This is a genomic window from Streptomyces sp. NPDC047853 (assembly GCF_043204535.1).
Taxonomy (GTDB): domain Bacteria; phylum Actinomycetota; class Actinomycetes; order Streptomycetales; family Streptomycetaceae; genus Streptomyces.
The window spans coordinates 397840-479123 of the sequence record NZ_JBIDCI010000005.1 but is presented as its reverse complement, the minus strand read 5'-3'; the positions used below and the strand labels follow the sequence as shown (position 1 = coordinate 479123).

Below are 81284 nucleotides of genomic sequence, written 5' to 3'. Positions count from 1 at the left end.
ACATTACGAAGAGCCTCCCGACCTGCGAAGAAGCCGGTGGTCATGCCCCTAATCAGCGGTCTGTCGATGCCTCCGGAGCTGGTGACACCACCCCCAAGCCATCAACTCGACAGGGGGAGACAGTCATGCCAACTCCGAAGGCCGGGCGACCCCGTCGCGGGGCCACCAAGAAGGTAATGGGGGGACAGGGGTGGGGGAACGGGGGTGAGGGAACGGGAGGAGCCCCGGCCGGACGGCCGGGGCTCCTCGGTGACCGCAGGGTCAGCTGCCGTAGCCGCTGTTCTTGCCGTCGTCGCCGTGCTTGTCGCTCTTCTCGTCGTCGCCGTTTTCGCAGGCGTTGCCGAAGGCGGGGTTCAGCAGGCCGATCACGTTGATCGTGTTGCCGCAGACGTTGACCGGCACGTTCACCGGGACCTGGACGACGTTGCCGGACAGGACACCGGGCGAACCAATGGCCGCGCCCTCGGCGCCCGCGTCCGCCATGGCCAGGCCGGTGCCGCTGAGCACGACGGCACCGGCGCCGAGTACGACGCCTGCGGCCTTCGCGATGCGAGACATCACGTTCTCCTTTATGACTCGGGGAGCACGGCAGCGGGACATGCCACCGCACTTCGGGTTCAACGCACCAGGTCGGAGAGGGGTCACGGGGGGAATGTGAGGATCACCCTTTTTGAACAGGGGGCTCGGGTGGGGTGGCGCGCGGGTGCCGAGGGGCGGGAAAACCGCTCCACGCGGCGCGGGGCCGTCCACTAGCCTCCCGGCATGGTGAACGACCGTCCCGAACGACCCGACCGACTCGCCCGTCCCCTCACGTCCGAGGCGCCTGTGCCGTCCCCGCCGTCCCCGCCGTCCCTGCCGTCCCTGCCGTCCCCGCCGTTCGCGGAGTCCGTGCCGTCCGGCCGGGCCGCTCTGTCCGCGCTGCCCGGCCTGTTCGCCGAGGAGGGGCGGGTGCGCGCCTTCGCGGCCGTGGCGCTGGGCGCGGGCAGTGCCGCACAGGTGGCGGCCGCGGCCGGCCTGTCCGTGAAGGACGCCTCCGCCGCGCTGCGCCGCCTGCGCGAGCAGGGGGTGGTGACGTCCGGGGGCGACGGTGAACTCGTCGTCGCCCACGACCGCTTCAGGGAACTGGCCCGGGAGGCCCGGGAGGCCCGGGGCACGGAACCGGCCACCGGCGACCCGGGGGTGGAGGGCGACCGGGCCGGCATGATCGTGCGGACCTTCGTGAAGGACGGACGGCTGGTACGCCTGCCCGCGCGCTGGACGCGCAAGAAGGTGGTGCTGCGGCACATCGCCGAGCAGACCTTCGTGCCCGGCGCGGAGTATCCGGAGCGCACGGTCGACGAGAAGCTGCGCGCCTGGTGCGACGAGGGCGACGTCGACCATGTGACGCTCCGGCGCCACCTGGTGGACCTGGGCCACCTGCGCCGCAGCGGCGGGACCTACTGGCGTCCGGCGTCGTCCGACCGGGCGGGCACCGCCTGAACGTCCGGCGTGCCGGACGCGGGCAGCCGCCGTACGGGCGAACCCGCGAGGTAGGCCTGGATCGCCTCGACCGCCTGGCCGTAGTACGTGGCGTAGTTCGCCTGCGAGACGTATCCGAGGTGCGGGGTCGCGAGCAGGCGCGGGGCCGTGCGCATCGGGTGTCCGGCGGGCAGCGGCTCGGTGTCGAAGACGTCGACGCCCGCGCCCGCGATGCGGCCCTCGCGCAGCGCGGCGAGCAGGGCGTCCTGGTCGACGATCGCCGCGCGCGAGGTGTTGACCAGGTAGGCGGTCGGCTTGAGCAGGGCCAGCTCGGCGGCGCCGAGCAGGCCGCGGGTACGGTCACCGAGCGCCAGGTGGACGGAGACGAAGTCGGCGGTACGCAGCAGCTCCTCCTTGGAGGGGGCGAGTTCGACCCCGACCTCGTCGGCGCGCTCCCGGGTGAGGTTCTGGCTCCATCCGCTCACCCGCATGCCGAAGGCGAGCCCGACGCGCGCCACCCGGCTGCCGATCTTCCCGAGGCCCAGCAGACCGAGCCGGCGGCCGTGCAGGTCGGCCCCCACCGTCTGCTGCCAGGGGCCGCCCTCGCGCAGCGCGTTGCTCTCCTGGACGAGACCGCGGGCCAGGCCCAGCAGCAGGGCCCAGGTCAGTTCGACGGGCGGCGTCGAGGAGGAGGCCGTACCGCACACGGTGACGCCGTGCGCCTCGGCGGCGGCGTAGTCGATGACGCTGTTGCGCATGCCGGAGGCGACGATCAGTTTCAGCCGGGGCAGGCGGGCGATCAGCGACCCGGGAAACGGCACGCGTTCCCGCAGGGTGACCACGATGTCGATGTCGGCGAGGGCGGCGGCGAGGGTCTCCTCGTCGGCGTGGTGGGTGTCGAAGGACACGACGTCCACGGCGTCCGCGACGGGGGACCAGTCGGCGATCTCGGTCGCCACGCGCTGGAAGTCGTCGAGCACCGCGCAGCGCAGTCGCACGTCGTCCCGTCCCTCCCGCCCAACGGGCAGTGGCGCCCCCGGCAGGACTCGAACCTGCGGCCAAGCGCTTAGAAGGCGCCTGCTCTATCCACTGAGCTACGGGGGCCTGGTGTGGTGGCCTCGTTCTCGGTGCCCGGGTGTGGGCTGTTCCGCGACGTTGCCGGGGACAAGGATAGGGCTCCCGGCTCCGTGTCCCTGCTGCTTCGCCTCCGTGGCTCGATGTGGAGGTTCGGTGAAGCGGTCCTGATAATCGCAGGCAGGTACGAATCGTGCATCGCTTTTGGCGTCTCGCGCATCGGGTGTTGTGCACTCGTTATGCCTGGACTGTCCTTGCGCCCCGGTAATCCCTTCCGTCCGGAGTGTCCGATCGGCGCGCGGACATGCTCATCATGCGCATATGCTTCAGAATTCCCCTAAAATTGGGCATTCTTCACATGTGGTGACCTTGGACGTACGGCCTCAGCTGCTCGACGCACTCTCCGCCCTGCGCGACCGTGTCGCGGCCGCACGCTTCCCGCTGCCCCTGGCGGGGGCGCCACGCGCGCGTGCCAACCGCGACGAACTCCTCGCCCAGCTCGACGACTACCTGGTGCCCCGGTTGAAGGACCCCGAAGCGCCCCTGCTGGCCGTCGTGGGCGGCTCCACCGGCGCCGGTAAGTCCACCCTGGTGAACTCCCTGGTGGGCCGGCGGGTCAGCGAGGCGGGCGTGCTGCGGCCGACCACCCGCACGCCGGTGCTCGTGTGCCATCCGGAGGACCACCACTGGTTCAGCGGCATGCGGGTGCTGCCCGACCTCACGCGCGTGTGGGTGCCCCACCGGGAGCAGGACGACGACCTGCTGCTGCCGGGGGAGAGCCCCGCGCGCGTACTGCGGGTGGAGACCGCCGACAGCCTGCCGCCCGGCATCGCCCTCCTCGACGCGCCGGACATCGACTCCCTCGTCGCCGACAACCGCGTCCTCGCGGCCGAGCTGATCTGCGCGGCCGACATCTGGGTGATGGTCACCACGGCCGCCCGGTACGCCGACGCCGTGCCCTGGCACCTGCTGCGCACCGCCAAGGAGTACGACGCCACCCTGGTCACCGTGCTCGACCGGGTGCCCCACCAGGTGGTGTCCGAGGTGTCACGGCAGTACGGGGCACTGCTGGCCAAGGCCGGGCTCGGCGAGGTCCCCCGTTTCACCGTCCCCGAGCTGCCCGAGTCGGCCTGGGGCGGGGGGCTGCTGCCGGCCAGCGCGGTCGCCCCGCTGCGGGCCTGGCTCGTCCACCGGGCGCAGGACCTCGACGCCCGGCACCACGCCATGGCCCGTACCGCGCACGGCATCCTGGACTCGCTCAAGTCCCGGATGCCCGAACTGGCCGGCGCGGCCGCCGCGCAGTACTCCGCCGCGCTGCGCCTCACCGCGGCCGTCGACGGCGCCTACGACGGCGAGCACGCGCGCGTACGGGGGCGGTTGCAGGCGGGCGCCGTACTCGCCGGGGACGCGCTCAAGCGGTGGCGTGCCTTCCCCCTGGACTGCTCGCCGGAGGAGCTTCTCGACTCGCTGGTGGAGAGTCTGAGCGCCCTGCTGCTGTGCGCCGTCACCGCCGCCGACGAACGCGTCGACGAGGCATGGCGGGGCGAGCCCGCGGCCACCGCCCCGGAACTCACGGGCCGCGACCCCGCGCCGGAGGGCGCCGAGCACCGTATCGGGATGGCGGTACGGCGGTGGCGTCGGGAGCTGGAGGAGTACGCCGAGGAGGAGGTGCGCCGACTGGACCGGAACCTGGCGCCGGACCCCGGTGCGGTCACCGCTCTGGTCGCCACGGTGCTGCTCGGCGGGCGCCGGGCGCGCAGCGCGGGGGAAGGGCTCGCCGAACGCATCGGCGCCCACGGCGCGCTGCGGCTGCGGGACCGGGGCGGACGCCTGCTCGACGACTGCGTGGACCGGGTCGTGCACGTCGAGCGCGAACGCCGGCTGGCGCCGCTCGACGGGCTGGAGGTCCATCCCGAGCCCCAGGCCGAACTCATCGCCGCGCTGTCCGTACTGCAGAAGGAGAGGTGACCGGTGACCGCCGTCACTGACCAGGACCCCACCGAGCACACCCATGACACGCCGCAGGAGGCCGGCCGGCCGGAGGAGGCGGGCCGGCCGGAGGAGGCGGGCCGGCCGGGCGAGAGGGACCGAACGGGCAAGACGGATCGAACGGGCGAGACGGGTCGGACGGGTGAGATGGACCGAGCAGACCGTACGGACCGACCGGGCGAGGTGGACCGCCCGGGCCGCCGGGCGGGTCGGCCGGGCCGCGCGGAGGAGGCAGACCGGTCCGGTCAGGCAGGCCGAACGGGCCGCGAGGACCGGGCGGACGCCGCCCCGGCCGGTCGCGGCCGGGACCCGGAACGGTCCGCCGAGGACGGCCCGCGGGCGGACACCTCCGGGGACGCCGGGCGAAGTCCCCGCTCGCTCGAACGCGAGGGCGACCGCACACGCGGCCTCCTCGCGCGCGTGAAGGACGCCGGGGAGTCCCGTCGTACGGACCGGGAGCGTGAGCTGGACCGGGCGCGTGACCGGGAGGAGAAGCCCGGGTGGGGCGGGGACGCCCGGAAGGGCAGGGGCGGGGAACGCCCGGAACGCGGAGGAGACGTGGCCGACCGGCGCCGAGCGGCTGATCAGCCCCGCAGGGAGGAACGCGGCCGTGCGGAGGCCCGTGACCGCGGGGCGGGGGCGGCGGGCAGCGAGCGTGCGGGGGCTGTGGAACGTGCGGGCGGTGCGGAGCGTGCGGCCGGCGGCCCGTCCGGTGCCGGTGCCGGGGGCGGGGGCGGCGACGGCGCCTGGGGTGACGGTCTGATCGCGCGGCGGGTGGACGAGAACAGCACGCCGGAGCAGTACACCGTCATGCCGAGCAGGCCTTCCGGTTCCGCCGCCGCCCTGATGCCACTGGCCTACGACGGGCAGCTCAGGTCGCGGCTCGACGCCCTGCGCGAGCTGGTGGGTCTCTCCCGTACCCGGCTGGACAGTGGGACGTTGGCGGAGGCCGGCCGGGTCCTGGACGAGGCCGCCGCGCGGCGCAGGCTCTCCGGGCAGCACACCGTCGTCGCCATCGCGGGCGCGACCGGCAGTGGTAAGTCGCAGTTGTTCAACACCCTCGCCGGGGTGCCGATCTCGGAGACGGGAGTGCGCCGGCCGACCACTGCGGCGCCGATCGCGTGCAGTTGGAGCGACGGTGCCGCCAGCCTCCTGGACCGGCTCGGCATCCCCGGCCGGCTCCGCCGCCGCCCGCTGCAGCATCCGGACGCCGAGTCGCCGCTGCGCGGGCTGGTCCTGATCGACCTGCCCGACCACGACTCGGCGGCCGTGCAGCACCGCGAACAGGTGGACCGCATCCTGAAGCTCGTCGACGCGGTCATCTGGGTCGTCGACCCGGAGAAGTACGCCGACGCCATGCTCCACGAGCGCTATCTGCGGCCGATGGCGGGCCACGCCGAGGTCACGTTCGTCGTCCTCAACCAGGTCGACCGGCTGCCCGGGGAGGCCGCCGAACAGGTCCTCGACGACCTGCGGCGGCTGCTCGACGAGGACGGCATCGCGCTCGGCGAGCACGGCGAGCCCGGGGCCACCGTGCTCGCCCTGTCCGCGCTCACCGGGGACGGCATCGGCGAACTTCGCGAGGTGCTCGGACAGTTCGTCGCCGACCGGCAGGCCCCGGCGCGCCGCATCTCCGCCGATGTGGACGCCGCCGCCTGGCACCTGCGCCCCGTGTACGTCACCGGCCGGCGGACCGGCCTCAGCGAGGAGGCCCGGGAGGAGTTCGCCGACCGGCTCGCGGACGCCGTGGGCGCCACGGCAGCGGGGGAGGCGGCCGAGCGCGCCTGGCTGCGCAACGCCAACCGCGCGTGCGGCACGCCCTGGCTGCGGCTGTGGCGCTGGTACGACGACCGGCGCGAGCCCACCACGGGCCGGCTCCCGTCGCGTACCCAGGCGGACGAGGAGGCCACGGCCCGTCAGCGCGTCGAGCAGGCGGTGCGCACGGTGTCCGACCGGGCGTCGGCCGGGCTGCCGGCGCCGTGGGCGCAGGCGATGCGCGAGGCCGCCGTCCGCGGCGCCCAGGGGCTGCCCGAGGCCCTCGACGAACTGGTGGTGCGCACCGGGACGCCGCCGGGGCGTCCACCGCGGCCGGGCTGGTGGCCGGTGGCCGTGCTGGCCCAGGCCTCCATGACGTTGCTCCAGGTCGTGGGCGGAGTGTGGCTGCTGGCCCAGATCATCGGCTTCGTGTCGCCGAACCTCGGCGTGCCGGTGCTCCTGATGCTGGCCGGCATCATCGGCGGCCCCCTCATCGAGTGGAGCTGCCGCATCGCGGCCCGCGGACCCGCACGGCGCTACGGCCACGAGGCGGAACGCCTGCTGCGGGAGGCCGCCGCGGGGTGCGGCCGGGCCCGGGTACTGGATCCGCTGGCGGCGGAACTGCTGCGGTACCGGGAAGTGCGTGAGCAGTACGGGCGGGTCACCGGGGTGGGGGCTGTGGCCAGGTAGCGGATCGCCTCGGTGGCAGGGCCCGCTGGGAGGGGCGGCCGGGAGGGGCGGCCGGGAGAGGTGCTCCCGGGAGAGTGCGGTGGCGGCTCATGCGGGTGAGGCGATGGTGGCTCATGCGGGTGAGGCGATGGTGGCTCGTGCGGGTGAGGCCGGGACGGCTCATGCGGGTGAGGCCGGGGCGCCTCACCCGGGAGAGTGACGGAGTTCTCCACAGGTCCGGAGGCGGTCCACAGGCCTCGGCGGGGCCGGCCCGAGCGGATGCAGTCTGGCCCCATGGCCATCGCGACGGACGCGGTCGGCCCGGGTGCGGCGGTGTACGGGGATGTGACGCCGCCGCGCCGGACGCAACCGCACGGGAGGTGCCCGTGCGCAAGGGAGGACTCGCGATGAACGAGACGATGATCTGCGCCGTGGGCAACGTGGCGACACAACCGGTCTTCCGGGACCTGGCGAACGGCGCTTCCGCGCGGTTCCGGCTGGCGGTCACCGCGCGGTACTGGGACCGCGAGAAGAGCGCGTGGACGGACGGCCACACCAACTTCTTCACGGTGTGGGCCAACCGGCAACTCGCCACCAACGCCTCGGCGTCGCTGACGGTGGGCGACCCCGTCGTCGTCCAGGGTCGGCTGAAGGTGCGCACGGACGTGCGTGAGGGGCAGAACTGGACCTCGGCGGACATCGACGCGGTGGCGATCGGCCACGACCTCGCGCGCGGCACGGCCGCGTTCCGGCGCTCCGGCCGGGCGGAGACGGCGGGCTCCCCACCACAGCCGGAGCCCAACTGGGAGACACCGGCAGCGGAGTCGGCCGCACCGCCCCCCGAACAGCGGCCGGAGCCCGTCGCGGTGGCCTGATGGCGGCCTTCCGCCGGAAGTGACCGAAGTGCGGCTTATCGACGAACACGCCCAGGCAAAGCCGGGTGGATTTGTCGATAAGCCCTGCTCACAGCCCTGTCGGGGATAACGATTCCGAGTCGGATCATCGTGCGGGCGAACATCCCCGGCAGGCATGGTGCGTTAGGTCCTTAGGATGCCGAACGAGCCCTCTGGGGCTGCTGATTCTGCTGGTGGGACCGTGCCCCCCACGCCAACGGGTCCTGCTCGAAGGGGAATTTGGTGTTTTCTTCGCTCACCGCGCTGTCTCTGCCCGGACGAGGGGCGGCGCGTCTCGCCGCCGCGGCGCTGGTGTCCGCGCTCGCCGCCGCCGGAGTGATGACCGGCGCCGCCCCGGCCGCCGCCCAGGATGCGGGACAGGGGCAGGGCGGGGCGACGGCCACCATAGGCGGCCTCAAGACGTACGGCGCCGCGGTCATCCACGGGGACACCGGCGACCAGGAGGTGTCGGCCGGCCTCTTCGAGATGTCCGTCGAGGGCGGCGGCATGCTGCAGACGTACTGCGTCGACATCCAGAACCCGACGCAGAAGGACGCCAAGTACCACGAGACGCCCTGGATCGGCACGTCGCTGGGCACCAACAAGGACGCCGGCCGCATCCGCTGGATCCTGCAGAACTCCTACCCCCAGGTCAACGACCTCGCCGCGCTGGCGAAGAAGGCCGGCGTCCGCGGCGGGCTCACCGAGCAGGACGCGGCGGCCGGTACGCAGGTGGCCATCTGGCGCCACTCGGACCGGGCGGACGTCGAGGCCGTCGACCCCCAGGCCGAGCGGCTCGCCGACTACCTGGAGAAGAAGGCCCGCCTTCTCACGGAGCCCAAGGCGTCGCTCACCCTGGACCCGCCCGCGGTCTCCGGCCGGCCCGGGGAGCGGACCGGCCCGGTGACGGTGCGCACCAACGCGGGCGGCGCGACGGTCACGCCCCCGGTGGACGCCACGGCGGGCGGGGTGCGGATCGTCGACAAGAAGGGCGAGCCCGTCACGTCCGTCACCGACGGCACCCAGATCTTCTTCGACGTGCCGAAGGACGCGGCGGCCGGCACCGCCGAACTGACGGTCCAGGCCTCCACGACCGTGCCGGTCGGCCGCGCCTTCGCCTCGGAGAGCCGCAGCCAGACCCAGATCCTGGCCGGCTCCAGCGAGTCGACGGTCGCCGCGACGGCGAGCGCCACCTGGGCCGACCAGGGCGCGATACCCGCCCTCTCCGCCAGGAAGAACTGCGCCGAGGGCACCCTGGACATCACCGCGGTCAACGAGGGTGACGAGCCCTTCACCTTCGAGCTGCTGGACAGCGAGCACACCATCGCACCCGGCGAGTCCCGTACGGTGGCCGTCCCGCTTCCGGAGGACAGGGCGTACGACTTCACCATCCGCGGCCCGGCCGGCTTCGAGCAGCGTTTCACCGGCGTCCTCGACTGCCGCACCCAGAGCGCCGCACTGGCGGACACCACCCACACCCTCGGCCAGCCGGCCCCCACGACGGTGACCACCCCCACCCCCACCCCGAACCCCAACCTCGCCGAGACCGGCAGCTCCGAACTGACCCCCCTGATCGGCGGCCTGGCCCTGGTCCTGCTCATCGCCGGCGGCACGACCCTGATCGTGATCAACCGAAAGAACGCCTCCCGGTAGTACGAAGCCGCCAGGGCTCCCGCGGACGCGCGGAGCCCCGAACGCCACCGTCCCTCCGGGCCGCCCGGCCGCGGCTCGCATCACCCGCCGACGGAGAACAGCAGCGCCGCTCCCCCCAGAACGACCAACTGCACGACACCGGGAACACGCCACCCCAGCGCGAGAAGACCACCGCCCGTCACGACCGCCCCGCCTCCGAGGAGCAACGCCGCCTCGGACGCCACCCGGGACGCACTCGACGGCCCGGCCCCGTCACTCTCATAACCGTCGGCCCACCCGGCCATCCCATAGCTGTACACAGTCCAGCCGATGACAACGAGGTCGATGACGACCAGCGCCACCCCCGCCCCCACCTGCCGACCGGTCGACGGCTGATCCACCTGCCTCCTGCCCATGGCCACCCCGCCTTCGCATATCGCTCCCCTCGGCGCCCGCGGGCCAGCATGCCGTCGTACCGCTCGCCGAGCATGAGTACGGGTACTCAACCGCGCCACTCCCGAGGAGCACCGCCCCGAAGCGGCCGGCGGGGAACACCCTCCGCCCCGACGCCGACCGCCCACGAAAGACGACGTCCCGCCCGCCCCCGGGAATCCCCAGGTCAGCGCCCCCGCTCGGAACGCGTTTCCTCACAGGGGTGGCGGTGCGGCAAGATGGGGTGTATCTGCCCACTGCCTGATTCAAGCTGCCGGACGGTTTCTCTTGGCTGAGTTCATTTACACCATGCGCAAGGCGCGCAAAGCGCACGGCGACAAGGTGATCCTCGACGACGTCACCCTGAACTTCCTGCCCGGCGCGAAGATCGGTGTCGTCGGGCCGAACGGTGCCGGTAAGTCCACGGTGCTGAAGATCATGGCGGGGCTGGAGCAGCCGTCGAACGGTGACGCGTTCCTGTCGCCGGGCTACACGGTCGGCATCCTGCTGCAGGAGCCCCCGCTCAACGAGGAGAAGACCGTCCTGGAGAACGTCCAGGAGGGTGTCGCCGAGGTCAAGGGCAAGCTCGACCGGTTCAACGAGATCGCCGAGCAGATGGCGACCGACTACTCGGACGCGCTGCTGGAGGAGATGGGCAAGCTCCAGGAGGAGCTGGACCACGCCAACGCCTGGGACCTCGACGCCCAGCTGGAGCAGGCCATGGACGCGCTGGGCTGCCCGCCCGGCGACTGGCCCGTGGTGAACCTCTCCGGTGGTGAGAAGCGCCGGGTCGCGCTCTGCAAGCTGCTGCTGGAGGCGCCCGACCTGCTGCTGCTCGACGAGCCCACCAACCACCTCGACGCCGAGTCGGTGAACTGGCTGGAGCAGCACCTCGCCAAGTACGAGGGCACCGTCGTGGCCGTGACCCACGACCGGTACTTCCTGGACAACGTCGCCGGGTGGATCTGCGAGGTCGACCGCGGCCGGCTGCACGGCTACGAGGGCAACTACTCCAAGTACCTGGAGACCAAGGCCACCCGCCTCAAGGTCGAGGGCGCGAAGGACGCCAAGCGGCAGAAGCGCCTCAAGGACGAGCTGGAGTGGGTCCGCTCCAACGCCAAGGGCCGGCAGGCCAAGTCCAAGGCGCGCCTCGCCCGCTACGAGGAGATGGCCGCCGAGGCCGACAAGATGCGGAAGCTGGACTTCGAGGAGATCCAGATCCCGCCGGGCCCGCGGCTGGGCAGCGTCGTCGTCGAGATCAACAACCTCACCAAGGCCTTCGGCGACAAGGTCCTGATCGACGACCTCTCCTTCACGCTGCCGCGCAACGGCATCGTGGGCGTCATCGGCCCCAACGGCGCCGGCAAGACCACCCTCTTCAAGATGATCCAGGGCTTCGAGGAGCCGGACTCCGGCTCCATCAAGGTCGGCGACACCGTCAAGATCTCCTACGTCGACCAGAGCCGCGAGAACATCGACCCGAAGAAGACGCTCTGGGCCGTCGTGAGCGACGAGCTCGACTACATCAACGTCGGTCAGGTCGAGATGCCGAGCCGCGCCTACGTGTCCGCGTTCGGGTTCAAGGGGCCGGACCAGCAGAAGCCGGCCGGGGTCCTCTCCGGTGGTGAGCGCAACCGCCTGAACCTCGCGCTCACCCTCAAGCAGGGCGGCAACCTGCTCCTCCTCGACGAGCCGACCAACGACCTCGACGTCGAGACCCTCTCCAGCCTGGAGAACGCGCTGCTGGAGTTCCCCGGGTGCGCCGTGGTCGTCTCCCACGACCGGTGGTTCCTGGACCGCGTCGCCACCCACATCCTCGCCTACGAGGGCGAGTCCAAGTGGTTCTGGTTCGAGGGCAACTTCGAGTCGTACGAGAAGAACAAGATCGAGCGGCTCGGTGCCGACGCCGCGCGTCCGCACCGCGCCACCTACAAGAAGCTGACCCGGGGCTGATCTCTTGCGCCACATCTACCGCTGCCCGCTGCGCTGGGCGGACATGGACGCGTACGGCCACGTCAACAACGTGGTCTTCCTCCGCTACCTGGAGGAGGCCCGTATCGACTTCCTGTTCCGCCCGGACAAGGAGTTCAAGCAGGGGTCGGTGGTGGCGCGCCACGAGATCGACTACAAACGGCAGCTCGTGCACCGGCACCGCCCGGTCGACATCGAGCTGTGGGTCACGGAGATAAGGGCCGCGTCCTTCACCCTGACCTACGAGGTCAAGGACGACGACGTGGTCTACGTCCGCGCCTCGACGGTGATCGTGCCGTTCGACTTCGAGACGCAGATGCCACGCCGGATCACCGCTGAGGAACGGGAGTTCCTCAGCGAGTACACGGACGACAAGGAGGAGGCCGTCGCCGCATGACGGTGCTCCACCTGGCCGACGAGGGGGAGGCCGCGGATCTCGCGGCCTTCCTCTCCCGCCTGCTCCGCTACGACCGTGCGGCGGCGGTGCGCCTCCAGGCGGCCGGCACCGCCCTCGCCGTCTTCGGCCGGCCGCCCTCCTTCGAGGTGCTGGCCGTCCGCGCGGTACGGCTGGCCAAGCCGTACGAGGACGGACTCGACGTCACGCTGGACGTGACCGTCTCCGCCGGTGAGCTGCTGGAAGCGGTGGACGAGAAGGCGGCCACCGCGGGTGTGCCCGGTGCGGTGACCGGGCCGCCGTGGGCCGGGCTGCTGCCCCCGCGCGGCGGCTGGCGCCCCGAGCCGGGCCTGCCCGCCCCGGACGCCCTGCGCGCGCTGGTCGCCGCGGCGGTGGCGGAGTTCCGCTCCCGTACGGGCGAGCTGGCGCCCGAGGGCCGTACCCGGGCCGAGCTGGACCGGATCGGCCGGGAGATATGGTCCCGGACGGTCGGGGACACCGGGCTGCCGGTACGGGCCGTGCACGCGGCCCAGTCCCTGGGCTTCCTCGGCCCTCCCGGCGCCCCCTCCGGCGAGGACGCGCCGAAACTCCTCTCCTCGGGCACGTGGCTGCGTCTGCGCACGCCCTACGGCTCCGTCGCCCTGCGCCGGGCCGGGGCCGGGGCCCTGGGCATCAGCGTGCGCTGACCCCCGCCCCCCGGCCGACCGCGGTCCCGGGTGTGTGTGCGACCGGGCCCTCGTGGGGCCGGTCGCGCGCGTCCGGCGACGTGGTCCGTCCGGCACCGCCGACGCCGGACGAGAGGCTTCCGGCGTCGGCGTCGGCGCCGGGGCGAGGGGTCAGTCAGCGGTGTTGACCATCGAGGCCGCCGCGTACGTCAGGTACTTCCACAGCGTCTGCTCGTGCTCCTCCGAGAGCCCCAGCTCGTCCACGGCGACCCGCATGTGCTTCAGCCAGGCGTCGTGCGCCGCCCGGTCGACGGCGAAGGGGGCGTGGCGCATCCGCAGCCGCGGATGGCCGCGGTTGTCGCTGTACGTCGTCGGGCCGCCCCAGTACTGCATCAGGAAGAGCGCGAAACGCTCCTCGGCCGGGCCCAGGTCCTCCTCCGGGTACATGGGCCGCAGGATCGGGTCCTCCGCCACCCCCTGGTAGAAACGGTGGACGAGCCGGCGGAAGGTCTCCTCCCCGCCGACCTGCTCGTAGAAGGTCTGCTCCTGAAGCGTGCCGCGCCGAATCTCATTCACGTCGTCCATGGTCTCAGACGGGTGGACATAGGACTCCGGGCTTAGGACCACTCCTCGCCCGCTCCCCGCCCGCCTTACTGTGGAGGCATGGGCGAGCACCCGGACCTGGACGGCCTCGCCGCCTCCGCGCGGGCGGAGCTGGTGCGGGAGATCGAGCTGAGCGGCGCCTGGACGGCCGACCCGGTGTGGCGGGAGGCCTTCGCGACGGTCCCGCGCCACCTCTTCGTGCCGTACTACTACGTCGGCGTCCGGGGCGGTCACGAACGCCGGTGGGGCGAGGACCCCGACCCGGGCGCCCGCGAGCGCTGGGTGCTCGGAGCGTACGCCGACGCACCGCTGGCGACCCGGCTGCGCGACGGCGAACTGCTCTCCTCCAGCAGCCAGCCCTCGCTGATGGCCCTGATGCTGGTGGAACTGGGCGTGCGCGACGGCGACCGGGTGCTGGAGATCGGCGCCGGCACCGGCTACAACGCCGCCCTGCTCGCCCACCGGCTCGGCGACGACGACCTGGTCACCACCGTCGACCTGGAACCCGAGATCACCGAGTCCGCGCGCCGGCACCTGGCCGCGGTGGGCCACCACCCGGCCGTCGTCACGGGCGACGGCGCCCGCGGGGTGCCCGAGCGCGCGCCCTACGACCGGATCCTCGCCACCTGCACGCTGCCCTCGGTGCCGCGCGCCTGGCTCGCCCAGTGCCGTCCCGGCGGGCGCATCCTGGCCCCGCTCGCCACGGGCCTGGTCGTCCTCACGGTCCGCGACGCCGGGCACGCCGAGGGGCGCTTCCTGCGCACGCCCGCGTACTTCGTTCCGCTGCGCGGCGCGGAGCGGGGCGAGCCCGAGGCGCCCGGCCTCGGCGGAGTGCCGCGCCGGGCCCGGGAGAACGATCTGTTCCACTTCCTGCTGGAGCTGAGCCGGGGCAGCCTCGACCCGCAGGAGGCGTACGCCCTGTGGGACCGCGAGGACGCCCCGCGCCGGGAGCGCTACGGCATCACCGTCCGCGGCGAACGGGCCTGGGCCTGGCTGGACGACCCGCAGGGCCCGTACGCCTGGCCCTTCGTCTGACGGACCCGGCGGCGCCGGGTCCGCGCCGTTAGCCCCGGCGGATCGTGATCGTCGTCCAGGCGCCGACGTGCACCCGGTCGCCGTCCTGGAGCGGCACCGGCACGAAGGGCTGGATCGGCTCCTCGCCGCCGTTGACCGTCGTGCCGTTCGTCGAGTTCTGGTCGACGACCGCCCAGTTGCCGTCCGGCTGCTGCACCAGCACCGCGTGCTGGTGCGAGACGCCCGGGTCCTCCGGCGGCACCGCGAGATCGATGTCCGGGGTGTCGCCGGTGGAGTGCCGGCGCCGGCCGATGGTGATCTGGTTGCCGGCGAGGGTGCGCTGCTGTTCGGGCGAGTACGCGGGCAGGTTGAGACCCGCGGCCTCGGGGCCGGACCGCTGCATCATCGCCATGAAGTAGTCGCGGTCCGGGCCGATGGTCGCCGTCCAGGTCGCGGGGCCCTGGGGGCGCTGGGGCTGCTGGGGCTGCTGTGGCTGGTGGGGGAACCCGTAGCCTCCGCCCGGCGGAGGCGGCGGAGCCTGGGTGGCGCCGGGCTGCGGGAAGCCGTAGCCGCCGCCCTGGGCCGGACCCGGACCGTTCAGGCCACCGGGGCCACCGGGGCCACCGGGACCGCCGGGACCCGAGGACGGCGGGGAGAGCACCCAGTCGTCGTCACCGCCGCCGAAGGACGGGCCGCCCTGCTGCGGCCGGTTGGTCTCCTGCGGGAACGCGGGCGGGGCCGGCGGGCCGGACTGCTGGTACGCCTGCGGGGCGCCGTCCCGCCCACCGGGGCCGGGAGGCGGGACCGGGCGCGAGGGGTCGCCACCGAAGGGGGGCGGCGCCGGCGGCCCGGAGGGTCCGTTCGGACCGCCGTGCCCGCCAGGTCCACCGGGCCCGTTCGGGAAGCCGGGGCCACCGGGGCCTGTGGGCCCACCGGGACCCGTGGGCCCGCCAGGACCGCCCGGGCCACCGAAGCCACCCGGGCCGCGAGACCCGTCGAAGCCGCCGGGACCACTGGGACCGCCGGGGCCACCCGGGCCGGCCGGTCCACCGGGGCCACCAGGAGCACCGGGACCATGGGGGTTGAAGGGGCCGCCGGGACCACCGGGGCCACCAGGACCTGCGGGGCCACCAGGACCGCCCGGACCACCGGGTCCATTGGGGCCGCCCGGACCACCGGGTCCATTGGGGCCGCCGGGACCACCGGGTCCATTGGGGCCGCCCGGCGCACCAGGACCACCCGGACCACCGGGACCCGACGGAGCGCCGCCGAAGGGCGGGCCCGGCGGGATCGGCTCGGCGGGGCGGTTCATCTGGGACGGGCGGGAGCCCTGGTAGTCGTACGCGTCACCGCCGTACGACGGACCCGACGGCGGCTGCGGGAAGCGCGGGCCGGGGCCGGGCGCCGGCGGGCGCGGGGCGGCCGGGGTGTACGAGGTGGCGGTGTTGGTGAGGAAGTTCCACCGGCACTCCTCGCAGAACGGCGCCCCGCCCTCGCGCGGCGTGCGGCACTGCGGGCACAGCTGCGGCTCGGCCCCGGGGCCCCCGCGGCCGCCGCCCTGGCCGGCCGGACCGGCGGGCGGCGGGAAGCCGTAGCCGCCGCCCGGGGGCGGAGGCGGGGGAGGGGGCGGCACGGCACCGGCCATGCGGTGACCGCAGACCTCGCACCAGTCGTCGGGACCCGACTGGTGTCCGTTCGGGCAGGTCGGCATGTCGGAGCTTCCCCCTCTTGCGGAGCTTGTCGCTGTGTTGTCCTGCGGTGCTGCGGGACTGCGGGACTGCGTTGTTCGGTCGGTTCAGTGCTTCTTCACGCGGACGGTCTTCGTGGACCGGGTCTCGAGAGTCATCTCGTCGGCCTCCTCGACCTTCGCTTTCAGTCGCACAGTACCTGCCGCCGCGTCGACCACGTCCACCACCTTCGCAAGCAGTTTCGCAGTATCCGCGTTTCCGGAGGCCCCGGCGAGCTGAACCGCCCGGCCCAGTTTGGCCGTTGCTCCGTCGATGTCTCCCGCTTTGCGCAGGTCCAGCCCCTGTTGGATGACCTGTGCCAGTTCGGCCTGCCCGGTGTAGTGGGCCACCTGCGGGTTGATGGACGTGGAGGCGGCCATGTCGTCGGTCCACACGGCCCGTACGAGACCCTGCGCGCCGAGGTTGCGGGCGCCGCCCCCCGCGTCCGACGCCTCGCCCGCGGGCTCCGGGACGACCAGGGAGACCCGGGCGGCCAGCATCTCCTGGCCGAGACCGGCCGCCGGAACCTCCACGCACACGTGGTAGTCGCGGGACTCGTCGCCCCAGGAACCGGTGGGGTAGTCCCCCGCGCGCGGCCCCGCCTCGGTGCGGCGGCCGGTGAGTTCCTCGACCGTGGGGGCGACCTGCTTGACGAACCTCACGGTGGTGCCGACCGGGGTCCACAGGCGCAGGGCGACGTCCGCGACCTCCTTGCCCATGGCCGTCTCCATCACCCGCGTGAAGTCCGCGGCGAGACCGGCGGGGTCGGCGACGATGTCGGCGGTGCCGAGCAGGGCGGAGGCGATTCCTGTGACTTCTTTCACTTCCCAGTCGGTGCCCACGCCCCGGGCGTCACAGGTGAAGCGCCCGGCGCACGCGTCCAGCGCGGCCCTGAGATCATCCGGCGACTCGTGCTCGTTGCGGCCGTCGGTGAGCAGGATGCCGTGCCGGATGGCGACGTCCGCGGTGGACAGCAGCCGGTCGGCCAGCCGCAGCCACGTGCCGATGGCGGTTCCGCCGCCCGCGCTCAGGCCGCGCAGGGCACGCTTGGCCTGTTCCCGGGTGGTGGCGTCGGCGACCGCGAGGCGCCCGCCGCCCGGGTAGACCTCCTTGGCGACGTGCGTGCCGCCGACCACCGCGAAGTGCACTCCGTCGCGCAGGGTGTCGATCGCCGCGGACGTGGCGTCGCGGGCGTTGCGCATCTTGGTGGGCGGGTAGTCCATCGAGCCCGAGCAGTCGACCATGACGGCGACGGCCGCGGACGGGCCCTGGCCCGGCGAGTAGAGGTGGGGCGCGGCGACCGCGCTCCCGATGGTGCCGCCGCCGGTCGCGGTGACCGTCACGATGGCGTTGACCTCGCGGCCGCCGTCGGGCAGGTACTCGTTCTGGTAGACGTCCACCGAGAACTGCGGCACGTTCGACTTCGAGAAATTGGCCATGCCGGTTCGCATCCCCCTCATACGTCCCCACGGTGGTGGGTGTCTGGCTGCCGGCGCGGACCGCCCCCTGCGGTCCGCGAGGCCACCCCGCGCGCCGTCCCCGGGCCCTACCGGGGCCGCGCCCGGCCACGACGGCGCCACGGCGCCACGCAAGGCCTCAGGCCGATCCTGCCCCCTGCGGCGGGGCGGGGAACGGCACGAGCGCCACTGTTACGTTGTCGTGGCCCCCGCCGTCCAGGGCGTGGCCCACCAGGACGCGGGCGCCGTGCAGCGGCCGCGCGGCGGCGTCGAGGGGGACGGCCTCGGCCATCTCCTCGGCGGACTCCGCGTAGTTCCACAGGCCGTCCGTGCAGACCACGACGACACCGGGGCGGTCCGGCTTGAAGGACGCGGTGTGCGGCTCCAGTTCGTAGGCGTCGGCGCCGAGCCAGCCGGTGATCGCGTGGGCCCGCTCGTCGGCGTAGGCCTCGGCCTCGTTCATCAGGCCGGCGGCGACCATCTGCGCGGCCCACGAGTCGTCCTCGGTGAGCCGGGCGGGCGGAGTGCTCCGGTCGACCGGCACCCAGTAGACGCGGCTGTCGCCGACCCAGCCGACGACCAGGAGACCCGCGGTCACCACGGCGCCGACCAGGGTGCAGGCGGGGGCGTTCTGGTGCGGGGCCTGCTCGCGGGCCGTGGCGGGCTCGTCGGCCAGCGCGTTGACGGCGTGCGAGGCGGCGACGATCGCGTCGTGCATGGCCTGCTGCGGGTGCGTGCCGCGCGGCAGGGCGGTGAGCAGCGACTCGCCGGCCGCCCGGGAGGCGGCGAGCGAGGCGTCGTCGGGGCGGGTCGCGGAGGACACGCCGTCGCAGACGATCGCCACGGACGCGGGCGCGCCGTCGGGCAGCGCGGTGCAGCCGACGGAGAACGCGTCCTCGTTGCGGTGGTGGCGCAGACCGCGGTCGCTCACCGCGGCGACCGGGCCCGACTCCTGCTCCATGTGGTCGCGTTCGCGGGGCTGGGCGTGGCCGCAGTTCTCGCAGTAGCCGTCGTCGTCGACCCGGCCCGCGCGGCAGGCCACGCAGACCTTCACGGCCACGGGCTGTCCGGCCGCGACGGACCCGGCAGGGGCCGGCCCGGACGGGACCGGCTCGGACGCCGGCCTCGGGTCGGGCGCCTGCAACGGGTACTCCTCGGGCTCCCGCGGCCGGTCGGGCCGGTCGGGTCGGTCGGGTCGGTCGGGGAGATCGAACCGCGTCGCGGGCGCGGTCGGCGGCACCGGTGGCGGGGGCGGCAGCGGGGAGCCGCCCGAGTCGGTCCCCGGCACCTCGGCCGCCGCGTGCACCGGGGCGGGCCGGCCGGAGCCGTCCGAGTCCCGGGCCGTCGGCCAGTCCACGCCGTCCGGCGCCCAGGACGGCGCGGGCACCGAGCCGTTCAGGGCGATCGTCGGGCTCTCGTCGGGCCGCGCGGGCACGGCGGACAGGTCGTATCCGCACGCACCGCAGAAACGGTCACCCGACTCGAGGGGCTCCTCGCAGCTCGGGCACTTCGACACAGCGGCCTGCTGGGGCATCTGCGACATCAACTACACCCACGTCCGGGGGCGGTAACGATTGGCACGTTCCACCAGGTCGATCCTCTCCTCGCCGCCCCGCGCCAGCCGAGCCAGCGTGCGGTACGAACGCTCCAGGCCGAAACGCAGACCGCGTTCGTCCAGGCCGCTGCCGAGCAGCGTCCGTCCTCCGGCGGCGGGAGGGACGGAACCCTGACCTCCGGAGAGTACCCAGTCCAGCGCGCAACCGAGGACCTCGGCCGACAACTGCTCGCGCCGTGCCGGATCCAGACCGTACACGTCCAGCGCCTCCACCTGCCGCGCGGCCGCGACCAGGTCGTCCAGGAACGCCACGTCGCCCGCGTGCGCGACGCGCCGCCGCAGCCGCGCCCGCACCGCCGCCACCCGCGCCGCGGTGCAGTGCACGGACGACTCCGGCACCGACTCCAGCGTCCGTACGGCACGGGCCCGGTCGCCGCCGGCGAGCTGGACCCGGGCCAGCCCGAACGCGGCGCTCACATGGCTCGGGTCGGAGGCCCACACCAGGTGGTAGTACTCGGCGGCGTTGTCGAGCTGCCCCAGGACCTCCGCGCACAGGCCGAGCGCCAGCTTGGGCGCGATCTCGCCCGGGAAGGCGTCGTAGATCGCGTCGAAGGCCAGTGCGGCGCCCTCGTGGTCGCCGGTCACCAGCCCGGCCAGGCCCCGGTACCACACCACCCGCCAGTCGTCGGGCCGTTCGCCCTCCAGCGACTCCAGGTCGGCCATCGCGCCGGGCGCGTCGCCGGTCTCCAGCCGGGCCCGGATCTGCCGCAGCCGGGTCTCGGCCGACGGTGCCGGCGCGGCGGCCAGCGCGGTCAGCAGCTCGCCCGGCGCCGACGCCATGAGGCCCGCCAGGAACCCCGCGTTGGGGTCGGCGGCGTCGACCCGGGGCACCGGCAGCGCGAGGGCGGCGGTCGGCGCGTCGGCAGGCTTGACCAGGCCGGACACCTCGACGCCGGGACCACCGCCGCCGTGTCCGTAGCCCGTGCCCGACCCGCCGCCCTGTCTGTGGCCCGTGCCCGACCCGCCGCCGTGTCCGGCGCCCGTGCCCGGTCCGCCCGCGCCCGAACCGCCCGTGTGTCCGACACCCGCGCCCGAGCCGCCCGTGTGTCCGACACCCGCGCCCGAACCGCCCGTGTGTCCGACACCCGCGCCCGAACCGCCCGTGTGTCCGACGCCGGTGCCCGTCCCGCCCGCGTGCCCGACCGCCATGCCCGTCCCGCCGGCCTGCCCGACGCCCGGGCCCGTGCCCCCGGGCGCGCCGACCGCGGCGCTCGTCCCGGCCGGCAGCGCGGGGCCGCCGGCCGGGGGCGGCACCGCCGTACCGGCGCGGCGCCGCCCCCTGCCGATGGTCCGCGCCCCCAGCCGTGACACCTCTCCGTCCAGCCGCGGGAACAACTCCGTGTCCGTCACCCTGACTTCCGGCCCGAACAGCGTGGACACGGCGGGCCGGGCCCGGCCCGTCTGGAGCGAGATCACCTCGCGCAGCACGCCCGTCAGCTGCTCGGCCATCTCCTCGGCGGAGGCGAACCGACGGGCCGGGTCGGGGTCGGTGGCCCGCACCAGCAGCCGGTAGAACGACTCGTACCGCCGGAAGACGTCGATGGTGTCCGGGTCCGGCAGCGAGTCGGAGTAGACCGTGGTGTAGCCCTGGAAGTCGAACGTCAGCACGGCGAGGGTGCGGCCGACGGTGTACAGGTCGGACGCCACCGAGGGGCCGGCGTCGGCGACCTCGGGCGACTGGTAGCCGACCGTGCCGTAGATGGCCGACTCCTCGTCGTCCATCCGGCGCACCGCGCCCATGTCGATCAGCTTGAGCTGGTCCTCGGTCTGGATGGCGTTGTCGACCTTGAAGTCGCAGTAGAGCAGGTTGCGGCTGTGCAGGTGGCCGAGGGCCTCCAGCGCCTCGATGCCGTACGCGCAGGCCTGCTCCACCGGCAGCGGATCGCGCCGCCCCTCCGGGGTGCGCCGGCCGTTGGCGATCTCCTTCAGCGACTTGCCGCCGACGTACTCCATGACGATGTAGCCGTCCAGCGAACCCGTCCGCTGGTCGAGGTGCTCCACGAAGTTGTAGATCCGCACGATGTTGGCGTGCTCGATCTCCGCGAGGAACCGCCGTTCGGAGATGGCCGCCGCCATCGCGTCCTGGTCACCGGTGTCCAGCAGGCCCTTGAGGACCACCCACCGGTCGGAGACCGCCCGGTCGACGGCGAGGTAGACCCAGCCGAGCCCGCCGTGCGCGAGGCAGCCCACCACCTCGTACTGGCCGTGCACCACGTCCCCGGCCTTCAGCTTGGGCACGAACGAGTACGGGTGGCCGCACTTGGTGCAGAAGCCCTCCGTGCGTCCCGGCCGCTCCCCGCGTGCCCGTCCGACCGGCGCCCCGCAGTCCGAGCGCGAGCAGAACCGCTTGCGCTCGGGCACCTCGGCCTTGTCCAGGACCATCGCGCGCGGGTCGGGCCGCGGGATCGACGGGACCTCGACCAGGCCGGCGCCGAGGCGCCCGCGCGTGGCGGAACCGGCACCCGAACCCGAACTGCGCACCGACACCGAACGGCCCGTGGACCGGCCCGACACCGAGCGCGAGAGCCGCCCCGAGACAGAACGCCGGGACCGCGACGACTGCGAGGACGTACGGGCGCTGCGGCCGCTCGAACGCGCGCTGCCGCTGCCCGCCGAACCGCGCGAGCCGCGTCCGCCGCCCCCGGTGACGCCCGTCGGCGGGGAGCCCACCATGCCGTCGGGGGCGACGACGGGCGCCAGACCGCACGTGTCGCAGTACAGCTCGCCGCCGCCCACGTCCTCGTAGGCCCCGCCGCAGCCGGGACGCTGACACGTCCGCTGTGCCTCGCTCATGCCGCCCCCTCCCCGTGGCCGCTCATGCGCCGGGCCCCGTCCGGTCCACCGGCCCGCCCTGACCGGGCACGCGCGGGACGGAGCCGAGCAGTTCGGCCGCCGCGTGCTGGTAGCGCAGCACGGCCTGCCCGGCGACGCGCAGGTCGCAGGGCGCGCTCCACAGCATGCGGCGGGCCTTCTCGTACTTCTCCGCCAGCTCGGGGTCCTCGGCGAAACCGAGCCGGGCCACCTTCGCCTTGTACGCGTCGAGCCGGCCGCGCAGCTCCGCGCGGACCGCGAGCGGAGCGGTCACCGCCGTCAGCGACTCGCGGGCGCGCAGCAGTTCGTCCTCCGCCTTCTCCTCCAGGGACTCCAGGAGCGGGGACAGGCGGTGCCACTGGGCGTGCCGGCGGTACTCGGCGGCCGCCGCGAGCTGCTCCTGCAGCACGGTCGGCGGCCCGCTGACGACCGGCACCTCCGTCGCGGCGATCTTCGCCAGCACCTCGCCGCGCGCGGTGCGGGCCTCGGCGAGCGTGCGGTCCGCCCGGGAGAGCAGGTCCCGCAGCCGCACGATCCGCTGCTCGGCGTCCTGGCGCACGGCCAGCACGGCGTCGATCTCGCGGCGCACGTCCTCCAGGGCCCGCGCCTGACGGTCGTAGACCGTGGTGTCCGGGCGGCCGCCCCCGGGCGCCGAACTGCCCTCGGCCGGCGTCCAGTAGGCCAGCGGGTCGGAGACCACCTGCTCGCGCAGCCGCGTCAGGGTGCGGGTGATCCGCTCCAGGTCGTCGCCGGCCGGGTGCTCGCCGGGGCGGACGCCCACGGAGTGCGCGAGTTCGCGGGTGCGCCGGAGCTCCGCGGCGAGGAGGTCGATCCGCGCGGGCAGCGCCGACCACACCGCGTCGGCGGCGACCACCATGTCCAGGGAGCCGGCGTACAACTGGTTCATCCGGTCCACCAGGGCGGCCAGCGAGTACCGCTCGCTCAGCCGGCCCGGACCGCCGTCGGCCGCGGGCGTGCCCGCGGCGGCGCCCCCGGCCATCGTGACGGCCTCGCCGCGCAGCAGCTCGGTCAGCTCGGCCAGGTCCTCGCGGCTCGACCAGCGGCGCCGGGAGCGGATCTCCCGGGCGGTGCGCAGCGCACCCGTGTACGCGTCGAAGCAGTTCCACAGGTGCGTGATCGACGCCTCGGCGGCGGTCCAGCGCTCGGCGGTCACTCCGGTCAGGGAGGCGCCTTCGAGGAGTCTGCGGCCCGCGTGGTCCTGGAGGGCGAGGAGCGAGGTCTCGATCGCCTCGTGCTCCGCGCCGAGCCGCGCCAGCGCACGGTCCACCTCGTCCCGGTCCATCACCGGCCCGGTGGGATCCGTGTCGCCCATCGATCACCCCTCGCTGTCGCGGACTTGTGCGTGCTCTTCCCTGCGCTGCGCCGGGCGGTCAGCTCGTGCGCAGATACTCCGGGGCCGGTGGCTCCGACTTCGCCGGGTCGTCCCCCATCGTCGGCTTCAGCCACGCCTCGTACGAGTCCTGCCAGCCCCCGGCCCGGTCCGCGCGCCACTCCCTCAGGACGTGGTTGACCCGGCGTACCAGATCGTCGGCGTCCTTCTTCATCGCCACGCCGTAGTACTCCGTGGTGAAGGCGTCGCCCTTGAGCTGGACCGTCGGGTCCTGCGCGGCCTGGCTGGCGGCGAGCGCGCCGTCGGTGACCACCGCGTCGACCTCGCCGAGCTGGAGCCTGACCAGGCAGTCGAGTTGGTTGGGGACGGTGGTGCCCAGGTCGGTGTCGGCGGCCAGCCTGCCGTCCTCCTGGTCCTGCTCCAGCGTGCTGAGCGCGGTGGAACCGGCCGCCGTGCAGATCCTCTTGCCGGCGAGCGTGCCGTCGTAGCCGGTGATCGCCGAGGACTTGGGGGCCAGCAGCTGCTGTCCGGTGCGGAAGTACGGTGCCGAGAAGGCGACCTTCTCCAGGCGCGCGCAGTTGATGGTCATGGTGCGGACCACCATGTCGACCCGGCCGTTCTCGATGGCGGGCTCGCGCTGGTTGGTGGGGATCGCCTTGAACTGCACGGCGTCCGGGTCGCCGAGGACGTCCTGCGCTATGCGGTGCGCCAGATCGATGTCGAAGCCCTCCAGTTCGGCGTCACCGCCGCTGTTCGGGTCGCGGTAGCCCCAGCGGTAGCTGTTCTGGTCGACGCCGACGATCAGCTTGCGCTTCTCGCCCCGCCGGTTCTGGATCGCGTCGATGGTGGGGCCGTCGGCGTCGGAGGGTGCCAGGGTCTGCTTCTCGGGGTCCGCGCACTCCTGCGCGGCGCGCGCCTGACCGCCCAGGGTGCCGCCGTGGCCGCCCGCACCGGTCTGCCCGTCCGCACCGGTCTGCCCGCCCGTGTCGTGCGAGCGGAGCACCGGCAGGAGGAGGGCGAACAGCACCGCGAGGGTGCAGGCGAAGGCCATCGCCCCCACCCCGCCCCAGCCCTTCAGTCCCGTCCGGAGCCGTTGTGCGCGCATCCTCACGCCCCCTTTCACGGGCATCCTCGCCCCCTGGCCCGCGGGCCCGAGCGCCGCTTCACCGGTACTCCGACAGCCTGCGGCCGATGCCCAGGAGCGCACCGGCCACGCCCACCGCGGCGAGGACGCCGGCCGCGACCGGCAGGGGCCGCATCGCGTCCAGACCGTCGCCCGCCGCCCGCACGAACTCGGCCTCCTCGTGCCCGAGCGCCGTGTCGAGCGAGTCGTCCACGCCGTCGAAGCACTCGGCCGTGGCGCCCTTGCCGCCGATCACGAGGTCCAGCGCCTGCTGGTAGTTGCCGTTCTCGTCCTGCTCACGGGCCGAGGCGTGCCGCTTCCTCCACTCGGCCATGTTGCCGTTCGCCCGGTCGACCGGCTGCTCGCCCGCCTTGTCGTCGGCGAGCCGCCGCGCCTCGGCCAGGCCCTCGCCGAGGGTCTTCATGTTCTTCTCGAAGTCGAGGTCGTAGGCGTCGTACGTCCGGTCGCCGACCTTCCTCGTCTCCGCGCCGCGCGCCACCAGGGTGAGGTTCTCGTTGCCCCGGGCCTTGAGGGAGGCGATGCGGGCCCCGTTCAGCGCGTTCAGGGAGCGCACCCCGTGCTCCTGGGAGTCGTTCAGGCTGGACCGGGCGACGCTGTGGCCGGCGACCAGCCAGAGCAGGACGATCGCCGAGGCGGCCGTGGCGGCGACCAGGCCGTGGTTCAGGACGCGGTGGGTGCGCCGGTAGTGGCGGCGCTGCGCCCAGCCCAGGGCCGCGAGGGCGAGGACACCGAGGGCGATCGCGGCCCAGGGGTAGGGCTTCGCGTCGGCGTAGTCGGCGCCGAGCCGCCGGTTCTCGCTCGTGTAGAGGTCCTCCGCCGCGGGGAGCATCTGCTTCTGCATCTTCTCGTTGGCGTAGCGCAGGTAGGCGCCGCCGACCGGGAAGCCCTGGCGGTTGTAGGTGCGGGCCCGCTCGACCAGGCCCTTGTACTCGGGCAGGAGGCGGTTGAGTTCGGTGATGGTCGCCTCGGCGGGGGAGTCCGCCTCGGAGTCCGCGGCGGCCTTCACGAGCCCCTCCGCGGCGGCCCGGACCGCGCTCTCGTACTCCTCGCGGGCGGCCTTCGTCTCCTGGCCGCCGGCGAGGAAGCCGCTGGACGCGGCGGTGTTGGCCTCGGCGAGTGAGCGGTAGACGCCGGCCGCGGCCGAACTCAGCGGCTGGCTGCGGTGGAGCACGTCGTCGGCGGCGGCGGACCGCTCGCTCATCTGCCAGGCGGTGACGGCGCCGAAGGCGACGACGAGCGCGGCCAGCAGCGCGCCGATGATCCGCAGCCGCCCCGGCTCGGTCACGGCCGCGGCGCGCAGCCGGTCCACGCCCTCGGCGAAGGCGGTGCGCCGGGGCACCGGCGGCGGGGGGACGGCAGGGGCGTTGCCGCCCGAGCGCTGCTCCGGAAGCGGCCGGGGCCGCGGGGGCGCGGCGGGCGGCGTGGGCGCGCCGGTGCCGGGCGGTGGCGCCGCGCCGCCCGTCTGCGGTCGAGTCACTGCCGACCTCCCCCGTGGTCTTCCGTCGCCGCAAGTATCGCTGCCCGCGACGACATTCGCACCGGCCTTCGCACGATCTTGCTCCGATCCCGGAGCAACGCACCACCCCTGCCCATGAATACGCCGCCGGAAGCGGGTCGGTTCCACGGGGCGCGGGCCGGGTCCGGACTTCGGGCCCCGCTCAGGCGTCGAAGTGCGCCCGCAGTCGCGCCCGGGCCCCGGGAGCGGCCCCCACGCGGTCCAGGCCCAGCAGGGCCGCGCCCAGGACGGGTCGCGTCGTCACCACCCGCGGGACGGCCTTCGGGGCGCGGGCCGCCAACAGCTCCCGTACCCGGCCGTCGAGTTGCGGGTGCCGTGCCGCCAGGACGCTGCCGCCGAGCACGACCGGCGTCTCCTCGGCCAGCAGGTCGAGCCGGGTCAGCGCGACCGCGGCCATGGCCACCACCTCGTCGGCCTGCCGGTCGACGATGCCCCGCGCGAGCGGGTCGCCGTCGGCCGCCGTGGCGAACAGCACGGGGGTCAGCTCGTGCCGCCGGACGGGTTCGACGCGCCGCAGGTGCAGGGCCTCGATGAGGGCGTACATCGAGCCGAGCCCGAAGTGCGCGGGCAGGGTCCGGGCCAGCTCCGTGGGCCCGCCGCGTCCGTCCTCCGCCCGCGCCGCGTGCCACAGCGCCTCCTCGGCCAGCCCCCAGCCGCCGCCCCAGTCGCCGGACAGCCGCCCGACGGCCGGGAAGCGGGCGGTGCGGCCGTCGGGGCGCATGCCGACGCAGTTGACGCCGGCCCCGCACACGACCGCGACGCCGCGCGGCTCGTCGACACCGGCGCGCAGGACCGCGAACGTGTCGTTGCGCACGTCCACGTCCGCGCCCCACCCGCGCGCGCCCAGCGCGGCGGCCAACTGCTCCTCCTCCACGGGCAGGTCCGCGTTGGCCAGGCACGCCGACACCTGGTCGACGGAGGTGACGCCGGCCGCGGCGAAGACCCGCGCCACCGCCTCGCCGAGGGCGTCCACGGCCCGCTCGACACCCACGGCGGGCGGCCGGAAGGGGCCGCCGCGGGCCGTGGCGAGGACCTCCCCGCCCGCCGTCACCACGGCCACGTCGGTCTTGCTGTTCCCCGCGTCGACGGCGAGGACGCTCGCGGTCAGACCCACGCCAGGTGCTCCCGGTTGTGCGCGATCAGCCGGTCGGTGAGCCGCTCGGCATGCCCGTACTGACCCACGAGGGGGTGGGCCAGCAGCGCCCGGAACACCCGGTCCCGGCCGCCGCGCAGGGCCGCGTCCAGGGCCAGGTCCTCGTACGCCGTCACGCTCGCCGTCAGCCCCGCGTACAGCGGGTCCACGGCCGCCACCGGCAGCGGGACCGCGCCCTCGGCGCCCACCGCCGCCGGTACCTCGATCACCGCGTCGTCGGGGAGGAAGGGCAGCGTGCCCCGGTTGAGGGTGTTCACCACCTGGTACGGGGAGCCGGCGCCGCCGAGCAGGGCGGCGGCCAGGTCGACGGCCGCCTCCGAGTAGTAGGCCCCGCCCCGCTCGGCCAGCAGGGCGGGCTTCTCGTCCAGGGCCGGGTCGCCGTACATCTCCAGCAGCCGCCGTTCCATCTCGGCCACCTCGGCGGCCCGGGACGGCTTGGTGCGCAGTTCGTCCACGACCTCGTCGTGCGCGTAGTAGTAGCGCAGGTAGTAGGAGGGGACGACGCCGAGGCGGTCCAGGAGCGGGCGGGGCAGGCGCAGGTCGGCGGCGACGGTGTCCCCGTGCTCCGTCAGCAGCCGGGGCAGGACGTCCTCGCCGCCGGGGCCGCCGAGCCGGACGGCGGTCTCCCAGGTGAGGTGGTTGAGGCCGACGTGGTCGAGGTGGACGTCGGCGGGCGCCACCCCGAGCAGCGCCGCGAACTTGCGCTGGAGGCCGATCGCCACGTTGCACAGGCCGACCGCCCGGTGCCCGGCCCGCAGCAGGGCGCGGGTCACGATGCCGACCGGGTTGGTGAAGTCGATGATCCACGCGTCCGGGTTGGCCCGCCGGACCCGCTCGGCGATGTCCAGCACCACCGGCACGGTGCGCAGCGCCTTGGCGAGGCCGCCGGCGCCGGTCGTCTCCTGGCCGACGCAGCCGCACTCCAGGGGCCAGGTCTCGTCCTGCTGCCGGGCGGCCTGGCCGCCGACGCGCAGCTGGAGCAGGACCGCGTCGGCGCCGTCCACGGCCGCGTCCAGGTCGGAGGTGGTGACGACACGGCCGTCGTGCCCCTGCCGGGAGAAGATGCGGCGGGCGAGGCCGCCCACCAGCTCCAGCCGGTCCGCGGCCGGATCGACGAGGACCAGCTCCTCGACGGGCAGCGTGTCCCGCAACCGGGCGAACCCGTCGATCAGTTCGGGCGTGTAGGTCGAGCCGCCGCCGACCACGGTGAGCTTCATGCAGTCATCGATCCTTTCCGGGCAGGGACGGTGACGCGGAGCGCCGGGGTCGGCGCGAGGTGTCGAAGACCTCGTCGCGGGTGGTCGCGAGGGCGCTGACGAGCGCGCCGCGCAGGACGGGGTCGTCGGTCACGTCACCGACGACCAGGCGCGGCCGGGGCGCGGCCAGTTCCTCCAGCTCGGCCTGGACCAGGGCGCGCAGCGGCTCGCCGCCGGCGGCGAGGGCCGTACCGCTGAGGACCACCAGCTCGGGGTCGAGGACGGAGACGAGCGAGGCGAGACCGGTGGCGAGACGGGTGGCGTAGGTCTGGAGCAGGCGCTGGTGCCGTGCGTCGCCGGGGTGGGCGGCGGCCGTGGCGAGCAGCGCGGCCGCCGACTCGGTGTACGGGCCGGGCGGCACCGGGTCGATGCCCAGCTCGCGGGCGAGCCGGGGGACGGCCTGAGCCCCGGCCAGCTCCTGGAAGCCGCCGCTGCCGGTGCGGCCGACCTTGCGGACCAGCGGGGCGCCCGGCACCGGCAGGAAGCCGACCTCGCCGGCGCCGCCGGTCCAGCCGCGGTGCAGGCGGCCGCCGAGGACCAGGGCGGCACCGAGGCCCTCCTGGTTCCACAGCAGGACGAAGTCCTCGTGGCCCCGGGCGGCACCGAGCCGCTGTTCGGCCATCGCGGCGAGGTTCACGTCGTTCTCGTACTCGACCGGCACGGGCAGGGCGGCGGCGAGTTCGTCCAGGAGGGTGGGGGAGTGCCAGCCGGGCAGGTGCGAGGCGTAGCGCAGCATGCCGGTGCCCGGGTCGAAGGCGCCCGGGGTGCCGATGACGAGGCGGTGCACGTCGGCGCGGACGAGCCCGGCCGCCTTCACCGCGCCGTCCAGGGCGTCCGTGACCTGCCGGACGACCGGGCGGGCGGCGCGCCGGCCGGGGGTGGGCAGCTCGTACCGGCCGACCGTGCGACCGGTGAGGTCGGCGACCGCGGCGAGGATGCGGTCCCGGGTGACGTCGAGTCCGGCGGCGTGGGCGGCGGCCGGATTGACCTCGTAGAGCTGGGCGCCGGGGCCGGGGCGCCCCTCCGTCGTGCCGCCGGCCAGGACCAGCCCGGCCGCCTCCAGGCGGGCCAGCAGCTGGGAGGCGGTCGGCTTCGACAGGCCGGTGAGCCTGCCGAGCCGGGCACGGGACAGGGGGCCGTGCTCCAGCAGGAGGTCGAGTGCGGCCCGGTCGTTCATGGCGCGCAGGACGCGTGGGGTGCCCGGCGTGCCGGCGGTTCCCGCCATGCGTGTCCCCACCTGCCTCTCGACCGGTCGGCTTCCAGTGACGGCGATTGTTAGGAAACTTTCCTGTTGACTGAGAAACGTAGGCCGCCCGGGAGGGGGCGTCAAGAGACCGCCCCCGGTCCGACGAGGGCGTCGGTCCGGGGGCGGGGAGGGCGTGCCGTGCCGCTACTTGGTGGTGTTCGGCGGGGTGATCGGGGACGCCGCCACGGACTGCGGCGACACGGTGCTCGCGTACGCCGAGGGGGCCGCCACACCCGCGGTCGGGTCGGCCGCCTCGGTCGCCTGGACCGGCAGTTCGGGGCCGCCGACGATCCGGATGTCGGCCGCGTCGAAGGCCCGCTTGATGCGCCAGCGCAGCTCGCGCTCGACGGTGAGGGACTTGCCGGGCATGGTCTTCGCGGAGACCCGCACCACCATGGAGTCGAGCAGCACGGAGTCCAGGCCGAGGACCTCGATCGGGCCCCAGAGCATCTCGTTCCAGGGCTCCTCCTTGCCCATCCGCTCGCCGACCGCGGCGATGGCCTCCCTCACCTTGTCCAGGTCCTCGTCGGAGCGGACCGTCACGTCGACTCCGGCCGTGGACCAGCCCTGGGAGAGGTTGCCGATCCGCTTGACCTCGCCGTTGCGGACGTACCAGATCTCCCCGTTGTCGCCGCGCAGCTTGGTCACCCGCAGCCCGACCTCGACGACCTCGCCGGCGGCCACACCCGCGTCGATGCTGTCGCCGACGCCGTACTGGTCCTCCAGGATCATGAAGACGCCGGACAGGAAGTCGGTGACCAGGTTGCGGGCGCCGAAGCCGATCGCGACGCCCGCCACACCGGCGGAGGCCAGTAGCGGGGCCAGGTTGATCTGGAAGGTGCCGAGGACCATCAGGGCGGCGGTGCCGAGGATGACGAAGCTGGCCATGGAGCGCAGGACCGAGCCGATGGCCTGCGAGCGCTGGCGGCGCCGCTCGGCGTTGACCAGCAGGCCGCCCAGCGCGGTGCCGTCCATCGTGCCGGCCGTGCGGTTCATGCGGTCTATCAGCTTGGTGATCGCCCGCCGGACCACCGCTCTGAGCACCGCGGCTATCACCACGATCAGCAGCACCCGCAGGCCGATCGCGAGCCACGTCGACCAGTTCTCCTCGACCCACCCGGCGGCGTTCGTCGCGCTCTCGTGGGCGTCCCGGAGGGAGGGCACCGACGGGGCCGTCGGGGACGGAGAGGGCGACGGCGACGAGCCGGCGGCCGACAGGACGGCGGCGGACAGGGACACGGTGGGCACCTCCAGATGCGGCGGCCCGTCCTCCGAGGTCCGGTCGAGGTCACGGAAAGGTCACCGGACGGGCAGATGGACCACACTAACGGGGCACCGGGCACGGACCGTCCCGAAACGGTCGGGAGAGACAGCGCTCACGCGCGCTTGAACTGGTCAGGCTCCGGGGGATGCATGAGGTGTGGTCGAAAACACTCCCAGCCCGTTACCGGGACATGGTGGCGCTTCCCGCGGCCATGAGGGGAAACTGACTACGGATCGTCCCGGCGCGAGCCACGCGCCGCCGGCGTACAAGGAGGCATCCGTGCCGCATGTCCTGGTCCTCAACGCGTCGTACGAGCCACTCGGCGTCGTACCGCTCCGCCGCGCGCTCGTCCTCGTCCTCGAGAACAAGGCCGTCTGCCTCGAGGAGTCCGGCGCCTACCTGCACAGCTCGACCGTCACCGTGCCCGCACCCAGCGTGGTCCGGCTCAAGCGGTTCGTGCGGGTCCCCTACCGGGGGCCCGTCCCGCTCACCCGCCGGGCGCTCTTCGCCCGTGACGGAGGCCGGTGCATGTACTGCGGTGCCGTCGCCACCAGCGTCGACCACGTCATCCCGCGCAGCCGCGGTGGCCTGCACGCCTGGGACAACGTGGTGGCGTCCTGCCGCCGCTGCAACCACGTCAAGGCCGACCGCCACCTCGGGGAGATCGGCTGGCGCCTGCGCCACAAACCGGCCCCGCCCACCGGCCTGGCCTGGCGCATCATCGGCACGGGCCACCGGGACCCGCGCTGGCTGCCGTACTTGCAGCCCTACGGCGCGGAGGACGCCATGGCCCGGATCGACGGCATCTCCGCCTGACGGTCCGGGCCTTCGCCTGCGCGGCCGTGCGGGTCAGCGCACCCAGTTCTTCAGCGGCTCGGTGTCCAGAACGATCCCGACCGGCTCGGGCAGGGCGACCTGCTTGCCGAAGGGCAGCGTCTGCACGGTCTCGTAGCGCCCGCCGTCCGGCCGGCTGTGCACCTTGACCTCACAGGTGTCCCGGTCGATCAGCAGGTACACCGGGATGCCGGTCTCGGCATAGGCGCGCGGCTTCTCGACACGGTCGCGCCGGTCGGTGTCGGAGTCGTAGGACGTGACCTCGACGACCATGAGGACGGGGGTGGGATCGGCCCATTCGCGGGCGCCGGCGAAGGCGTGGCTTGGGGTCAGGGAGCCGTCGGGGCGCGCGCGACCCTCGCGGTAGGTCTCAACGGTCAGACCCTGGTGAGAGTCGAGCCACAGCTCCGGACGCTGCTGCATGCAGACGCGTGTGAGCCATTCGATGATGCTGCCGTGGTCGCCGTCAGGCACGGCCTTCCCCCCAAGGTGTCCGTTGATGAACTCGAGCCGTGCGCCTTCTATGCTCCGGGCGGCATGGACGGCGAGTTCCTCGAACTCCTGGACGGTCATCTGGGGCCGGTCGGCGGTCACGGTCACAGGGCTCCTCCGATTGTGCAGGGGTCCACTTCTGCCCAGCGTAGGGGACATTCGGCGCCCCCCGCGGCGCTACGCGTACCGCAGCTCCCCCGGCCGCACCGACCGCCCCAGCAGGGGCAGGGCCGTCGCCGCCGACAGCAGGCAGGACGTGTACACCGCGGGAGCGACCAGCAGCGCCGTCCACGGCAGCGAGCCGGTCCCGGTGAGGGACGAGTACCAGGCGCCCGCCGCCATGCCCCCGGCGCCGGCCAGCAGGAGGGCGGGGGCGAGCGGGAGGGCCGTCTCCAGGAGCAGCGCCCGGTTCAGGACCGCGCGCGGCACTCCCGCGGCGACCTGGACAGCCAGCGTCCGGCGCCGGGAGGTGAGGGACTCGGCGGTGCCCACGGCGAGTCCGGACAGGGCGATCGCCAGGCCGAGGAGGACGGCGGCGCCGGCCAGGTCCAGGCCGGTCGTGTAGTACTCCAGGTCGGCGCCGAGGTGGTACTCCCGGGTGCGCAGTTCGGTGAGCATCGTGTGCCGGACGCACAGGAAGACCGTGCCGGCGACCGTCACCAGCATCACCGCCGCGTGGCTGCGGGCCGGCGCCCACGGGTCGTCGCGCAGGCGTCCGGCCGCGATGAGCGGTGCCGCCGTCCGGGCCCGCCCGGCGAGCAGCCGCCCGGTGAGCCGCGCCGCGGCCCCGGACAGCCACACCGAGCCGGCGCCGAACGCGACGACGAGGGCGAACACGGTCAGGGGAGCCCGCCAGCGGTCCCCGCCGCCCGGACCGGAGCCGGTGGTGGCCGCCGTGAGCAGGGCCGCCACCGCCACCAGCAGCAGCGCACCCAGGAACAGCAGCGCGGGCCCGCGCCCCGTACCCGGGCCGGCCCGGCGTACCAGGCCCAGCGGCGAGGCCACCACCCGGCGCAGTGCCAGCGCCCCCACCACCGCGCCCAGCACCGGCACACCGACCGCGACCAGGGTGATCCCCACCCAGGTCTGCGCGGTCGTCGCGCTCCACAGGCGGAGCAGCAGCAGGACGCCGAAGACGGTCACCACCGACGAGCCCACCAGGCACGCCAACCCCGTCTCCAGCGCGGCGATCCGCCGCACCCGCCACGGCGTCGCCCCGGCCAGCCGGAGCCCCGCCAGCCGCCGGTCGCGGTGCACGGCGCCGATGCGGGCGCACTGACCCAGGAAGGCCAGCACCGGCAACAGCAACAGCAACAGACCGGTGATCACCCCGGCACGGGTCCCCACGCCGCTCAGCAGGCCGTGGAAGGCGGAGACCGTGTGACCGGCGGGGACCGACGCGAGTGTGACCGCCGCCAGCGCGCACCCCGTCGCGAGCGCGGCGCCCGCCGCCGTGAGCGAGATCCGCCACCACTCCCGCCGGTCCGACCCGCGCACGAGCTGCCGGGCCAGCCGGACGTCCGTCACCACCGTGTCCCACGCGCTCACGCCGCCACCCCCAGCGGTGCCACGGTGCCGTCCCGCAGCTGGACCTCGCGGTCCGCGTACGCCGCCATCTGGGCGTCGTGCGTGACGAGCAGCACCGCCGTGCCCGTCTCCCGGACGGTGTGCGTCAGCGTCGTCATCACCTGCTCGCTCGCCAGCGAGTCCAGCGCCCCGGTCGGCTCGTCCGCGAAGACCGCCTTCGGGCCGGTGACCAGCGCGCGGGCCAGCGCCGCCCGCTGCGCCTGTCCTCCGCTCATCTCGCCGGGCCGCGACTCCCCCTGCCCGCGCACCCCGAACCGCTCCAGCCACTCGCCGGCCCGCGCCCGCGCCTCGGCGCGGCCGGTGCCGGCCAGCATCAGCGGCAGCGCCACGTTGTCCAGCGCCGTCAGCTCCGGGATCAGCTGCCCGAACTGGAAGACGACGCCGAAGTCGGTGCGGCGCAGCGTGCTCAGCCGTTTCTCCGGCAGCTCCTGCAACCGTTCACCGCCGTACGTCACCGATCCGGCGTCCGGCCGGACGATCCCGGCCAGGCAGTGCAGCAGCGTCGACTTCCCGCTGCCGCTGGCCCCGGTCACGGCGAGGATCTCGCCGGCCCGCAGGTCCACCGAGGCACCGCGCAGGGCCTCGGTCCTGCCGTGGACCTTCACCAGGTCGCGGGCCGCCAGCAGCGGCCCCGCCGTGGTCCCGTTCGTGTCCCCGCTCGTCATGCTGTGCGGACCTCCGCGGTCAGAGTGGTGAGCCGGGCCGCCGTGGTGGTCATCCAACGGAGGTCGGCGTCGAGGTGGTTGAGGCCGTAGTCGGCCGAGAGCACGGTCGCCAGGTCCGTGCCGGAGGCCGTCTTGACCGCCGTGAGCTCCCGCATCCGCTCCATGTGGGCGGCGCGCTGGGCCAGCAGGTAGGCGCCCGCGTCCGCGCCGGTGAGGATCGAGACGACGACCTTGGCGAAGATCTCGTTCGTCACGAAGGGGGCGGGCGGCGCGACCTCACCCGCCCACCGCGCCAGCTCGCGCGTGCCCTCGGCCGTCGCGCGGTACGCCGTCCGTTCCGGGCCGCCGTCGGACGCGGTGCCGTCGACCTCCGCGAGGCCGTCCCGGACCAGGCGCTGGAGGGTCGTGTAGACCTGCCCGTAGGCCAGCGGACGGGCCTGGGGGAAGCGTTCGTCGTGGCGTCGCTTCAGGTCGTAGCCATGGCTCGGCCCCGAGGCGAGCAGCCCCAGCAGGATGTGACGGGTGCTCATGGCGCCCAGTATTCACTGAGTACATGTACTGAGTGAATAGTTGGCGGGATCTTTCTTCCGGGGCCGGCGACGGCCGCAGTCCCCGTCCGCTCCTCGACCGCGTACGCCTTCACCGAGCACGGCGAGTCGCCGGCGCTCGCTCTCGTGACCGGTTTGGGTGGTCCCCGAAAGGGTTAGGTGGGTGATTTACACACATCCGAGAAGGATTCTTGGGGGTGCGATGTGACCAGGAGCACGTTGTCGGTGCTGAGGCGTCTGTCCGCGCGCGGACTGGGTAGGGCTGCCGTAACCCGCCGAAAGCGTGCTCGGCAGAGCCCGCCGAGGACCGACACCGCTCGACCGAAGGAGAACCCCGTGGCTGCACCGGCACCCCTGCTGCTCCCGGCACCGTCCAAACCCGTGGCGGAGCCGTCCACACCCTGGTCCGATCCCTCCGCCGCCTCCGACACCCCGCACTACTGCGTCTTCGGCGCCACCGGAAGCTGCGCCGAGACCCCCCTCACCAGCGAACCGCCGCTACCGGACGCCGAGCCTCTGACCAGCGAGTCCCCGTTCGCCGACGCCGTGCCCCTGACCAGCGAGTCCTCGCCCGAGCTCACGGCGGACGTGCCGGAGCAGGGCGGCCCCTCCTTCGCCGTCCCGGAACCCACGAGGTCGTAGAGGTCATCGATGCCAGCAGCCCGGCCGGCCGAGCCCGCCGCCGAGGACCTTTCCGAGGATCTGACCCGGCTCGCCGCCCTGCACGGCGTCGCCACCTCCTACAGCCCGTCGCCGGACCGCACCGTCCCGGCCTCGGCCACCGCCGTCATCCTCGCGCTGGCCGCCCTGGGCGTGGACGCGGGCACCCCGCGGGCCGTCCGCGCCGCGCTGACCGCCCGTGAGACCGAGCTGCGCGAGCGCCTGCTGCCGCCCACCGTGGTCGCCTGGAGCGACGGCGGCACCCCTGCCGCCCTGGCCGCGCTGCCCGCGGGCATCCGGCTGCGGATCGAGACCGAGGGGGGCGAGACCGTCGAGACCGGCGGGGGCGAGGCCCGCGTCGACGCCGACCGGCTCCCGCCCGGCGTCCACCGGCTGACCGCCACCGCGCCCGACGGCCGGACCGCCGGCGCCCACCTGATCGTCGCGCCCGCCCGCCTGCCCGTCCCCGCCGCCCGCTCCTACGGCCTCCTCGTCCAGCTCTACTCCCTGCTCTCCCGCCGCTCCTGGGGCATGGGCGACCTCGGCGACCTCGGTGAACTGGCCGCCTGGGCCGGACGCGCCCTCGGCGCCGGGTTCGTCCAGGTCAACCCGCTGCACGCGGCCGTACCCGGCGCACCCACCGACCCGTCCCCGTACCGGCCCTCCTCGCGCCGCTTCCCCGATCCCGTCCACCTGCGGATCGAGGACGTACCCGAGTTCGCGTACGTCACCGACCCCGAGCGCGTCCGCGCCCTCCAGGAGCGGGCCGGACGGCTGCGCGAGGCCGTCCTGGAGCAGGGCGCCCTGATCGACCGGGACGCCGTCTGGGACCTCAAGCGCGAGGCCGCGGAGCTGCTCCTGGAGGTCCCCCTCGCCCCCGGCCGCCGGGCCGCCTACTGCGACTACCTCGCCGAACAGGGCACCGCGCTGGAGGACCACGCCACCTGGTGCGCGCTCGCCGAGACCCACGGCGCCGACTGGCACCGGTGGCCCGAGGGCCTGCGCGACCCCCGCTCGGCCGACACCCACCGGGCCCGCACCGAGCTGATGGACCGCGTCGACTTCCACTCCCGCCTCACCTGGCTCACCGACACCCAGCTCACCGCCGCCCAGTACGCGGCCCGCGAGGCCGGCATGCCGGTCGGGATCGTCCACGACCTCGCCGTGGGCGTGCACCCGCGCGGCGCCGACTCGTGGGCGCAGCAGGAGTACTTCGCCGCCGGCATGTCGGTGGGCGCGCCGCCCGACGCCTTCAACGCCCGCGGCCAGGACTGGGGCCTGCCACCCTGGCGCCCCGACCGCCTGGCCGCCTGTGGCTACGCGCCCTTCCGGCGCCTGCTGCGGGGGCTGTTCCGCTACGCCGGAGCCCTGCGCATCGACCACGTCATGGGCCTGTTCCGGCTCTGGTGGGTCCCCGAGGGCCACCCGCCCACCGAGGGCACCTACGTCCGCTACGACGCCGAGGCGATGCTCGCCGTCCTCGTCCTGGAGGCCGGCCGGGCCGGCGCCGTGGTCATCGGTGAGGACCTGGGCACCGTGGAGCCGGGTGTGCGCGAGGCGCTGCGCGAGCGCGGGGTGCTCGGTACCTCGGTGCTCTGGTTCGAGCGGGACTGGGCGGGCGACGGCCGTCCCCTGCCGCCGGAGCGGTGGCGTGCCGACTGCCTGGCCACCGCCACCACCCACGACCTGCCGTCCACCGCCGCCCGTCTCACCGGCGAGCACGTCGAACTCCGCGACCGCCTCGGCCTCCTCACCCGCCCGCTGGAGGAGGAGCGGGCCGAGGCGGCGGCGGACACGGCCGAGTGGCTGGAGGTGCTGGCCCGGCTCGGCCTGCTGCACGGCACCGGCGGTGACACCGGAGCCCCCTCCGAGGAGGCGGGCATCCAGGCCGTCCACCGCTTCCTGCTGCGCACCCCCGCCCGGATGGCCGGGATCTGGCTCCCGGACGCCGTCGGGGACCGCCGCCCGCAGAACCTGCCCGGCACCTGGGACCAGTACCCGAACTGGCGGCTGCCCGTCGCCGACGCCGACGGCCGCCCCGTGACCTTGGAGGACCTGGCCGCCTCCCCCCGGCTGCACGCGCTGATCGAGGTGGTGCGGGACCGCGCGGGCGGCTGAGCGGCGCGCCCCGCGGCCCCGTACGGGCACCCCGGGCGCGCGCCCCCGACGGCCGTTCGCTAACTTTGCACCGTGGACAAGAAGAACGCCCTGCGCGCCGGCGCCCTGGCAGCCGGTACGACGCTGATGATGCTGCTCATGTCGTCCCCCGCGCTCGCGCTGACCCGCGACGACGGCGACGACCCCGGCACCGGCCTGAGCGTCGTCGAGACGCTGGGTCTCTACGTCCTGGCCCCCATCGCGCTGTTCGTGATCATCGCGGGCCTGGTGGTGGTGCTGGACAAGTCCAAGGAGGAGCACCGCGTGACCTCCCGCAACATCAAGACCCGGCCCAAGGCCGACGCCAAGGCCTGACCGCCACCGCACCTTCTCCACCGAGGGCGCCGGTCCCACCGTTCGCACGCCGTGTGCGCGGGACCGGCGCCCTCGGCGTACGCGGGGCCCGCTACCGCTCGGTGGCGGCCAGCAGATCGCGCAGCAGGTCGGCCAGTTGCCCGGTCCGTCCGGCGTCCAGGGCCGCGGACAGCGCCTCGGTCTGCACGGCGAGACCCGCGCCGACCGCCTCGTCCACCAGCCGCAGTCCCTCGTCGGAGAGGGTGACCCGCAGGGCCCGCCGGTCGTGCGGGTCGGGCGAGCGGTACAGCAGCCCGGCCCGCTCCAGCTTGTCGAGGCGGCCCGTCATGCCGCCGGTGGTGAGCATCAGGGTCGCCGAGAGCTGCCGGGGCGAGAGCGCGTACGGCTCCCCGGAGCGGCGCAGCGTCGCCAGGACGTCGAACTCGCCGCGGGCGATGCCGAAGCGCGCGTAGGCCTTCTCCATCCGGTCGCCGATCGCGCGCGAGAGCCGGTTGATCCGGCCGAAGACCTCCATCGCCGCGGTGTCGAGGTCGGGTCGGACCTCCGCCCACTGGCCGATGATCGCGTCGACCGGGTCCCGGTGCCGCTCGGTCCGCTGCTGGGGGCGCTCACTCATGGACCGAGTATCGACGGTCGGCAGATCGCCCGCAAGAAAGTTGCTTCTCAATAAGTAGCTTAGCGGTAAGCTACTTATTGCCGACCGACTTGGAGAGGCTCCCCATGCCCGCGAACCGTCCCGTCCTCATCGCCCTGACCGCCCTCGCCCCCGTCTCCTGGGGCACCACCTATGCGGTGACCACCGAGTTCCTGCCGCCCGACCGGCCCCTGTTCACGGCGCTGATGCGCGCCCTGCCCGCCGGGCTGCTGCTGCTCGCCCTCGCCCGGGTGCTGCCGCGCGGCGCCTGGTGGGGGAAGGCCGCGGTGCTGGGCGCGCTGAACATCGGGGTGTTCCTCCCGCTGCTGTTCCTCGCCGCGTACCGGCTGCCGGGCGGCACGGCCGCCGCGGTCGGTTCCGCCGGCCCGCTGTGCGTCGTCGCGCTCTCGGCGCTCCTGCTGGGGCAGCGGCCCGCCGCCCGGTCCGTGCTCGCCGGGGTCGTCGCCGCGTTCGGCGTCAGCCTCGTGGTGCTCCAGGCGGCCGGCACGCTGGACACGCTCGGCGTGCTGGCGGCGCTCGCGTCCACCGTCTCCATGTCGGCCGGCATCGTGCTGACCCAGCGGTGGGGCCGTCCCGAGGGCGTCGGCCCGCTCGCGCTGACCGGCTGGCAGCTGACCGCGGGCGGCCTGCTCATCGCCCCGCTCGCCTTCCTGGCCGAGGGGCCCCCGCCCGCGCTGGACGGCGCGGCGGTCGGCGGCTACCTCTACCTGGCGCTGGCCGGCACGGCGATGGCGTACTGGCTCTGGTTCCGCGGCATCGGGCGGCTGACCGCCACCCAGGTCACCTTCCTCGGTCCGCTGTCCCCGCTGACCGCCGCCGTCGTCGGCTGGGCGGCGCTCGGGGAGGCCCTGACACCGGTGCAGATGGCGGGCATGGCGCTGGCCTTCGGGGCGACCCTGGCGGGTCAGCTGGCGCCGGGTGCGAAGGCCGCCGCCGGACCGCCCGCCCGTACTCCTCTCCCCCCTTCTTTCAGTTCTGCTACAGAGAACGGTCGAAAAGATTCGATGGACCTGACGGGTCCGGCGCTGCGACGGTAGGGCCATCCCCCACGCCACCGCCGCCGAAAGGACCTCCGTGGCCGTAGCCGACCGCCGGACCACCACCGCCACCCCCGCCACCCCCACCCCTGCGCCCACCTCCGCCCGCGTCTCCGCGTCGGCCGCCCCCGTCACCCTCGGGATCGGACTCGCCGTACTCGCCACCGTCGTCTGGTCCGGCAGCTTCGTCACCTCCCGCGCCCTCGGTGACAGCGTCCCGCCCGTCCAGCACGCGTTCTGGCGCTGGGTGATCGCGCTCGCCGTCGTCGCCCCCTTCGGCGCCCGGCGGGCCTGGCGGCAGCGGGCGCTGATCCGGCGCCACCTCGGCTTCGTGCTCCTCGCCTCCCTGCTCGGCGTGGCCGTCTACAACACCCTCGTCAACCAGGCCGGAGTCACCACCCTCGCCGCCAACATGGGCATGATCATGGCGGCCTCCCCGGTGCTGATGGCGGTCTTCGAACGGGCGGGCGGCGTACGGCTCGGCGCCCGCCGCGTCGCCGGGCTCCTCGTCGCCTGCGCGGGCGTGCTGCTGCTGGTCGGCGGCGGGACGTCGTTCTCGGCGGGCGACCTGTGGATGATCGTCGCCGCCTGCTGCTTCGGGTCGTACAGCGCGCTGCTGCGCCGCAGGCCCGCCGGTCTGGACGGTGCGGGGTTCCTCTTCACCACGTTCCTGTTCGGCACGGTCCTGCTGCTGCCCGCCCAGGGCGTCAGCCTCGCCGTCCAGGGCGGTTTCAGCCCGGCACCGGAGACCGTCCTGCCCCTCCTCTACGTCGGCGTCGCCTCCTCCGCGGTCGCCTTCTTCGCCTGGAACAAGGCGATCGCCCTGATCGGCCCGGCCCGCGCCGGGATCGTCTACTACCTCCAGCCGGTGTGCGTCGCCCTGCTGTCCTGGGCGCTGCTCGCCGAGCCGACCGGCTGGGCGCAGGCGGGCTGCATGGCCCTGATCCTCGGCGGTGTCGTCCTCGGCGCGGGGGCGCGCCGGTGACCGGAGCCGTACGCGGATAGGTTGGCCGCCATGGCCGACTGGGACATCCGCAAGCTGCAGATCCTGCGGACGCTGCGGGACCGGGGCACGGTGACCGCGACGGCCGAGGCGCTGCGCATGACACCGTCCGCCGTCTCCCAGCAGCTGACGAACCTCTCCCGGCACCTGGGCGTGGAGCTGCTCCGGGCCCAGGGCAGGCGGGTCCGGCTGACGGACGCGGCCCACCTGGTGCTGCGGCACGCCGACGCCGTGTTCGAGCGGCTGGAGAAGGCCGACGCGGAACTCGCGGCCCACCTGAGGGGCGAGGCGGGTGAGGTGCGGGTCGGCGCCTTCTCCACCGCCGTGCCCGCCCTGGTCGTGCCGTCCGTGACCGCGTTGCGGACGACGCACCCCGACATCGTGGTGCGGGTGCGGGAGGCCGAGGCGCAGGAGGCGTACGAACTGCTGGCCGCCCGGGACGTGGACCTCGCCCTGTCCCTGGCGGCCCACGCGCCCACCGCCGCCGACCCCCGCTTCACCCGCGTCCCGCTCCTCGCCGACCCGCTGGACGTCGCCCTGCCCGGCGACCACCCGCTGGCCCGCGCGCAGGGGCTGCGACTGGCCGACCTCGCCACCGAGCCGTGGATCTTCGGCGGCAGCGGGCCCTGGTCCGACATCACGCGCGGAGCCTGCGAGGCGGCCGGGTTCCGGCCGGAGCAGGCGCACACGGCGGCCGGCTGGACGGCGATCCTCGCGATGGTGGAGGCGGGCATGGGGGTCGCCCTGGTACCGCGCATGGCCGCGGTCCCGCGGGACGGGGTGGTCATGCGCGAGCTGCGCGCGGACCGTCCCGTCCGGCACGTCGTGGCGGCCGTGCGCAGGGGAGCGGGGGAGGGCACCGGGGTGGGCACGGCGGTGGGCAGGGTGCTGGCCGCCCTCCGCACGGCCGCCACGCCCCGCCCCGGCGGAGCGCGGGCCCCCGCGGCCCCCGGGTAGGCGGTCGGCGCGGCCCCGGAGCAGCCCGGGACACCGCCGCCGACCGGTGGCGGCTCGCAGGCTCACGTCCTCGGGGCAGGCCCGCCCACCGCCCGACCGGCGGCCACCCGCACACCGCTGGGACGGCGAAGGGGCGCCCGGTGCCAGGAGGCACCGGACGCCCCTCGGGGGAGCGGGCGGCTACGCGTCGGCCGCCGCGGCGTCCGCCTCCTGCGCCCGCAGGGCGCGCTCGACGCCCGAACGGGACTCCGAGACCAGGCGGCGCAGGGCCGCGTTCGGCTCGGCGGAGGCCAGCCAGGCGTCCGTGCGGTCCAGGGTCTCCCGCGACACCTGCACCGCCGGGTACAGACCGACCGCGATCTGCTGCGCCATCTCGTGCGAACGGGACTCCCAGACGCCCTTCAGCGCCTCGAAGTACCGCTCCGTGTAGGCCGCCAGCAGCTCGCGCTGGTCGGTCTGGACGAAGCCGGCGATCACCGACTCCTGTACGGCGTTCGGCAGCTTGTCGGACTCCACGACCGACTCCCAGGCCTCCGCCTTGGCCGCCTCGGTCGGGCGGGCGGCCCGCGCGGTCGCCGCGTGGCGCTCACCGGCGGCGGTGCGGTCCCGCTCGTACTCGGCCGCGATCTCCGAACCGCCGAACCGGCCCACGGCCGCCAGCCGCTGCACGAACGCCCAGCGCAGCTCGGTGTCGACGGCCAGGCCCTCGATCGTCGTCGTACCGTCCAGCAGCGCGTCCAGCAGGTCGAGCTGCTCCGGCGTCCTGGCCGTCGCCGCGAAGGCCCGCGCCCACGCCAGCTGGTGGTCGCTGCCCGCCTCGGCGGCCCGCAGGTGGGCCAGCGTGGCCTCGGTCCAGCGGGCGAGCAGCGTCTCGCGGGCGGCCGGGGCGGCGTACTGGTCGATGGCCAGCTTCACCTGGCGGTGCAGCGACTGCACCACGCCGATGTCGGACTCCTTGCCGATGCCGGAGAGGACCAGCGACAGGTAGTCCCGGGTCGCCAGCTCGGCGTCCCGGGTCATGTCCCAGGCCGACGCCCAGCACAGGGCGCGCGGCAGCGACTCGGTGAAGTCGCCGAGGTGCTCGGTGACGACGGCCAGCGACTGCTCGTCCAGGCGGACCTTGGCGTACGACAGGTCGTCGTCGTTGAGCAGCAGCACCGCCGGGCGGGCCTTGCCGACGAGCTCCGGAACGGCCGTCAGTTCGCCGTCCACGTCCAGCTCGACGCGGTCGCCGCGCACCAGCTTGCCGTTCGCGTCCAGGTCGTAGGCGCCGATCGCGATGCGGTGCGGGCGCAGCGTGGGCTCGCCCTTGGCGCCGGCCGGCAGCGCCGGGGCCTCCTGGCGGATCGCGAAGGAGGTGATGACCCCTTCGCCGTCCGTCTCGATCTCCGGGCGCAGCACGTTGATGCCGGCCGTCTCCAGCCACGCCTTCGACCAGGTCTTCAGGTCGCGGCCGGAGGTCTCCTCCAGCGCGCCCAGCAGGTCGGACAGGCGGGTGTTGCCGAACGCGTGCCGCTTGAAGTAGGCCTGCACCCCCTGGAAGAACGCGTCCTCACCGACGTACGCGACGAGCTGCTTGAGCACGGAGGCGCCCTTGGCGTACGTGATGCCGTCGAAGTTGACGAGCACGTCGTCCAGGTCGCTGATGTCCGCCATGATGGGGTGCGTGGACGGCAGCTGGTCCTGCCGGTACGCCCAGGTCTTCATCTGGTTGGCGAACGTCGTCCAGGAGTGCGGCCACTTCGAGCCCGGCGCGTCGGCCTGGCAGGCGGCCTCGGCGTAGGTGGCGAACGACTCGTTCAGCCACAGGTCGTTCCACCACTCCATGGTGACCAGGTCGCCGAACCACATGTGCGCCAGCTCGTGCAGGATCGTCGCCGCCCGCACCTCGTACGCCGCGTCCGTCACCTTCGAACGGAAGACGTACTGGTCCCGGATGGTCACCGCGCCCGCGTTCTCCATCGCGCCCGCGTTGAACTCCGGCACGAAGAGCTGGTCGTACTTGGCGAAGGGGTACCGGTAGTCGAACTTCTCCTGGAACCACTCGAAGCCCTGCCGGGTCACCTCGAAGATGGCGTCCGCGTCGAGGTGCTCGGCGAGCGAGGGCCGGCAGTAGATGCCGAGCGGCACCGACTGGCCGTCCTTCTCGTACACGCTGTGCACCGAGTGGTACGGGCCGACGATCAGGGCCGTGATGTACGAAGAGATGCGCGGGGTCGGCTCGAAGACCCACAGGTTGTCCTGGGGCTCGGGGGTGGGCGAGTTGGAGATGACCGTCCAGCCCTCGGGCGCGCGCACCGTGAACTGGAAGGTCGCCTTGAGGTCGGGCTGCTCGAAGGAGGCGAACACCCGGCGCGCGTCCGGCACCTCGAACTGCGTGTAGAGGTAGGCCTGGTCGTCGACCGGGTCGACGAAGCGGTGCAGGCCCTCGCCGGTGTTGGTGTAGGCGCAGTCCGCGACCACGCGCAGGATGTTGCGGCCCGGCAGCAGCCCCGGCAGCGCGATGCGGGAGTCCTGGAACACCTCGGCGGGATCGAGGGCGTCGCCGTTGAGCGTCACCTCGTGGACCGTCGGCGCGACCAGGTCGATGAAGGACTCGCCGCCGCCGTCGCCGGTCTCCGCGACGTCGAAGCGCACCGTGGTCACGGACCGGTAGGTCCCCTCCCCGCTCTGCGCGCCGGTGAGGTCGAGTTCGATCTCGTACGAGTCAACGGTCAGCAGCTCCGCCCGCTGCCGCGCTTCTTCGCGAGTCAGGTTTGTGCCAGGCACGCGGTCATCTCCTCGTTATGGGTGGGTTGCGCCATCCTTCCACGTGGCGCGTACCGAACGCGATGTCCATTTCCCGCCGGTGCGTGCCCCCGGGCGCGCGCGAGCCTGGGGCCATGCAGCACTACACCGCACGGCCTCTTGCACCGGCCGTTCTGAAGGACCTGCGCACCACCGACGACGCGGGCCGTGTCCCCGCCCCGTTCACCGACGGCGAGGGCGGCGCCCCGCTGCGCTGCTGCCTGCGCCGCAGCCGCCCCGGGGAGAGGATCGCGCTCGTCTCGTACGCCCCGCTGCGCCGTTGGGCCGCCCGGACCGGCGCCGACCCGGGCGCCTACGACGAGCAGGGCCCGGTCTTCGTCCACGCCGAGGAGTGCGCGGGGCCGGAGGCGGACGGCCTCGCCTTCACCGGCGCGCACCGGGTCCTGCGCCGCTACTCGGGCGACGGGCGCATCCTCGGCGGGCGGCTGGTCGAGGACCCCGACGGGTTCGCGCCCGCCCTCCGGGAAGCGTTCGACGACCCGGCCGTGGCGTTCGTCCACGTCCGGGCCGTCGAGTACGGCTGCTTCCTCTACGAGGTGCGGCGGGACTAGCCCTTCAGCTCCGCCGCCACCAGCTCCGCGATCTGCACCGCGTTCAGGGCCGCGCCCTTGCGCAGGTTGTCGTTGGAGACGAACAGGGCGAGGCCGTGCTCGACGGTCTCGTCCTGGCGGATGCGGCCCACGTACGAGGGGTCCTGGCCGGCCGCCTCCAGCGGGGTCGGCACCTCGGTGAGCGCGACGCCGGGGGCACCGGCCAGCAGCTCCTTGGCGCGCTCGACGCTGATCGGGCGGGCGAAGCGGGCGTTGATCTGGAGGGAGTGGCCGCTGAAGACGGGCACGCGCACGCAGGTGCCGGAGACCTTCAGCTCCGGGATCTCCAGGATCTTGCGGGACTCGTTGCGGAGCTTCTGCTCCTCGTCGGTCTCGTGGAGGCCGTCGTCGACGATCGAGCCGGCCAGCGGCAGCACGTTGTACGCGATCGGCGCCACGTACTTGTCCGGCTTCGGGAACTCCACCGCCGAGCCGTCGTGGGTGAGCTTGGGCGCGTCCGCGCCGACCTTCTGGACCTGCTCGAACAGCTCGTCCACGCCGGCCAGGCCCGAGCCGGACACGGCCTGGTAGGTGGCGACGACCAGGGCCTCGAGGCCCGCCTCGGCGTGCAGCGGACGCAGCACCGGCATCGCGGCCATCGTGGTGCAGTTCGGGTTGGCGATGATGCCCTTGGGACGGTCGGCGATCGCGTGCGGGTTCACCTCGGAGACCACCAGGGGGACCTCGGGGTCACGGCGCCAGGCGGAGCTGTTGTCGATCACGACCGGGCCCTGGGCGGCGACCTTCTCGGCCAGCGCCTTGGAGGTGGCGCCGCCCGCGGAGAACAGCACGATGTCCAGGCCGGAGTAGTCGGCGGTGGCCGCGTCCTCCACCGTCACACCGTCCAGCTCCTTGCCGGCGCTGCGGGCCGAGGCGAACAGGCGCAGCTCGGTGACCGGGAAGTCGCGCTCCGCGAGGATCCTGCGCATGACCGTGCCGACCTGACCGGTGGCTCCGACGATTCCGACCCTCACAGTGACTCCTTCTCCGTTCGTGCCCGTGTCTCCACGCGCGTTGTGCTCGGCCGAGACTTTTCCATCATGGGGCTCAGTCCGGCCCGCCTGTCCACTTCTTTGCGCGGGGTGCCCGCACCGTGGGACGCGGCACCGCGGGCAGCGGGCACCGTCCTGCCCGGAAAACCCCCGCTGAGCTGCAGAAATTCCCCTCGGGCGGCCACCGCGCCGCAAGCTGTGCTGTTCCGTCCCTGCCCATCCCCTCCGGACCCACACGACGATGTGACGTACGCCTCCCACCCGAAAGCGGCCCGTACGGGCGAACGTTTCGGGCCCCGCCGGCGTCCTAGGGGAAACGCGGCGAGGGGAGGGGTGGCTGTGCTGCGCAGAAGGGCCCGCCGCGGCCAGGGGGACGCCGTGCTCGACGACCCCCTGGACGCGGCCCAGGAACGCCGGGTGCGCGCGGTGCTCGCGCTCGGCGGGGTACCGCAGGCGGACCTGCCGGACGGGGTGCAGCAGGTCCGCCTGCGGCTGCTGGAGCGCACGGCGAGCGGACGGGAGGCACCGCGCGACGTGTCCGCGTGGGCGGCGGTCGTCGCCTCCAACCTGGCCATGGACTGGCACCGGGCCAGGCGCCGCCAGGACCGGCTGGGCGAGCGCCTCGCCGCGCTGCGCCAGACGGAGCACCCCTCCGGGGAGGACACCAGCGTGCTCTCCCTCGCCGTCGCCCAGGGTCTGGACGAGCTGCCCGACGCCCAGCGCCAGGTCGTCGTCCTGCGCTTCTACGCCGATCTGCCGGTGCGCGGCATCGCCGAGGAGCTGGGGATACCCGAGGGCACGGTCAAGAGCAGGCTGCACACGGCGGTACGGGCACTGCGGGCCCGCCTGCACGAGGACGAGGTGGTGTGAGATGGCCGCCGGACAGCGTCCCGCCGGGGACGACGCGCTGATGGCCGCGATCACGGGTGAGCCGCTGCCGCCCGGGGCGGACGCGGACGCGGAGGCCGCGTACCGGTCGGCGACGGCCGACGTGGCGCTGCTGCGCGAGCAGCTGGGCGTCCTCGGACGGTCGCTGGGCGGGCCGCCGCCCGCCCGCGGGGCCGCCCCGGTGGCGCGGCCCGCCCGCCGCCCCCGGCGCCGCCCCTTCGCCCTGGCCCTCGGCACCCTCGCGGTGGCCTGCGCCGGCGCGGTGATGGCGGGGCTGGGGTGGCTGGTGGTGCGGGGCGGCGGCGCGACCGACACGGGGGCCGACAGCGCCGCCGCCGACGACAAGCGGGCCGGTTCCGCCGAGGCGGGTGTCGCCTTCGGCAGCCCCCGCTACCTGGCCTGCGCGCGGGTGGTGGCCGAGGGCACGGTGACCGGCGCCGAACCCCTGCCGGGCACCGGCACGCACCGGATCACCCTCGACGTGACCCGCTCCTACAAGCCGGAGGCTCGGCCGGACGGGGCGGACGCGGCGGACCCGGTGACCCCGGCGGACGAGCCGATGACCTTCGTCCTGGACGACACCACGGCCCGCCTGTCGGCCGGGGACCACGCGCTGATCGGCGTCCCCCGGTACGGCGACACCCCGGACACCGTGATCACCGGCGAGGAGGCCCTCGCCGCCCAACGCGCCCGGATCACCGCGTCCCTGCCCGAGTCCCGCACCCTCACCTGCGACTGACCCCCGGGCATCCGGGACACGCGAAGGGCGGGCGCCCCGCGGAGCGCCCGCCCTCCAGGGTGTCGTGCCGGACTACGGCACGACCTTCCCGATCCGCACACTGCCGAGGCCCGCGGCCGTGCCGTGGGCGTTCACCAGCTGGACCCGGCCGAAGAACTCCCGGCCCTCGGGGGCCGCGGCCAGCGCCGTGACGCTGCCGGTGACCGTCGCCGAGGCGCCCGTGCCGAGCTTCACCGGCGCCGAGCCGTCCACCGCGACCGAGCCGAGGGAGGCGGCGAAGTACACGTCCCGGTAGTCGTACTCCGTGGTGCCCGACGGCACCGCGTAGCCGACGACCTCGACGGTGTAGGCGCCGGCGGCCGGCTTCGGCAGGGAGACCGTCTCCTCCGAGTCGCCGTCGGCGGACTGCCCGACGACGTTGCCGTCCTTGTCGTAGACCGTCAGGTCCAGGTCGGCGGCCGCGTCGGAGACGCCGCCGATGGCCACGTCCAGCGACTCGGCGCCCTCGGGCACCTGGACCGTGGAGGTCCGCTTCTCACCCTGCCGGATCGCCGGACGGGTCGTCTCGGCCGAGCCCAGCGGCCCGCCGGTGAGCTTGCCCTCGATCGGGGCGAAGCGGTTGGTCACCTTCCAGGAGGCGTCGGCCGGGATGCCGGCCTTCGCCTCGGGCACGGTCACGACCTCCGGGTCGAAGCCGGCGCCGAGGACGGCGACGTCCAGCTCGTATGGGTTGTCCAGCAGCGGCGAGGTGCGCCGCGACTCGACCTCGATCTCCCAGACGCCGGGCTGCGGGTCGGCGTACGCGCGCACGTCGGGCCGGCAGCCGTTGCCGTCGAGGTAGTTGTTGTAGCAGTACGGCGTGGAGGTGTTGTCGACCGGGACGCCGTAGGGGTGGAGGGCGATGAACCGGGTCTGGCTGCCGCTCCTCAGCCCGCTCAACGCCACCTCCAGCGCCTGCGCGCCCTCGGGGACGGTCACGAAGTACGACTGGGTGCTGTTGCGCTGCACGGAGTCGCGCGCGGAGAAGTCGTAGGCGAGCGGGGCCGAGGCGACGACCGTGGTCAGGACCAGCTTGTCGGTGCCCTCGGTGCGCGGGTCGTCGACCTCCAGGACCGCGCTCTTGATCCCCTCGGAGCGGGGCGCGGCCTCCACCCGGACGGTCACCGGCTCGTTCAGCGGCAGCTTCACCACGTCCGGGCCGACGATCCGGAAGGTGCGCCCGGCGTTGTTCTCGAAGTGCAGCTCGTGCCGGATCGCCCGGTCGGCGCCGGAGCTACGGGTCAGCGTGATGTCGTACGTCTTCTTCCCGCCGGCCTTCAGGCCGCCCTCGCGGTCGTAGAGGCCGGTGCCGCGGCCGGGGGTCTTCAGGAACTGGTCGATCGCGGTGTCGACCGGCGCCTGGACCGTGTACTCGTGGGCGGTGGCGCCCTCGCGGATCGCGCGCCAGGCGTCGGGGACGTTGATCAGGCCCGCGCCCTGCTCGTAGGCCTGTGCTCCCGCGATGCGGTCGGCGGTGGAGGTCAGCGCGGTGCGCAGCTTCGCCGGGGTGAGGTCGACGCCGGCCTGCTTCGCGGCCGACAGGAGCAGCGCGGAGGCGCCGGCGGCCTGCGGAGAGGCCATCGAGGTGCCCTGGAGCATGCCGTAGCCGGCGGGCAGGTCGTAACCCGCCTCGGCGACCGGGGCGCCGGGCGCCCAGGTCTGGATGGTGTTCACCGCGGCGCCGGGCGCGGTCAGCGTCGGCGTGAAGCCGCCGTCCTCACGCGGGCCGCGCGAGGAGAACGGCATCATCGCGTACTTCTTGCTCACCACGGAGCCGTAGTTGGCGGCCCAGGTCTCGCGGGAGATGGACGCGCCGACCGAGATCACCTTGTCCGCGAGGGCCGGGTCGCCGATGGTGTTGGCGCCGGGGCCGGAGTTGCCCGCGGAGATCACCAGCTGGACGCCGTGGGTGTCGATGAGCCGCGTGTACAGCAGGGCGCGTGCGTTGGCGCCGTCGTTGAGGGCGGGCAGGCCGCCGATCGACATGTTGACGATGTCGACGCCCCGGTTGACGACGAGGTCGATCATGCCCTCGGTGAGCGCGACGTTGGTGCAGCCGCCGCTCCAGGTGCAGGCGCGCGAGGAGACGATCTTCGCACCGGGGGCCGCGCCGTTCATCCGCCCGCCGAAGAGGCCGTTGGCGGCGGTGAGGCCGGCCACGTGGGAGCCGTGCGAGCCCTCGATGACGCCGATGTTGACGAAGTCGGCCTTGTCCCCGGCCGCGTTGCGGACGACGTCCTCGCGGATCTCGACGACGAAGGGCTGGCGCTCCGCCACGTCCGTCGCCGGGTCGTCGGTGCCGAAGTACCCGACCTGGAAGCCGTCCTTGTAGGGCTTCATGGGGGTGTCGTCGGCGAAGTCGTGGTTGTCGTTCAGGTCGACGCGGACGGTGCCGGCCGCCTTGTCGTACAGCACGCCCCAGGAGTCGGTGGTGTCGCCGTCCCGGTTGGCGTCGCCCGCGGCGTCACCGCCGGTGGTGTACGACTCCAGGAAGGTGCTGACCCGGTACGAGCCCGCCGGGGCCGTCCAGGTCTCCCCGCCGTAGGTGAAGGTCGGGCCGGAGACGGGGGTGTCCATCGGGCGCCAGGTCCGGTCGCCGTCCACGACCGGGTCGGTCGCGGTCACCCAGTCGACGATCTTGCGCTCACCGGTGGTGGTCCGCTGGAGCGCCGGGTGGCCGAGGTCGACGCCCGAGTCGAGGACGCCGATGGTGATGCCGCGGCCGTCCGCCTTCGGGTTCTTCTTCACGAAGTCGACGGCGCCCGTCTCGAAGGACGGGTTGTACGGGTTCTCGGCGGGCGTCCTGCGGTCCGGCGCGGGGTAGGAGCGGCCCTGGTGCGGGGCGCCCTTCGCCGTGTCCGCGCTCGGCGTCGGGTCGTCCAGCGGGATCTCGTCCCGCAGGTCGATGCCCTGCACGGAGGAGAGCTTCGCGGCGGCGGCGATGGCCGCGTCCGCCTTCCCGGTGGGCACGGTGGCGCGGACGTAGCCCAGCGCGTCGTAGGTGCGGCCGACGGAGCCGCCGCCGACCGCGTCGAGCTCCTGCGCCACCTGCTCGGTCCGGCCCGGTGCGGTGGCCACCATCATGGTGACGTTCTTCGTGCCCTCGGCCTTCGCCTCGGCGAGCAGGTCCGCGTCGGCGGAACCGAGCTTGTCGTGCGCCGACTTGACAGAGGCGTCGACCGGCGGGGCGGCGCCCGGACCGTCGGCTGCGAGAGCCACGGGTATCGGTCCGACGGCACAGAGCGCGGCGACGAGGCCCGTGGCCACGGCCAGGCGGGCCGCGCGTCTCGCGCCCGTTATCGGTGCGCGCTGGGGGGTGTGGGTCATCGGCATCCCTTGTAGGTAAAGGAACGTGCGTGGACGACCGGGGCCGATCGGTGCTGGCCGCGGGCAGTCCGGAATACGATCCCGGACGACCGCTCAGCTTTACGCAAGGGATCACTCTTTGGGGAGAGTTGTCCGGGACGGGGCGAAGTCATGGCGTACTTCCGCCATGCGCCACCGGGGACGTAAGGGGTGCCCTGTGACATTCCCGTCGCGGCGCGCGCTGCCGGGCCGCGTGCGTGAGGAGGGGCCGCCGGAGTTCCGGCGGCCCCTCCTCTCCCCTCCTGGCGACCGCCCCGGTCCGTCACTACCGGGGCAGCACCACGACGTACGCGGCGGGTTCCCTGTCCGCGGCCGCCATCAACGCGGTCCGTACGACGGTCGCCTGGTGCTCCGGGCTGTCCCGCAGCTTGCGCGGCGTCAGGTGCACGACCGTGACGCCCAGTCGTTCCAGGTGCTCGCGCTTGCGGGCGTGTTCGGCCCACTCGGCGTCGTCGTCCTGCTGCCGGTGGGCGCGGGTGTCCAGCTCCAGCGCCACCGAGTGCTCGGGCCAGTAGGCGTCCACCCCGCCGAGGTGGGGGCCGCCGGGCAGCCGCAGGTCGACGTTCCACACCGGTTCCGGCAGACCGTGCTCGCGCACCATCCGGTACAGGCGCTGCTCCGCGAGGGTCCGCCCCTCGGCGACCAGCGAGTCGACGGCGTCCACCACGTGCGGACGGCTCAGCAGCCGGGCCCGGTTCAGTTCCCGTACCACCGCCGCCGGTTCGCAGTGCCCGCCGCGCACCGCCTCCGTCAGCAGCAGGCGGACGACGCCCGCGTCCGACAGTCCCGCCACCGCGTCGGCCAGCGCCCGCGCCACCGGAGCCACCGGCACCCCGGTGATCTGCTCGGCGGTGGGCAGCGCCGTGGTCCGGACGATGCGGGCGCAGCCCGTCGTGCGCAGCCGGCGCAGCCTCGGCACCAGGACGTCGATGGCGTCCAGGGACGGCAGCGGGGGAGCGGCGCGGAAGCCGTGCAGCGTCAGCGCGGCCAGACCCGTGATCATCGCCTCCGCGTAACCCGGGACGGGCCGCCCGGTCCCGCCCGGCTGCACCGGCACGGAGGCCGGGACGCCGGCGGGGGAGCCGGCGGCCGCCGCGGTGCGCTCCCGCGCCGCGTACATCAGCACCGCGTGCAGGCGCTCCTCGCTGGTCGGCGGGCCCGGGTGGAGCAGGACGACGTGGGGGAGGAGCTGCTGCCACGGCCCGCCGGGACGGCACTGTTCGTCGGTCTCGGCGGCGGAGACACCGTGCGCCCGCAACTGAGTGACCGTCATCAGGCGGCGCCGGCCTTCGGCGAGGTGGTGGAGCGGGCGGGGGGAGAGCGGGGTGTTGTGCGTCATGACCGGGACCTTCCCGCACCCGATCCGGCCCTTAACCGCTGTTACAAGCCCATCGCACAATCCGGACAAGGCCGCCCTAAAGGACGGGTGTTCGGATGCCGAGAACCCCTGGTCCGTCGCCGTGCGGACCAGGGGTTACGGCTGCTGGTGACCGAATTCCGTAACGATGACGGAGCGCCCAATCGTTGGCCAAAGATAGGCCCGGGTTCATCGGTTCCGGTTCATCGGTCCGGCATCAGCGGCTCAGCAGCTCAGCAGCTCAGCAGCTCGGCAGCTCAGCGGTTCAGCGGCCCGCCGCCGCGTCGCACTCCTGGCCCCGCAGTGCCCGCGCCAGGTCGTCCCGCGCCTCCAGCACCAGCCGGCGCAGCGCGGGCGCGGCGTCCTCGTGCGCGGACAGCCACGCGTCCGTCGCGTCCAGGGTGTCCCGGGAGTCCCGCAGGGACGGGAACAGCCCCCGCACCACGTCCATCCCGATCTGGATCGACCGCTCGGCCCAGATCCGCTCGATCGCCGCGAAGTACTTCTCGGCGTACGGCGCGAGCAGCTCCCGCTGCGAGGGCTGCGCGAAGCCCGCGATGGTCGCCTCCACCAGCGCGTTCGACAGCGCGTCCGACTCCACCACCTGCGCCCAGGCCTGCGCCTTCACCGCCGCCGAGGGACGGGCCGCCAGGCAGCGCACCTGGTGCCGCTTGCCGGAGGCGGTGTCGTCCCGGGCCAGCTCGGCGGCGAGCACGCCCTCGTCGGCGTGGCCGTGCGCGGCGAGCGGCTGCAGGAACGCCCAGCGCAGCTCCTGGTCCACGTCCAGGCCGTCGACCTTCTCGGTCCCGTCCAACAGGCCGCGCAGCAACCGCAGTCCGGCCTCGTCGCCGGCCACCGCCGCGAAGAACCGCGCCCACGCCAGCTGCTGCTCGCCGCCCGGCGCGGCCTCCCGCAGCTCCCGCAGCGCGCCCTCGCCGAGCAGCCGCCCGCCGGTCTCCCGCCACTCGGGGGCCGCGTAGTGCACGAGCGCCGAGTGCGCCCAGGCGTGCAGCATCTGGAGGACCCCGATGTCCGACTCGCGCCCCGCGAAGCGCAGCACCAGGCCGGTGAAGTCCCGCGCCGGCAGCAGCGCGTCCCGCGTCATGTTCCACAGCGCCGACCAGCACAGGGCACGGGCCAGCGGGTCGGTCAGCGCGCCCAGGTGCTCGCGCAGCGTGGCCAGCGAGGTCTCGTCGAAGCGGGTCTTGCAGTACGTCAGGTCGTCGTCGTTGACCAGGACCAGCTCGGGCGCCTCGGCGCCGGCCAGCTCCGCCACCACCGTGCGCGGCCCGTCGACGTCCACCTCGGCGCGCGCGTACCGCTCCAGGGCGCCCTCGCCGGTGCGCCGGTACAGGCCCACCGCCACCCGGTGCGGGCGCAGTTCGGGATGCGTCTCGGCAGCCTCCTGCACCACCGCCAGCTCGTCCACCCGCCCGTCGGGGCTCAGCAGCACCTGCGGGGTCATCGCGTTGACGCCCGCCGTCTGGAGCCAGGACCGCGCCCAGGCGCTCATGTCCCGCCCGCTGGTCTCCTCCAGCACCGACAGCAGGTCGCCGAGGCGCGTGTTGCCGTACGCGTGCCGCTTGAAGTAGCGCCGGGCGCCCTCCAGGAAGGCGTCCTGCCCGACGTACGCCACCAGCTGCTTGAGCACGGAGGCGCCCTTGGCGTACGTGATGCCGTCGAAGTTCAGCTTGGCGTCCTCCAGGTCACGGATGTCGGCCGTGATCGGGTGGGTGGAGGGGAGCTGGTCCGCCCGGTAGGCCCAGGCCTTGCGGCGGTTGGCGAAGGTGATCCAGGCGTCCTTGAAACGGGTCGCGCCGACGTTCGCGAAGGTGCCCATGAAGTCGGCGAAGGACTCCTTGAGCCACAGGTCGTCCCACCACTCCATGGTGACCAGGTCGCCGAACCACATGTGCGCCATCTCGTGCAGGATCACGTTGGCGCGGCCCTCGTAGGACGCCCGGGTGACCTTGCCCCGGAAGATGAACTCCTCGCGGAAGGTCACCAGCCCCGGGTTCTCCATCGCGCCGAGGTTGTACTCGGGCACGAAGGCCTGGTCGTACTTGCCGAAGGGGTACGGGTAGTCGAAGTGGTCGTGGAAGAAGTCCAGGCCCTGCTTGGTGACCAGGAAGACGTCGTCGGCGTCGAAGTGCGGCGCCAGCCCCTTGCGGCACAGGGCGCCGAGCGGGATCTCCAGCCGGGTGCCGTCCTCGAAGGTCCGCTCGTAGCGGTCCGTGACGTAGTGGTACGGGCCCGCGACGACACAGGTGATGTACGTCGAGATCGGCTTCGTCTCCGCGAACCGCCACACCCCGCCCGCCGGTCGCCCACCACCACCCTTCTGCGGGAGCGCTGCGCGCCCTTCTTCCATGCGTTCCCCGGTGCCGTTGCTCCACACCGTCCACTCCTCGGGCGCCCGCACCTCGAGGCGGAAGGGTGCCTTCAGGTCCGGCTGCTCGAAGGTGGCGAAGACCCGGCGGGAGTCGGCCGGCTCGTACTGGGTGTAGAGGTAGACCTCGCCGTCCTCGGGGTCGACGAAGCGGTGCAGGCCCTCGCCGGTCCGGGAGTAGGCGCACCGCGCGTCGACGACCAGCTCGTTGTCGGCGGCCAGGTCCTCCAGGGCGATCCGGGTGCCGTCGAAGACCTCGCTCGGGTCGAGGTCGCGGCCGTTGAGGGACACGGCGGTCACGCTCGGCGCGATCAGGTCGGCGAAGCTGCTCGCGCCCGGCTCGTTGCAGCGGAAGCGGATCGTCGTCACGGAACGGAAGGTGCGCGGACCGTCACCCTCCGCGTCGCCGATGGCCGAACGCACGTCGAGGGACACGTCGTACCCGTCGACGGAGAGCAGGGCGGCCCGCTCCCGGGCCTCGTCGCGGGACAGATTCTCACCGGGCACGGGCGGCACTCCCTCGGGTGTGTTCAGTATGCGGACAGCACCGATCCTGCCATGTGGCCCTGACGGGCGGCAGCCGGGAATGGCGGGAGTGACCGGTGGGTTGGCCTGAGAAAAGCTCGGTTGCGCCACCTCCTGAGGAGAGACATGTCGGAGAAGACTCCCGTCGACTTCTGGTTCGACCCGCTGTGCCCGTGGGCCTGGATGACCTCCCGCTGGGTGCTGGAGGTGGAGAAGGTCAGGGACATCCAGGTGCGCTGGCACCTGATGAGCCTCGCCGTCCTGAACGAGGACAAGCTCGACGAGCTGCCCGAGGAGTACCGCGAGATGCTCGAGACCAAGGCCTGGGGCCCGGTCCGCGTGGTCGTCGCCGCCCAGGAGGAGCACGGCCCCGAGGTCCTCGGTGATCTCTACACCGCGCTCGGTACCCGCTTCCACAACCAGGGCGAGGGTCCGGAGAAGGAGACGGTCGCCGCCGCCCTGAAGGACGTCGGCCTGCCCGAGTCCCTCCTGGACCACTGGGACTCCACCCCGTACGAGCCGCAGCTGCGCGCTTCCCACCAGGAGGGCATCGACAAGGTCGGCCAGGAGGTCGGCACCCCGGTCATCGCCGTCCCCGGCGCCGACGGCGAGCAGGTCGCCTTCTTCGGCCCGGTCGTCACCCCCGCGCCCCGGGGCGAGGACGCCGCCCGGCTATGGGACGGCACCCTGGCCGTCGCCTCCGTCCCCGGCTTCTACGAGATCAAGCGCACCCGCACCAAGGGGCCGGACTTCAGCAACCTGTAGGCCGGAAGGAGTCCGGCAGATCGAAGCCGGACCGCCAGTTGAAGTAGGACTGCACGCGGACGCATCCCGCACGGGCGCAGCGCCGGTAGGTGCCCAGGTCGGCCCTGGGCACCTGCCCCAGGGCGTACGCCCGCTCCGCGTCGTCGAGCGGCCGGAACGCCTGGTCCGTGTCCCCGCAGTTGGGACACCGCCTGATCGGAAGACCCATGCGGGCCACTGTGGCCCGGAACCCCTCCCACCGGGAAGCCTCCGCGCGCGGGCGGTCACCTGTTCCCGCCGGCACGGCGGGCTCGCCCGCAGGCCCCGACCGCCTCCCGGCGGCCCCTTCGCGCACAGGAAGCCCCCGCGAGTCACGTCCTCGCGGGGGCTTCCCTCATTCCGCCTGCCGCCGTGAAGGGTGAGAAGACGATCACGAGGCAGGACGATCAGGGGTCGGACGGCTCAGGGGGCCAGCAGCAGCACGTCGGCGCGGGACTTGGCGGCCTCGTAGCGCTTCGCCACGTCCTGCCAGTTGACGACCGCCCACATGGCGTCGATGAAGTCGACCTTCTGGTTCTTGTACTGGAGGTAGAAGGCGTGCTCCCAGGCGTCGAAGACCAGGATCGGGACGGAGCCCTGGCCGACGTTGCCCTGGTGGTCGTAGACCTGCTCGACGATCAGGCGGCCGCTCAGCGGCTCGTAGGCCAGCACGCCCCAGCCGGAGCCCTGGGTGGTCGCGGCGGCCTTGGTGAGCTGCGCCTTGAAGCCGGCGAAGGACCCGAACGACTCGGCGATCGCGTCGGCCAGCTCGCCCACGCCGTCCTTGTCCAGCGGTTCGCCCCCGCCGTCCCCGGTCATGTTGTGCCAGTAGATCGAGTGCAGGATGTGCCCGGAGAGGTGGAAGGCCAGGTTCTTCTCCAGGCCGTTGATCGAGCCCCAGGTCTCCTTGTCCCGCGCCTCGGCGAGCTGCTCCAGCGTGTCGTTGGCGCCCTTGACGTACGCCGCGTGGTGCTTGTCGTGGTGCAGCTCGATGATCTCGGGGCTGATCACGGGGGCCAGCGCGGAGTAGTCGTACGGCAGTTCAGGAAGCGTGTAGACGGGCATGGCGGATCCCCTCAGACCTCTTATTGCACAAAGCTTGCAAGTGCACGCTAGCAGCAAGAGGGCGCCGGCGGTGGGCCGCGGGGGCGCGCGGGCGTGCCGTGGCGCACGAGAAGGGCCCCCGCCCGGATCGTCTCCGTGCGAGGGCCCCGAGTGCTCCGGGCGGCGGCTAGGCGCGCGCCCGCCGTCGCTGCCAGGCGTAGCCGGCGGCCGCCAGGACCAGCGTCATCGCGCCGGTCGAGTACAGCTGCACCCGCGTGTCCGGCTCGCGGGCCATCAGCACGAACACCGCGACCATGGCCGCCAGCGCCACCCACGTCAGCCACGGGAAGCCCCACATGCGCACGACCAGTTTTTCGGGCTCCTCCCGCTCCAGACGGCGGCGCAGCCGCAGCTGGGAGACGGCGATGAAGATCCAGACGACCAGGATGACCGCGCCGATCATGTTCAGCAGCCAGGCGAACACGTCGTCGGGCCGCCAGTAGCTGAGCAGCACGCACCCGAAGCCGAAGAGCGACGAGACGAGCACCGCGACCCGCGGCACACCGCCCGAGACCCGGCCCAGCGCCTTGGGGCCCTGGCCGCGCTCGACCAGCGAGTAGCCGATGCGCGAGGCGCCGTAGATGTTGGCGTTCATCGCGCTCAGCAGCGCGACCAGCACGACGACGTTCATGAGCTGACCGGCGCCCGGGATGCCCAGCTCGTCGAGGGCGGCGACGTACGGGCCCTTCTCCACGACCTCCGCGGAGTCCCAGGGCACCAGGGTGACGATGACCGCCATCGAGCCGATGTAGAACAGCGCGATCCGCCACATCGCGGTCCGCACGGCGCTCGCCACGCCCTTCACCGGGTTCTCCGACTCGGCCGCCGCGATGGTCACCGTCTCCAGGCCGCCGTAGGCGAACACCGAGGCGAGCAGGCCGATGATCAGACCGTTGCCGCCGTTGGGCAGGAAGTCGCTCAGGTGCGAGGTGCCGGGGGAGTCGGTACCCGGCAGGACGCCCGCGATCGCCAGCACGCCGAGAACGAGGAACAGCGAGATCGCGCCGACCTTGAGGGCGGCGAACCAGAACTCGAACTCGCCGAAGTTCTTCACCGCGGCCAGGTTCGTCCCGCAGAACACCACCATGAACAGGGCCACCCAGGCCCACTCGGGCGTGCCCGGCAGCCAGCCGTGGACGATCTGGGCGGCACCGATGCCCTCCAGGCCCACGGCCGTGCACAGCAGCACCCAGAACGCCCAGCCGGCGGTGAAGCCGGCCCACGGCCCGATCGCCCGCTCGGCGTGCGCGGAGAAGGAGCCCGAGGACGGATACGCGGCCGACATCTCGCCCAGCATCCGCATCACCAGCATCACGAGGAGACCGGAGAGGGTGTAGGCGACGACGATCGACGGCCCGGCGGCGGCGATGCCGGCCCCGGAGCCGACGAACAGCCCGGCACCGATCACGCCGCCGAGGGCGATCATCGACAGGTGGCGCTGCTTGAGGCCGTGGGAGAGCGAGGCGTCGTCGGACCGCGCCGGCGCCTCGGTGGTGCTGTTGGACATGGAGCGGCTCGTCCAATGCGTGGGGGGCAGGGAAAAAACGCCCACAGTCTCCGGCGTCGAGCCGGTCGGCGACACCGGCTGCCCACGATGCGGACGATCCCGATACGGAACGTGAGCGTCCGAATGCGAGATTCCGGTTCTGTGTGACACGCGTGACGCGCATGACGCACGTGACGCGCATGACGCGAGTGACGTGAGTGAGGCTCACCTCCCCGTCACGGTGACCGGTGTCACCCCGGACCAGGTGTAGCCCGCGCCCTTTGTCGAGAGCCCACCAAGCGCGCGACCAGCCCTTTGTCGAGCACTGCTGGTGATCGGCCCGACCGCGCTGGGATAGCGTCGCGGAGTCCCGACATGTCCACACCACCGCGGAGTCCCCATGAGCACCGCTGCCGTCCCCGCCCCCTCCCGGCAGGTCCTCGCCGACCTCGTCCCCTCCTCCCGAGTCCGCGACGTCGCGCTCGTGGCCGGCGGTGCCGTGCTCACCGGCCTCGCGGCCCAGATCGCGGTGCCCGTACCGGGCTCCCCGGTCCCGGTGACCGGCCAGACCTTCGCCGCGCTGCTCGTCGGCACCTCGCTCGGCGCACGCCGCGGCCTGCTCTCGCTCGCGCTGTACGCGCTGGTCGGCATGGCGGGCGTGCCGTGGTTCGCGGAGGGCGGCTCCGGCACCGGCGCCCCGTCCCTCGGCTACGTCCTCGGCATGCTGCTCGCCGCCACCGTCGTCGGAGCGCTGGCCCGCCGCGGCGCCGACCGCTCGATGCTGCGCATGGCCGGCACGATGCTGGTCGGCGAGGCGATCATCTACGCCGTCGGCGTCCCGTACCTGGCCCTCGCCGCGGACCTGTCCCTGAGCGCCGCGATCGCGGCCGGCCTCACGCCCTTCCTGCTCGGCGACGCCCTGAAGGCGGCCCTGGCGATGGGACTGGTGCCCACCGCCTGGAAGCTGGTCGGCAAGCGCTAGGACGCGGCGACCGCACGCCGACCGCACGCAAAAAGGGGCCGGCCCGATCGCACCGCGATCGGGCCGGCCCCTTCCTTGCGTTCCGCCGGCGGTCAGCTCCCGTCGGCGACGGCCTTGCGCGCGCCCAGCTTCTGCTTGACGACGGCGACGGCGAGCACGAGCGCCGCGACGAGCAGCGACAGCAGCACGGTCGTGCGCCCGTTGTTCTCGGTGTCGGTGAGCATGTAGCCGAGCACGAAGACGATGACGGCGGCGGCCACCCAGGTCAGGTACGGGAACAGCCACATCCGCACCACCAGCTTCTCCGGCGCCTCCGCCTGGATGATCTTCCGCATCCGCAGCTGCGAGAAGCAGATCACCAGCCACACGAAGAGCGCCACGGCCCCCGAGGAGTTGACGAGGAAGAGGAAGACGGAGTCCGGGAACTCGTAGTTGAAGAACACGGCGACGAAACCGAACACCACGGACACGAGGATCGCCGTCCGCGGCACACCGCTGCGCGTGGTCCGGGCGAAGGCCTTCGGGGCGTCACCTCGCTGACCGAGCGAGAAGGCCATGCGGGAGGCCGTGTAGAGCCCGGAGTTCAGGCAGGACAGCACGGACGTCAGCACGATGAAGTTCATGATCTGACCGGCGTTGGCGATGCCGAGCGAGTCCAGCGCGGCCACGTACGAACCCTTGTCGATGATCGACTGCGAGTCCCAGGGCAGCAGGGCGACCACGACGAAGATGGAGCCCAGGTAGAAGACGGCGATACGCCAGATGATGCTGTTGGTCGCCTTGGTGACGGCCCGCTGCGGGTCCTCGGACTCGCCGGCGGCCAGGGTGGGGATCTCGCTGCCCATGAAGGAGAAGACCACGAGCAGCACACCGGTCAGGATCGCCCCCGCCCCGTTGGGCAGGAACCCGCCGTGTTCCGTCAGATTGGCCAGCCCCGCCTGCTCGCTGTCGACACCCGGCAGCAGCCCGAAGACGGCCAGCCCGCCGACCACGATGAACGCGGCGATCGCGACGACCTTGATCCCGGCGAACCAGAACTCGAACTCGCCGTAGGAGCCGACCGAGACGAGGTTGGTGGCGGTCAGCACCACCATCACGATCAGGGCCCAGCCCCACTGGGGCACGGCCGGTATCCAGCCTTCGAGGATCTTGGCGCCGGCGGTCGCCTCCACCGCCAGCACGACGACCCAGAAGAACCAGTAGAGCCAGCCGATGGAGAACCCGGCCCAGGGCCCGAGCGCCCGGTCGGCGTGCGCGGAGAAGGAACCCGAGGTCGGGTTGGCGGCGGACATCTCGCCGAGCATCCGCATCACCAGCACCACGAGGGTGCCGACGAGCGCGTACGAAAGAAGAATGCCGGGCCCGGCGGTGGCGATACCGGTACTGGAACCCACGAACAGCCCGGCCCCGATGACACCGCCAATGGCGATCATCGAAAGGTGGCGGTTCTTGAGTCCGGCCTGGAGCCCGGTCCCGGGGTCTCCGGGGCTGCCGGGATCTTCCTCGGCCTTGGTCAGGGTCGGCTGCGAAGTCATGGGGTGGTTTTCCTTTGCGCCGGTCGAGCAGTTTCCCGTACGAGCGGTGTACGAGCCGGACCAGTGAAACGGAGGTGAACGAATTCGGGAACCTTTGATTCCGGATCGTTACTTGAGCTTTCCCTGAGCTTCCATTGTTTCACCTGGTGTATTCCGACCCGACACCCGACGCTGCTGCCCCGTGGGGCGCGTGTCACACTCGTGCCATGCGCGTGTATCTCGGCTCCGACCATGCGGGCTACGAACTCAAGAACCACCTCGTCGACTGGCTCCGGGCGGCGGGCCACGACCCCGTCGACTGCGGCCCGCACCTCTACGACGCCCAGGACGACTACCCGCCCTTCTGCCTCCGCGCCGCGGAGCGGACGGCCGCGGACCCGGGCGCCCTCGGCATCGTGATCGGCGGCTCCGGAAACGGCGAGCAGATCGCGGCGAACAAGGTGAAGGGCGTGCGTGCGTCGCTGGCCTGGAGCGAGGAGACGGCGGCCCTGGGCCGTCAGCACAACGACGCCAACGTCGTGGCCGTCGGCGCCCGCATGCACTCCCAGGAGGAGGCGACGAAGTTCGTCGAGACCTTCCTCGCCACGCCGTTCTCCGGCGACGAACGCCACATCCGCCGCATCGACATGCTCAGCTCCTACGAGACGACCGGCGACCTCCCGCCCATCCCGGCCCACCACCCGCAGCAGTAGGTCACCCCAGGTCCCGCGGCCTTCCCCCTGGCGCACGAGCACCGGGGGGGCGCCCCGGACCCGGCAGGACGGAGGGGCCCACCCCCACGACGGGCGCAGGGCCCGAGGCCGCCGCACCGACGCCCGGGCCCCTGCGGTTGCCGTCCGGTGAGCGTCGGCACGCCCGCGCGACGGCGGCCCGGTCGGAGCCCCGGGGCAGACGCAGGAAGGACCACCCCGTGCCGGAAGGCCACACGATCCACCGGCTGGCGCAGGACTACGCCGCCGCCTTCGCGGGCAGGACCGTGCGCGTCACCAGCCCCCAGGGCAAGTTCTCCGACGCCGCCGCGCTGCTCACCGGCACCGCGCTCACCCGCACCGAGGCCCACGGCAAGCACCTGTTCCTGGGCTTCCGGGACGAGGAGTGGATCCACATCCACCTCGGCCTCTTCGGCAAGGTCGCCTTCGGAGGAGCCCCCGCGCCCCCGCCCACGGACACCGTCCGCCTGCGCCTCGCCGACGACACCGCGTACGTGGACCTGCGCGGCCCCACCACCTGTGCCCTGATCACCGACGCGGAGAAGCAGGCGATACACGACCGCCTCGGCCCCGACCCCCTGCGTCCGGACGCCGACCCCGGCGCCGCGTACCGCCGTGTCTCCCGCAGCCGCACCACCGTCGCCGCCCTGCTCATGGACCAGAAGGTCATCGCCGGCGTCGGCAACGTGTACCGCGCCGAGGTCCTCTTCCGCCACGGCATCGATCCCTACCGGCCGGGCCGGGACATCACCCCCGCCGAGTGGGACGCGATCTGGCACGACCTGGCCGGCCTCATGCGGGAGGGCGTCCGGAACAACCGCATCGACACCGTCCGCCCCGAGCACACGCCCGAGGCCATGGGCCGTCCGCCCCGCGTCGACGACCACGGCGGCGAGGTCTACGTCTACCGCCGGGCACAGCAGCCCTGCCACCTCTGCGGCGACCCGGTCCGCACCGCGGACCTCGCCGCCCGCAACCTCTTCTGGTGCCCGACCTGCCAGCAGCGACCGAGCCGGGCGCACGCGCGGCGGACGTGACGCCCCGACCCGGGACCTGACGGAGCGCCCCGACACCGGACGGCCCCGTCAGACGGAGCGCCCCGCCGTCAGAACCCGTGCGGCAGCCACGGCGCCACGTCCGACCCGAACCCCACCGACGCCTCCGCCAGCGCGCCCGGCCGCACCTCCCGCACGCGGCCGGCCGCGGCCAGCGAGCCCAGGCTCACGCCGCCGAGGTAGGCCGCCCCCAACTCCCGCGCGGACAGGGCGAGATCCGCCGCGTCGGACGTACGCTCGCAGGTCGCCCCCTTCGCGTCCCCGCTGAGTCGCCAACGCCCCGCGTTCCAGGGGCAGAAGGCGTCCTCGACCTCCAGCACGACGTCCACCGGCGCCAGGTAGGTCCGCGCCGTCAGCGCCGCCGCCACGTCCACCAGCCGTACGTACAACGCGTCCCGCACCGCCGGGCGGCACCGCCTGATGTCCGACACCTGGTACTGCCACTCCTCGTCGACCGGCCGTCCCCGCACCGCCAGCGTGGAGGTCAGGTCGATGCCGAACAGGAAGCGCCACAGCGCCGCCCTGGTCGCCGGGTCCAGCCCGGCCAGCTCGCTCAGGGCCACCGTGCCCCTGGGACCCTCGTCGCCCCAGGCCGGCCGCACCCGGAACCGCGCGTACCCCGTGACCTCGCCGTCCCGCCGGGCCACCACGCACTGCAGCGGAGAGGCCCCTTCCCGCTTGCTCTCCGGGTCCAGCAGCCCCACCCGTTCCCAGCCGGGCCGGCGCGCCAGCATCCCCGGCCGCCCGGGGACCAGCCGCGCGTACACCGCCTCGCACGCTTCGAGCACCTCCGCGGGCGCCGCGTACTCCAGCCGTACGTCATCCGTGCCGTCGGGCACGGACAGCCGGACCCGGTCCGTGTCGATCTCCGCGTTGATCTGGTAGGTCGCGGCGCCGTACCCGAACCGGCCGTAGATCCCCGGTTCGGAGGCCGTCAGCACGGCCAGCGGTTCACCCCAGGACCGTACGTCGTCCAGCTGCCGCCGCATCATCGCCGTCAGCAGGCCCCGGCGCCGGTGCGTGGCGGCGACACTCACCATCGTCACGCCCGCCGCGGGCACCTCGGCCCCGCCCGGCACGGTCATCCGGAAGCCGAACGCCCCCGCCGTCCCGACACACTGCTCGCGCTCCCAGAAGCCGATGGAGCGGTCGGCCTGCGTCAGGGAGGCGTAGAGCGCCTTCTCCTCCGCCGACTCCGGCACCCCGCCGAAGGCCCGGATCAGCGTCCCGTACCACTGGCTCCACTCGTCCTGCCGCAGCACGCGCAGCTCGGTCATCACATCGCGGTCCTCGCCCATGGCTCATGCGTACCAGGGCCGTCCGGGACGGTCGAACCAATTTCCGCCAGGGTGCGGCGCGACGGCCGTACGTGAAGTTCACTGTGAAGTCAGGCCTCGGACGGGGGACAAGTGGGGCCTCCCGTGCCAAGCGGCCGGTCCGATGGATAGGGTCCCGAACTAATGGCAGCAGGACGACAGCGGCGCGCGGAGGCCGAGACGTTCACGGCCCGGTGGAAGAAGCAGTGGCACCGGGCCCGCGTCGGCATGCGCCGGTCCGCCGTCGACTACTTCCGCGGCGACGGCTCGGACTGGATCGCCCTGGCCGGGCTGCTGCTGATGATCCCCGTGATCGCGGCCACCACGATGATGAACAGCGTGTGGTGCGCACCGGCCGCGCTGGTCCTGCCGATCGTCGCGGGCGGCCTGCTGCTGCGCCCGGCGAGCCTGCTCGGCCTGTACGCGGCGGCGGCCACCGCGCTGATCGTGGAGTCGGTCCAACTGGGTCCGTACACCGAAGGCCCCTCCCGCGTCACCCCCGGCGTCGTCCTGGTCGTCGCGGCCTGCGGCTTCTTCGGGCTGCTGGTCGCCCAGTTCCGCAGCCGGGTCGGCGTGCCCTGGCGGCGCGGCGGGACCATGCTCTTCGACCTGCGCGAACGCATCAGGGTCCAGAGCAAGCTGCCGGGCCTGCCGCCGGGCTGGCACCGCGAGATGGCGCTGCGTCCGGCCGGCGGCCAGTCCTTCTCCGGCGACTTCGTCGTCGCGGCCCGCACGAACGGCGGCCGGACCCTCGAGGTGGTCCTCACCGACGTCTCCGGCAAGGGCATGGACGCGGGCTCCCGGGCCCTGCTGCTGTCGGGCGCGTTCGGCGGCCTGCTGGGCAGCCTCCCGCCGCACGCCTTCCTGCCGGCCGCCAACGGCTACCTGCTCCGCCAGGACTGGGACGAGGGCTTCGCCACCTCCATCCACCTCGTCCTCGACCTCGACTCCGGCGACTACGAGCTGTACTCCGCCGGACATCCACCGGGCCTCCAGCTCAGCGCCGGCACCGGCCGCTGGGAGGAGAAGACCGCCGAGGGACCGCTGCTCGGGGTGTACGACGGGGCGCAGTTCGACCCCGTGAAGGGCTCGCTGCGCCCCGGGGACGTGTTGATGCTGTTCACGGACGGACTGGTGGAGACGTCCGACCGCGACATCGCCGAGGGCATCGACCGCCTGACCGGCGAGGCCGACCGCTATGTCGCGGGCGGCTTCCACGGCGCCGCCTGGCACCTGATCGAGGCGGTCGCCAAGGACGTCAACGACGACCGGGCGCTCCTGCTGATCTGCCGGGAGGGCGCGACGTCCCACAGCCCGGCGACGCCCGCCTCGACGGCTGCGGCCCCGGCGACGGCCGACTGACACACTGGACGGCGTGCCCCTCACTCCCTCACCCACCGGCGAACCCTCCCCGGCCCTCTCCGCGGCCGAGGTCGAGACCATCGCCCGCGCCGCCCACGCCGGACAGACCGACAAGGCCGGACGGCCGTACACCGACCACCTGCGGGCCGTGGCCGAGGGCGTCCGGCGGCGCGGCGGCGACGAGGAGCAGATCGCGGCGGCCTGGCTGCACGACGCCGTCGAGGACGACGCGCTCTCCGAGGAGTGGCTGCGCGAGGCCCCGGTGAGCCGCCGCACCAAGGACATCGTGCTCGCCCTCACCAAGCGCGCGGGGGAGCCGCCCGAGGAGTACGCCGCGCGCATCCTCGCCACGCCCGGCGCACGCCTGGTCAAGGAGGCCGACCTGGCGCACAACGCCGACCCGGCGCGGCTCGCGGTCCTCGACGAGGGCACCCGCGCCCGGCTGACCGAGAAGTACACGCGGATGCGCGCACTCCTCGGTCCGGACGGCGGCCCGACGGCCCGGAGTTAGACGGAGACCTTCTCGCCGTCCCTGCCGGGCACGTGCGCCTCGCGCACCTCGGCTGCCTCGCGTGCCGCGCGCATCTCGGGCTTCTCCCGCCGCTCGCGGTCGCGGGCGGCCTCACCCGGGTCCCGCCGGAAGGCCCATTCCATCCTCGGCTCCACCACGCACCTGAAGACCCGCTGGACGGGCCTGGTGCACAGCACGGTGATGACGGCGGCGCCGAGGACGGTCAGCCCGATCTCGCCGAGCGGCCGGTCGAGCGCGGGATGGGAGAACCAGCCGGCGTACGTGCCCTCCTTCACCAGGAAGCCGTGCAGCAGGTAGCCGAAGATCGTGCCCGCGCCGAGGGCCGTGAACCACATGCGGCGACCGGGCACCCAGGCGAAGAAGCACGCGGAGAGCACCACCGAGCAGCCGAAGAGCGCGAGCGTCACGACGGGCCCGGTCCACCAGGGGGCGCCCGTGTCCTGCACCGGGGCGTTGCGGTAGAACCAGCCGGTCTCCATGCGCGGCACCGACCACCAGGCGACGGCCACCGCCGCCGCGACCACCGGCACGGACATGATCCGCACCGAGCGGCGCCGCACCAGCCGGAAGTGCTCGGGGCGCAGCAGCAGGCCCAGCACGAAGCACGGCAGGAACTGCAGCACCCGCTGCATGTTCAGGTCGTTGCCGATCGTCGGTGTCACGGAGGCCAGCGCGGCGATGGCCAGGGCGATCGGCAGCGGCCGGCGGACCGTCTTCCAGAGGGGGGTGGTCAGCCGCCAGACGAACAGCGCGCACAGGAACCACAGCAGGTAGGTGGGGTCCAGCAGGCTGATGTCGGCGCCCGGGTCCTCGCTGAGGCGGCGGTGCAGCGCGTAGGCGACCTCGAAGACGACGTAGGGGACGGCGACACCGGTGACCAGTCGCCTGACGCGCTGGGGGCTCAGATCGAAACTGCGCGAGAAGTAGCCGGAGATGATGATGAACGCCGGCATGTGGAACGTGTACAGCACCCGGTACAGGGTCTCCACGGTCCGGTTGCCGTCCAGGATCTGGCCCCACGCGTGACCGACACCGACCAGCACGATCGCCAGGTACTTGGCGTTGTCGAAGAACGCGTCGCGCGCACGGTCCGGCTGCGTCTGCCGGTTCGACGGGAGCGGAGTCTTCCGGCCGTCGCGCGATCGCAGCGAGCTCGTCATGCGACCCCCCGCCGGAAAATCGGCGAGTCGTCACAGGACCTCGCTGCTCTGGTGGGGGACGGGGCAGCGTAGAACATCTGAGGCACCCTAGCGTTCTCCGCGGGAATCCGTAAAACCTCCGACGTCATTCCGGTATTCACATGCCGGAGCGCCTCGTGGGCCCTGTCTATTTCGGCGAACGCGACCACCGCGGCCCCGTGGCGCCGGTACGCCCCCGAGCAGCGCCGCGCCGGAAACCGGGCCCTGGACCACCCCACTTGTCATGACTCGTCATGACTAAACAGTGCATAAGTCCGGGGGGCGACTCCACTGGAATGTCCGCTTCAATGGGCTTACGGGGGCCGCGGGGGCCTGCGAGATCTCCCTGTGATGTGCCCCTCGATGTGCTTCCCGCGACAATTCGAAATATCTGCGAACGCGTTGTGTGGGCATCGAAACGAAGTGGCCGGAATTCCCCGCACGGGTGCTCTGTCGAATTCGTGTGCGGGGTGCGATGGTTGAGTACGTCCGCGTGGACGGGGAACAGCGACACCCCAGAAGCCGGCCGGACGATGTGTCACCTGCCGCATAGCGGGGCCCGGTTGGTGGCACGATGGTTCTGGCGGGGGTGTGCGCGGCCGCACCCCCGGGCCGGGAGAGGGACCGACCTAGGGTGTGATCAGTTGTGGCCATTTCACTGTCAGTGGTGCTGCTGTTGGCGATCATCCTGGTGGTGTTGCTGCGAGGGGGCTCCATCAAGGCGGGCCCGGCGATCGTCGCGGTCCTGTTCGGCTTCTTCCTGGCGTCCACCGGCATGGCCGACGACATCCAGCGGTTCCTGAACTCGATAGCGGACACGATCAACTCGATCCAGTTCTGACCGGCCCACCGCCTCCGGTCCACCGCCTCCGGCCCACCGTCTCCGGCCCGCACGGAGGCGCCCGGTCGGCCCGAAGGCCCCGGACGGCGCAAAGGTCTCCGGACAGCACGAAGGCCTCCGGCCCGGCCCCTCGAAGGGACCGGGCCGGAGGCCTCTCGGAGCGGGCGACGGGAATCGAACCCGCGTAGCTAGTTTGGAAGACTAGGGCTCTACCATTGAGCTACGCCCGCACAGTGCACCGCAGGTCGGCGACCGCGGCACTGCAGGCATCCTAGCGGGTCGCCCCGCCTCACCGCACACCCCTTCCGGTCCGCGCCGGACCGTCCGCGGCGCGCGGGAAACCGGAAGGCCGCGACGCCTGGCGGCATGTACCCTACGTGTCGCACCAGACGGGGTGTGGCGCAGCTTGGTAGCGCGTCCGCTTTGGGAGCGGAAGGCCGTGGGTTCAAATCCCGCCACCCCGACCACCTCGGTCGATCGTCCCGGACGAGTGCGAGTGATCGCCTTTTGGGCCGTGTAGTCGCTGCCGTTACTATGCAAGCTGCACGCCCGTGTGTCTCAGCGTCTGAAGTCTCCCGGGCGGCGAAATTTGCCGGATGCCGCTCTGGCTCCGGCAGAACCCGAGAAGTCAGCCACCAAGGAGACCGAACCGTGAAGAGCGCCGTGGAGACCCTGAACCCGACCCGGGTTCGGCTCACTGTCGAGGTGCCCTTCGAGGAGCTCAAGGACAGCCTCGACGCGGCGTACAAGAAGATCAACCAGCAGGTCACGGTGAAGGGCTTCCGCAAGGGCAAGATCCCGGCCCGGGTCATCGACCAGCGGTTCGGCCGCGGTGCGGTTCTGGAGGAGGCGGTCAACGACGCGCTTCCCAAGTTCTACACCGACGCGGTCAACGAGGCCGAGCTGAACCCGCTCGGCCAGCCCGAGGTCGACATCACGGAGCTGAAGGACGGCGAGACGCTGAACTTCACCGCCGAGGTCGACATCCGCCCGACCGTCGAGATCCCGGACTACTCCGGCATCGAGGTCGAGGTCGACGCCGTCGAGGTCAGCGACGAGGACGTCGAGAAGTCGGTCGAGCAGCTGCGCGAGCGCTTCGCCTCCACCGCCCCGGTCGAGCGCGCCGCCGAGGAAGGTGACGTGGTCACCCTCGACCTGCGGGCCAAGGTCGACGGCGAGGTCCTCGAGGACGGCGTCGCCGACGGCGTCTCCTACACCATCGGCTCCGGTGAGCTGCTGGAAGGCATCGACGACGCCGTGACGGGCCTGGAGGCCGGTGGCGAGACCACCTTCACCTCCGAGCTCAAGGGCGGCTCGGCGGCCGGCAAGGAGGCCGAGGTCACCGTCAAGGTCACCCAGGTCGCCAAGCGCGAGCTGCCCGAGCTGGACGACGACTTCGCGCAGCTCGCGTCGGAGTTCGACACGCTGGAGGAGCTGCGCGCCGACAGCCGCAAGCGCCTCGCCAACATGAAGCAGTACGACCAGGCCACGCAGGCCCAGGAGCGCGTCCTGGACAAGCTGCTCGAGCTGGTCGAGGTCCCGATCCCCGAGAAGCTCCTCGAGGACGAGATCAACACCCGTAAGCACAACCTCGAGCACCACCAGCTCGGCCAGATGGGTCTCGACCTCGAGAAGTACCTCGAGCTCCAGGGCAAGACCGCCGAGGAGTTCGACACCGAGACCCGCGAGGCCGCGGTCAAGGGCATCAAGACCCAGTTCGTCCTCGACGAGCTGGTCAAGCAGGAGAACCTCAACGTCAGCCAGGAGGAGCTCACCGAGCACCTCATGCGCCGCGCGGCCTCCTCCGGCATGTCCCCCGACCAGTTCGCCCAGGCCGTCGTCGAGCAGGGCCAGGTCCCGCTCCTCGTCGGCGAGGTCGCCCGCGGCAAGGCCCTGGCCGTCGTGGTCGAGAAGGCCACGGTCAAGGACACCAACGGCGAGCTCGTCGACCTGGACGACGAGGACGACGAGGGGGAGGAGACGGAGGCCGCCGAGGCCGCCGCCGAGTCCACCGAGTCCGGTGACGACAAGGCCGAGGAGAAGACCGAGGGCTGACCCTCGCGTCTCCGCCGACGGACGTGGAAAGGGCCCCGGACGATCAGTTCCGGGGCCCTTTCGCCGTACGGCCGGACAGCCCCCTCAGGGGCACGGGGAACCGCGCGAGCAACCACGACGGACCCGCACCCGGCGACCAACGGGACCTGCCACGGCGCTACGCCCCCGGCGAACACCCGCAGAACCGGGATGGCGCCGCAGGCCCACCGCGTTAGGGTCCATGAATACGAGGGCAGGGGAGTCCCCGAAAGCGGCTCCAGCCCCGCAGGGAAACGTGAGACGGCCCGGCGCCGTCGTAAGACGAGCAGGTGGATACGTGACGAATCTGATGCCCTCAGCCGCCGGCGAGCCCTCCATCGGTGGCGGCCTCGGCGACCAGGTCTACAACCGACTGCTCGGCGAGCGGATCATCTTCCTCGGCCAGCCGGTCGACGACGACATTGCCAACAAGATCACCGCACAGCTGCTGCTCCTTGCCGCCGACCCGGACAAGGACATTTTCCTGTACATCAACAGCCCGGGCGGTTCGATCACGGCCGGCATGGCGATCTACGACACCATGCAGTTCATCAAGAACGACGTGGTGACGATCGCCATGGGCCTCGCCGCCTCCATGGGGCAGTTCCTGCTCAGCGCGGGCACCCCGGGCAAGCGCTTCGCCCTGCCGAACGCCGAGATCCTGATCCACCAGCCCTCCGCCGGCCTGGCCGGTTCGGCCTCGGACATCAAGATCCACGCCGAGCGGCTGCTGCACACCAAGCGGCGCATGGCCGAGCTCACGGCCCAGCACACCGGCCAGACGATCGAGCAGATCACCCGCGACTCGGACCGCGACCGCTGGTTCGACGCCTTCGAGGCCAAGGAGTACGGCCTCATCGACGACGTGATCCCCACGGCCGCCGGCATGCCGGGCGGCGGCGGTACCGGCGCCTGAGCCCTCTGCGGGCCCCAGCGGGGGCCCCAGCGCGCCCCAGCCGGCCTCAGCCGACCGCCTCAGCCCCTTTCCAGGAGACACTGTGAACGACTTTCCCGGCAGCGGCCTGTACGACCGCGCCCGCGCCGAGTACACCGGCCCCTCGGCCGAGTCCCGCTACGTGATCCCCCGCTTCGTCGAGCGCACCTCCCAGGGCGTCCGCGAGTACGACCCGTACGCGAAGCTCTTCGAGGAGCGCGTGATCTTCCTCGGCGTCCAGATCGACGACGCCTCCGCCAACGACGTCATGGCGCAGCTGCTGTGCCTGGAGTCGATGGACCCCGACCGGGACATCTCGGTCTACATCAACAGCCCCGGCGGCTCCTTCACGGCGCTCACCGCCATCTACGACACGATGCAGTACGTGAAGCCGGACGTCCAGACGGTCTGCATGGGCCAGGCCGCCTCCGCCGCCGCCGTCCTGCTGGCCGCGGGCACCCCGGGCAAGCGCATGGCGCTGCCGAACGCCCGCGTCCTGATCCACCAGCCCTACAGCGAGACCGGCCGCGGTCAGGTCTCCGACCTGGAGATCGCCGCCAACGAGATCCTGCGGATGCGCTCGCAGCTGGAGGAGATGCTGGCCAAGCACTCCACCACGCCGGTCGAGAAGATCCGCGAGGACATCGAGCGCGACAAGATCCTCACGGCCGAGGACGCGCTGAGCTACGGCCTGATCGACCAGATCATCACCACCCGGAAGATGGACAACTCCTCTCTCCGCTAGGCGGGAGGCTGTATCGTCTGCCGCTCCTTGGCATGGTTTGACGCGATTCACGTCAAAGCGAACCGTGCCAAGGGGGGCCCGGACGGGGGGCCCGGCAAGGTACCGTCGGACATAAGGCAGCACCAGGAGTCCCGTGGACGGCGACGCGACGTCGACGTTCGGGAGTCTCCCAGGCGAAGGGGAAGCACACCGTGGCACGCATCGGTGACGGCGGCGATCTGCTCAAGTGCTCGTTCTGCGGGAAGAGCCAGAAGCAGGTCAAGAAGCTCATCGCAGGGCCCGGTGTCTACATCTGCGACGAGTGCATCGATCTCTGCAACGAGATCATCGAGGAAGAGCTCGCGGAGACCAGCGAGGTGCGCTGGGAGGAGCTCCCGAAGCCCCGCGAGATCTACGAGTTCCTCGAGGGCTACGTGGTCGGCCAGGAGGCGGCCAAGAAGGCCCTCTCCGTCGCGGTGTACAACCACTACAAGCGGGTCCAGGCCGGCGAGAACGGCGGCGCCCAAGGCCGCGAGGACGCCATCGAGTTGGCGAAGTCCAACATCCTCCTGCTGGGTCCCACGGGCTCCGGCAAGACCCTCCTCGCCCAGACCCTCGCGCGCATGCTGAACGTCCCGTTCGCGATCGCCGACGCCACGGCGCTCACCGAGGCGGGGTACGTCGGCGAGGACGTCGAGAACATCCTGCTGAAGCTGATCCAGGCCGCTGACTACGACGTCAAGAAGGCCGAGACCGGGATCATCTACATCGACGAGATCGACAAGGTCGCGCGGAAGAGTGAGAACCCCTCCATCACGCGTGACGTGTCGGGCGAGGGCGTCCAGCAGGCCCTGCTGAAGATCCTGGAGGGCACCACGGCCTCCGTCCCGCCGCAGGGCGGCCGCAAGCACCCGCACCAGGAGTTCATCCAGATCGACACGACGAACGTCCTGTTCATCGTGGGCGGTGCGTTCTCGGGCCTGGAGAAGATCATCGAGGGCCGGGCCGGAGCCAAGGGCATCGGCTTCGGCGCGACGATCCGCTCCAAGCGGGAGATCGAGTCCAAGGACCAGTTCGAGCAGGTCATGCCGGAGGACCTGGTCAAGTTCGGCATGATCCCCGAGTTCATCGGCCGGCTCCCGGTCATCACCTCGGTCCACAACCTCGACCGCGAGGCCCTGCTCCAGATCCTGGTCGAGCCGCGCAACGCGCTGGTCAAGCAGTACGAGCGCCTCTTCGAACTCGACGGTGTGGAGCTGGACTTCGAGCGCGAGGCGCTGGAGGCCATCGCCGACCAGGCCATCCTCCGCCAGACCGGCGCCCGCGGCCTGCGCGCCATCATGGAGGAAGTCCTCCAGGGCGTGATGTACGAGGTCCCGTCCCGCAAGGACGTGGCCCGCGTCGTCATCACGGCCGACGTGGTCCTCTCCAACGTCAACCCGACGCTCATCCCCCGCGATTCGCGAGGGCGGGGCCCGGGCGAGCAGAAGACGGCGTAGCCGCACGGTACGCACGCACGCGGAAGGGGCCCGGTCGAGCGACCGGGCCCCTTCCGCGTTGCCGTACTCCGGCGTCAGGCCTTGACGCGGACTTCCTTGCGGAGCTTGGCGGTGAGGTCCGCCGCCTTCTCCGGGTCGCCGCCCTTGCCCGCCGCCATGTCGAGGAGGTCCATCGGCATGACCCAGCCGAGCGTGCTGTGGTCGCCCCAGATGCAGTAGGTCATGTTCATCTTCTTGGGCTCGTTCGCACCGCCGGAGGGGTTGTTGTACTCCGCCTCCTGGCACTTGACGATCGCGCCGTCCAGGGAGTCCGGCTTGTACTCCTTCGGGTCGCCCTGCAGCGTGACGTCCTCGTCGCCGCCGCCCTTCTCGCTCTCCTTCTTCATGTGCGCGAACATCGCGTCGACGGTCTTCTCCGGGTCGTCGATGGTGCCGTAGACGCCGGCGAACATGAGCTGCTTGGTGGCGAGCGGGTTCTCCTCGTTCTTCGCCTCGTAGGCGGCGCTGGCGTCCTTGGCGTCCTTCACCCCCCACGACTCGGCGTCCTTCATGTCGCTCTCGTCCATGGTGCTGCCGCCGCCCTCGGACTTCGTGTAGTCCGTGAGCACCGTCGCCGGCGTCGTCAGCTTGTGCGGGCCGTCGTCGGCGATGTCCGAGCCGCCGCCACCGCTGGAGCCGAGGACGAAGTACGCACCGACGCCGATCGCCGCCACGACGGCGACCGCGCCGATGATCAGGCCCATCTTCTTCTTGCCGCCGCCCGGGGCCGGGGGCTGGGGCATGCCGTAGGGCTGCTGGCCGTAGGGAGGCTGCTGGCCGTACGGGGGCTGCTGGCCGTAGGGCGGGGCCTGCGGCGGGACGCCGCCCTGCTGGGGCTGCTGCGGGTAGCCGTAGCCCGGCTGCGGGGGAGGCGTCTGCTGGGGGTAGCCATAGCCGGGCTGGGGGGCCTGCGGCGGCTGCTGGCCGTACGGCCCCTGCTGGCCGTACGGTCCGGGCTGCTGAGGCTGCCCGCCGTACGGGCCCGGCTGGTTGTGACTCATTACTGGGTTCCCCTCCAGATGCTTACGTGGTCCTGACATCCTGACGCAGCCAGGGCCGGCCGCAGCCACCGGGGGCCGCACCGTTACAAACGAAACGCGTTTCGGGACACGGTCGTGACGCCCGTAAACTGACCCCCGTGACCGAGAACACTCAGCAGCCGCAAGCAGCGCCCACGACCGAACTGCCGACCCAGTACACGCCGGCCGAGGTAGAGGGGAAGCTGTACGAGCGCTGGGTAGAACGGGGTTACTTCGAGGCGGACGCCCAGAGCGAGAAGCCTCCGTACACCGTCGTCATCCCGCCGCCGAACGTCACGGGCAGCCTGCACCTCGGGCACGCCTTCGAGCACACGCTCATCGACGCCCTGACCCGCCGCAAGCGCATGCAGGGCTACGAGACGCTGTGGCAGCCCGGCATGGACCACGCCGGCATCGCCACGCAGAACGTCGTCGAGCGGGAGCTGGCCAAGGAGGGCAAGTCCCGGCACGACCTCGGCCGGGAGGCGTTCGTCGAGCGTGTCTGGCAGTGGAAGGGCGAGTCCGGCGGGCAGATCAGCGGGCAGATGCGCCGTCTCGGTGACGGTGTCGCGTGGTCGCGTGAGCGCTTCACCATGGACGAGGGCCTGTCCCAGGCCGTCCAGACCATCTTCAAGCGGCTCTACGACGACGAGCTGATCTACCGCGCCGAGCGCATCATCAACTGGTGTCCGCGCTGCCTGACGGCCATCTCCGACATCGAGGTCGAGTACCAGGACGACGACGGCGAGCTGGTCTCGATGAAGTACGGGGACGGGGACGAGACCATCGTCGTCGCCACCACCCGTGCCGAGACGATGCTCGGTGACACCGCCGTCGCCGTCCACCCGGAGGACGAGCGGTACAAGCACCTGGTCGGCAAGCTGATCAAGCTGCCGCTGACCGACCGCTCCATCCCGGTCGTCGCCGACGAGCACGTCGACCCCGAGTTCGGCACCGGCGCCGTCAAGGTGACGCCCGCCCACGACCCGAACGACTTCGAGATCGGCCAGCGCCACGACCTGCCCGCCATCGCGGTCATGGACGAGCACGCCGTCATCACCGTCCACGGCCCCTTCCAGGGCCTGGACCGGCTGGAGGCCCGCTCCGCCATCGTCGCCGCGCTGCGCGCCGAGGGCCGGATCGTCGCCGAGAAGCGGCCCTACGTCCACTCCGTCGGCCACTGCTCGCGCTGCAAGACCACCATCGAGCCGCGCCTGTCCATGCAGTGGTGGGTCAAGGTCGGCCCGCTGGCCAAGGCGGCCGGTGACGCCGTCCGCGACGGCAAGGTCAAGATCCACCCGCAGGAGATGGAGAAGCGGTACTTCGACTGGGTCGACAACCTCCACGACTGGTGCATCTCGCGCCAGCTGTGGTGGGGCCACCGCATCCCCGTCTGGTACGGGCCGAACGGCGAGATCGTCTGCGTCGGCCCCGACGAGCAGCCGCCGAGCGGCGAGGGCTGGCACCAGGACTCCGATGTCCTGGACACCTGGTTCTCCTCCGGCCTGTGGCCGTTCTCCACCCTCGGCTGGCCCGAGCGGACCGACTCGCTCGCGAAGTTCTACCCGAACTCCGTCCTGGTCACCGGCTACGACATCCTCTTCTTCTGGGTCGCCCGGATGATGATGTTCGGCCTCTACGCGATGGACGGCACCCCGCCGTTCCACACCATCGCCCTGCACGGCATGGTCCGTGACCAGAACGGCAAGAAGATGTCCAAGTCCTTCGGGAACGTGGTCAACCCGCTGGACTGGATGGACAAGTACGGCTCCGACGCCCTGCGCTTCACCCTCGCGCGCGGCGCCAACCCGGGCGTCGACGTCCCGATCGGCGAGGACTGGGTCCAGGGCTCCCGGAACTTCGCCAACAAGATCTGGAACGCCACCCGCTTCGCGCTGATGAACGGCGCGACGGTCGAGGGTCCGCTGCCGGACGCGTCGAGGATGTCGTCCACGGACCGGTGGATCCTGTCCCGGCTGAACTCCGTCGTCGCCGAGGTCGACGCGTTCTACGAGGACTACCAGTTCGCGAAGCTCTCCGACGCCCTGTTCCACTTCGCGTGGGACGAGGTCTTCGACTGGTACGTCGAACTGTCCAAGACCACCTTCCAGGCGGGTGGCGAGGCCGCCGAGGTCAGCAAGCGCGTCCTCGGCGAGGTCCTCGACGTCACGCTGCGGCTGCTGCACCCGGTCGTCCCCTTCGTCACGGAGACCCTGTGGACCACCCTCACGGGCGGTGAGTCCGTCGTGATCGCCGAGTGGCCGACCGACTCCGGTTTCCGGGACGCCGACGCCGAGCGCGAGATCGGGACCGTCCAGTCGGTGATCACCGAGGTCCGCCGGTTCCGTGCCGACCAGGGCCTCCAGCCCGGCCAGCGGGTCCCGGCCCGGCTGACGCTCGCGGGCAGCGCGCTCGCGGCGCACGAGGCGGCCGTCCGCCAGCTGCTCCGTCTCCAGCCGGAGGGCGACGCCTTCACGGCGACGGCGACCCTGCCGGTGGCGGGCGTCGAGGTCGCCCTCGACCTCTCCGGGGTCATCGACTTCGCCGCGGAGCGCAAGCGGCTGGCCAAGGACCTCGCCGCCGCGGAGAAGGAGAAGGCGCAGGCCAACGGGAAGCTCGGCAACGAGGCGTTCCTCGCCAAGGCGCCGGACCACGTCGTGGACAAGATCCGGGGCCGGCTGGCCAAGGCGGACGAGGACATCGCCCGCATCCAGGCCCAGCTGGAGAAGCTGCCGCAGGCGTAGCCGCCGGTACGTCCGCGGAGGCTCCCGGTGCCGTCACGGCACCGGGAGCCTCCGCGTCCCCAGGGACGCGGGGCTGTTTCGACGTACGGCTCCGCCACGCGGGCGCGACCAGCCACGACGACGCCGCGCTCGCCGCGAGACCCGGGCCACCCCACTCCGTGGGCGCCCTGTCGGCAGGCCTCCGTAGACTGTCCCCGTGAGCGACATCCCCGGCGAGAACGACCAGCCCGACCCCGCTGACCCCACCGAGTCCTTCGACGAGATCATCGCGGCGGAGACCACCCGCGACCCCGACCTCGCCGTGATCGAGGCCGGCAGCCGCACCCTGCGCACCCAGGGCGGGCCCCCGCAGGCCGACGTGCCCGCGCGCCCCGAGGACCCCGAGGTGGACAGGGCGCTGCGCGAGGTGGAGACGGAGCTGGCCACCCGCTGGGGCGAGACCAAGCTGGAGCCGTCCGTCGCCCGCATCGCCGCCCTGATGGACGTGCTGGGGGAGCCGCAGCGCTCGTACCCGTCCATCCACATCACGGGGACCAACGGCAAGACCTCCACCGCCCGCATGATCGAGGCCCTGCTCGGCGCCTTCGAGCTGCGCACCGGGCGGTACACCTCGCCGCACGTGCAGTCGATCACCGAGCGGATCAGCCTGGACGGCGCCGCGATCGCCGCCGAGCGGTTCATCGAGACGTACCAGGACATCAAGCCGTACGTCGAGATGGTCGACGCGCAGCAGGACTACCGGCTGTCGTTCTTCGAGGTGCTGACCGGCATGGCGTACGCGGCCTTCGCCGACGCACCCGTCGACGTGGCCGTCGTCGAGGTCGGCATGGGCGGCTCCTGGGACGCCACCAACGTCATCGACGGTGACGTCGCCGTCGTCACCCCCATCGACCTGGACCACACCGACCGGCTCGGCGAGACGCCCGGCGCGATCGCCACCGAGAAGGCCGGCATCGTCAAGCAGGACGCCACCGTGATCCTGGCCCAGCAGCCGGTGGACGCGGCGCAGGTCATGCTGAAGAAGGCGGTCGACGTCAACGCCACCGTGGCCCGCGAGGGGCTGGAGTTCGGCGTCGTCGCCCGGGAGGTCGCCGTCGGCGGACAGCTGCTGACCCTGCGCGGCCTCGGTGGCGAGTACACCGACCTCTACCTGCCGCTGCACGGCGCCCACCAGGCCCACAACGCGGCGGTCGCGCTGGCCGCCGTCGAGGCGTTCTTCGGCGTCGGCGCGCAGCGCCCCGAGCCGCTGGATGTCGACACCGTGGGCAAGGCCTTCGCCGCCGTCGCCTCACCGGGGCGGATGGAGGTGGTGCGGCGCTCGCCCACCGTGGTGCTCGACGCCGCGCACAACCCGGCCGGGGCCCGCGTCACCGCCGAGGCGATCGGGGAGGCCTTCCAGTTCAGCCGCCTCATCGGCGTGGTCGGCGCCAGCGGCGACAAGAACGTGCGCGGCCTCCTGGAGGCCTTCGAGCCGGTCTTCGCCGAGGTCGTCGTCACCCAGAACTCCAGCCACCGCTCGATGGACGCCGACGAGCTGGCCGGGATCGCCGTCGAGGTGTTCGGCGAGGACCGCGTCCAGGTCGAGCCGCGACTGCCGGACGCCCTGGAGGCCGCGATCACGCTGGCCGAGGAGGAGGGCGAGTTCGCGGGCGGCGGTGTGCTCGTCACCGGTTCCGTCATCACCGTCGGCGAGGCCCGGCTGCTGCTGGGGAAGGGCTGAGATCCACGTGCGTACGCTCTGTGCTTCGACCTTGATCGGCGAGTTCTTCGTCATCGGCTTCGCCGGTCTGGTCGCCATGAAGGACCCGGACCTGGCCGTGGGGACGGTGTGGACGGTCAGCGGCATCGCGATGTTCCTGTGCGTGGCGCTGTGCGGCGTGGTGACCCGGCCGGGCGGCATCGCCTTCGGCTGGGCCCTGCAGATCGCCCTGATCGCCTCCGGCTTCGTCGTGCCGTCCATGTTCTTCCTCGGCGCCATCTTCGCGGCCCTGTGGTGGGCCTCCGTGCACTACGGGCGGAAGATCGACGAGGCGAAGGCGAGATTCGCCGCCCAGGCCGAGGGCTCCGCCCCGGACGCCGCCTGAGCGGTCCCGGCCGGACGCCGCCGTCGGCCGCGGCGGGCGGTTCCCTCCCGTCGCCGTGCGCCCGGCCATGCCGTGCGCCCGGCCGTCGCGGGTGCTGTCCGGTGGTCGGCTGACGCTGCGTGACAGGCGCCGCGACACGCCCGGTAACCTCAGTCATCACGCCGCACCACCGCACACCTCAAGGGAGCCCGTCGTGACCCAGCGCAGCCTCGTCCTCCTCAAGCCCGACGCCGTCCGTCGTGGCCTGACCGGCGAGATCATCAGCCGTATCGAGCGCAAGGCCGGCTGGCAGATCACCGCGCTGGAACTGCGCACCCTGGACGCCGAGACGCTGGAGCAGCACTACGGCGAGCACAAGGGCAAGCCCTTCTACGAGCCGCTGGTCGAGTTCATGGCGTCCGGTCCGGTCGTCGCCCTGGTCGTCGAGGGCGAGCGGGTCATCGAGGGCGTGCGGGCGCTGGCCGGTCCGACCGACCCCATCGCCGCCGCCCCCGGCTCCATCCGCGGTGACTTCGGCGTGATCGTCCGGGAGAACCTGATCCACGCCTCCGACTCCGAGGAGTCCGCCGAGCGCGAGCTGAAGATCTTCTTCCCGGGCCGGGTCTGAGCCTCCCGCCGGACACGCCGGACCCATCTTTTTTCTGACGCCGCGTCAGCCGAATGGCCCGCAGCGCACCGGGGCGGTCGCGTAAAAGCGACCGCCCTGTGGCATATGCGCGCCTGATCGGGGGAACGGATGCCCCCGTTGGCCCGTCTCCACAAGCGAGGCGAGGCGCCATCTGCTGACAATGGCGAAGACCCTCGCGCAGTGTTCGCGAAAGCGCGTCTACGATGGAAGCCTCCACGCGTCACTGCACCCACTTCGCCTACCTGAAAAGCCCTCAAAAGCTCCTGGGAAGGCCAGTCGAATCCTGATGGGGAACTCAATGTCGTTCATCGGCCGTGACATGGCTGTCGACCTCGGGACCGCCAACACGCTGGTGTACGTCAGGGGTCGCGGGATCGTACTCAACGAGCCGTCCGTCGTCGCGATCAACACCAACACCGGTGGCATCCTCGCGGTCGGCGCCGAAGCGAAGAAGATGATCGGGCGCACGCCGGGCAACATCGTCGCCGTGCGCCCGCTGAAGGACGGCGTCATCGCCGACTTCGAGATCACCGAGCGGATGCTCCGCTACTTCATCCTGAAGATCCACAAGCGGCGTTATCTGGCTCGTCCGCGGGTCGTCGTCTGTGTGCCCTCGGGCATCACCGGCGTCGAGCGCCGCGCCGTCATCGAGGCGTCGTCCCAGGCCGGCGCCCGTCAGGTGCACATCATCGAGGAGCCCATGGCCGCGGCCATCGGCTCCGGCCTGCCGGTCCACGAGGCCACGGGCAACATGGTGGTCGACATCGGCGGCGGCACCACGGAGGTCGCGGTCATCTCGCTCGGCGGCATCGTCACCGCCCAGTCCATCCGCGTCGCGGGTGACGAGCTGGACAACGCGATCATCCAGCACGTCAAGAAGGAGTACAGCCTTCTGCTGGGTGAGCGCACGGCCGAACAGATCAAGATCACGATCGGTTCGGCGTACGACCTCGACTCCGACGAG

67 protein-coding genes and 3 tRNA genes (1 of these 70 running past the window's edge) are annotated in these 81284 nt (G+C 72.9%); 36 read left to right on the top strand and 34 right to left on the bottom strand.

Going from position 1 to position 81284, the window contains the following annotated elements; translation table 11 throughout:
* Positions 1 to 261 precede the first annotated feature (261 nt).
* Positions 262 to 558 (bottom strand): chaplin, encoded by a 297-nt coding sequence (locus ACGF5T_RS13530; protein ID WP_361016571.1) that lies wholly within the window; start codon positions 556 to 558, stop codon positions 262 to 264.
* Between the two features lie 204 nt (positions 559 to 762).
* Here ACGF5T_RS13530 and ACGF5T_RS13525 point away from each other — a divergent pair, with 204 nt between their 5' ends.
* A complete protein-coding gene (locus tag ACGF5T_RS13525) occupies positions 763 to 1479 on the top strand; it encodes a DUF2087 domain-containing protein (RefSeq protein WP_366768546.1) in 717 nt (238 codons plus the stop codon).
* On the opposite strand, the gene ACGF5T_RS13520 is transcribed toward ACGF5T_RS13525, so the two are convergent.
* A complete protein-coding gene (locus ACGF5T_RS13520) occupies positions 1437 to 2456 on the bottom strand; it encodes a D-2-hydroxyacid dehydrogenase family protein (protein ID WP_366768547.1) in 1020 nt (339 codons plus the stop codon). The genes ACGF5T_RS13525 and ACGF5T_RS13520 overlap by 43 nt on opposite strands.
* 30 nt (positions 2457 to 2486) lie before the next feature.
* Positions 2487 to 2562: transfer RNA gene (locus ACGF5T_RS13515), tRNA-Arg, on the bottom strand.
* A 330-nt stretch (positions 2563 to 2892) separates the two neighbouring features.
* On the opposite strand from ACGF5T_RS13515, the gene ACGF5T_RS13510 reads away from it, so the two are divergent.
* From ACGF5T_RS13510 to ACGF5T_RS13495, 4 genes are all read left to right on the top strand, one after another.
* Positions 2893 to 4500 (top strand): dynamin family protein, encoded by a 1608-nt coding sequence (locus tag ACGF5T_RS13510; RefSeq protein WP_356603504.1) that lies wholly within the window; start codon positions 2893 to 2895, stop codon positions 4498 to 4500.
* A 3-nt stretch (positions 4501 to 4503) separates the two neighbouring features.
* Positions 4504 to 6966: a GTPase gene (locus ACGF5T_RS13505; protein ID WP_366768548.1), complete on the top strand. Its 2463-nt coding sequence runs from the start codon at positions 4504 to 4506 to the stop codon at positions 6964 to 6966.
* A gap of 386 nt (positions 6967 to 7352) precedes the next feature.
* Positions 7353 to 7820: a single-stranded DNA-binding protein gene (locus ACGF5T_RS13500; RefSeq protein WP_356603502.1), complete on the top strand. Its 468-nt coding sequence runs from the start codon at positions 7353 to 7355 to the stop codon at positions 7818 to 7820.
* Positions 7821 to 8081: 261 nt separating this feature from the next.
* On the top strand, positions 8082 to 9491 hold the full coding sequence (locus tag ACGF5T_RS13495; RefSeq protein WP_356603500.1) for a Cys-Gln thioester bond-forming surface protein: 1410 nt from the start codon (positions 8082 to 8084) through the stop codon (positions 9489 to 9491).
* 80 nt (positions 9492 to 9571) lie between these two features.
* Here the strand turns inward: ACGF5T_RS13495 and ACGF5T_RS13490 are convergent, their stop codons facing one another.
* Positions 9572 to 9886, bottom strand: a complete 315-nt coding sequence (locus ACGF5T_RS13490; RefSeq protein WP_366768550.1) for a hypothetical protein — start codon at positions 9884 to 9886, stop codon at positions 9572 to 9574.
* Between the two features lie 304 nt (positions 9887 to 10190).
* Here ACGF5T_RS13490 and ettA point away from each other — a divergent pair, with 304 nt between their 5' ends.
* Genes ettA through ACGF5T_RS13475 form a run of 3 tightly spaced genes read left to right on the top strand, consistent with a single transcriptional unit; the run spans position 10191 to position 12953 of the window.
* Positions 10191 to 11855: an energy-dependent translational throttle protein EttA gene (gene ettA, locus ACGF5T_RS13485; RefSeq protein WP_356603496.1), complete on the top strand. Its 1665-nt coding sequence runs from the start codon at positions 10191 to 10193 to the stop codon at positions 11853 to 11855.
* A gap of 4 nt (positions 11856 to 11859) precedes the next feature.
* Positions 11860 to 12270: a thioesterase family protein gene (locus tag ACGF5T_RS13480; RefSeq protein ID WP_356603494.1), complete on the top strand. Its 411-nt coding sequence runs from the start codon at positions 11860 to 11862 to the stop codon at positions 12268 to 12270.
* The gene (locus tag ACGF5T_RS13475; RefSeq protein ID WP_361016542.1) at positions 12267 to 12953 is read left to right on the top strand and encodes a hypothetical protein; all 687 of its coding nucleotides are present in this window, start codon (positions 12267 to 12269) and stop codon (positions 12951 to 12953) included. Before ACGF5T_RS13480 ends, ACGF5T_RS13475 begins: the two co-directional genes overlap by 4 nt.
* Positions 12954 to 13103: 150 nt before the next feature.
* On the opposite strand, the gene ACGF5T_RS13470 is transcribed toward ACGF5T_RS13475, so the two are convergent.
* Positions 13104 to 13517, bottom strand: coding sequence for a globin (locus ACGF5T_RS13470; RefSeq protein WP_356603490.1), 414 nt, complete (start codon positions 13515 to 13517; stop codon positions 13104 to 13106).
* Between the two features lie 78 nt (positions 13518 to 13595).
* On the opposite strand from ACGF5T_RS13470, the gene ACGF5T_RS13465 reads away from it, so the two are divergent.
* Positions 13596 to 14570: a methyltransferase domain-containing protein gene (locus ACGF5T_RS13465; protein WP_366768551.1), complete on the top strand. Its 975-nt coding sequence runs from the start codon at positions 13596 to 13598 to the stop codon at positions 14568 to 14570.
* 28 nt (positions 14571 to 14598) lie between these two features.
* Here the strand turns inward: ACGF5T_RS13465 and ACGF5T_RS13460 are convergent, their stop codons facing one another.
* The 11 genes from ACGF5T_RS13460 to ACGF5T_RS13410 form a co-directional block, all read right to left on the bottom strand.
* Positions 14599 to 16260, bottom strand: a complete 1662-nt coding sequence (locus ACGF5T_RS13460; protein WP_366768552.1) for an FHA domain-containing protein — start codon at positions 16258 to 16260, stop codon at positions 14599 to 14601.
* Between the two features lie 84 nt (positions 16261 to 16344).
* Positions 16345 to 17715, bottom strand: coding sequence for a VWA domain-containing protein (locus tag ACGF5T_RS13455; protein WP_361016536.1), 1371 nt, complete (start codon positions 17713 to 17715; stop codon positions 16345 to 16347).
* Positions 17716 to 17872: 157 nt separating this feature from the next.
* Positions 17873 to 19276 carry a PP2C family serine/threonine-protein phosphatase gene (locus tag ACGF5T_RS13450; protein ID WP_366768553.1) on the bottom strand — a complete coding sequence of 468 codons (1404 nt, stop codon included), beginning with the start codon at positions 19274 to 19276 and terminating at the stop codon, positions 17873 to 17875.
* Positions 19277 to 19279: 3 nt separating this feature from the next.
* Positions 19280 to 22141 (bottom strand): tetratricopeptide repeat protein, encoded by a 2862-nt coding sequence (locus ACGF5T_RS13445; RefSeq protein ID WP_366768554.1) that lies wholly within the window; start codon positions 22139 to 22141, stop codon positions 19280 to 19282.
* Positions 22142 to 22163: 22 nt separating this feature from the next.
* Complete coding sequence (locus ACGF5T_RS13440; RefSeq protein ID WP_366768555.1) at positions 22164 to 23492, bottom strand: hypothetical protein; 1329 nt, start codon at positions 23490 to 23492, stop codon at positions 22164 to 22166.
* Positions 23493 to 23550: 58 nt separating this feature from the next.
* A complete protein-coding gene (locus ACGF5T_RS13435) occupies positions 23551 to 24615 on the bottom strand; it encodes a glutamate ABC transporter substrate-binding protein (RefSeq protein ID WP_356603476.1) in 1065 nt (354 codons plus the stop codon).
* Positions 24616 to 24673: 58 nt separating this feature from the next.
* Positions 24674 to 26131, bottom strand: a complete 1458-nt coding sequence (locus tag ACGF5T_RS13430; RefSeq protein WP_356603474.1) for a hypothetical protein — start codon at positions 26129 to 26131, stop codon at positions 24674 to 24676.
* 181 nt (positions 26132 to 26312) lie between these two features.
* A complete protein-coding gene (locus ACGF5T_RS13425) occupies positions 26313 to 27284 on the bottom strand; it encodes a BadF/BadG/BcrA/BcrD ATPase family protein (RefSeq protein WP_361016521.1) in 972 nt (323 codons plus the stop codon).
* Positions 27275 to 28540, bottom strand: coding sequence for a 6-phospho-beta-glucosidase (locus ACGF5T_RS13420; RefSeq protein WP_366768556.1), 1266 nt, complete (start codon positions 28538 to 28540; stop codon positions 27275 to 27277). The genes ACGF5T_RS13425 and ACGF5T_RS13420 overlap by 10 nt, the downstream gene beginning before the upstream one ends.
* 4 nt (positions 28541 to 28544) lie before the next feature.
* A complete protein-coding gene (locus tag ACGF5T_RS13415) occupies positions 28545 to 29804 on the bottom strand; it encodes an ROK family transcriptional regulator (RefSeq protein ID WP_361016515.1) in 1260 nt (419 codons plus the stop codon).
* Between the two features lie 165 nt (positions 29805 to 29969).
* Complete coding sequence (locus ACGF5T_RS13410) at positions 29970 to 31064, bottom strand: mechanosensitive ion channel family protein (RefSeq protein ID WP_356603467.1); 1095 nt, start codon at positions 31062 to 31064, stop codon at positions 29970 to 29972.
* A 304-nt stretch (positions 31065 to 31368) separates the two neighbouring features.
* Here ACGF5T_RS13410 and ACGF5T_RS13405 point away from each other — a divergent pair, with 304 nt between their 5' ends.
* Positions 31369 to 31905: an HNH endonuclease gene (locus ACGF5T_RS13405; RefSeq protein WP_356603465.1), complete on the top strand. Its 537-nt coding sequence runs from the start codon at positions 31369 to 31371 to the stop codon at positions 31903 to 31905.
* Between the two features lie 33 nt (positions 31906 to 31938).
* On the opposite strand, the gene ACGF5T_RS13400 is transcribed toward ACGF5T_RS13405, so the two are convergent.
* The 4 genes from ACGF5T_RS13400 to ACGF5T_RS13385 all read right to left on the bottom strand — a co-directional run bounded on the left by ACGF5T_RS13400 (position 31939) and on the right by ACGF5T_RS13385 (position 35197).
* Positions 31939 to 32523, bottom strand: a complete 585-nt coding sequence (locus tag ACGF5T_RS13400) for a Uma2 family endonuclease (protein WP_361016510.1) — start codon at positions 32521 to 32523, stop codon at positions 31939 to 31941.
* Between the two features lie 69 nt (positions 32524 to 32592).
* Complete coding sequence (locus tag ACGF5T_RS13395) at positions 32593 to 33963, bottom strand: FtsX-like permease family protein (RefSeq protein ID WP_356603461.1); 1371 nt, start codon at positions 33961 to 33963, stop codon at positions 32593 to 32595.
* Positions 33960 to 34667, bottom strand: coding sequence for an ABC transporter ATP-binding protein (locus tag ACGF5T_RS13390; protein WP_366768557.1), 708 nt, complete (start codon positions 34665 to 34667; stop codon positions 33960 to 33962). The genes ACGF5T_RS13395 and ACGF5T_RS13390 overlap by 4 nt, the downstream gene beginning before the upstream one ends.
* Complete coding sequence (locus ACGF5T_RS13385) at positions 34664 to 35197, bottom strand: PadR family transcriptional regulator (protein ID WP_356603457.1); 534 nt, start codon at positions 35195 to 35197, stop codon at positions 34664 to 34666. Before ACGF5T_RS13385 ends, ACGF5T_RS13390 begins: the two co-directional genes overlap by 4 nt.
* A 354-nt stretch (positions 35198 to 35551) precedes the next feature.
* On the opposite strand from ACGF5T_RS13385, the gene ACGF5T_RS13380 reads away from it, so the two are divergent.
* From ACGF5T_RS13380 to ACGF5T_RS13370, 3 genes are all read left to right on the top strand, one after another.
* The gene (locus ACGF5T_RS13380) at positions 35552 to 35857 is read left to right on the top strand and encodes a hypothetical protein (protein ID WP_356603455.1); all 306 of its coding nucleotides are present in this window, start codon (positions 35552 to 35554) and stop codon (positions 35855 to 35857) included.
* A 9-nt stretch (positions 35858 to 35866) separates the two neighbouring features.
* Positions 35867 to 37993, top strand: a complete 2127-nt coding sequence (malQ, locus tag ACGF5T_RS13375; RefSeq protein WP_366768558.1) for a 4-alpha-glucanotransferase — start codon at positions 35867 to 35869, stop codon at positions 37991 to 37993.
* Between the two features lie 72 nt (positions 37994 to 38065).
* The gene (locus tag ACGF5T_RS13370; protein WP_356603451.1) at positions 38066 to 38347 is read left to right on the top strand and encodes a hypothetical protein; all 282 of its coding nucleotides are present in this window, start codon (positions 38066 to 38068) and stop codon (positions 38345 to 38347) included.
* A 91-nt stretch (positions 38348 to 38438) separates the two neighbouring features.
* On the opposite strand, the gene ACGF5T_RS13365 is transcribed toward ACGF5T_RS13370, so the two are convergent.
* On the bottom strand, positions 38439 to 38963 hold the full coding sequence (locus ACGF5T_RS13365; protein WP_356603449.1) for a MarR family transcriptional regulator: 525 nt from the start codon (positions 38961 to 38963) through the stop codon (positions 38439 to 38441).
* Positions 38964 to 39067: 104 nt separating this feature from the next.
* Between ACGF5T_RS13365 and ACGF5T_RS13360 the strand changes: the two genes are divergently transcribed.
* From ACGF5T_RS13360 to ACGF5T_RS13350, 3 genes are read left to right on the top strand one after another with little or no spacing between them, the layout of a single operon-like run.
* Complete coding sequence (locus ACGF5T_RS13360) at positions 39068 to 40039, top strand: EamA family transporter (protein WP_366768559.1); 972 nt, start codon at positions 39068 to 39070, stop codon at positions 40037 to 40039.
* Between the two features lie 37 nt (positions 40040 to 40076).
* Complete coding sequence (locus ACGF5T_RS13355) at positions 40077 to 41024, top strand: DMT family transporter (RefSeq protein WP_392887827.1); 948 nt, start codon at positions 40077 to 40079, stop codon at positions 41022 to 41024.
* Positions 41025 to 41054: 30 nt separating this feature from the next.
* Positions 41055 to 41999: a LysR family transcriptional regulator gene (locus tag ACGF5T_RS13350; RefSeq protein WP_366768560.1), complete on the top strand. Its 945-nt coding sequence runs from the start codon at positions 41055 to 41057 to the stop codon at positions 41997 to 41999.
* A 180-nt stretch (positions 42000 to 42179) separates the two neighbouring features.
* Here ACGF5T_RS13350 and pepN (ACGF5T_RS13345) read toward each other — a convergent pair whose 3' ends face one another.
* On the bottom strand, positions 42180 to 44768 hold the full coding sequence (pepN, locus tag ACGF5T_RS13345) for an aminopeptidase N (RefSeq protein WP_366768561.1): 2589 nt from the start codon (positions 44766 to 44768) through the stop codon (positions 42180 to 42182).
* A gap of 113 nt (positions 44769 to 44881) precedes the next feature.
* On the opposite strand from pepN (ACGF5T_RS13345), the gene ACGF5T_RS13340 reads away from it, so the two are divergent.
* On the top strand, positions 44882 to 45358 hold the full coding sequence (locus ACGF5T_RS13340) for a DUF1203 domain-containing protein (RefSeq protein ID WP_366768562.1): 477 nt from the start codon (positions 44882 to 44884) through the stop codon (positions 45356 to 45358).
* Here the strand turns inward: ACGF5T_RS13340 and ACGF5T_RS13335 are convergent.
* Positions 45355 to 46371 (bottom strand): aspartate-semialdehyde dehydrogenase, encoded by a 1017-nt coding sequence (locus ACGF5T_RS13335; RefSeq protein WP_356603437.1) that lies wholly within the window; start codon positions 46369 to 46371, stop codon positions 45355 to 45357. The genes ACGF5T_RS13340 and ACGF5T_RS13335 overlap by 4 nt on opposite strands.
* Before the next feature lie 351 nt (positions 46372 to 46722).
* On the opposite strand from ACGF5T_RS13335, the gene ACGF5T_RS13330 reads away from it, so the two are divergent.
* Positions 46723 to 47259: a sigma-70 family RNA polymerase sigma factor gene (locus ACGF5T_RS13330; RefSeq protein ID WP_356603435.1), complete on the top strand. Its 537-nt coding sequence runs from the start codon at positions 46723 to 46725 to the stop codon at positions 47257 to 47259.
* 1 nt (position 47260) lies between these two features.
* The gene (locus tag ACGF5T_RS13325) at positions 47261 to 48016 is read left to right on the top strand and encodes a hypothetical protein (RefSeq protein ID WP_366768563.1); all 756 of its coding nucleotides are present in this window, start codon (positions 47261 to 47263) and stop codon (positions 48014 to 48016) included.
* 72 nt (positions 48017 to 48088) lie between these two features.
* Here ACGF5T_RS13325 and ACGF5T_RS13320 read toward each other — a convergent pair whose 3' ends face one another.
* From ACGF5T_RS13320 to pepN (ACGF5T_RS13310), 3 genes are all read right to left on the bottom strand, one after another.
* Complete coding sequence (locus ACGF5T_RS13320) at positions 48089 to 51382, bottom strand: S8 family serine peptidase (RefSeq protein ID WP_366768564.1); 3294 nt, start codon at positions 51380 to 51382, stop codon at positions 48089 to 48091.
* Positions 51383 to 51686: 304 nt separating this feature from the next.
* Positions 51687 to 52760 carry a hypothetical protein gene (locus tag ACGF5T_RS13315; RefSeq protein WP_356603429.1) on the bottom strand — a complete coding sequence of 358 codons (1074 nt, stop codon included), beginning with the start codon at positions 52758 to 52760 and terminating at the stop codon, positions 51687 to 51689.
* A 283-nt stretch (positions 52761 to 53043) separates the two neighbouring features.
* On the bottom strand, positions 53044 to 55674 hold the full coding sequence (gene pepN, locus ACGF5T_RS13310) for an aminopeptidase N (protein ID WP_356603427.1): 2631 nt from the start codon (positions 55672 to 55674) through the stop codon (positions 53044 to 53046).
* Between the two features lie 144 nt (positions 55675 to 55818).
* Here pepN (ACGF5T_RS13310) and ACGF5T_RS13305 point away from each other — a divergent pair, with 144 nt between their 5' ends.
* Positions 55819 to 56457, top strand: a complete 639-nt coding sequence (locus ACGF5T_RS13305) for a DsbA family protein (protein WP_356603425.1) — start codon at positions 55819 to 55821, stop codon at positions 56455 to 56457.
* Here the strand turns inward: ACGF5T_RS13305 and ACGF5T_RS13300 are convergent.
* The 3 genes from ACGF5T_RS13300 to ACGF5T_RS13290 all read right to left on the bottom strand — a co-directional run bounded on the left by ACGF5T_RS13300 (position 56444) and on the right by ACGF5T_RS13290 (position 59086).
* A complete protein-coding gene (locus tag ACGF5T_RS13300; RefSeq protein ID WP_148663811.1) occupies positions 56444 to 56665 on the bottom strand; it encodes a hypothetical protein in 222 nt (73 codons plus the stop codon). The two genes, ACGF5T_RS13305 and ACGF5T_RS13300, sit on opposite strands and share 14 nt — an antisense overlap.
* 233 nt (positions 56666 to 56898) lie before the next feature.
* Positions 56899 to 57540 carry a superoxide dismutase gene (locus ACGF5T_RS13295; protein WP_356603423.1) on the bottom strand — a complete coding sequence of 214 codons (642 nt, stop codon included), beginning with the start codon at positions 57538 to 57540 and terminating at the stop codon, positions 56899 to 56901.
* Between the two features lie 166 nt (positions 57541 to 57706).
* Positions 57707 to 59086, bottom strand: a complete 1380-nt coding sequence (locus tag ACGF5T_RS13290) for an amino acid permease (protein WP_361016466.1) — start codon at positions 59084 to 59086, stop codon at positions 57707 to 57709.
* A gap of 379 nt (positions 59087 to 59465) precedes the next feature.
* Here ACGF5T_RS13290 and ACGF5T_RS13285 point away from each other — a divergent pair, with 379 nt between their 5' ends.
* Entirely contained in the window at positions 59466 to 60047 is a 582-nt protein-coding gene (locus tag ACGF5T_RS13285) for a biotin transporter BioY (RefSeq protein WP_356603419.1), read from the top strand.
* A gap of 92 nt (positions 60048 to 60139) precedes the next feature.
* On the opposite strand, the gene ACGF5T_RS13280 is transcribed toward ACGF5T_RS13285, so the two are convergent.
* Positions 60140 to 61582: an amino acid permease gene (locus ACGF5T_RS13280; protein WP_366767807.1), complete on the bottom strand. Its 1443-nt coding sequence runs from the start codon at positions 61580 to 61582 to the stop codon at positions 60140 to 60142.
* Between the two features lie 206 nt (positions 61583 to 61788).
* Here ACGF5T_RS13280 and ACGF5T_RS13275 point away from each other — a divergent pair, with 206 nt between their 5' ends.
* Together ACGF5T_RS13275 and ACGF5T_RS13270 are read left to right on the top strand one after the other, a co-directional pair.
* A complete protein-coding gene (locus ACGF5T_RS13275; protein WP_356603415.1) occupies positions 61789 to 62274 on the top strand; it encodes a ribose-5-phosphate isomerase in 486 nt (161 codons plus the stop codon).
* A gap of 218 nt (positions 62275 to 62492) precedes the next feature.
* Positions 62493 to 63329, top strand: a complete 837-nt coding sequence (locus ACGF5T_RS13270; RefSeq protein WP_366767806.1) for a DNA-formamidopyrimidine glycosylase family protein — start codon at positions 62493 to 62495, stop codon at positions 63327 to 63329.
* Between the two features lie 68 nt (positions 63330 to 63397).
* On the opposite strand, the gene ACGF5T_RS13265 is transcribed toward ACGF5T_RS13270, so the two are convergent.
* Positions 63398 to 64645: a GNAT family N-acetyltransferase gene (locus tag ACGF5T_RS13265; RefSeq protein WP_366767805.1), complete on the bottom strand. Its 1248-nt coding sequence runs from the start codon at positions 64643 to 64645 to the stop codon at positions 63398 to 63400.
* 162 nt (positions 64646 to 64807) lie between these two features.
* On the opposite strand from ACGF5T_RS13265, the gene ACGF5T_RS13260 reads away from it, so the two are divergent.
* Together ACGF5T_RS13260 and ACGF5T_RS13255 are read left to right on the top strand one after the other, a co-directional pair.
* A complete protein-coding gene (locus tag ACGF5T_RS13260) occupies positions 64808 to 66025 on the top strand; it encodes a PP2C family protein-serine/threonine phosphatase (protein WP_366767804.1) in 1218 nt (405 codons plus the stop codon).
* 13 nt (positions 66026 to 66038) lie between these two features.
* Positions 66039 to 66536, top strand: coding sequence for an HD domain-containing protein (locus ACGF5T_RS13255; protein WP_366767803.1), 498 nt, complete (start codon positions 66039 to 66041; stop codon positions 66534 to 66536).
* On the opposite strand, the gene ACGF5T_RS13250 is transcribed toward ACGF5T_RS13255, so the two are convergent.
* The gene (locus tag ACGF5T_RS13250) at positions 66533 to 67717 is read right to left on the bottom strand and encodes an acyltransferase family protein (RefSeq protein ID WP_366767802.1); all 1185 of its coding nucleotides are present in this window, start codon (positions 67715 to 67717) and stop codon (positions 66533 to 66535) included. The two genes, ACGF5T_RS13255 and ACGF5T_RS13250, sit on opposite strands and share 4 nt — an antisense overlap.
* A 664-nt stretch (positions 67718 to 68381) precedes the next feature.
* Between ACGF5T_RS13250 and ACGF5T_RS13245 the strand changes: the two genes are divergently transcribed.
* Positions 68382 to 68576 (top strand): hypothetical protein, encoded by a 195-nt coding sequence (locus ACGF5T_RS13245; protein WP_053130833.1) that lies wholly within the window; start codon positions 68382 to 68384, stop codon positions 68574 to 68576.
* A gap of 159 nt (positions 68577 to 68735) precedes the next feature.
* Here ACGF5T_RS13245 and ACGF5T_RS13240 read toward each other — a convergent pair.
* Positions 68736 to 68806 (bottom strand) — tRNA-Gly (locus tag ACGF5T_RS13240).
* A 160-nt stretch (positions 68807 to 68966) separates the two neighbouring features.
* Here ACGF5T_RS13240 and ACGF5T_RS13235 point away from each other — a divergent pair.
* The 5 genes from ACGF5T_RS13235 (at position 68967) to clpX (ending at position 73806) form a co-directional block, all read left to right on the top strand.
* A tRNA-Pro gene (locus tag ACGF5T_RS13235) sits at positions 68967 to 69043 on the top strand.
* 184 nt (positions 69044 to 69227) lie between these two features.
* Entirely contained in the window at positions 69228 to 70631 is a 1404-nt protein-coding gene (gene tig, locus ACGF5T_RS13230) for a trigger factor (protein WP_356603403.1), read from the top strand.
* A 328-nt stretch (positions 70632 to 70959) separates the two neighbouring features.
* Positions 70960 to 71565, top strand: coding sequence for an ATP-dependent Clp protease proteolytic subunit (locus ACGF5T_RS13225; RefSeq protein ID WP_053142395.1), 606 nt, complete (start codon positions 70960 to 70962; stop codon positions 71563 to 71565).
* A gap of 82 nt (positions 71566 to 71647) precedes the next feature.
* Complete coding sequence (locus tag ACGF5T_RS13220) at positions 71648 to 72328, top strand: ATP-dependent Clp protease proteolytic subunit (RefSeq protein WP_356603401.1); 681 nt, start codon at positions 71648 to 71650, stop codon at positions 72326 to 72328.
* 191 nt (positions 72329 to 72519) lie between these two features.
* Positions 72520 to 73806 (top strand): ATP-dependent Clp protease ATP-binding subunit ClpX, encoded by a 1287-nt coding sequence (clpX, locus tag ACGF5T_RS13215; protein WP_356603399.1) that lies wholly within the window; start codon positions 72520 to 72522, stop codon positions 73804 to 73806.
* A gap of 74 nt (positions 73807 to 73880) precedes the next feature.
* Here clpX and ACGF5T_RS13210 read toward each other — a convergent pair whose 3' ends face one another.
* Positions 73881 to 74846 (bottom strand): hypothetical protein, encoded by a 966-nt coding sequence (locus ACGF5T_RS13210; RefSeq protein ID WP_356603397.1) that lies wholly within the window; start codon positions 74844 to 74846, stop codon positions 73881 to 73883.
* A 137-nt stretch (positions 74847 to 74983) separates the two neighbouring features.
* Here ACGF5T_RS13210 and ACGF5T_RS13205 point away from each other — a divergent pair, with 137 nt between their 5' ends.
* From ACGF5T_RS13205 to ACGF5T_RS13185, 5 genes are all read left to right on the top strand, one after another.
* Positions 74984 to 77608, top strand: a complete 2625-nt coding sequence (locus ACGF5T_RS13205; protein WP_356603395.1) for a valine--tRNA ligase — start codon at positions 74984 to 74986, stop codon at positions 77606 to 77608.
* A gap of 196 nt (positions 77609 to 77804) precedes the next feature.
* Positions 77805 to 79328 (top strand): folylpolyglutamate synthase/dihydrofolate synthase family protein, encoded by a 1524-nt coding sequence (locus ACGF5T_RS13200; RefSeq protein WP_366767801.1) that lies wholly within the window; start codon positions 77805 to 77807, stop codon positions 79326 to 79328.
* A 7-nt stretch (positions 79329 to 79335) separates the two neighbouring features.
* Entirely contained in the window at positions 79336 to 79692 is a 357-nt protein-coding gene (locus tag ACGF5T_RS13195; RefSeq protein WP_361016441.1) for a DUF4233 domain-containing protein, read from the top strand.
* 193 nt (positions 79693 to 79885) lie between these two features.
* Positions 79886 to 80299, top strand: coding sequence for a nucleoside-diphosphate kinase (gene ndk / locus ACGF5T_RS13190; protein WP_356603389.1), 414 nt, complete (start codon positions 79886 to 79888; stop codon positions 80297 to 80299).
* A 319-nt stretch (positions 80300 to 80618) separates the two neighbouring features.
* Positions 80619 to 81284, top strand: partial view of a rod shape-determining protein gene (locus ACGF5T_RS13185; RefSeq protein WP_030381728.1) — the 5' portion only. 354 nt of this gene lie beyond the right edge of the window; 666 of the gene's 1020 nt are visible here — the first part of the coding sequence; it begins with the start codon at positions 80619 to 80621; the stop codon falls past the right edge of the window.

What these genes read in the sequence shown, in the direction of transcription:
- ACGF5T_RS13280 (WP_366767807.1), bottom strand. Translation starts at nt 61,582, where the DNA reads ATGACTTCGCAGCCGACCCTGACCAAGGCCGAGGAAGATCCCGGCAGC.
- ACGF5T_RS13315 (WP_356603429.1), bottom strand. Translation starts at nt 52,760, where the DNA reads ATGACGCACAACACCCCGCTCTCCCCCCGCCCGCTCCACCACCTCGCC.
- ACGF5T_RS13265 (WP_366767805.1), bottom strand. Translation starts at nt 64,645, where the DNA reads ATGGGCGAGGACCGCGATGTGATGACCGAGCTGCGCGTGCTGCGGCAG.
- ACGF5T_RS13325 (WP_366768563.1), top strand. Translation starts at nt 47,261, where the DNA reads ATGGCCGCCGGACAGCGTCCCGCCGGGGACGACGCGCTGATGGCCGCG.
- ACGF5T_RS13415 (WP_361016515.1), bottom strand. Translation starts at nt 29,804, where the DNA reads ATGGCGGGAACCGCCGGCACGCCGGGCACCCCACGCGTCCTGCGCGCC.
- ACGF5T_RS13350 (WP_366768560.1), top strand. Translation starts at nt 41,055, where the DNA reads ATGGCCGACTGGGACATCCGCAAGCTGCAGATCCTGCGGACGCTGCGG.
- ACGF5T_RS13320 (WP_366768564.1), bottom strand. Translation starts at nt 51,382, where the DNA reads ATGACCCACACCCCCCAGCGCGCACCGATAACGGGCGCGAGACGCGCG.
- ACGF5T_RS13290 (WP_361016466.1), bottom strand. Translation starts at nt 59,086, where the DNA reads ATGTCCAACAGCACCACCGAGGCGCCGGCGCGGTCCGACGACGCCTCG.
- ACGF5T_RS13465 (WP_366768551.1), top strand. Translation starts at nt 13,596, where the DNA reads ATGGGCGAGCACCCGGACCTGGACGGCCTCGCCGCCTCCGCGCGGGCG.
- ACGF5T_RS13500 (WP_356603502.1), top strand. Translation starts at nt 7,353, where the DNA reads ATGAACGAGACGATGATCTGCGCCGTGGGCAACGTGGCGACACAACCG.
- ACGF5T_RS13435 (WP_356603476.1), bottom strand. Translation starts at nt 24,615, where the DNA reads ATGCGCGCACAACGGCTCCGGACGGGACTGAAGGGCTGGGGCGGGGTG.
- ACGF5T_RS13275 (WP_356603415.1), top strand. Translation starts at nt 61,789, where the DNA reads ATGCGCGTGTATCTCGGCTCCGACCATGCGGGCTACGAACTCAAGAAC.
- ACGF5T_RS13460 (WP_366768552.1), bottom strand. Translation starts at nt 16,260, where the DNA reads ATGCCGACCTGCCCGAACGGACACCAGTCGGGTCCCGACGACTGGTGC.
- ACGF5T_RS13365 (WP_356603449.1), bottom strand. Translation starts at nt 38,963, where the DNA reads ATGAGTGAGCGCCCCCAGCAGCGGACCGAGCGGCACCGGGACCCGGTC.
- ACGF5T_RS13440 (WP_366768555.1), bottom strand. Translation starts at nt 23,492, where the DNA reads ATGGGCGACACGGATCCCACCGGGCCGGTGATGGACCGGGACGAGGTG.
- ACGF5T_RS13490 (WP_366768550.1), bottom strand. Translation starts at nt 9,886, where the DNA reads ATGGGCAGGAGGCAGGTGGATCAGCCGTCGACCGGTCGGCAGGTGGGG.
- ACGF5T_RS13455 (WP_361016536.1), bottom strand. Translation starts at nt 17,715, where the DNA reads ATGGCCAATTTCTCGAAGTCGAACGTGCCGCAGTTCTCGGTGGACGTC.
- ACGF5T_RS13305 (WP_356603425.1), top strand. Translation starts at nt 55,819, where the DNA reads ATGTCGGAGAAGACTCCCGTCGACTTCTGGTTCGACCCGCTGTGCCCG.
- ACGF5T_RS13525 (WP_366768546.1), top strand. Translation starts at nt 763, where the DNA reads ATGGTGAACGACCGTCCCGAACGACCCGACCGACTCGCCCGTCCCCTC.
- ACGF5T_RS13210 (WP_356603397.1), bottom strand. Translation starts at nt 74,846, where the DNA reads ATGAGTCACAACCAGCCGGGCCCGTACGGCGGGCAGCCTCAGCAGCCC.
- ACGF5T_RS13475 (WP_361016542.1), top strand. Translation starts at nt 12,267, where the DNA reads ATGACGGTGCTCCACCTGGCCGACGAGGGGGAGGCCGCGGATCTCGCG.
- ACGF5T_RS13470 (WP_356603490.1), bottom strand. Translation starts at nt 13,517, where the DNA reads ATGGACGACGTGAATGAGATTCGGCGCGGCACGCTTCAGGAGCAGACC.
- ACGF5T_RS13450 (WP_366768553.1), bottom strand. Translation starts at nt 19,276, where the DNA reads ATGTCGCAGATGCCCCAGCAGGCCGCTGTGTCGAAGTGCCCGAGCTGC.
- ACGF5T_RS13420 (WP_366768556.1), bottom strand. Translation starts at nt 28,540, where the DNA reads ATGAAGCTCACCGTGGTCGGCGGCGGCTCGACCTACACGCCCGAACTG.
- ACGF5T_RS13360 (WP_366768559.1), top strand. Translation starts at nt 39,068, where the DNA reads ATGCCCGCGAACCGTCCCGTCCTCATCGCCCTGACCGCCCTCGCCCCC.
- ACGF5T_RS13225 (WP_053142395.1), top strand. Translation starts at nt 70,960, where the DNA reads ATGCCCTCAGCCGCCGGCGAGCCCTCCATCGGTGGCGGCCTCGGCGAC.
- ACGF5T_RS13385 (WP_356603457.1), bottom strand. Translation starts at nt 35,197, where the DNA reads ATGAGCACCCGTCACATCCTGCTGGGGCTGCTCGCCTCGGGGCCGAGC.
- ACGF5T_RS13300 (WP_148663811.1), bottom strand. Translation starts at nt 56,665, where the DNA reads ATGGGTCTTCCGATCAGGCGGTGTCCCAACTGCGGGGACACGGACCAG.
- ACGF5T_RS13250 (WP_366767802.1), bottom strand. Translation starts at nt 67,717, where the DNA reads ATGACGAGCTCGCTGCGATCGCGCGACGGCCGGAAGACTCCGCTCCCG.
- ACGF5T_RS13390 (WP_366768557.1), bottom strand. Translation starts at nt 34,667, where the DNA reads ATGACGAGCGGGGACACGAACGGGACCACGGCGGGGCCGCTGCTGGCG.
- ACGF5T_RS13530 (WP_361016571.1), bottom strand. Translation starts at nt 558, where the DNA reads ATGTCTCGCATCGCGAAGGCCGCAGGCGTCGTACTCGGCGCCGGTGCC.
- ACGF5T_RS13445 (WP_366768554.1), bottom strand. Translation starts at nt 22,141, where the DNA reads ATGAGCGAGGCACAGCGGACGTGTCAGCGTCCCGGCTGCGGCGGGGCC.
- malQ (WP_366768558.1), top strand. Translation starts at nt 35,867, where the DNA reads ATGCCAGCAGCCCGGCCGGCCGAGCCCGCCGCCGAGGACCTTTCCGAG.
- ACGF5T_RS13260 (WP_366767804.1), top strand. Translation starts at nt 64,808, where the DNA reads ATGGCAGCAGGACGACAGCGGCGCGCGGAGGCCGAGACGTTCACGGCC.
- ACGF5T_RS13340 (WP_366768562.1), top strand. Translation starts at nt 44,882, where the DNA reads ATGCAGCACTACACCGCACGGCCTCTTGCACCGGCCGTTCTGAAGGAC.
- ACGF5T_RS13285 (WP_356603419.1), top strand. Translation starts at nt 59,466, where the DNA reads ATGAGCACCGCTGCCGTCCCCGCCCCCTCCCGGCAGGTCCTCGCCGAC.
- ACGF5T_RS13295 (WP_356603423.1), bottom strand. Translation starts at nt 57,540, where the DNA reads ATGCCCGTCTACACGCTTCCTGAACTGCCGTACGACTACTCCGCGCTG.